This window comes from Pseudomonas sp. MN1F (assembly GCF_009391885.1).
In the GTDB taxonomy this organism is placed as follows: domain Bacteria; phylum Pseudomonadota; class Gammaproteobacteria; order Pseudomonadales; family Pseudomonadaceae; genus Aquipseudomonas.
Window position 1 is genome coordinate 57,672 of sequence record NZ_VZII01000037.1, and the last position, 111,828, is coordinate 169,499.

The following is a 111,828-nucleotide window of genomic DNA, read 5'->3' on the forward strand; positions in this document are numbered from 1 at the left end:
GCTCCAAGCGGCATCGTAAGTATGATCTTGCCGATATTGAGTGAGGCCTCCATTTTTCGATGAGCATCCGCGGCTCGCGCCAATGGGAAGGTGCTATCAATCACGGGCTCAAGACTGCCTCCTCCCTCGAAACGATCAAGCCAGTGTTCGCGAAAGCGTCTGACCATCGCATGTTTTTCAGACTGTGTGCGGGACTTCATCACTGTGCCGATGATCTGCAAGTGGCGGTATAGAACGTCTTCCAGCTTGAGGTTCACTTCACCACCGCCACCCAGCATACCGACCTGTACCAGGCGGCCACCCTTGGCGAGCGACTTGATGTTCCTCGTGAAGTAGGGCTCACCTACAAAATCGATGATGACATCCACACCTTGCCCATCCGTGTGCTGCGCGACGACCTGGGCAAAGTCCTGCGCTTTGTAATCGATGGTGAAATCGGCACCTAGATTCTCGACCCGGGACAGTTTTCCTGCCTCTGCGGTGGCGAAGACCTTGGCGCCCATGGCGTAAGCAAGCTGCACGGCTGCTGAGCCAACCCCACCTGCGGCAGCATGAATGAGTACTGACTCGCCTGGTTTCAGTTGCGCCAGGTGGATCATCGCTTCGTGAGCGGTCACAAAGACTTCCGGGATCGCTGCAGCATGCACGTAGTCGAGAGCACCCGGGATCGGCATCGCCATGCGGTAATCGATTCGCGCGACTTCTGCATAGGCGCCGCCACCCACCACTCCCATCACGCGATCGCCGACTTGATAGCCTGACACTTCACTGCCAACCTCGATCACCTCACCTGCAATCTCCAGGCCGATGATCAGCGAGTCGCCGAAGTTGGGACGCCCGTAGCCACCGGTACGATGGGTCAGATCAGCTCGGTTAACGCCGGCAGCATGCACGCGAACCAGCAGGTCGGCGGGGCGGACTTCCGGCACAAGTACCTCACTCACCTGGAGCACTTCAGGGCCGCCAAAGGTTTCAAAGGTGATCGCTTTCATGGGTTCAAAGGCTCCGAGTCAACGAGTGTGGAATGGGCGATGGCAGATGCCGTGATCGCTGCAGGAAATCCTGCATAGAAGGAGAGGTGGGTAATGGCTCCGGCGAGCTCTTCATGCGTTATGCCGTTGGCAACGGCTCGCCGCAGATGCGCCGGCAGCTCATCTGAATGACCACCAGCAATAGCCTCACGAGGGCTTGCAAAGTTGAGACCTGTCATGTGGAGGCACCTCAAACCTGGCTGATGAATTTATTGGTGAGGTAGTGCTCGATACCTTCGATGCCGCCTTCCGAACCGTGACCGCTCTCCTTGATGCCACCAAAGGGGAGCTCTGTCGCGACGATGCGGTATTGATTGATCCCGATCATGCCGGCCTCCAAACCGTCGGCAACATCGATGGCCGTCCGTGCATTGGTGGTGAAGGCATAGGCCGACAGGCCATAGGGCAAGCGGTTAGCCTCGGCCAATCCATCCGCCAGCCCTTCGAATGGCATCAAGATGGCAATGGGGCCGAACGGCTCCTCGTGCATGATGCGGGCATCCATTGGCACATCGGCCAACACGGTGGGTGCAAAGAAGAAGCCTGGCCCAGGCAAGGCCTCACCACCGGCCAACACCTGGGCGCCCTTGGCGACAGCATCAGCCACCAGTTCCTCCATCTTGTTCAGTTGCCTCAGGTTGGCAAGCGGCCCGACTTGCGTATGTGGGTGCATGCCATTGCCGACCCGCAGAACTTTGGTTGCCGCAACGAATTGATCTACGAATTGCTGGTAGACACCCCGTTGAACCAGGAAACGGGTTGAAGAAATACAGACCTGGCCGGTACCGCGGAAGCGGTTGGCGACGCCTTCCACAGCGGCTCGCTCCACGTCGGCATCGTCGAACACCAGCACTGGGCCATGGCCACCCAGTTCGAGCGTGATCGGCTTCACGCCTTCGGCTGCGCGACTCGACAACAGACGGCCAATGGGTACGGAGCCCGTGAAGGTCACCTTGCGAATAATCGGCGACGCGATCAGCTGGCTTGAGACCTCATCAGGCACACCAAACACGACCTGCAGCACACCTTTCGGCAGCCCGGCATCATCCAAGGCACGAGCAAGGGCGAGGGCAGTGGAGGGGCTTTCCTCACCAGGTTTGAGAATGACGCTGCAGCCGGCCGCCAGCGCGGCAGACAATTTGCGTGCTGGCGTAATTGCCGGGAAATTCCAGGGTGTGAACGCAGCAACGGGGCCTATTGGCTGGCGCTTGACCAGTTGCAGCACACCGGGGCGGTTCGCTGGTACCACACGGCCATCGATGCGACGCGCACTTTCAGCGAACCATTCGAAATACTCTGCCGCCCGAGTGACCTCATCCATGGCTTCGCCAATGGGCTTGCCTTCTTCGAGCGTCATCTGCGCGGCGATGTGTGCCGTACGCTCCAGGATCAGGGCGGCAGCGCGTTTGAGAACCCGGGCACGCTCGGCTGGAACCGTGTTGCGCCATTGCTCAAACCCTCGCTGTGCCACCTCAAGGGCCAGATCAAGTTCGTCAGCAGTAGCCAGCGGCACCTGCCCAATGATTTCTTCAGTGGCGGGGTTTCTGACGGTCGCAGTTTTACGGCCGTCTGCGTCGATCCATTTGCCGGCGATGAAAAGATAAAGCGAGTCGTACGGTGTGTTCATGGCTGTGGCCTTCATAGCATTCTCTGTTGAACTGCCCCTGCGCAGCTACGCAGGGCTCGGATGACGGTGGCTGGCGCCGGTCCGTGGAATTGAGTCTATGGAGGTCACCGAGAAGGATTTAGCCCAGTTGAAGGGAATGATTGTTGTGCAGAAAGGTAAAGTAGCTTTCAAATGCACACCGATTTACACACAGTGCGGGGTGAATGAGCTGGCTCAGGGGAGGAGGCGATGGACAAGTTTTCTAACATGTCGGTGTTTGTGAAGGTGGTTGAAATGGGCAGCTTCACAGCGGTTGCCAACCACCTCGACTCCACGGTGGGGAATGTGTCGCGAGCGGTGTCGGCACTCGAGCAGATGCTTGATACGCGCCTGTTACAGCGCTCCACCCGACGCTTGTCGGTCACTGATGCAGGCAGACGCTTCTATGAGCGCTGTAGCATCATCCTTGCCGACCTCGAAAACGCTGAAGCAGAGGCGAGCAATGCATTGCTCAAACCCCGAGGTACGCTTCGCGTCCATTGCGTGCCTGGGCTTGCTCGACACCTTGTAACTGAGGCTGCACTGGAATACCGCAAGACGTTTGGTGACGTTACAGTCGATTTGATGCTCTCACAGCGCATGCCAAACTTGCTGGAAGATCAGCTGGACGTGTCCATTCAGATCGCAAGGGTGCTGCCAGACTCAAGCTATGTCAGCCAAAAAATTGGAGTCAGCCACTGCGTGTTGGTGGCATCGGCCGAATATCTGGCGAATCACGGAACACCCGAGACACCCGCAGATCTGGTTGATCATCAATGTCTCTTGCTGGGTACGGTGGATTACGCGCGGGATGAGTGGCAGCTCAAGAGTCGCATGGGCGATGCAACGTTCATCCCCAGCGGGCCAGGCTTCAGTGTGAATGACATGGAGGCCATGTCTGTAGCGGTCGGAAGCGGTGCGGGTATCGGCTTGCTCGCGGGCTTTGCCGCCCTCGACGATTTACGTTCTGGGAAACTGGTACGGGTGCTACCCGATTATTTCACTGAGGAGCGGAATGTGTACGCGGTGTACTCGTCGCGGCAGTTCATCGATGCCAAGATCACCCGGTTCATTGAGGCCTTGAAGGACAAGGTCGGGAGCCGGCTGGCGGTGATTGCCGAGGAGCTCATCAAGATTTAACGGTGGGGGCGCTGCCACTTAATCGACACTTCCCAGATAGTACGCCATTTAACATAATATGCATTATGCGCAGATTCGTATTTCCCATACGATGCCCAGCCAAGGTACATTTCAAGCGCTCGAACCCTTAAAGGATGTTTTGCCACCAGCTCATCCAAGGATGCCTACCTTCATGTCCCACCATCCATCTGCTGACCAGATCATCGATCTCTACGATCGTCACGCGTCGACCTGGAACACACTACGCGCCAATCACTTCACTGATCGCAAATGGATCGAGCGCTTCGGCGCGCTGCTACAGCCGTCCGCAACCGTCCTTGATCTGGGCTGCGGGTCTGGCCAACCTGTTGCGCGTTACCTGGTCGACACCGGTGCGTCCATCGTGGGTGTGGATTCGTCTGTGCGCATGCTCGCCTTATGCAGCACACATTATCCAGCGCAGGAATGGATTCACGCGGACATGCGCACATTAGCGCTCAACCGACAGTTCGACGCCATCCTGGCTTGGAACAGCTTTTTCCACCTCAAGCCCGCGGATCAACGGCAGATGTTTCCGATTTTTCGCCGCCATGCTGCACCGGGTGCACTGCTGATGTTCACAAGTGGTCCGTCACATGGCGAGGCCTTGGGGGTATTCGAGGGCGAAACGCTGTATCACGCGAGCCTGGATGCCCAGGAGTACCGCACACAGTTGCACGTCCACGGTTTCGAAGTGCTGGATCACGTCGTGGAAGATGCAGAATGCGGCGGCCTGACAGTCTGGCTGGGCCGTCGCCTGCCCTGACCAAATATGCTTTATAGTAATAACTACGCTAAATAGTCATTTAGTTTAGTTATTAAAATCGTCTATTTCGCTCAAATATAGGCCTTTCCAAACCTTCGATATAAACATCACTACGCTCTTCAGGATCTGCAAGGCGGCGCAGCCGTCCATGCCGAAGGGCAGCTCCATCATCAACTCCTGTGATTACAAACAGGAGGCTCGCCTTGCCGGCGAGCCTCAACCTCTGGCAAGTCAGCAGGTTCAAGGCGTGAAACCCAACCCGGCGGACAGGTCCGAACCTTCAGCATTACCGACCGGATGCGCCGATGCCCTACCCCCCGCCTGATCCAGTGATTGCTCGACCGACGCCTTCACTTCGCTGCCCTTGCTCTTGAGCGTATCGGTCAAGCGATCACTGCTCGCCCCCAGCAACTGATCTTCCTTGTCAGTGCTCGGCAACGCCGCCCCCAACGCCGCACCCAGTGCAATGCCCAGGGCCGCCAGGACCAGCGGTTGTTCCTGAAGCAGATGGTCGAACTGCCCTTTGAGCGCGGTGGTCTGTTGGGCGACCTTATGGGCCGAGCGTTGCAGGCTGTCTGCGTTTGCGCCCATGGAGTCGCGTGCGTCACTGCCAAGCTCGCTGGCCCGATCACGCATGTCGTGGGCTTTCATGCGCACCTTATGGCTGGCTTCGTGCACCGCCTCCCCCGCGTGAGCAAAGGCATCCTTGGCGGTGGCCATCGCATCGCCGAGTTTTTCGCCCAACCCTGGCCCCTGATGCGCAGGCCCTGGGTTGAAGGGCCGGCCCTGGTTCAGGCCAAGCCATGCCAGCCCCAGTGCCGTCAGCGTCGCGGGAACGGGATTGTTCTTGAGGGTAGTGCCAAGGTTCTGGAAGAACTCGCCTCCATTGCCTCTGGCATAGGCCAGCACCCGGTCGACCATCTGGCCGGGGCTCAGGCGCTGCTCCAGTGCATCCACCAGATCACTGATGTGTTCACGCTTGGCGTTGATCTCCTGCTCGAGCAGGTCAGGGTCTTTCTGCGCGTCATGTTCAAAGGACGTGATCATGGCAGTTTCCTCTTCAGCGTGTCCTTGTCTTGTTGCATGGCATGCAAGGTCCGCTCGGGGCTCAGATGCGTGGGCTCGAACTGCTTCTTGCCTGCCTGCAGCATGATGAAGCCGACCACCACGGTGATCGCACCGACGATCAACGCAGCCAGCCACGGCTCGATCACCATCGCCAAGGCGTAGACCGCTGCCAGTAGCAGGATCACGAAGCCCGCCAGGAGCACGATCGCTCCCGCCGCAACCGCCGCTGTACCGGCCTTGAGGCTGGTGAGGTTGTGCTGCAACTCGGCCTTGGCCAGCGCCAGCTCCTTGGTGAACAAGGCCGGAACTTCCCGCATCAACTGGCGCAACAGGCCGCCAACGCCAATGGCGTCGTCTGCTGCGCCATGCAGGCCAGAGTTGGTGTGCAAGGGATCTTCGTTCATCATTCACCTCCTTTGAGCGGGTCACGCTCGAACGGGCTGCCGCCGACCGGTGTGCCGGCACCCGGCCCGATCGGGTCGACGGGGGTGTAAGGCGCGTGGGTGGATACATCGCTGCCCCGATCGGGTGTCACTGGCTGAGCAGATCGCTGCCCTTTGGGTGGCTCAGCGCTTGTGCGGGCATGGCTGGCACTGGCCCGCATGAAGCGCGACACGGCAAAACCTACGGCGACGCTACCGGCCAGGAACAACGCCGGGTTGCTTCGCGCCAGATGCGCGCCGCGTTGCAGCAGGCTTTCGGCGCTTTCATGGCGAACCTGCTCGGCGAACGCGCCCACACACTCTGCTGCCTGGCTCAGGTACTGAGAAAGCCCGAGGCTGTCCTTGTCTTGCAGCGCGGCTGCCGCCGAGCGTGCACCCTCCCCCAGCGAATCGAGCTGGTCAGCCGCGGTATCGCGGTACTGTTCGAATTGCTCGCTACCTTTCTGCCTGGCCTCGCCAAGCAGCGCGACGGCTTCATCAGTAATGGCATGCACGTGATCCTCGGTGCTCCCCGGTGGAGACGTCGAGCTTTGATCGGTCTTGTCCATCGTTAGGCCCTCGAAGTTGATAGGTCAGCGAATGCCGTATTCAGTCGGCATTCATTCGAGGGACGCAGGTGAAACGGCGGGAGTTCAGCATTTGTGATCTATGACATCTACCTGGGTAACCAAAGGCAGTCGCGCCATCAACCTGCGAAAAGGCAACCGGCGCCAAGGTATTTGCCTCGTCATCCCAACTGTAGGACCACCGCGTAGGTGCCCAGGAGCACCCAGAACACCAGGAATATCCAGGGCGTGCGCAGCGAGAACAACAGCGACTTGCGGTGCCCGTCCTGTGATGTTTCCGCCTCGCTGAACAGCGGCGATTCGTCATAGGCCAGCCCCATCAGCGGCTCGCTTCGCAGCAGATGGCTCTGCTTCAGTTGCCAGTGTTCGATGATCTTGTAGGCCGCACGGATGCCTGGCCACGCATTGAGCGAACTCAATACGCCCAGCAGGGCCAGAAATGGCGGGACGACCAGGGTGAACATTTCGCCCCAGCTCTGATTGAGGTTGCCCATCGACGACACGAAGGCGATCACCAGGAACGACTGGGCGGCAAGGTAGGCATCGGTGCGGTTGGCGAGGATGCTGGTTTCGTACTGGATCTCCGCGCGGTAGAAATCCAGCCGCTCCTTCGGTGAGCCGAACATGCGAGCGTTCTGCTCACTGATTTCGTGTTCCGGGGTGGCCGGGGTAATGATTCGCGGCACGGGCTGGCTCCTGCATTCGAGCACATCGGAGGCCGCGATGCGACCTCCCTGAGGGTCAAGGTTTTCGCCGGTCATGGTCACGCGCGGCTTTCTGCGCAGTCGAATCGTGCGAAGTGCCGGTTGATCCGTCAGGCCGACGGGCATCGTTGTCCCGCTCCTGCTCACCCGTGGTCCTCGCCTGCTCCACCGCTTTGCTTTTCGCTGAATTCGACATGTCTGCACCTATCCTTTGCTGTGTTCGGGGGATGATGGTCCGCTGCCGCGCTTGATACCCCGTGGCCCCAGCACACCCCAGATAGCCAGGCCGACGACGGGCAGCGCCAACAGCAGCAACGCCCACATTGCCTTCGTTGTATCCGCCTTGTCGCTGCGCAACACACTGACAATCGCCCATAGATCGACCAATAGAATGATCACCGCCACGGCAATCCAGAAGTACGTCACAGGTTCGTTCATGATGGTCTCTCCTCTTTGCATGACAGGCCGCACGGCGCGCACCCGGCGTACAGTCCCATTACTAGAGGGAAGCCATGGTGGCCGGCAAAGTTCACGCGAAGTTGTGGCGCGCTGGATGAGCGGAAGCGATCTGCTGTGAACCAATGGCACCGCCACAACGTCCACCGCAACACAGCGAACGAGTGGCGTGCAATGGTTAAAGATCCCGTGCAGGAAACGCTTGATTACCTTAAATCGCACAAACTGCTGCTTACCACTGCCGAGTCCTGTACAGCCGGTGCGATGGTCGCATTGCTGGCGGCCATTCCCGGTACCGGCGAGGTGCTGGAGAGCGGCTATGTCGTCTATTCACCCAGTGCCAAGAAGCGCCTGCTGGGGGTAAACCCGCAGACCATAGAGCGCTATGGCCTGACCAGCGAGGCAGTCGCCTGGGAAATGGCCCTGGGCGCATTGAAAGACAGCGACGCCACGGTTGCCATCGCCAGCACGGGGATCACCGGCCCCGAACCGCAGGATGGCATCGCGCCCGGCACGCTGTGCTTCGCCTGGGCATTTGCCGGCGAACCATTGGCAGTGTTCACCCGTAGCCAGCGCTTCTTCGGTGATCGCGCAGACGTCATGCGTCAGGGGGCGATCTATGGGTTGTCACGTCTGGCGCATTATCACCAACGCTGGCTGCGCGGTGAGCGCGCCTGAGGGCCGGGCCATGCACGAAGATGAGCAGGTGTCGAGGCAGTATCCGGTCGCAGAAGACATGCCCATGCAGCAACGCGTCTGGTGCTTCGAGCGGGTGGGCTGGTATGTGCTAGTGGTGATCGTGCTGCTGGCCCTTGCCGGGTTGTTCGGTAATGGCCCGCTCAGCGATGCCCTGGCGATGAGCCCGGATGGTCGCGTACAGGTAGCCTATCAACGTATCAGCCGCAGTGGCACCAGCGACCACTTGCGCATCACCGTGCGCGGCACTCCCGGGCAGCCAGTGAGGCTACTGCTGGGGGGCAATCTGCTGCGCGAGGCCAGTATCGAGATGTTGCAACCAGAGCCGGAGAAGTCGCTCTCCCAGGGCCAGTCGCTGTTATTGCAACTGGGCACCAGCGAAGACGGTATCGCCACCTTGTACCTGACCGTGCGCAGCGACTTCATCGGTACCCTCGAAGGGCTTGTCAGCGCAGGCCAAGGCAGCGCGGTGCACTTCTCCACCTTCCTTTTCCCCTGAGGAGCAGCCCATGGACTCCATCCTCCGAGCAGCAGGCATGTACATCGCACTCATGTTGCTGTTCCGGGTGGCCGGCCGGCGCTCACTGGCAGACCTGACGACGTTCGACTTCGTGTTGCTGCTGATCATTGGCGAAGCGACCCAGCAGGCACTGCTGGGCGAAGATTTTTCCTTCACCAACGCCATGCTGGTCATTGCGACCCTGGTCGCGATGGATGTTGGACTGTCCTTGGCCAAGCTCAATTCAAAACGCCTGGCGCGCCTGCTCGACGGGCACGCCACGCTGGTGGTCGAACAGGGCCGCTTTCTGCATCACCGCATGCGACGGGCACGGCTGACCGAGGATGACATTCTCGAGTCAGCCCGCGACAGTCAAGGTATCGAGACCGTCGCACAGATCAAGTTCGCCATCGTCGAGCGCAACGGCAAGATTTCGATCATCCCGCAAGAATGACCGCCACGGGCCAGCGTGGCTTTACCATCGCGATGTACTCACGTTTTACCCGTTCAGCTGCTGGAGAACTTCTTCACATCGATGGCTGGAGCCACGAACTCAGGCCCCTCACCGGACACCCGCCAACGCACGTTGGCAAGCCCGTAGCGCTCGGCCATGGGCCGGCTGACCTTCTTGATCTTGTGCTGGCCGAAGCGTGGAATGATGCCCACCCCGGCATCGCAACTGGCCCAGTGCCAGGCTTCGGCATTGTCCATGCGCTCCTGGCGGATGATGAAGGTTCGGAATTCTCCGTGAAGCTCGTATTCGATCACGTACAACTGCTGCCCTGGCATTGGATGCTCCTTGGTTGAGTCAGGCTAATGGAGCGCTTGCGGTGGGAAAAGATTCAGTAATTTTGACCCATCGGTCACCGGTCTCTGCGGGCATACGGGCCGGTGCGTTGATCAACTGCATCGAACCCTGCCGCTCGCCGTGCACAATCGAATAGATGAAAGCGTCGGACGGCCGGCCAGTTATACAAAATGGTTTTCCTGTACAGCCACCGCTCGTCGTCAATTCGCAAATCCAGCCCAACCTTCGGCTTGTCGCCAGCCTTCTAAAGCAACAAGTCAAACTATCCGGTAAAGGGCTTATGACCGAGCGCATCATCACCCTGTTCACCAACACCACCGTATTCGGTATCTCCATTCTCAACCTGCTGGTTGCGTTGACCGTTACCCTCCTGACCTTTCTGGTTTCGCGCGCGGCGATCAGCTTCTTGCTGCGTCGGGTTCGGCGCTGGTCCGAGCATGACGGCCCGTTGAGCCAGGTGCTGGCCAAAGTGCTGTCAGGCACCAGCAACTTCCTGCTGTTCCTAGCTTCGCTGCTGGTGGGCCTGGGCATGCTCGACCTGCCTGAGCGCTGGCTGACCCGGGTCGGCAGCCTGTGGTTCGTGGTCGCCGCCCTGCAGATCGGCCTGTGGGCCAACCGCGCCATCGGCCTGGGGCTGAACCGCTATTTCACCCGCCACCGTGCCGACGGCCTGAACCAAGGCAGCGCGCTGGCCACGCTGTCGGCCTGGGGGGCGCGGGTGCTGCTGTGGTCGGTGGTGCTGCTGGCGATGCTGTCCAACCTGGGGGTGAACATCACCGCGTTCGTCGCCAGCCTCGGCGTGGGTGGCATTGCAGTCGCGCTGGCGGTACAGAACATCCTCGGCGACCTGTTCGCGTCATTGTCGATTGCCGTGGACAAACCTTTCGAGGTCGGCGACTTCATCGTCATCGGCCCGCTGGCGGGGAGCGTCGAGCATGTCGGCCTGAAGACCACACGCATCCGCAGCCTGGGCGGCGAACAGATCGTCATGGCCAACGCCAGCATGATCAGCAGCACGATCCAGAACTACAAGCGCCTGCAGGAGCGGCGCATCGTGTTCGAGTTCGGGCTGTCGTACGACACGCCCACCGAGGCGGTGAAGGCAGCGCCTGGCATTGTCGAAGAGGCCATCAAGGCCCAGGAGCAGGTGCGTTTCGACCGCGCGCACCTGCGCGGCTTCGGCAAAGAGGCGCTGGAGTTCGAATGCGTCTACATCGTCAAGGACCCCGGTTACAACCTGTACATGGACATCCAGCAGGCGATCAACTTCAGACTGCTCGAACGGTTCTCTAAAATCGGCGCCAAGTTCGCTGTGCCGGTGCGTGCAATCAAGGTCACGGCATTGCCCCAGGAGGTTGGCATGCAGGGCCAGGGGCGCGATGGGATGAGCATCAGAGGGGCCTGACCACGCGCGGGGGCGGCAAGCACCATTGGCCACCTGCCAGCCAACCTCCCCCGCGTATCAAATTTTTCACCCATTCTTCACCGTCCCCGCACTTATCCCTGCCTGGGATTCGCCGACTATTTGCCCGCCAGCAGAGTCAGCCATGAATCTGATAAGCACCGATCAACGCGCCTTGGGCTGCTGGCGCTGACGTCGCTGTTCAAAGGCCTGATCGGCTTCATTCTGCCAGGCCTGGCAATGGCAGATGGTCATGGTCGAGGTGGATAACAAGGTGCCGATGTACCTCCAAACGGGTGGCGCCCCCTTCTACTATGTGACGCAGACCGAGGATTACCCCCGCAGTGGCGACACCGCCAGCTTGATGGCCTGGCTGGACCGTGCCAGCGGCAAGCACTGGGACCCGCAGCGCACGATCATCGTCGCGCACTACCGCCACGGCGAGACGCCACCCTTTGGTTACCTGGACAGCGATCACCAGGTCGTCACCACCCAACCCAGCCGTGGTGAGCAGTGGCTGCACGCCCGTGATGATCGAAGTGTGGCTTATATTCCCAACGCCTAGGCCATGGCCCCGGCTCGTCTGTAAGCCTGTAACTAACGGCAACTTTTGGTTTAACTACCCGCACAGTTTTACAGCCATCCGAATGAATGTTTATGCGTATCAAAGTTATTGGTAGGTTCACACTTGGCCAGTAACCTGAACCTCAGCTGTCTGCGCCTGCAATGTAATGATAAACCCACCCATTTTTTATACTTCTTTCACAAAATCGAGCATAACCTTGGGCGGATAAGCCCCTGACAATCACTACGGCATGGATGACTGAACCCTGCAGAAAACCTGACTTGGCGCAACACAGCAAGTTTTAGCCTGTGTACAGGATGCAAAAAACTTCTTTGCGTCTACGCTGGCAATTGAACCAATGAAATCAATGGGTTCTGTCTTTTTTCCGGTATCACCGAGGTGCTCATGAGTGAGGCGTTTCTCCCCTTCTCGCGTCCGAGTATGGGCGAAGAAGAAATTGCGGCTGTCGAAAAAGTCCTGCGTTCTGGCTGGATCACGACCGGGCCACAGAACCAGGCACTTGAAGAGCAGTTCGCGCAGTACGTCGGTTGCCGCCATGCGGTAGCCCTGTCATCGGCCACCGGCGGTATGCACATCGCCCTGCTGGCACTGGGTATCGGCCCGGGGGATGAAGTCATCACCCCGTCGCAGACCTGGGTGTCCACGGCCAACATGATTTCCCTGCTCGGTGCCACGCCGGTGTTTGTCGATGTCGATCGCGACACCCTGATGACCGACGCAGCGCGCATCGAAGCGGCCATCACCCCGCGGACCAAGGCCATCATTCCGGTTCACTACGCCGGTGCGGCCTTTGACCTCGACCCGCTGTACGCACTTGCCGACAAGCATGGCATCGCCGTCATCGAAGACGCCGCCCATGCCGCCGGCACCCGCTACAAGGGCCGCCATGTCGGTGCCCGAGGCACGGCGATTTTCTCGTTCCATGCGATCAAGAACATGACCTGCGCCGAGGGCGCGATGTTCGTCAGCGACGACGAAGCCCTGGCCAGCCGCGTGCGCATGCTCAAGTTCCATGGCCTGGGTGTCGACGCCTACGACCGCATGACCCATGGCCGCAAGCCCCAGGCCCAGGTCATCGAGCCCGGCTTCAAGTACAACCTCGCCGACATCAACGCCGCCATCGCCCTGGTGCAACTGAAGCGCCTGGATGCGATCAACGCCCGCCGTACCGAGCTGGCCGCCCGTTACCAGCAACGCCTGGCAGGCCTGCCGGTCCAGCCTCTGGCCGTGCCGGACTACCCGCAGCAGCACGCCTGGCACCTGTACATCCTGCGCATCGACAGCGAACGCTGTGGCCTGGACCGCGAAGCCTTCATGAAAGGCCTGCAGGAGCGCGGCATCGGCACCGGCATCCACTTCATCGCCACTCACCTGCACACCTGGTACCGCCAGCGTGATCCGCAACTGTCGCTGCCGAACACCGAATGGAACTCGGCGCGGCTGTGCTCCATTCCGTTGTTCCCCGACATGACCGACCAGGACCTCGACCGGGTCGTCGCCGCCATTGAACAGCTTGTGGGAAATCGCTCGTGAGACCTTACCCGATCCATTGCGTGTCCATCGTCATCCCCGTCTACAACGAGCAGGAAAGCCTGCCCGAGCTGCTGCGCCGCACCGGCGCAGCTTGCCAGCAGCTGCGTCACCCCTATGAAATCGTGCTGGTGGACGACGGCAGCCGCGACAACTCGGCGCAAATCCTCGAAGACGCCGCCCAGGCCGAAAACAGCCCGTTCGTGGCGGTCATCCTCAACCGCAACTACGGCCAGCATGCGGCGATCATGGCCGGTTTCGAGCAGTGCAAGGGCGACGTGGTGATCACCCTCGATGCCGACTTGCAAAACCCGCCGGAAGAAATCCCGCGGCTGGTCGCCGAAGCCGAACGCGGCTTCGACGTGGTCGGCACGGTGCGCAGCAACCGCCAGGACTCGGCCCTGCGCCGCTGGCCGTCGAAAGTGATCAACTACGCGGTCAAGCGCTCTACCGGCGTTGCCATGAGCGACTATGGGTGCATGCTGCGTGCCTACCGGCGCACGGTGATCGACGCCATGCTGGCCTGCCGCGAGCGCAGCACCTTCATCCCGATCCTGGCCAACAGCTTCGCCCGCCACACCACCGAGATCACCGTGCACCACGCCGAGCGCGAACACGGCGATTCGAAGTACAGCCCGATGCGCCTGATCAGCCTGATGTTCGACCTGATCACCTGCATGACCACCACGCCGTTGCGCCTGCTGAGCATCGTCGGTTTCAGCATGGCCGCGCTCGGCGTGCTGTTCGCCATCGGGCTCATCGTGTTGCGCCTGGCGTTTGGCCCAGGCTGGGCCGGTAACGGCCTGTTCGTGCTGTTCGCCGTGCTGTTCGTGTTCACCGGTGGCCAGTTCATCGGCATGGGCCTGCTCGGCGAGTACCTGGGGCGCATGTACAGCGATGTGCGCGCCCGCCCGCGATTTTTCATCGAGAAAGTGCTGCGCAGCGGCCCACCGCCTGTGTCGGCCCAAAGCGTCACCGTTGACGGTTTCAATTCCTCTACTTCTGGTCAGGTTCACTCATGAGTGCAAAAACAGTTGTCTTCGCGTACCACGACATCGGCTGCGCCGGCATTGAAGCCCTGCTCGACAGCGGCTATGACATCGCAGCGGTGTTCACTCATGCCGACGACCCCAAGGAAAACGCCTTCTACGCCTCGGTTGCCCAGCTGTGTGCCCGCAAAGGCATCCCGGTGCATGCGCCGGAGGACGTCAACCACCCGCTGTGGGTCGAGCGCATCAGCCAGCTCAACCCCGACTACCTGTTCTCGTTCTACTACCGCAACCTGCTGGGCGAACCGTTGCTGGCCACCGGCCGCAAAGGCGCGTTCAACCTGCACGGCTCGTTGCTGCCGCGCTACCGCGGCCGCGCACCGGCAAACTGGGTGCTGGTCAACGGCGAAACCGAAACCGGCGTGACCCTGCACCGCATGGTCAAGCGCGCCGATGCCGGCGCCATTGTTGCCCAGCTGCGCGTGGCCATCGAACGCAGCGACACCGCGCTGAGCCTGCATGGCAAGCTGCGCGCGGCTGCCGCAGACTTGCTGCGTGACACCCTGCCGGACCTGCGCCAAGGCAAAGTCAGCGAAACCCCGCAGGATGAATCCAAAGCCACGGTGTTCGGCCGCCGCACTGCAGCCGACGGCCGCCTGGACTGGCAACAGCCTGCCGAAACCCTGTTCAACCTGGTGCGGGCGGTGACCCAGCCCTACCCTGGCGCCTTCTGCCAGGTCGGTGAGCACAAGCTGATCGTCTGGAGCGCCGAGGTGGTCAAGGGCAACGACGGCCTGGCCGCTGGCCGTGTGATCAGCACCGACCCGCTGCGCATCGCCTGTGGCGAGGACTCGCTGGTGATCAATGCCGGTCAGCGCAACGACAACGGCCTGTACCTGAGCGGCCCGCAACTGGCCAACGAACTGGGCCTGGTCGAAGGTTCGCTGCTGCGTGGCGCCGATGCCCGCCGCGCCACGCGCCGTACCCGGGTACTGATCCTCGGCGTCAACGGCTTCATCGGTAACCACCTGTCCGAGCGCCTGCTCAACGACGAGCGCTACGAGGTCTACGGCCTGGATATCGGCTCCGACGCCATCGAGCGCCTGCGCAGCCACCCACGCTTCCACTTCGTCGAAGGCGACATCAGCATTCACTCCGAGTGGATCGAGTACCACATCAAGAAGTGCGACGTGGTGCTGCCACTGGTGGCCATTGCCACGCCGATCGAATACACCCGCAACCCACTGCGCGTCTTCGAGCTGGACTTCGAAGAGAACCTGCGCCTGGTGCGCTACTGCGTCAAGTACAACAAGCGCGTGATCTTCCCGTCGACCTCGGAAGTCTACGGCATGTGCGAAGACCCGAATTTCGACGAAGACACCTCCAACCTGGTGGTCGGGCCGATCAACAAGCAGCGCTGGATCTACTCGGTGTCCAAGCAGTTGCTTGACCGGGTCATCTGGGCCTACGGCCAGAAAGGCCTGAACTTCACCCTGTTCCGCCCCTTCAACTGGATGGGCCCACGCCTGGACCGCCTGGACTCGGCGCGTATCGGCAGCTCCCGGGCCATCACCCAACTGATCCTGAACCTGGTGGAAGGCACGCCGATCCGCCTGTTCGACGGCGGCGCGCAGAAGCGTTGCTTCACCGACATCGCCGACGGCGTCGAGGCCCTGGCACGGATCATCGACAACGACAACGATGCCTGCAACGGCCAGATCATCAACATCGGCAACCCGGACAACGAAGCCAGCATCCGCCAGCTCGGCGAAGAGCTGCTGCGCCAGTTCGAAGCCCACCCGCTGCGCAGCCACTTCCCACCGTTCGCCGGTTTCCGCGACGTCGAGAGCAAGGCGTTCTACGGCGGCGGCTACCAGGACGTGTCCCACCGCAAGCCGAGCATCGCCAACGCCAAGCGCCTGCTGAACTGGGAGCCGACCGTGGAGATGCGCGAAACCATCGGCAACACGCTGGACTTCTTCCTGCGTGAAGCGATGCGCGAGATCGAGGCTCGTCCGGCAGAAGAAGCTCGCTGATGCAGGCAGGGTTGCGCATCGATGTCGATACCTACCGCGGCACCCGTGAAGGTGTGCCGCGCTTGTTGGAGTTGCTCGACGAGGCGCAGGTCAAGGCGACGTTCTTCTTCAGTGTCGGGCCGGACAACATGGGGCGCCACCTGTGGCGCCTGGTCCGCCCGCAGTTCTTGTGGAAGATGCTGCGCTCCAATGCTGCCGGGCTGTACGGCTGGGACATTCTCCTGGCCGGCACCGCCTGGCCCGGCAAGCCGATTGGCCGCGACCTCGGGCACCTGATGCGTCAGGCCCGCGACGCCGGCCACGAGGTCGGCCTGCACGCCTGGGACCACCACGGCTGGCAGGCCAATGCCGGGCACTGGAGCATGGCGCAACTGACCGAGCAGATCCGTCAGGGCGTCGACACCCTCAGTGACATCCTCGGCGCGCCGGTTGACTGCTCGGCCGTCGCCGGTTGGCGCGCGGACGAGCGGGTGATCGAGGCCAAGCAGGGCTTCGGCTTTCGCTACAACAGCGACTGCCGAGGTAGCCACCTGTTCCGCCCCAGGCTGGCCGACGGCTCGCCTGGGGCGCCGCAGGTTCCGGTGGACATGCCGACCTTCGACGAGGTTGTCGGCCCGCAGGTGGCTGCCGCGCACTTCAACGAATTCATCCTCGGGCAATTCCGCCCACAGGCACTCAACGTCTACACCATCCATGCAGAGGTAGAAGGGATTCTGATGGCCCAGGACTTCCGCCAATTGCTGGCCGATGCACGCCAGCGCGAGATTGCGTTCAAACCGTTGGGCGAGTTGCTCCCCGCCTCGCTCGACTCGTTGCCCGTTGCCAGTGTGCAGCGCGGCACCCTGCAAGGCCGTGAGGGCTGGCTGGGAGTGCAAGGCTCATGAACAGACGCTGGACGCTACCGCTGCTGCTCGGCCTGTTCGTGCTGGCCTTCTTGCTGCCACTGGGCGGCCATGGCTTGTGGATCCCCGACGAAACCCGCTACGCCCAGGTCAGCCAGGAGATGCTGCTGACCGGCAACTGGGTCTCGCCCCACTTCATGGGGCTGCGCTACTTCGAAAAACCCGCCGCCGGCTACTGGATGATCGCCCTCAGCCAAGGCCTGTTCGGCCAGAACCTGTTCGGCGTGCGCTTTGCCTCGGCACTGAGCGTCGGCCTGAGCCTGATCCTGTGCTACCTGGTGGCACGCCGCCTGTGGAACGACCCGCGCAAGAGCCTGGTCTGCACCCTGGTGTACATGAGCTTCTGCGTCATGGTCGGCCAGGCCGTCTATGCCAACCTCGATCCGCAGTTCACCCTGTGGGTCAACCTCAGCCTGGTGGCCCTGTGGTTCGCCGTGGACAGCCGCAGCAAGGGCCAGCGCCTTGCGGCCTGGGCGGTACTGGGGCTGGCCTGTGCCATGGGCTTCATGACCAAGGGCTTTCTGGCCTGGCTGTTGCCGGTGCTGATCGCGCTGCCGTGGATGCTCTGGCAGAAGCGCTGGCGCGAACTGTTGGTGTACGGGCCGGTGGCCGTGGTGGTGGCGATTGTCGTCAGCCTGCCTTGGGTGCTGGCGGTGCACGTTCAGGAGCCGGACTACTGGCGGTTCTTCTTCTGGCATGAGCACATCCGCCGGTTTGCCGGTGACGATGCCCAGCACAGCGCCCCGTTCTGGTACTACCTGCCGCTGCTGGTGGCCTACAGCCTGCCCTGGGTCGCCATGCTGCCACCGGCCCTGAAACACGCCTGGCAGAGCCGTACTCAGGCCAAGGTCGTCTTTTTGCTGCTGTGGCTGCTGATGCCGTTGCTGTTCTTCAGCCTCAGCAAGGGCAAGTTGCCGACCTACATCTTCCCGTGCCTGCTGCCATTGGCCCTGCTGATCGGCTACGCACTGGAAGAGCAGCTGCGCCTGCATCAAGGCCGCGCACTGGGCATCAACGGCTGGATCAACGTGGTGATTGGCGTGCTCGCCTTGATCGCACTGGCCTGGCTGCAGTTGAAAAAGCCGGTTTACAACCACGAACTGACCAGCCTGCTGCTGCTGTGCGTGGCGCTGGTGGGGTGGACGGTCGCCAGCCTGGCCCAGGCTCTATCACCGCTGCGCCGCTGGGCGGCACCGGTGCTGGGCAGCCTGGTGCTGATGGCCCTGCTGCCGGCGGCAATGCCCAAGTCGATAGAAGGCAACAAGATGCCCGACCAGTTCATCCTGCAGCACCTCGACGAACTGTCGGGTGCCACTCACCTGCTGAGCAACGACCTCGGTGCGGCATCAGCACTGGCCTGGCGCCTGCGACAGCCGAACGTGGTGTTCTACAACACTGTCGGTGAACTGAAGTACGGCCTGGCGACCCCGGAAGGTCAGGGACGGCTATTGAACGAAAAGAACGCTCGCCAGTGGGTGGATGACGCCCGCCGCAGTGGCACGGTCGCTGTGGTGATGCGGGTCAAGGGTGAAGATGAGCAACGTGAGCTCGCCATGCTGCCCGAAGATGGCACGCGCTACCAGCAGGGCAAGATGGTGATCCTCATTCTGCCCAGAGTCGCGCCATGAGTTGGCTGCTGCTGTTGACCGCCTGCCTGCTGACCTGCCTGGGCCAGGTGGCGCAGAAGTTCGCCGTGGAAGGCTGGCGTGGGCAACAAGGGCCGTGGGCGGACAAGTTGCGTTCGCCCTGGTTGTGGCTGGCCCTCCTCGCCCTCGGCAGCGGTTTGCTGGTCTGGCTGCTGGTGCTGCAGCGCATGGAGGTGGGCATCGCCTATCCGATGCTCAGCCTGAATTTCGTGGTGATCACCCTGATCGCCCGCTTCGGCTTCCATGAACCGGTCGATCGCCGCCACTGGTTGGGGGTGGCGCTGGTCATCGCTGGCGTGGCACTGCTGGGGCAGCAATCATGAACCAGCGCCTTGGCATCACCTTTGCCCTGGGCAGCGTGCTGCTGGTCAGCAGCGCCCAGCTGGCCATGCGCTGGAGCATGACCCGCCTGCCGCAGCCCGGCCAATGGCTATCGGCGCTGGCCGTTCAGGGCGTCGATGCCGTCGCCGTGGCCGTGGTCCTGGCGGCGATCGCCGCCTATGGCCTGTCGATGCTCTGCTGGCTGCTGGCCCTGCGCGATCTGCCGCTGGGCCGGGCCTACTCGCTGCTGAGCCTGAGCTACGCCCTGGTTTACCTGTTGGCGGCAAGCCTGCCGCTGTTCGACGAATCCTTCAGCTTGAGCAAATCACTGGGCGTGGCACTGGTCATGCTCGGGGTCATTACTATCAATACGCGTCCGGCCCGTTCGCCTGCATCAAGGAGTGCTCCATGAAAATTACAGTGTTTGGTAGCGGGTACGTCGGCCTGGTGCAAGCCGCGGTACTGGCCGAAGTCGGCCATGATGTGGTGTGCATGGACGTCGACGAGAAGAAGGTCGAGTTGTTGCGCCAAGGCCATGTCAGCATCTTTGAACCGGGCCTTTCCAGCCTGGTGCGCGAAGGCCTGGAGGGCGGCCGCCTGCAGTTCACCACCGATGAAAAGCTTGCCGTCGAACATGGCCGCGTCGCCTTCATCGCCGTCGGCACCCCCTCCTGCCCGGATGGTTCGGCAGACCTCAAGTATGTGCTGTCGGTCGGCGACGCGGTCGCCCGCCACCGCCAGCAACCGCTGATTCTGGTCGAGAAATCCACGGTACCGGTCGGCACCGGTGACACCCTGCGCGCCCACATCAACACCGCGCTCGCTGGCCGTGAACTGCGTATCGATATCGTGTCCAACCCGGAATTCCTCAAGGAAGGCTCGGCCGTCGCCGATTGCCGCCGGCCGGACCGTATCGTCATCGGTTGCGAGGGTGAAGACGTGCGCGATGTCATGCGCGACCTCTACTCACCGTTCAACCGCAACCATGACCGCATCATGTTCATGGACCTGCGCAGCGCCGAGCTGACCAAGTACGCCGCCAACTGCATGCTTGCCACCAAGATCAGCTTCATCAACCAGATCGCCGAGCTGGCCGAACACCTGGGCGCCGATATCGAATCGGTGCGCCAGGGCATCGGTGCCGATACCCGCATCGGCTACCACTTCATCTACCCAGGCTGCGGCTATGGCGGCTCGTGCTTCCCCAAGGACATGCGTGCGTTGATCCACAGTGCCGGGCAGGTGCATTGCTCCAGCGACCTGCTGCAGGCGGTCGAGGCGATCAACGAGCGGCAGAAGCACAAGCTGTTCGATCGCATCAACGCGTTCTACAACGGCGACCTGGCCGGCAAGACCTTTGCCGTGTGGGGCCTGGCGTTCAAGCCCAACACCGACGACATGCGCGACGCTCCCAGCCGCGTGCTGCTCGAGTCGCTGTTTGCTGCCGGTGCCAGCGTGCGTGCCTTCGACCCCGAGGCCATGCAGGAAACCCAGCACCTGTATCCGGATGAAGAGAAATTGATGCTGATGGGTACCCCGGAATCGGTACTGTCCGGCGCCGACGCGTTGATCATCTGCACCGAATGGCAACAGTTCAAGGCGCCGGATTTCGACCTGATCCAGCAACGCCTGAAGGCACCGGTGATCTTCGACGGGCGTAACCTCTATGATGCCGAGCGGCTGGCGCGCAAAGGCTTCAAGTACTTCCCGATCGGCCGTGGCGACTCCTGCCAGTTGCCGGTTTCCCCGCAACTGCCCCGCCAGGGTTCGAAAGCGGCGTGAAGACACTGTCACTCCCCGTTCGCCGGCAGTCCCTGCTTGCAGGGCTGCTGGCATTGCTGCTGTTCAGCGCCGGGGTGTATGGGCAGGCGCCGATCGGTTTCGACTCACGCTTCGTGCTGTTCGCCCAGGAAATGCTGCGCCATGGGCCAACGGTATTCCCGACTACCTACGGGCAGCCCTATGCCGACTACACCTCGCTTTCGACACTGTTCATCTGGCTGCTGTCGCTGCCGTTCGGCGCGGTCAACGGCCTGACTGCATGGCTGCCCAGTGCCATCGCTGGCGCGGTTATCGTGACCCTGATGTACCGGCTGCTGGCGCCGTTTTCGGTGCGTTGGGCGTGGAGCAGCATCGCCTTGCTGCTGCTGACGGTCACCTTCGTCAGCGAAGTCCGGGCCGTGTCGCAAGACCTCATGCTGGCAGCCGTCGCCTTCAGCGTGTTCTACCTGGGTTACGCCCACGACCAGCGGGCTGCCGGGCGGCGCTGGCCGTTGGTGTTCGTCTTGTTGCTGTTGGGCTTCGGTATTCGTGGGCCGATCGGCCTGGTGGTGCCAACCGGCTTGCTGTGCAGCTACTACTTGCTGACTGGCCAATGGCGACGGATGTTGCTGTTTGGGGGGCTGGCCAGCCTGCTGCTGGTCGCCAGTGTCGGCCTGCTGCTGTGGATGGCCAAGGCCAGCGGTGGCCAGGCGTTTCTCGATGACGTGATTCGCATGCAGTTCATGGGCCGCATGGACGGCAGCGAGGGTGCCAGTAGCCCGCTGTACTACTTCACCAGTGCGCTGGGCAACTATGCGCTGGCCTATCCACTGGCGTTGCTGGCATTGGTTGCCGCGTGGCTCTGCCGTGCGCAGCTGCAGGGGCCGGCGCTGCGCCTGGTCGGTTTCTGCGCAGCTGCGGCATTGCTGGTCATGGTCGGGCTGTCGATCCCGCAGGCCAAGAAGGCCCGCTACCTGCTGCCGATGCTGCCGATGGTTGCGATCATTGCCGCCTACCCGTTCCAGGTGGCACAGGGGCGGCTGTTCGCCTGGCTGCGCGGTGCAATCCAGGGGCTATGGCTGCTGATGCCGGGGCTGATGATGATTGCCTTGCTGGTGGCTCAGCGCCGTTTCCCCGAGCAAACCGGTTCCATCACGCTACTGATGGTGGTGCTGGCGGGGTTGCAACTGTGGGCGCTGTCGCGCCTCGTGCAGCCACGTTGGCGTGCCGAGATTACCGCTGGCTGTGCGGTCATGGCGTTGTGGCTGGTGTATGTCGCGGTGTTCGAACCGGTGGAGCGGCGCCTGTATGACACCCGCGGTTTCACCCAGGCAGTGCTCGCACAGGTGGCCCAGCGACCTGCCCCGCTGGTACTGCACCGCCTGGGCCAGGATGCCAAGGCCATCAAGTTCATGGTCAACCTCGACCAGGACCTGCAGCCACTGTTCACCGAGACCCCCGCGCAACTGCAGGCCGTGCAAGGGCCGGCGTGGCTGATGATGGACCGGCATGACTTGCAGGCCCTGCAAGGCACACCGATGCAAGCGCTGCAGCCGCAACTGAGCGGGCGCTTCGACAACAACGACTATGTGCTGGTGTATCTCGCACACTGAACAACAGCCGAGGCCAGCCTACACCTTGCGAGCGCGCAAGCGCTCGTGATACCGCCCGCCCAATGCACCGCCCCAAGGCATGATCAGGCCGATCACCAGCAGCACGATCAGCAGCGTGGCCCCTTCGAACGGGCTGAAGAATTCCAGTACGGCGCAGCCCAGGGTCAACAGCAACCCAAGCACCGTCAAGGCGTCCGGTCTGAGCACCGGGCAGTCGCTGCTTGCCACTGAGGGGTGGAGAAAACCCACCAGCCACAGGTAAAGCCAGCTGACCACGGATGCGATGAACAACGCCAGAAACAACAAGTGATGACCAAACATCGAAGTGTGCATGATGGGCAGCCCTGCTCAAGTATGCATGTAGCGCTAGCGCTGGTTTAAGCCATTCAAAGTGAAAGTTCTGTCAAAAAAACCTGAGCGCGTGACGGGACTGCTTAAAATGTCGTTTTCCCATTCGGCGTCAAGGAACCTCACCATTGAAAGGCCTGCAGAACTCTCACGCCGAAGCGGTCCTGCTCGAGGCCAGGCAGCTGGGCCGTGTCGATCTGCAGACCCAGGCCACCTTGCTCGCGCCCACCGATTTTTCACTGCACGCTGGCGAACGCCTGGCGCTCATTGGTGCGTCGGGTTCGGGCAAGAGTGTCTTGCTGCGCGCCCTGGCCCTGCTGGATGCGCCCAGCTCAGGTGAAGTGCTGTGGCTGGGCGAGCCGGTGACAGCGCCACTGATACCGCATTTTCGCTCCCGCGCCTGTTACCTGAGCCAACGCGCCGCGCTGGTGGAGGGCAGTGTCATGGACAACTTGCGGCTACCCTTCACGCTCAAGCACAACCGCCAGTACCGCTTCGATGCCGACACGGCGGCGCGCCTTCTGGCGCTGGCCGGCAAGCCGCGCAGTTTCCTGGACAAGGCCGGCACCGACCTGTCCGGTGGCGAGGCGCAGCTGGCCGCACTGGTGCGCGCCCTGCTGCTGACGCCACAGGTGCTGTTGCTCGACGAGCCGACCTCGGCGCTCGACCCGCAATCGGTGGCTGGCGTTGAAACGCTGGTAATGAACTGGCTCGACGAATCCCCCAACGATCGCGCGTTGCTGTGGATCACCCACGATCATGCGCAAGCCCGGCGCATCAGTACGCGCACCTTGACGATGCACCAAGGCGCCCTGTCGAAATGAACTACCACAACCTTGCCTACACCGACGTGGCGATTGCCGCTGCGCTGATCCTGGTCAACGGCCTGCTGTCGCTGCTATTGAAGCTGCAACTGGAACGCCAGCTGCTCTGGGCGTCACTGCGAACCATCACCCAGCTGTTGGCCATCGGCTACATCCTCGGCTGGGTGTTCCAGCATGCGCAGTGGTACATCGTGCTGCCGCTGATGCTGAGCATGACCCTGATTGCCGGGTTTTCAGCGGCCGGCAGGGGCCAGCATCGCCATCGCGGGCTGTTGGCCGACAGCGTGTTGTCGGTCGGGCTGAGTGCCTGGCTGGTCACGGCCATCGGCCTGTTCGTGGTGCTGCGCGTGCGCCCCTGGTACGAGCCGCAATACGCCATTCCCATTCTTGGCATGATCCTCGGCAATACCCTGACCGCCGTAGCCTTGGGCATTGACCGCATGACCCGTGAGCTGAGCGCCCAGCGGCCCGTAGTGGACATGATTCTGTCGCTGGGTGGTACGCGCTGGGAGGCGGCACGTGCCGCAGCGAGCCAGGCACTGAAGGCCGGCATGATGCCGACGCTGAACCAGATGTCGGTGGTGGGTATCGTCAGCCTGCCGGGCATGATGACCGGGCAGATACTGGCCGGGCAGCAGCCTGGGGACGCGGTGCGCTACCAGATCGTGATCATGTTCCTGATTGCCGCAGCGTCGGCGCTGGGCACGGTGTGTGCCGTGCTGATGACCTTCAACCGGCTGTTTTCACCCGCCCACCAGTTCATGGCGCACAAGCTGGCCCGACGTAGCTGAGCGCTCAGGGTCAGGCCAGGCCACCAAAGCGCTTGTAAAAGTTCTCGTTCACATCGGGCAGTGGCCCGTCGGCGGTTTCCAGGGCGCTGTTGAGCCAGGTTTCCGCCTTGGCGCAGACCAGGCGATACAGGTTGCGGCACAGCTGGCGGGCGGCGCGGCCCTCCCAGTCACCGGGCAGCAATTCGTCCGGCAGTTGCGGGTCACGCAGCAGCAAGCGGCGGTATTCGTGGATCAACAAGGTCCGCGCCAGGAAGCAATCCTGAGCATCGAGCTCGTCCTGCTCCTTCAGGCTCTGCCACAACGGCCGGAACAGCTGGATGAACTCGCTGTACTGCTGGCCAAGCTCGTCGATACGCCAGCTCTCCCGCACCTGGGCGCGCATGGCCTTGGAGGCCAGCACTTCCTGGGTATGGGTTTCGAAGACGATGCTGTCGTCGCTGGCCTCCAGCTCGCGCAAGGTGGCAGCCAGGTCGCCGCGATCGGCCCGTGGGCAGCCCAGCAGGTTCGGCGCCATCGCACCGAAACCTTGCCATTCCAGCTCTTCGCGCACGGCCTTGCGTTTGCCGGCATCGAGCTGAGACAGCAACACCAGCGTCCAGGCACCGTCCCAGGCCGGTTGGCTTGGGCTGTAGACGCGCTTGAAGGCTTTTTCGAAACGCCGCCGCCCGGTGCCGGTCAGGCTGTAGTAACTGCGGCGCCCGACCTTCTCGGCGGTCAGCCAATCTTCCTTGGTCAGGCGAAAGATCGACGTGCGGATCAGCCGTTCGTTGATGCCGATTGGCTCCAGCAGGTTGATCAGGCTGCCCAGCCAGACCGTGCCGCCATGGGGTTCGATGGCATCACCGTAGAGGGTGATGATCAGCGAACTGGCACGGATCGGCGTCTGCTCCTGGAAGCGGGTGATCAGGTTGTTCAGCGGAACGAGGTTGCTCATGGACGAACTGCGCGCATTGAAAGCACCGACTATACCTGTGCGACGGGTCGCCTGACCATGCCGCGACGCCGGCAGGTTCATGCGCCCGCCTCGCCTTTGGGCCGCAAGCCTCTGTCACCCATGCGCGGGCGCTGTGCTTCGGCGGCGGTCAGCGGTGGGCATTCCACCATCGTTGCCATGCAGCGCTGGCTCAGCTGCTGGTATTCGGCAGTGCCACGCTGCTTCCAGCTCAGCTCCTGCTCGGTCAGTGGGCGTTTGACCTGGGCTGGCGCACCCATCACCAGGCTCTGTTCGGGGCACTCGAAGCCGGCTTTGACAAACGCCGTGGCACCGACGATGCAACGTGGCGCTATGTGAGCGCCATCCATGACCACAGCATTCATGCCGATCAGGGCGTCTGCGCCGACGCGGCAGCCATGCAGCACCGCGCCGTGGCCGACATGGCCATTGCGCTCGATGACCGTGTCACCGCCGGGGAAGCCATGCATGACGCAGGTGTCCTGCAAGTTCGCGCCTTCCTCCAGCACGATGCGCCCGAAATCACCACGCAGGGACGCCAACGGCCCCACATAGCAGCGCGGGCCGACGATGACGTCACCGATCAGCACGGCACTTGGGTGCACATAAGCCGTGGGGTCGACCACCGGGGTCAGGCCGTCGAGTCGATAGCAAGGCATATCATTTCTCCGTTATTTTCTATTGATAAATTTTTTGTGTATCGCAAACAGATGCGGCGCAGAACCCAGCACAAGCCGCATTTTATCTAGTCTTTAGCCGTAACTGCATAGCGGCCAACATAAAACGAGATACACAAAAACACAATTGCTATTGCGTTGATGTATCGCATAATGCATATACTGATCGCACCTGGGCAGGCCCCGCCGCCGCCCCTGCAGACAATTCCAATAAATGCCGGCCTCGCGAAGTGCCGTGCGAGCAGCCTGAGGACCCCGACATGCCTCGTTTCATCGATGTGCAGGCCCCTGAACACGGCGTTCGCCTGCTCACCCTGCAGCGCCCGGAAGCGCTCAACGCCCTGTGCACCGAGTTGCTGGCGGAGCTCGCCGCCGGCCTTGCGCAAGCCGATGCCGACCCCGCTACCCGCGCCGTGGTCATCACCGGCAGCCGCAAGGCGTTCGCCGCCGGTGCGGACATCCGCGAGATGGCCGAGCGCGATCTGGTCGGCATTCTCAACGATCCCCGTGTCGCCCACTGGCAACGCATCGCAGCGTTTTCCAAGCCCTTGATCGCCGCGGTAAACGGCTATGCCCTGGGCGGCGGCTGCGAGCTGGTGATGTGCGCCGACATCGTGATTGCCGGCGAAGATGCCCGTTTCGGCCAGCCCGAGATCAACCTCGGCATCATGCCCGGGGCCGGTGGCACCCAGCGCCTGCTGCGGGCCGTGGGCAAGCCGCTGGCCATGCAGATGGTCCTGACCGGTGAGGCCATCACTGCCCGCCATGCCTTGCAGGCCGGCCTGATCAGCGAAATCACCCAACCTGAACTGGCCGTGGAACGTGCGCTGCAGGTTGCCCGCAGCATCGCCGCCAAGGCACCGCTGGCCTTACGCCTGGCCAAGGAAGCGCTACTCAAGGCCGGCGACAGCGACCTGGCCAGCGGCCTGCGCTTCGAGCGCCATGCCTTCACCGTGCTGGCCGGCACCGCCGACCGTGACGAAGGCATCCGCGCCTTCCAGGAAAAACGCCCGGCGCAGTTCAAAGGCTGCTGAGTCGCCCACTCCCCATCGACTGATCGAGCGAGTCCATCATGACTTTCGAGCACATTGTGTTTTCCATCGAGGACGGCGTGGCCTTCCTCGCCCTGAACCGCCCCGAGCAACTCAACAGCTTCAACACGCAGATGCACCTGGAAGTGCGCGAAGCCCTCAAGCAGGTACGCCAGAGCCGCGCGGCCCGGGTGCTGCTGCTGACCGGTGAAGGCCGCGGCTTTTGCGCCGGCCAGGACCTGTCCGATCGCAACGTTGCGCCAGGCGCGGACATGCCCGACCTGGGCGAGTCCATCGACAGGTTCTACAACCCGCTGGTGCGCACCCTGCGCGACCTGCCAGTGCCGGTGATCTGCGCCGTCAATGGCGTGGCTGCCGGTGCCGGCGCCAACCTCCCGCTGGCCTGCGACCTGGTGCTAGCCGCCCGTTCGGCCAGCTTCATCCAGGCGTTCTGCAAGATCGGCCTGGTGCCGGATTCTGGCGGTACCTGGCTGTTGCCTCGCCTGGTCGGCATGGCCCGGGCCAAGGCGCTGGCCATGCTTGGCGAGCGCCTGAGCGCGGAGCAGGCCGAGCGCTGGGGCTTGATCCACCGTGTGGTCGATGATGCCGAGCTGCGCGACGAGGCACTTGCCCTCGCCCGCCACCTGGCCACTCAGCCGACTTACGGCCTGGCCCTGATCAAACGCAGCCTCAACGCCAGCTTCGACAACGGTTTCGACCAGCAGCTGGAGCTTGAGCGCGACCTGCAACGGCTGGCCGGGCGCAGCGAGGACTACCGTGAAGGCGTGAGCGCCTTCATGAACAAGCGCACGCCTGCATTCAAGGGGCGCTGAGCATGAGTGCACTGAACAGCAACGCCTTGGTGGCAGTCATCGGCGCAGGCGCCATGGGGGCAGGTATTGCCCAGCTCGCGGCCCAGGCCGGCCACCCGGTAAAGCTCTATGACAACCGGCCAGGTGCCGCCGCCCAGGCAGTCGCCGGTATCGACCGCCAGCTCGGGCGCCTGGTGGAAAAAGGCACATTGCAGCCAGAAGCACGCGAAGCCATCAGCGCACGCCTGCAGCCGGTCGAGGCGATCGAAACCCTGGCCGACGCCCGCCTGGTGATCGAGGCCATCGTCGAGAACCTGCAGGTCAAGCAGCAGTTGCTGCAGCAACTGGAAGGCCTGTGCGCCGAGGACTGCATCCTGGCCAGCAACACCTCGTCGCTGTCGATCACCAGCCTCGCGGCTGACCTGCAACGGCCGCAACAGGTGGTCGGCATGCACTTCTTCAATCCGGCGCCGCTGATGGCGCTGGTGGAAATCGTTTCCGGCCTGGCGACCGCGCCCGGTATCGCCAGCACGCTCTATGACACCGCCAAAGCCTGGGGCAAGAAGCCTGTGCACACGCGCTCCACCCCCGGTTTCATTGTCAACCGCGTGGCTCGGCCGTTCTATGCCGAAAGCCTGCGGCTGCTGCAGGAAGGCGCTGGCGATTGCGCGACGCTGGATGCCCTGCTGCGCGATGCCGGCGGCTTTCGCATGGGCGCGTTCGAGCTGACCGACCTGATCGGCCACGACGTCAACTACGCCGTTACCTGCTCGGTATTCGACGCCTTTTATGGCGACTTCCGCTTCCAGCCCTCACTGGTGCAAAAAGAACTGGTGGATGCCGGGCGCCTGGGGCGCAAGAGCGGCCAAGGTTTCTACAGTTACGCAGAGGGCGCCGAACGCCCGCCGGCGGCGCAGTTGCATAGCCAGGCAAGCGCCGAATGCTGCGTGGTCGAAGGCAGCCTGGGCGTCCTGCAGCCGCTGGTCGCGCGGTTGCGGGACAGTGGCCTGGCCATCACCGAGCGAGCGGGCAACGGCCTGTTGCGTGCCGGTGATGCCACCCTGGCCCTGTCCGACGGCCGCCTGGCCAGCCAGCGGGCCCGGGAAGAGGGGCTGCGCAACCTGGTGCTGGTCGACCTCGCGCTGGACTACCAGGCCGCCACACGCATTGCCATCAGCTGGTCGGTCGACACCACGGCCGAAGCACGCGACCAGGCGGTAGCGCTGCTGCAGCGCGCCGGCCTGAAAGTGACCGGCATCGCCGACCTGCCTGGCCTGGTGGTGCTGCGCAGCGTGGCCATGCTCGCCAACGAAGCGGCCGATGCGGTGCTGCAGGGCGTCGGCAGCGCCGCAGATATCGACCTGGCCATGTGTGCCGGGGTCAATTACCCCCGTGGCCCGTTGGCCTGGGCCGAGCAGATTGGCGTCGGCTACACCCTGCGCGTGCTGGAAAACCTGCAAGCCAGCTACGGCGAAAGCCGCTACCGGCCTTCCCTGCTGCTGCGCCGCTGCGCCGAACAAGGAGCGAACCTGCATGACTGAGCTGCAGCGTAATCCCGAAGAGCTGGCCCAGGCCTGTGCCGACGCCCTGTACTCCCGCGACCCGGCCACCCAGGGCCTGGGCATCACCTTGCTCGACGTCGGCCCAGGCCGGGCGCGCCTGAGCATGCCGGTGCGCGCCGACATGCTGCAGGGCCACGGCACGTGCCACGGCGGCTTCCTGTTCGCCCTGGCCGATTCGGCCTTTGCCTTTGCCTGCAACAGCCAGGACAAGGCCACGGTCGCCCAGGGCTGCAGCATCGACTATGTCGCCCCGGCGCTGCCGGGCGACGTGCTCACCGCCGCGGCCGTCGAACTCAGCCGCAAAGGCCGTACCGGCCTGTACGACGTGCGCATACAAAACCAGCGTGGCGAGCTGATCGCCCTGCTGCGCGGCAAATCCTACCAAGTGCGCGGCACCGTGCTCGCGCAGGAGACCCAAGATGATTGAAGCCAAGCCCCTCGATGCCCTGATCATCGACGCCGTGCGCACTCCCATCGGCCGTTACGGCGGCGCGTTGAGCAGCGTGCGTGCCGACGACCTGGCCGCCGTGCCGATCAAGGCGCTGATCGCGCGCCACCCGGAACTGGACTGGCAGGCCATCGACGACGTGATCCTCGGCTGCGCCAACCAGGCCGGCGAAGACAACCGCAACGTCGCGCGCATGGCCGGCCTGCTGGCCGGGTTGTCGATCAGTGTCCCGGGCACCACCCTCAACCGCCTGTGCGGCTCGGGCCTGGACGCCATCGGCAATGCCGCCCGCGCCCTGCGCTGTGGCGAGGCTGGGCTGATGCTGGCGGGTGGCGTCGAGTCGATGTCGCGGGCGCCGTTCGTCATGGGCAAGTCGGAGCAGGCCTTCGGCCGCAGCGCCGAGCTGTTCGATACCACCATCGGCTGGCGTTTCGTCAACAAACTGATGAAGGCCGAGTACGGCATCGACTCGATGCCGGAAACAGCAGAGAACGTCGCTGAACAGTTTGGGATTTCCCGCGCCGACCAGGACGCTTTTGCCTTGCGCAGCCAGCACAAAGCGGCCGCAGCCCAGGCCAATGGCCGCCTCGCACGGGAAATCGTGCCGGTGGAAATCGCCCAGCGCAAAGGCCCGGCCCTGCGTGTCGAGCAGGACGAGCACCCGCGTGCCGAGACTACCCTGGAACAACTGGCCAAGCTCGGCACGCCCTTCCGCCAAGGCGGCAGCGTCACCGCCGGCAATGCCTCAGGCGTCAATGACGGCGCCTGTGCCCTGCTGCTGGCCAGCAGCGCTGCGGCCCGCCGCCATGGCCTCAAGGCCCGAGGCCGCATCGTCGGCATGGCAGTGGCCGGGGTCGAGCCACGCATCATGGGCATCGGCCCGGTGCCGGCCACCCGCAAGGTGCTGGAGCTGACCGGCCTGGCGCTGGCTGACATGGACGTCATCGAGCTCAACGAAGCCTTCGCCGCCCAGGGCCTCGCGGTGTTGCGTGAACTGGGCCTCGCCGACGACGACCCGCGGGTCAACCCCAATGGCGGCGCCATCGCCCTCGGCCACCCGCTGGGCATGAGCGGTGCGCGGCTGGTCACCACCGCCCTGCACCAGCTTGAACAAACCGACGGCCGCTACGCCCTGTGCACCATGTGCATCGGTGTAGGCCAAGGCATTGCCATGGTCATCGAGCGCCTCTGAGCGGTTCAGGCCATCCGCGTGTTACCGAACTGAACGCAGCCGTATATGCTGCCTCCATGACACTCACCGCGTAGCCTGCAGCCTGGTTCGCGCGGCGTACAAGAACAATTCGAGTGAAGCCATGAACATGTACCATGATGCCGATCGTGCCCTGTTGGACCCGATGGAAACCGCCAGTATCGACGCCCTGCGCCAGCATCAGCTGGAGCGGTTGCGCTGGAGCCTGAAGCACGCCTACGACAACGTGCCGCTGTACCGCAAGCGCTTCGACGAGTCCGGCGCCCACCCCGATGACCTGAAGTCCCTCGACGACCTGGCCAAGTTCCCGTTCACCGGCAAGAACGACCTGCGCGACAACTACCCCTACGGCATGTTCGCCGTGCCCCAGGAAGAGGTGGTGCGCCTGCATGCCTCCAGCGGCACCACCGGCAAGCCGACGGTAGTCGGTTACACTCAGAACGACATCGACACCTGGGCCAACGTGGTGGCCCGTTCGATCCGTGCCGCGGGTGGGCGCAAGGGCGACAAGGTGCATGTGTCCTACGGCTACGGCCTGTTCACCGGCGGCCTCGGTGCCCACTACGGCGCCGAGCGCCTGGGCTGCACGGTAATCCCCATGTCCGGCGGCCAGACCGAGAAGCAGGTGCAGCTGATCCGCGACTTCCAGCCCGACATCATCATGGTCACGCCTTCGTACATGCTCAACCTCGCCGACGAGATCGAGCGCCAGGGCATCGACCCGCATGACCTGAAGCTACGCCTGGGCATCTTCGGTGCCGAGCCCTGGACCGACGAGCTGCGCCGTTCCATTGAACAGCGCCTGGGCATTGATGCCCTGGATATCTATGGCTTGTCGGAAATCATGGGCCCGGGTGTGGCCATGGAGTGCATCGAGACCAAGGATGGCCCGACCATCTGGGAAGACCACTTCTACCCCGAGATCATCGACCCGGTAACCGGCGCGGTGCTGCCGGACGGGCAACTGGGCGAACTGGTGTTCACCTCGTTGAGCAAGGAGGCGCTGCCAATGGTGCGCTACCGCACCCGTGACCTGACCCGCCTGCTGCCGGGCACGGCGCGGCCGATGCGGCGCATTGGCAAGATCACCGGGCGCAGTGACGACATGCTGATCATCCGCGGGGTGAACGTGTTCCCGACGCAGATCGAGGAGCAGGTGCTGAAAATAAAACAGCTTTCAGAGCTTTATGAAATTTATCTGTATCGTAATGGCAACCTGGACAGTGTCGAGGTGCATGTGGAATTGCGTGGGGAATGCCAGCATCTCGATGAGTCGCAGCGCAAGCAGGTGGTCGGCGAGCTGAGCAAGCAGATCAAGACCTACATCGGCATCAGCACCCAGGTACTCCTGCAGCCTTGCGGCACGCTCAAGCGCTCAGAAGGCAAGGCTTGCCACGTATTCGACAAACGGTTGGCCAGCTGACTCATCGGCTGCCTTTTCGGCCCCGGCATCGTCCGGGGCTTTTTTTTGCATTTTTTCTGCTGGCCCCTTCGCGGGTAAACCCGCGAAAGGGCCGGCAAAGCGATACACAAATCTTATTCGATACACATAAAACAGTTTGACGTTATGTTTTGTATCGCTTACAAATGACTCATGCCTTAGCAGGAGTCGGAACATGTACGCACAGCTAGTGGAAACCGGAGTCAAGCGCGTCAAGTCGCTGGAAGAGATGTCGTTTGATGAGCGCAACTTCCAGGAAAAGATCGACGCCGAAATCAAGATCGAAGCCAAGAACTGGATGCCCGAGGCCTACCGCCAGACCCTCATCCGGCAGATCTCCCAGCACGCTCATTCGGAAATCGTCGGCATGCTGCCCGAAGGCAACTGGGTCACCCGCGCCCCCAGCCTCAAGCGCAAGCTGCAGCTGATGGCCAAGATCCAGGACGAAGCCGGCCATGGCCTGTACCTGTACAGCGCCATGGAAACCCTCGGCGCCGACCGCGACGAGGAAATCGCCAAGCTGCACAGCGGCAAGGCCAAGTATTCGAGCATCTTCAACTACCCGACCCTGAGCTGGGCCGACATGGGCGCCGTGGGCTGGCTGGTCGATGGCGCCGCCATCGTCAACCAGGTGGTGCTGCAGCGCACCTCCTACGGCCCCTACTCGCGCGCCATGATCCGCATCTGCAAGGAAGAGAGCTTCCACCAGCGCCAGGGCTACGAGCTGCTGCTGACCATGATGCGTGAAGGCACCCAGGCGCAGAAGGACATGGTTCAGGACGCCATCAACCGCCTCTGGTGGCCGGCGCTGATGATGTTCGGCCCAAGCGACGAGCACTCGCCCAACAGCGCCCAGTCGATGGCCTGGAAGATCAAGCGCCAGACCAACGACGAACTGCGCCAGCGCTTCATCGACCAGACCGTGCCCCAGCTCGAACTGCTCGGCTGTACCGCCCCCGACCCGGACCTGAAGTGGAACGCCGAGCGTGGCCACTACGACTTCGGCGAGATCCAGTGGGACGAGTTCTACGAAGTCATCAAGGGCAACGGCCCGTGCAACCAGGAGCGCGTCGCCACCCGGCGCAAGGCCATCGAGGATGGCGCCTGGGTGCGCGAAGCGGCCGTGGCCTATGCACGCAAGCAACAGAACAAGAACGCCGCCTGAGCGGCGATTGATGCGGAGATCGAAAATGTCTGTCTGGACCCTCTACGAAGTGTTCGTGCGCAGCAAGCACGGCCTTAACCACAAGCATGTTGGCAGCGTGCATGCCGCCGACGCCGCCATGGCCATCGAGAACGCTCGCGAGCTGTACACCCGCCGCAGTGAAGGCGTGAGCCTGTGGGTGGTGCCTTCGGCACTGATCACCGCCTCCTCGCCCGACGAGAAAGACCCGCTGTTCGCCCCTGCGGACGACAAGGTCTACCGCCACGCCAGTTTCTACGAACTGCCCGACGAAGTCGGGCACATGTGAGGTTGGCCATGCACAAGCACGATCTGATCCCGTATTTGCTGCTGCTCGGCGACAGCGCCCTGATCCAGGGCCAGCGCCTGTGCGAGTGGTGCGGCCACGCGCCGGCCATTGAAGAAGAGCTGGCCTTGATGAACGTCGGCCTCGACCTGGTGGGCCAGGCGCGCAACTGGCTTGAATACGCCGCTGAGCTGCTCGACGACGGCCGTGACGCCGATGCCCTGGCGTTTCGCCGCGACGAGCGCGCCTACCGCAACCTGTTGCTGGTCGAGCAGCCCAATGGCGACTTCGCCGTGAGCATGACCAAGCAGTTCCTTTACGACGCCTGGCACTACGCCGTGCTGCAGGGCCTGGTCGAGTCGCGTGACGAGCGCATCGCCGGGATTGCCGCCAAGGCCCTGAAGGAAGTGACCTATCACTTGCGCCGCTCCAGCGAATGGGTGCAGCGCCTGGGTGGCGGCACCGATGAAAGCCGCCGGCGCATGCTCGAAGCGATTCCAGCACTGTGGCGCTTCACTGTCGAACTGACCGCCGGCAGTGACAACGAAGTGCAACTGGCCCAGGCCGGCATCGCTGCCGACCCGGCAGCAGTCGGCGCGGCCTGGCTGAAGCAGGTGAGCGCGACCTTCGAATCGGTCGAGCTGCCGCTGCCCAAGGCTGCCAGCCACTTCTACCTGAGCGGCCGCCAAGGCCTGCACAGCGAGCACCTGGGCCTGCTGCTGGCCGAGATGCAGTTTCTGCCAAGGGCCTACCCCGATGCAACCTGGTGAGCTGATTGCCGGCGACCGCGGCGCCCGTGCGCCGCGCGGCGACGACCTGGCGCGGGCCTGGGCCGTACTGGGCCAGGTCATGGACCCGGAAGTGCCCGTGGTCAGCGTGGTCGATCTGGGCATCGTGCGCGACCTGGGCTGGCGTGCCGGCCACCTGCACCTGATCGTCACGCCGACCTACTCCGGCTGCCCGGCCACCGAGGTGATCGAGGCCGATATTCGCCAGGCACTGGAGCAGGCCGGCTTCGCTGAGCCAGACCTGGAGCGCAGGCTGACCCCGGCCTGGAGTACCGACTGGATCAGCGCACTGGGCCGCGAACGCCTGCGTGCCTATGGCATCGCCCCGCCGCAAGGCAGCGCCAGCAAGCGCAGCCTGCTTGGCGAGGCCCCCGAGGTGTGCTGCCCGCAATGTGGCAGCCGCCACACCGAATTGCTCAGCCAGTTCGGCTCCACGGCCTGCAAGGCGCTGTACCGCTGTCGCGAGTGCCTGGAGCCGTTCGACTATTTCAAATGCATTTGAGCCGTGGAGACCACCATGAGCCAGTTTCACAGCCTGACCATCAAGCAAGTGCGCAATGAAACCCGTGATGCGGTGTCGATCGCCTTCGACGTACCGGCGCACCTGCAGGAGGCGTTCCGCTTCACCCAGGGCCAGTACCTGGTGATGCGCACCCAGTTGGACAACGAAGAAGTCCGCCGCTCCTACTCCATCTGCAGTGCGGTGCAGGACGGCGAGCTGCGGGTGGCCGTCAAGCGCGTGCCCGGCGGGCGCTTCTCGGCCTTTGCCAACGAAGTCCTCAAGGCCGGCCAGCAGCTGGACGTGCTGCCGCCCTCGGGCAGCTTCTTCGTGCCGCTGGACCCGGCGCGCCAAGGCAATTACCTGGGCGTGGCGGCTGGCAGTGGCATCACGCCGATCCTGTCGATCATCGCCACCACCCTGGCCCGCGAACCGCACAGCCGCTTCACCCTGCTGTACGGCAACCGTTCCAGTTCTGGCGCGCTGTTTCGCGACAAGCTCGAAGACCTGAAGAACCGTTACCTCGACCGCCTCAACCTGATTTTCGTGTTCAGCCGCGAGCAGCAGGATGTCGACCTGTACAACGGCCGCATCGATGCCGACAAGTGCGGCCAGTTGTTTTCGCGCTGGATGGATGTTGCCAGCCTCGATGCCGCATTCATCTGCGGGCCGCAGGCGATGACCGAGACGGTGCGCGACAGCCTGCAGGCTAACGGCATGGCCAAGGAGCGTATCCACTTCGAACTGTTCGCCGCTGCTGGCAGCGAGGCCCGTCGTGAGGCCCGCGAGGCTGCACGCCAGGCCGATTCGGCGCTCAGCCATATCACCGTGATCAGCGATGGCCGGGCGCTGAGCTTCGACCTGCCGCGCAACACCCAGAACGTGCTGGATGCCGGCAACGCCATCGGCGCCGAGCTGCCCTACTCGTGCAAGGCCGGCGTGTGCTCGACCTGCAAGTGCCGAGTGATCGAGGGCGAGGTTGAGATGGACAGCAACCATGCCCTGGAGGACTACGAAGTGGCGGCCGGGTATGTGCTGTCGTGCCAGACCTACCCGGTGAGCGACAAGGTGGTGCTCGACTTCGACCAGCTCTGAGACCGCGTTGCCTTCATCGCGGATAAATCCGCTCCTGCAGGCACAGCGCCGGCCTGTAGCAGCGGATTCATCCGCGAGAGGCCATCAGCCCCCCCAAAAAGTGACCTGATTACAACAATTACAAAACAAAAAGAGATCGCTTGCCATGACCCCGGAACACATCGAAAGCATCAGCAATCACCCCGACTTCCAGCACCTGGTCCGGCGCAAACGCCGCCTCAACGGCAGCCTGACCCTGGCGATGCTGGTCATCTACTACGGCTTCGTCCTGCTGGTGGCGTTCTCCCCGAGCACCCTCGGCCAGTCCCTGAGCGGCGGCGTGACCACCGTCGGCATGCTGGTCGGCGTCTTGATGGTGCTGCTGTCGTTCGCCCTCACCGGCATTTACGTGCACCGCGCCAACAACGTGCTCGACCCGCTCAACGACAAGCTCAAGCAGGAGTGCGCGCAATGAACTGGACCGCCATCTCGATGTTCATGGTATTCGTCTGCTTCACCTTGCTGGTCACCCGCTGGGCGGCCCTGCGCACCCGCTCGGCCAGTGACTTCTACACCGCCGGCGGCGGCCTGACCGGCATGCAGAACGGTCTGGCGATTGCCGGGGACATGATCAGCGCCGCGTCGTTCCTCGGCATCTCGGCCATGATGTTCATGAATGGCTACGACGGCCTGCTGTATGCCCTGGGTGTGCTGGCCGGCTGGCCAATCATCCTGTTCCTGATCGCCGAGCGCCTGCGCAACCTGGGCAAGTACACCTTCGCCGATGTGGTTTCGTATCGCCTGGCTCAGACCCCGGTACGCCTGAGCTCGGCGTTCGGCACCCTGGTGGTGGCGCTGATGTACCTGGTGGCGCAGATGGTCGGCGCCGGCAAACTGATCGAGCTGCTGTTCGGCATCAGCTACCTGTATGCGGTGATGCTGGTCGGCGTGCTGATGGTCGCCTACGTCACCTTCGGCGGCATGCTGGCCACCACCTGGGTGCAGATCATCAAGGCGGTGATGCTGCTGTCCGGCACCACCTTCATGGCCTTCATGGTGCTCAAGCACTTCGGTTTCAGCACTGAAGCGATGTTCGCCAGCGCCGTGGCGGTACATGCCAAGGGCCAGGCGATCATGGCCCCGGGCGGCCTGCTGTCGAACCCGGTGGATGCGATTTCGCTGGGCCTGGGCATGATGTTCGGCACCGCCGGCCTGCCGCATATCCTGATGCGCTTCTTCACCGTCAGCGACGCCAAGGAAGCGCGCAAAAGCGTGTTCTATGCCACCGGCTTCATCGGCTACTTCTACCTGCTGCTGATCGTCATCGGCTTTGGCGCCATCGTCATGGTCGGTACCGAGCCCGCCTATCGCGATGCGGCAGGCGCGATCATCGGTGGCGGCAACATGGTCGCCGTGCACCTGGCCCAGGCCGTGGGCGGCAACCTGTTCCTGGGCTTCATCTCTGCCGTGGCCTTCGCCACCATCCTGGCCGTGGTGGCCGGGCTGGCCTTGTCCGGCGCCTCGGCGGTGTCCCACGACCTGTATGCCTGCGTGGTACGCAAGGGCCAGGCCAGCGAGCAGGAAGAAATGCGCGTGTCGCGGATCGCCACCCTGGTGATCGGCATGCTCGCGGTGGTGCTGGGCCTGGTGTTCGAGTCGCAGAACATCGCCTTCCTGTCCGGCCTGGTGCTGGCCGTGGCGGCCTCGGTCAACTTCCCGGTACTGCTGCTTTCGATGTTCTGGAAGGGCCTGACCACCCGTGGCGCGGTGTGCGGCAGCATGGCCGGGCTGGTGTCGGCTGTGGTGCTGGTGGTGCTCGGCCCTGCGGTGTGGGTCAACGTGCTGCATAACCAGACGGCGCTGTTCCCCTACAGCAACCCGGCGCTGTTCTCCATGAGCCTGGCGTTCATCAGCGCCTGGGCGTTTTCGGTCAGCGACAGCTCGCAGCGGGCCAAGGAAGAACGTGGCCGCTATCTGGGGCAGTTCATCCGCTCCATGACCGGTATCGGCGCCGCCGGCGCCAGCAAGCACTGATCTTTGACTCTGTCGGGTATAACAACAATGAACCGCATACACCTGAAATCGGCCGCCTGGTTGGCCACCCTCGCCCTGCCCTTGCCGGCGTTGGCGGACTTTATCGACGACAGCCACGCTCGGCTGGAACTGCGCAACCACTACATCAATCGCGATTTCCGCCAGAGCAACGCGCCCCAGGCCAAAGCCGAGGAATGGGCCCAGGGCTTTACGGCAAAAGTGGAATCAGGCTTCACCGACGGCATGGTCGGCTTCGGCCTCGATGCCATGGGGCAATTAGGCGTCAAGCTCGATTCCAGCCCTGACCGGCGCAACACCGGCCTGCTGCCGTTCGGTTCGAGCAGCCATGAGCCGGTCGACGACTACAGCGAGCTGGGCCTGACCGGCAAGGTGCGGGTGTCCAAGAGCACCTTGCGCCTGGGCACGCTGCAGCCGATCCTGCCGGTGGTGGTGTACAACGACACCCGATTGCTGGCCTCGACCTTCCAGGGTGGCCAGCTGACCAGCCAGGACATCGACGGGCTGACCGTCAATGCCGGGCGCTTGAGCAAGGTCAACCTGCGCGATTCGTCCGGGCGCGACGACATGGGCTACGGCGCCGCGACCAGCGACCACCTCGACTTTGGCGGTGGCAGCTACGCGCTCACCCCACAGACCAGCGTCAGTTATTACTACGCCAAGCTGCAGGACATCTACCGCCAGCAATTCGTCGGCCTGGTCGATACCCGGCCGCTGGGCGAAGGCCTGAGCCTGCGCAGCGACCTGCGTTACTTCGACAGCCGCAACGATGGCGCCGAGCGCGCCGGCAACATCGACAACCGCAACTTCAACGCCATGTTCACCCTCGGCGTACGGGCCCACAAGTTCACCGCCACCTGGCAACAGATGTCTGGCGACAGCGCCTTCCCGTTCGTCAACGGCGGCGACCCGTTCACCGTCAACCTGGTGACCTACAACACCTTCACCCGCGCCGGGCTGGACTCGTGGCAGCTGCGCTACGACTACGACTTCGTCGCCATGGGCGTCCCTGGCCTGAGCTTCATGACCCGCTACACCGATGGCCGCCACGCCGAAACCGCCAGCGTCAGCAACGGCCGTGAGCGCGAACGCGACAGCGACCTCACCTACGTCATCCAGAGCGGCCCGCTCAAGGACGTCAGCCTGCGCTGGCGCAACGTCACCTTCCGTTCCGGCAATGGCCTGACCAACGCCGTGGACGAAAACCGCCTGATCATCGGCTACACCCTGGCGCTGTGGTAACAGCGCCCACAAGAGGAAAACAGCATGTCTGACGCCCCAACCCTGCAGAGCTTCATTGCCGGCCGCTGGATCGGCCAGCACGGCGCCCAGGCCCTGCGCAGCGCCCTGGACGGCCATGTCCTGGCCTACAGCCACGAAGAACGCCCGGACTTCGCCGAAGCCGTGGAATTCGCCCGCGCGCGCGGCCTGGCCGAGCTGATGGCCATGGACTTCCAGCAGCGCGCCCAGCGCCTCAAGGCCCTGGCCCTGTACCTGGCCGAGCGCAAGGAACAGCTCTACGCCCTGTCCCACCACAGCGGCGCCACCCGCGCCGACAGCTGGATCGACATCGAGGGCGGCAATGCCACGCTGTTCAGCTACGCCGGCATCGGCAGCCGCGAACTGCCGTCGGGCAACCTGGTGCATGAAGGGCCTGCCATTGCCCTGGGCAAACAGGGCCACTTCGCCGGTAGCCACATCCTGGTGCCGCGCGCTGGCGTGGCCGTGCACATCAATGCCTTCAACTTCCCGATCTGGGGCATGCTCGAGAAGTTCGCGCCGACCTTCCTGGCTGGCATGCCGTGCATCGTCAAGCCCGCGACCTCGACCAGCTACCTGACCGAAGCCGTGGTGCGCCTGATGAACGACTCCGGCCTGCTGCCGGCGGGCAGCCTGCAACTGGTGATCGGCAGCACCGGCGACCTGCTGGAGCGCCTGCAGGGCCAGGACGTGGTGACCTTCACCGGTTCTGCAGACACCGCCGCAAAGCTGCGCGTCACGCCCAACCTGATTCGCAACTCGGTGCCGTTCACCGCCGAGGCCGATTCGCTCAACTGCGCCATCCTCGGCCCGGATGTCAGCCCGGACAGCGAAGCGTTCGAGCTGTACATCAAGGAAGTGGTGCGGGAAATGACCACCAAGGCCGGGCAGAAATGCACCGCCATTCGCCGCGCCATTGTCCCGGCCAGGCACATCGATGCGGTGGCTACCCGCCTGCGCGAGCGCCTGAGCAAGGTGGTGGTCGGTGACCCTTCGGTGGAAGGCGTGCGCATGGGTGCGCTGGCCTCCCATGACCAGCAACGCGACGTCGGCGAGCGTGTGCGCAGCCTGATGCAGAGCTGTGACCAGCTGTTCGGTGCCAGCGATGGCTTTGCTCCGCGTGGCGAAGGCGTTGCCGAAGGCGCGTTCTTCGCCCCGACCCTGTTGCTGGCCCGCGACCCGCATGCCGAGGGCGGTGCCCACGACATCGAGGCGTTCGGCCCGGTCAGCACGCTGATGGCCTATGACGACCTGGATGAAGCCCTGGCCCTGGCCGCTCGCGGCAAAGGCAGCCTGGTGGCAACCCTGGTCACCGCCGACCGCGCCGTGGCCGCCAAGGCCATCCCGGTCGCCGCCGCCTGGCACGGCCGCCTGCTGGTGCTCGACAGCGAAGCGGCCAAGGAGTCCACCGGCCACGGTTCGCCGCTGCCGCAGCTCAAGCACGGCGGCCCGGGCCGCGCCGGGGGTGGCGAGGAGCTGGGTGGCCTGCGGGCGGTCAAGCACTACCTGCAGCGCGCCGCAGTACAAGGCTCGCCCAGCATGCTGACAGCCGTCACCGGTGAATACGTGCGCGGCGCCGAAGTGATCGAGACCGAAGTGCACCCGTTCCGCCGCTACTTCGACGACTTGCGCATCGGCGAATCGCTGCTGACCCACCGCCGCACCGTGACCGAAGCCGACCTGGTCAACTTCGGCTGCCTGTCGGGCGACCATTTCTACATGCACTTCGATGAGATCGCAGCCAAGGAGTCGCAGTTCGGCAAGCGCATCGCCCATGGCTACTTCGTGCTCGCCGCTGCCGCCGGGCTGTTCGTCTCGCCAGGCGCCGGGCCGGTGCTGGCCAACTACGGGCTGGATACCCTGCGCTTCATCAACCCGGTGGGGATCGGTGACACGATCCAGGCGCGGCTGACCTGCAAGCGCAAGATCGACCAGGGCAAGACCAGCCCTCTGGGGCAGCCGCAAGGGGTGGTGGCCTGGGACGTGGAGGTCACCAATCAGCTCGGTGAGCTGGTGGCCAGCTATGACATTCTGACCCTGGTGCTGAAGAAGTAAGTGATGGATTGGCTGTGCCGGCCTCTTCGCGGCTAAAGCCACTCCCACAGGGACTGCGCATACCCTGTGGGAGCGGCTTTAGCCGCGAAGAGGCCGGTACAGGCAGCACTAAAGGCACATGGCCACCTCGTACATCCGCCCTAATGCCCTGCCCGCTCCTCGGCGCTATAGTCCCGCCATCCGCCACACCCCACGCCAAGGAAGCCTCCACCATGAAACCCGCCAAGCTCCTGCTGAGCGCCGCTGTCCTGTTCACCGTCGCCGGTTGCCAGACCATCAAGCCCTCCGAGCAGACCCTCAAGGAACGCGCCGAGTTCGCCCTCAACACCCCGGTCAGCAAGGTCGCCAACGTGCGCAACGACAGCACCCTGACCTACTACACCGTCACCACCGCCAAGGGCGAATACAACTGCCAGATGCCCAGCGGCGCCATCGTCGCGGTCAGCGGCATGGGCCTCTATGAGCCGACCCCGTCCTGCCTCAAGGAAGGCCAGGCGATCATCCTGCAGTAATGTTGCCTCTGCCCCCGGCGCCGCGCTCCGTTTCCGGCGCCGCTGGCAGCTCGCGTAACGCCCGCAGGGCCGTGCGCAATTCCGCCGGGCGCACCGGCTTGGACAAGAGCGCGATATTGCGCCCCTGCACGATCGCCTGGATCTTCTCCAGGTCATGACCGGTCATGATCAACGCCGGCACCTCCCAGCCCCGCTGTGCGCGCAAGCTGTCGATGCAGTCGACCCCGGTGGCGTCCTGGCCCAGGTCGTAGTCGGCAACGATCACGTCGCAGTCGCTGACCAGCCCCACGGGTGAACCATGCGCTTCAACTTCGCAGCCCCAGCGCTGCAGCAGCGCCGATGTCGCACGCAAAACGTTGTGATCATCTTCCACCAGGCACACCTTCAGACCCGTGAGCATCGCGCCTTGCAACACCTGCTGTTCACTGCTGCGGGCCAACGGTTGTGCCGCGAGGTGCGGCAAGCCTTGCAGGCTCACCGCCGTGCCATGCCCCACGTGCGAGCGCAGCTGTACCTGCAAACCCATCAAATGCCCCAGGCGCTTGACGATCGAAAGGCCCAGGCCCACGCCTTCAACATCCTTGTCGCGCACCTGGCGCACCCGGTAGAACTCTTCAAAGACCAGGCCCTGATGCGCTTCATCGATCCCGCGACCCTGGTCATAGACCACGATGGCCAGCGCCTGACCATGACGCCGCACGCCGATCAGCAGCGGCCGCTGGGCCGCATACTTGAAACTGTTGGAGAGCACGTTCTGCACCATGGTCGCGAGCATGCCGCGGTCGGCGCGGGTCCAGTAACGGCAAGGGTGCAGGCGCATCTCGACACCTGCCCAGCGCGCCGCCTCGGCGTTCTGGCGCAGCAGCTCGGCGAGAAACTCATGCAGCGCAAAGGCCTCGTACTTCGGTTGCACCCGGCCGTTGTCCAGCGTGTACAGGTCGAGGATCGAGCGGAACAGCTGCGACACGTTGAGCAGCGAGCGGTCGATGCTGTCCACCAGGCGCCGCTCCTGCTCGGCCAGCGGCGCTTCACGCAGGCAGGCGGTGAACAGGCCAATGGAGTGGATCGGTTGACGCAGGTCATGGCTGGCCTGGGCCAGAAAACGCGATTTCTCCTGGGTGGCCGCCATCGCCAGCTCCGAGGCCTTGCGCGTGCGCTCCAGCAGCATATGGGCGTAGAGCGGGATGACCGTACTGGTGGTGAGCAGCATCAGCACCATGAACGGGTTGGCCTGCCAGTAAGGGTTCAGCTGGTACACCGCCACCAGTGCGGTCAACGCCAGCACCGTGGCGATGGCCAGGTAGCGGGTGCCGAAGCGCATGCCGTTGCCGAGGTTGACCCAGACCATCACCGCATACAGCGGCAACGCCGCTTCGCCGCCCAGCACCAGGCCGAAGCAGGTGCCGGTGTAGTCGTGCACGATGCCCAGCACCCGCCGCCACGGGTAGTGCCCCGGCCAGCGGGCAATGGCCTGGCGCAGGCCGATCGACAGCAGGATGAAGCTGATGATGTAGTAGATCACCGGCAGGTAGCTGTCGATCGACTCACCCGGCAGGAAACCCAGCACAGTGATGTAGACCAGCGCGCAACTGGCGACGATGACGCGCAGGTTGGCCTGGTCGAGTTCGTTGTTCTTGTTGTAGTCCATGGTCGACGTCCTTGTGCACGGGGTCGCATAAACGCCCTCGTGTCGCAGCGCTTGCCGTTGTCGACTGCTAAGTTAGCATGGTCGGGAAAACCGTCGTTCACAGGGAGTGCCAGATCGTGACGTGCCGCATCATCGTGGCGGACGACCATCCACTGTTCAGGGAGGCTATGGTCCGTACCGTGCAGCGGGTTTTGCCGCAGGCCCAGCTTGAGGAGGCCGGCGACCTGCAGCAGGTGCTGGCGCTGGCCCGCGAGGGCGAGGCGCCGGACACGCTGATTCTCGACCTGCGCTTCCCGGGGCTCGACTGCATCGAGCGACTGGCCGAACTGCGTCAGCTGTTGCGCCGTACCACGCTGATCATCGTGTCGATGGTCGATGACCCGGCGCTGATCGAGCATGTCATGGCCAGCGGCGTGGACGGGTTCATCGGCAAAAGCGTCGCGCCAGAGGAGCTCGGCGCAGCTATCCTGGCCATCCGAGACGGCGAGGTGCTGGTCAAGTACAGCCCTTCGGGGTTGTTGCCGAGCCTGGGTAGCGTCAGCGAACTGGAACAGCTCACCCACCGCCAGCAGGAGGTGCTAAGGCTGATCGCCCAAGGCAAGACCAACAAGGAAATCGCCCGCGCCCTGGACATCTCGCCGTTCACCGTACGCATTCACGTGTCATCGTTGCTCAAGGCGCTCAATGTCACCTCGCGCACGGCGGCGGCGGTCAAGTACAGCGGTACCTGATTGTTCAACTGGTCACGCTGGAGTCACTGACTGTCTGGCTGGGCTTGCTGCCTGAAAGCCGCCAACTCACGGCGGTTATCCCGTAGCGCTCAGCCATCGGCCGGCTCACTTTCTTGATCTTCTCTCGCCCGAACTTCGGGATGATGCCGATCCCTGCATCACAACTCGCCCAATGCCAGGCCTCGGCGTTATCGATTTTCTCGAGCCGGATAATGAAGCTGCGCGGCTGGCCGTGCAGCAGGTAATCGATAATGTACAGCTGGGGACTAGGCATCACGCGGCCCTCCTCTTCTCCATGGATGACTCTTTCATTGAGTGATGCCGTCCGCTAAAAATTCAAAAAGATTGTCGAACCCTTCAACGCCAGGCGGCGGGCGCTACTGCTGAGGCTGGCGGCCCCCGCCGTGGCTGTTCTGCCCGCCCTTGCGGCCGGCTTCCGATGCCCGCTGCCGGTCGTTGGCGAAGTTGCCGCCCGACGCCTGGCCACCTTTATGGCCAGCACGGGAGGCCCGTTCGCGGTCATTGGCGAAGTTGCCCGGGTTGGTTTCCTTGGTGCCGCCACGTTGTCCGGTCCGTTGTTGATCAGCAGCCATGTCGTTTCTCCTTGCGATGCGGATGGGTTTGGCGCATGAAACGGTGCCATGCCTTGGTTCGGAACAGCCCATGGGCGGGTCTGCTCAATCGGATTGCGTGCGGCTGACCGGTGGCGCGAAAGGCCCTCGGTAAAAATGCTTGTGCGGTGGGTTTTGGCCAGGCAATTTTTTTGCTGGGCCACTGTCACAACTGCACGGTTACAACTGCAACCGGCCCGACACTGCCAAGCCTCGCGACAGAGCCGACGAGCGGCCTATAATGCTCGCTCATCTGCCCGGCGATGCTTCAAAGGGCCACCCTCCAGGTCTGCACAAGGCATCTTCATGACTGAGCAACCCGCATCGCCGCAAAACCCCGCGCTGAGCCCCAGCCACCTGGATTTCCCGGTGGTCGGCATCGGCGCCTCGGCTGGCGGCCTGGAGGCCATTCGCACCTTCTTCCAGCAGATGCCCGGCGATTGCGGCGCGGCCTTCGTGGTGGTGTTGCACCTGTCGCCCGACCACCAGAGCGTGGCCGACCGGATCATCCAGGAAGCCACGCCGATGCCGGTGCGCCAGGTCACTGAGCCGGTGCCGATCGAACGCAACCACGTCTATGTGATTTCCCCGGCCAACCGCCTTTCCACCAACGATGGCTACCTGCGCGTCACCCCGGCCAATCGCCGACGCGGCGACCATGTGGCCATCGACCTGTTCTTCCGTGACCTGGCCGACGTGCACAAGGACCACGCCTTCTGCGTGGTGTTGTCGGGCACCGGTGCCGATGGCGCGGTAGGCCTGTCGCGGATCAAGGAGCAAGGTGGGGTAACCCTGGTGCAGACCCCGGACGACGCCCAATACGACAGCATGCCGCGCGCCGCCATCGAAACCGCCATGGTCGACCTGGTGCTGCCGGCTGCCGAGATGCCACAGAAACTGATGGAGCTGTGGCGCTCGGCGAGCCAGGTGAAATTGCCAGAGATCGAAGACGATACCCTGCCACCACCGCTGGGCACCCGCGCCGGCGATGCCCAGGCCGCCGAGCCCTTGCTCGACGAAATCCTGCTGCAACTGCGCAACGCCACCGGCCACGACTTCCAGCATTACAAGCGCGCCACCGTGCTACGGCGGATCGAGCGCCGCCTGCACGTGACCGGGCAGACCGAGCTGGGTGGCTACCTGCGCTACCTGGAGCAGCACAGCAGCGAAGCCACGGCCTTGCTGGGCGACATGCTGATCGGCGTGACCAACTTCTTCCGCGACCGGGAAGCGTTCGAATCGCTGGAGCGTCATGTTCTGCCGCAACTGGTCAGCCAAGGCGAAGACAATCGCGAGATCCGCGTCTGGTCGGCCGGCTGCTCCACTGGCGAAGAGGCCTACAGCCTGGCCATGCTGGTGTGTGAGCAGCTGGCCCTGGAGCAGCGTGCAAGCAAGGTCCAGGTGTTTGCCACCGACCTCGACGCACGCGCCATCGGCATCGCCCGCACGGGCTCCTATCCCGAGGCGATCGTCACCGACGTGCCGCCCACTCGGCTGCGCCAGTTCTTCGTCAAGGAGGACCAGCATTACCGGGTGCGCAAGGAGGTGCGGGAGAAGGTGCTGTTCGCCCGCCACAACCTGCTGTCCGACCCGCCGTTCTCGCAGATCGACCTGATCGTCTGCCGCAACCTGCTGATCTACCTGGACCGCGAAGTCCAGCACGACATCCTGCAAATGTTCCACTACGCCCTGCGCAGCGGCGGCTACCTGTTCCTGGGTACGTCCGAATCGGCCGATGTGGCCGGTGAGCTGTTCGTCCCGGTGGACAAACGCAACCGCATCTTCCGCGCCCGTGAGGTCAGCCAGGCCGGCCGCAGTTCAGGCCGGCAGCTGCCCGGTGCGAACATGGCCAATATCGCCCAGGACCTGCAGGCCAAGACCAAGCCCGGGCGCAAGCCGTCCTATGCCGAGATGCACCATCGGGCCCTGGCCCGGCGCATGCCGCCAAGCCTGATCATCGATGGCGAGGGCAACATCCTGCACATGAGCGACGGCGTTGGGCGCTACCTGCAGCTGGCGGGGGGCGAGCCGAGCCGCAACCTCCTCAACCTGGTGCTGCCGAGCCTGCGCCTGGCCTTGCGCAGCACGCTGTTCCAGGCCCGCCAGGGCACCGATGCCGTCACCTCGCGGCCGGTCGACCTTGGCGAGGGTGAACATCGGCAGCAGGTGGAAATTACCGTGCAGCCCTTCAAGGACGAACTGAGCACCAGCGAGTGCCTGCTGGTCGTGTTCGAAGAGCGTGCCCCCGACCCGACCTTGCCGCTGCCAGGGGTTATCCGCCAGACCGACAGCATGGTCCTGAACAACCTGGAGCGCGAACTGCAGCGCACCCGCCTGCTATTGCAGGAAACCATCGAACAGTCGGAGGTTTCCAGCGAAGAGCTGACCGCCTCCAACGAAGAAATGCAGGCCATCAACGAAGAGCTGCGCTCGGCCAGCGAAGAGCTGGAAACCAGCAAGGAAGAGCTGCAGTCGATCAACGAGGAGCTGCTCACGGTCAACTACGAGCTCAAGAACAAGGTCGAGGAGACCGACAAGGTCAACGACTACCTGAGCAACCTGATTGCCTCGACCGATATCGCCACGGTGTTCGTCGACCGCAACCTGCACATTCGCTGGTTCACCCCACGCGCCACCGACCTGTTCAACATGCTGCCGGTGGATACCGGCCGCTCGCTGCTGGACATCACCCACCGCCTCGATTACCCGGCCCTGGCCGATGATGCCCGCGCCGTGGCCAAGGGCGAAACCACCATCGAGCGTGAGATCGGCGCCCAGGACAATCACTGGTACCTGGCGCGCCTGCTGCCCTATCGCGCCAGCGAACAGAAGATCGACGGCACCGTGCTGACCTTCATCGACATCAGCAAGAACCACGCCGCCGAAGAGCGCGTGCGCCTCGGTGAAGAGCGCCTGAGCAAGCAACTGGCCGAATCGCAGAGCTCCAGCCACATGAAAGACGAGTTCTTCGCGGTGATGTCCCACGAGCTGAAGCACCCGCTCAACCTGATCCAGCTCAATGCCGAAATCCTCCGCCGGCTGCCCACGATCAAGAGCATCGGCGCTGCCAGCAAGGCGGTTGGCACCATCTGCGAAGCCGTGTCCAGCCAGGCCCGGATCATCGATGACCTGCTCGATGTCGCGCGCATTCGCACCGGCAAGCTCAAGCTCAAGACCGAACCGGTGGACCTCGGCGCGATTGTGCGGGGCATCCATGCGGTGGTGCTGAGCGAGCAGCATCCTTGCCCGGTGCACCTGGAGGTGCCCGCCGATGACCTGCCGCTGATGATCGACGGCGACCTGACGCGCCTGGAGCAGATCATCTGGAACCTGCTGAACAACGCGCTGAAGTTCAGCCCGCCAGGCGGTGACATTCGCCTGGTGCTGAGCCACGACGAAACGCACGCACGTCTGCAGGTGATCGACCAGGGCGTGGGCTTGAGCCACGACAACCTGGAGCATATCTTCGACCTGTTCAGCCAGGCGGCGCCGCAGGTGGCCAGCCATGGCCGAGAAGGCCTCGGCATTGGCCTGTCGCTGGTGCGCCAGCTCGCTGAAGCGCATGGCGGCAGTGTCGAAGCCAGCTCGGCGGGGCTTGGCAAGGGCTGCACCTTTACCGTCCGCCTGCCGTTGTGCGACCCCGGGCTGCAACTGCGTTCAGATAACCCGGAACCTGCCAGCCAGGGACGGTTGCAAGGCACGACGATATTGCTGGTCGACGACTCGCCTGAAGTCCTGGAAGTCATGCAGGCGTTGCTGGAGATGGAAAGCGCCGTAGTCGCGGCCTACAGCAATCCGCTGAAGGCGCTGGAGGCCGCAGCCAGCGGCGACTATGACGTGATCATCTCGGACATCGGCATGCCGGGCATGGACGGTCACGCGCTGATCAGGGCCTTGCGCGGCCTCGCCCACCTGCGCCACACGCCAGCGATCGCCCTCACCGGCTACGGTGCCAGCGCCGATCAGCATAAGTCGCGCCAGTCTGGCTTCGATCGCCACCTGAACAAGCCGGTGGGTTATGACGAACTGGTCGAGGCCATTGAGGCGCTAAGCGGCTCGGTGCCTTACTGAATCCACAGGGATTGCGCCAGCTCCAGGAAATTGGGCAAGACAATTGCTCAAGACAATTGCTCAAGTTTCGGCATTCAGGCGTGCACACTCCACTGGCTGGTTTCGGCTTCGATCGGCATTTCGTCGATGGCGTGGATCATCCCGCTGTCCAGCGCCTCCTTGGGCCCCAGTATCCGTGGGTAGGCCATCAGGTAGCGCGGCACATCCAGCACTTCGCTGCTGCCCTCGGTACGTTCGGCGACGATCTGCGCATACAGGCGCAGGTCGTAATCCAGGCTCATGGCGTACTCGGCCATGCGCGAGTGATCCACCGAGCCATGCAATGTCCAGTGAAACGGGTGGAACAGGAACTTGCTGTAGCTGCACGCCGTGCGGTGCTCACCCGCCAGAAACAGGATGTTACCCATCGACTCGACGGTGCCGAGGTTGTGGGTGTGCACGCTGATTGGCAAGGCCCGCAGGAAGTTGTACAGGGTAAAGCCGTAGCTGCACTCGCCGCCCATGGTGGCAATGTTCAGCTGCAGCGCGTCGGCACCCTGCTGCATGGCGCGCGAGCAGGTGTTGATCAGGTTGCCGCAAGTGGATGAATTGATCGGTCCGGTAAAGTGAATGATATGTCTGGCCATGCTTGCCTCCGGTTCTGGCAGGTCATTCCTTGGGGTTCTGCCCATCGTCGCCGCGCTCAGCCATCTGTTGGTATTGCTTGCGCAAGGCATGCAGTTCGGCCGGGTCCATGTGCTCCAGGTCGAGCAATGCCATATGCGCCTTCTGGGTGGTGCGCAGCAATTCGTCGATCTTGATATGCAGCTCGTCGTTGTCACGGTTCTGGGTGTTCTGAATCAGGAACACCATCAGGAAGGTGACGATGGTGGTCGAGGTATTGATCACCAGTTGCCAGGTGTCGTTGAAATCGAACAGCGGCCCGGAGATGCCCCAGACCAGAATCACCAGGAAAGCGACACCAAACGTCAGCGGTCGACCGGTCCAGTTGGCCAGCCCCTGACAGAAACGGTCGAATTTCATAGCGACGGACTCCTGTGCTGCATATCTGCTATGCGGTGGAATCGCTGAGGCCGGCAAAGTTCAACTCTGGGCGCCAAGGATGCCTTCGATCATCTGCGCTGAACCCTTGCCGCCCTGCCCCTGTCGCACATTCAGGTGACGTGCAATGGGGCAGGCTATGAGGAAAACAGTGTGAGCGATATCCGCATCGGTATTTCCGGATGGCGCTATGGGCCGTGGCGCAAGGACTTCTACCCCAAGGGCCTGCGCCAGGATAGCGAGCTGGCATTTGCTTCGCGGGCTGTTAACAGCATCGAGATCAATGGCTCGTTCTACAGCCTGCAAACCCCTGAGCGCTATGTGAACTGGCGTGACGAAACGCCGGAGGACTTCATTTTTGCGGTCAAGGGTCCGCGCTATATCACCCATGTGCGACGGCTAAAGGAGGTCGAAGAGGCTATCGCCAATTTCTACGCTTCCGGCCCGCTACTGCTGGGGGACAAACTGGGGCCGTTCCTTTGGCAATTTCCGCCGAACATGAAGTTCGACGAAGAACGGTTCAGCCAGTTCTTCCAGTTGCTGCCCAAGGATCGCAAGGCTGCTCGTGCCTGTGCACAAGGCTGTGCCGAACGCCTCAAGGATAACGGTGGCACCGCCATCAAGGGCAATGCGCGCTTGCGTCATGCGGTGGAGATCCGCCATGAGAGCTTTCTCTGCGATACCTTCATCAAACTGCTGCGCAAGCACCGCGTCGCCTTGGTCGTGGCGGACAGCGCAGGCAAGTGGCCCTATGTCGAAGATGTGACCAGCGATTTCGTCTATATGCGCCTGCACGGTGATGTCGAGCTGTACAGCAGTGGCTATACCGCGCGTGCCCTGAAACGGTGGAAACAGCGCATTCAGGCCTGGGCCGCAGGCGGCCAGGTGGAGGATGCGCACCTGGTCGTGGCCAAGGCGCCGCCTCGGCGAGCGTCGCGCGATGTCTACTGTTACTTCGACAACGATCAGAAAGTTCATGCGCCCTACGATGCGCGGCGGCTGCTGGAAAAGCTCAAGCTGGATTACCACCTGCTCACCGAGCCGGGCGTGGAACCGGAGGTGCCGCTGTGAACAAGACCCTGCCCTTGCCGCGCTGCGTCATCGACAAGGTGACCGCCGTGCACCGGCTGAACGTGCTGACCATCAACGTGCACAAGGGTTTCACCCTGTTCAACCGGCGCTTCATCCTCCCCGAGTTGCGCGAAGCGGTGCGCGCCACCCATGCCGACCTGGTGTTTCTCCAGGAAGTCCACGGCAGCCATCAGCAGCACGCCGTGCGCCACCCGGCATGGCCGCAGACGCCGCAGTACGAATTTCTCGCCGACAGCATGTGGCCGCAATTCGCCTACGGCCGCAACGCGGTATACCCCGATGGTGACCACGGTAATGCCCTGCTGTCGAAGTTCCCGATCACACACCACGAAAACCTCGACGTGTCGATCCAGGGCAACGAACAGCGCGGCCTGCTGCATTGCCGCCTGGAGGTGCCAGGGCATGAGCAGGTGCACGCGATCTGCGTGCACCTTGGGCTGCGCGAAGCGCACCGGCAAAGCCAGGTGCAGCTGTTGCTGGAGCTGCTTGACCGCCTGCCGGCGCAGGCTCCGGTGATCATCGCCGGCGACTTCAATGACTGGCGGCTAAAGGCCGACGCTGTGCTCTCCGAGCGCCTGGTGGAGGCCTTTGGCGAACACTTCGGCAGCCCTGCACGCAGCTTCCCGGCTCGCCTGCCGTTACTGCGCCTGGACCGCATCTACCTGCGCAATGCCATGCCGACCAAGGCTCAGGTGCTGTCCATGTATCCCTGGTCGCATCTGTCCGACCATGCCCCACTGGCTGCGGAGATCACCCTGTGAACAGACCTTGGATCGATGGCAACCGTATCGAACTGTTGATCAATGGCGAGCAGTATTATCCCCGTGTCTTCGAGGCAATGGCCCAGGCACAGGAAGAGATCCTGCTGGAAACGTTCATCATCTTCGACGACAAGGTCGGCCAGCAATTACAGCGTGTGCTGATCGATGCCGCCCGGCGTGGCGTGCGGGTGGAGGTCGCAGTGGACGGCTACGGCACCGCCGACCTGCCCGACAGCTTCGTGGCGGCGCTGACCGATGCCGGTGTCAGCTTCCATGCCTTCGACCCGCAACCCAGGGTGGCCGGCATGCGCACCAACCTGTTCCGGCGCCTGCACCGCAAGATCGTGGTGATCGATGGTGAGCGGGCCTTCATCGGCGGGATCAACTACAGCGCCGACCACCTGGGCGATTTTGGCCCCATGGCCAAGCAGGACTATGCCGTGGAGGTGACCGGGCCGGTGGTGGCGCAGGTGCATGCCGCCAGCCGCAGGCTGATGGCGCCGGTGCTGGAGCCGCCCAGCGAGATCCGGCCCCAGACGGCACCGACAGGATCGAGTACGGCGGTGCTGGTGGAACGCGACAACCGCCTGCGCCGCACCGCTATCGAAGCCCATTACCTGCAAGCGCTGCGCACGGCACGCCAGCGGGTGGTCGTGGCCAATGCCTATTTCTTCCCGGGCTACCGCCTCATGCGTGAACTGCGCAACGCCGCGCGCCGGGGGGTCGAAGTCACGTTGATCCTTCAGGGCCAGCCGGACATGCGCTGGGTGCGCGCCTTGTCGCGCCTGCTCTACAACTACCTGCTGCGCGACGGAGTACGCATCCATGAATATTGCCAGCGGCCGCTGCACGGCAAAGTGGCGCTGGTCGATAACGAGTGGGCCACGGTCGGCTCCAGCAACCTCGACCCCCTGAGCCTGTCGTTCAACCTGGAAGCCAACCTGTTCATCCGCGACCCGGCATTCAACCAGCAATTGTACGAGCACCTGCAGGCCCTCGCAGACGAGCAATGCAAGCCGGTGACGCTGGAGCGGATGATCCGTGGCTACTGGTGGCGTGCACCGCTGATCTTCGTGTGTTTCCACGTCATCCGGCATTTTCCGCGGATCGCTGGCTGGTTTCCCGCCCACCGCCAGCGCCTGCGTTCGCTGCAGCCGGAAGTCGCAGCTGAGGGCGATCTGCATGAGGGCAACACCTGATGGCGCAGAAAACCTGGCAATTCTGGGGCAAGCGTTTGTTCACCGTGGCGTTCCTGATCCTGATACCGGTGCTGCTGTACTTTCTTGCGCGCAACCTTGACTGGAACGAGGTGCGCCAGTCACTGCTGGCCTACCAGCCGGGCACGCTGGCCATCGGCCTGGCCCTGGCACTGTGCAGCTACCTGCTCTTCGCCAGCTACGACCTGCTGGCCCGGGCGTACACCGGCCACCACCTGAGCGCCCGACAGGTGCTGCCGGTGGCCTTCGTGTGTTATGCCTTCAATCTCAACTTCACCACCTGGGTGGGTGGCGTGGCCTTGCGTTACCGCCTGTACAGCCGCCTGGGCCTGGATACGCCAACCATCACCCGCATCCTCACCCTGGGCCTGCTGACCAACTGGATGGGCTACATGCTGCTGGCTGGCAGCGTGTTTGCCCTGGGCCTGGTCAAGCTGCCGGCCAACTGGGCGGTGGGGGCCAGCGGTCTGCGGTTGATCGGCGTGTTGTTGCTGGCGATCGCAATCGGCTACCTGCTGGCGTGTGGCCTGGCAAAAAAGCGCACCTGGCGCTGGCGCGAGCACGAAGTCACCCTGCCCTCGCTGCGCCTGGCCCTGTGCCAGGTCGCGTTGGGCGCAAGCAACTGGGCGATGATGGCCTTGCTGATTTACTGGCTGCTGCCCGGCGAGGCGTTCTACCCGTCAATCCTCGGCATCCTGTTGATCAGCTGTGTGGCCGGGGTGGTCGCCCATATACCGGCCGGCCTTGGCGTGCTCGAAACGGTGTTCCTTGCCCTGCTCCACGGGCAGCTTGGCCAAGGCACGCTGGTGGCGGCGCTGCTGGGTTATCGGACGTTGTATTACCTGGTACCGCTGGTGGTCGCCGTCCTCACTTACCTGATCCTGGAAAAGCGCGCCAAGGCCATGCGCCAACGCGATAAACCGGCCTGATCGGCCTGGGAGGTAGTCCTGCGCGTTGCTGCAATGATGATGTTGCTCGGTAGCCTGGCCAGCGGCGAAGCCGCCCCTGCCCAAGGCACCTGGCAAACCCCTTGATTCAAGGTGAGATCGGGTCACTGGCCGGGAAAGTCTCGTCCAGCGCATTGTCCACACTGCTCTCGTTCGGCTGGGTCGCTTGGCCGCACTTGCAATCGGCCGTGCGGCAAGGTTCGCCATTGCGATGCCCGCTGGCGCAAGCTTCGCAGCAATAGGCTTTGCCGCCCTGCTGCACGGCATTGGCATCGACGGTGCAGCTGCAATGGTTACAGGCACAACGTTGCTCGTTCATGGTGTTTCTCCCTCGTCATCCTCGATGACGTCATCGGTCCAAGGTTCGCCGTCCAGCGGTGCGGAGCGTGCAAGCTCGGCCTCGTCCAGGCCGATGCCACCGCCAATCTCGTCGGCATCCACGCGGCGCAGGGTCTGGTCCGCCGGCGCGCCGCTGCCGGGTTCATGGGGGTCGCGGGCGCCGGTTTCGTCCAGCAGCGTGTCCGGGCTGAGGTCATCGTAGGTAACGTTGTCTTCATGCAGGCTGTCGCTCAGCGCCTCGCCACCGGTCATTCCACTTTCGGCAACCCGGCGCGCCGGGAACTCCTGCGCAACCTCCGCGGCGGGCCGCTCATCACCCACCCGGCCTTGGTGGTCGTCCTGGTCATTGAAGTCCAGTTCATGAACGCTGCCCATGCGGTCTTCGGTGGTGTCAATTTCGGTAGGTGTGTAGGGCTTGAGGTCATCAGGTCGGGTCATTTCCGTTCTCCATCGGTCCGGTACACACGGTCGACTCCGCCAAGCTGCGGATGATTCAGAGTTTTTTTGAACTACCGTGCGGGCGGCCTCCTCCCAATCTACAGACACTCAATCCCCTGGAGCCTGCCATGGCCAAGCCCCTTGCAGAATACAAGCGCAAGCGTGACTTCAACGCCTCGCCCGAGCCCAGCGGCCAGCGCAAGCGGGGCAAGCGCGCCCACGCCTTGCAGTTCTGCATCCAGAAACACGATGCCAGCCACCTGCACTACGACTTTCGCCTGGAACTGGATGGCACGCTGAAAAGCTGGGCAATACCCAAAGGCCCATCGCTTGACCCGAAGGTGCGGCGCCTGGCAGTTCATGTCGAAGACCATCCGCTGGACTATGCCGATTTCGAGGGGAATATCCCCGAGGGCCACTATGGTGCAGGCGATGTGATCGTCTGGGACCGCGGCATCTGGGAACCTGAAGGCGATGCGCACCAGGCCTACGCCAAGGGGAAGTTGCGTTTTCGCCTGCAGGGCGAAAAGCTCAACGGTGTGTGGAACCTGTTCCGCACCCACCTGGCCGGCAAGCAGGAGCAATGGATGCTGGTCAAGTCGCACGATGGCGAGGCGCGCAGCGAAGCTGAGTACAGCATCGTCGAGGCCCAGCCGGACAGCGTACTCAGCGACCGTACCTTGGTGCCTCGGCGCGCAGCCAACACCCCGCGCTCAGCAGCCCATACCAGCCGCAAGAAGGCCAACCGCGCGGTCAAGGCCGCGTTGCCTGAACACCTGCAACCGCAACTCGCCACCTTGGTCGACTCGCCCCCCGGCGGCGACTGGCGTTACGAAGTGAAATTCGACGGTTATCGCATCCTCGCCCGCATCGAAGGTGACGATATCCGCCTGTTCACGCGCAATGGCCACGACTGGAGCGCCAAGATGCCCCGGCAAGTTGCCGCACTGCGTGCGCTGGGTGTGGATTCGGCCTGGCTCGATGGCGAGATGGTGGTCAATGACGAGAGTGGCAAGGCTGATTTCCAGGCCTTGCAGAACGCCTTCGATACCGATCACGACGAACAGATCAGCTACTACCTGTTCGACTTGCCGTACCTCGGCGCCCAGGATCTGCGCCAGGTGCCGCTGCAGGAGCGCCGCGAGGCCTTGCGCACGTTGCTCGAACACAATGAATCGGATGTGTTGAGGTATTCCGAAGATTTCGACGAGCCGGTCGACTCGCTGCTGGACAGCGCCTGCCGCCTGGAACTTGAAGGCCTGATCGGCAAACGGGCCGACAGCCCCTACGCCGGCCGGCGCAGCGCCGACTGGGTAAAACTCAAGTGCAAGCAACGCCAGGAATTCGTGATCGTCGGTTTCACCGACCCTAAAGGCAGCCGCAGCGGCTTTGGCGCCCTGCTGCTGGCCCTGCACGATAATGACAGCGGCGAGTTGCGTTACGCCGGCAAGGTTGGCACCGGCTTCAGTGCCACCACACTGAACACCATCCACGCCCGCCTCAAACCCCTGGAAATTGCCAAGCCCGCCCTATCCAGGCCGCCAACCGGCGCTGAAGCCCGGGGCGTGCACTGGCTCAAGCCGCAGTTGCTGGCCGAGGTTGCCTATGCCCAGATGACCCGCGATGGCGTGGTGCGCCACTCGGTGTTCCACGGGCTGCGCGACGACAAGCCGGCCACCGCCATCGACCTGGAGCGTGCCATGCCCGGCAAATCTGCGTCCAAACGCAAGCAAACCGACCTGCCAGGCGACCTCGGCGAGCTGCGCCTGACCCACCCCGAGCGGGTGATCGACGCCACCATCGGCGCCACCAAGCGGCAGATCGCCGAGTACTATGCCGAAGTCAGCCAGTGGATACTGCCGCAGCTCAAGGACCGCCCCGTGGCCCTGGTGCGTGCGCCGGAAGGCCTGGCTGGCGAGCTGTTCTTCCAGAAGAACGCCGGGCAATTGCACATTCCCCATGTGCTCAGTTACGACAAAGCCGAAGCCGGTCAGGCCGCAATGGTCATCAACCGCCCCGATACGCTGCTGGGCGCCGTGCAGATGAACATGCTGGAGCTGCACACCTGGAATGCCACCGACAAGGACTTCGACAAGCCCGACCGCTTCGTCCTCGACCTCGACCCCGACCCCGCGCTGCCGTGGAAGGCCATGCTCGAAGCGACCCAGCTTGCCCTTACCCTGCTCGACGAACTGGGCCTGAAGGTGTTCCTCAAGACCAGTGGCGGCAAAGGCATTCACCTGGTGGTGCCCCTGACCCGTCGTGCCGGTTGGGATGACGTCAAAGACTTCAGTCACGCTATTGTCGACTACCTGGCCAGGCTGTTCCCCGACCGCCTCAGCGCCGTCTCAGGCCCGAAGAACCGGGTCGGCAAGATTTTCATCGATTACCTGCGCAACGGCAAAGGCGCCACCACGGTAAGCGCCTATTCCCTGCGCGCCCGCGAAGGCCTGCCGGTGTCGGTGCCGATCTGGCGTGAAGAACTGGCCCAGCTCAAGGGCGCCAATCAATGGCATATCGGCAACCTGCATGAACGCCTGGCTGAAGTCGACGACCCTTGGGCCGACATTGCCAAAGTCCGCCAATCGATCACCGCAAGCATGCGCAAGCAAATGGGGATGGCATGAGCATCATCCAGGATTTCGACCTCAACAACCTCGACCGGCTGTTGCGCACCTTCGGTGAGCGGCCGCAACCCCTGAACCTGGACACCCAGCTGCCGCAACTGATCCAGGCACTCAAGGCCGACCACCTGGACCTGCTGCCACTGCCTGGGCAAGGCAACACCCTGCGCCGCTGGCAGACCCTGGCGCGGGTGGCCGGCTGCGACCTGGCGCTGGCCAAGCTCTACGAAGGCCATACCGACGCACTCGCGATACTCGCTGAGTGTGGCGCGGCGCATCGGGTGGCAGAAGGCACCTGGGGCGTCTGGGCAGCGGAGCACCCAGACGCTCGGGCGCGCATTGTCGCCCGCGATGGTAACCAAGTGCTGTTGACCGGTCGCAAGGCCTGGTGCTCGGGTGCGCTGCAGATCGACCGGGCGTTGATTACCGCCTGGGCCGATGACGACCAGCCACAACTGGTGGCGATCGAGTTGGCACAGCCGAGCCAAGGCTTGAGTATCGACCGCTGGCAGGCCGTGGGCATGGCAACCACCGCGAGCATCGAGGTGACGTTCGCCAACACCGTCGGCATCGCCATCGGCCAGCCCGGGCAGTATCTGTCGCGCCCTGGCTTCTGGCATGGCGGCGCAGGCATTGCCGCCTGTTGGTACGGCGCCGCCGAAGCATTGGCCGACTACTTGCGGGCGCATTGTCGCAAGCCCCGCCCCGACGCCCATGCCGATGCCCACCTCGGTGCGGTGGACGCGGCCCTGTTCGGCGCTCGCGCGGCGCTGCGCGAATGCGCCGCCTGGATAGACCGACAGCCCGACGCCGACGCCAGTTTCGAGGTGCGGCGCACTCGCGCTCAGGTCGAACACGCGGTCGAGCAGGTCATCAGCCACGTAGGCCGTGCGCTGGGGGCTACACCGTTCTGCCGCAACAGCCATTTCGCCAGGCTCAGCGCTGACCTGCCGGTATTTCTTCGCCAGAGCCACGCCGAACGCGACTTGGCCGCACTGGGTGAGCAACTGGCACAAGTACCTGCAGGAGCCTGGAAGCTATGAATGCGAACCTGATCCAGTCCAGCGAAGGCACCCCATGGGCCGAGTGGCAACAGGCCGCGCGCCTGGCGCGCGCCACCTGGATAAGCCCCCAGCAACTGTGCCCACCCGGGCGTCGCCTGGTGCTGATCGCACCGCATCCGGACGATGAAATCCTCATGGCCGGTGGGTTGCTGACGCACTTTCGCGGTCGCGAAGACGACTTGCTGCTGATTGCCGCCACTGACGGCGAAGGTAGCCATCCCAGTTCCGAATACTGGACCGAGCATCGCCTGCGTCGGCAGCGCCCGCTGGAAAGCCGCCAAGCCCTGCAGCAGCTCGACCTGGACCTCAACCGCCTGAACTGGCGCAGGCTGAACCTGAAAGACGGCGGCTTGCCTCGCGAGGAAGCCTTCCTGGTCAATCACCTGACCCAGGCGCTGCGATCCGATGATGTGCTGATGGCCACCTGGCGCGACGACGGTCACTGCGACCATGAGGCCGTTGGCAGGGCGGCGGCCCAGGCCGCCCTGGCGCGCAAGGCGCAGTTGGTTGAGGTGCCGGTATGGGCCTGGCACTGGGCGCAGCCGGACGACCCGCGCCTGCCCTGGCCCCGTGCCCACCGCATCGAGCTCGACGAGGCCGCCCTGGCGCGCAAGCGCAAGGCCCTGGCCGCGCATGTCAGCCAATTGCAACCCGACGGCCCACGCCCGCCTGTGCTGCCAGCCAGGCTACTGGACTGCCTGCTGCAACCTTTCGAACTGGTATTTCTGTAGATGGAGTCGTCATGAGCCTCGATGCGCAGTATTTCGCCGATTTGTATGCCAGCAATGAAGACCCGTGGGCGTTTCGTACCCGCTGGTATGAAAAACGCAAACGTGAACTGGTCATGGCCAGCCTGCCGCGCCAATGCTACCAGCGGGTATTCGAACCCGCCTGCGCCAATGGCGAACTGAGTGCCTTGCTGGCCGAGCGCTGCGCCGAACTGTTGTGTCAGGACCTGGACCCAACGGCAGTGGCGCTTGCCCGAGAGCGCTTGGCCGATGTGCCGAATGCATCGATTGAACTGGCCAGGTTGCCAGGTGACTGGCCGGGGGGGCGCTTCGACCTGATCGTGCTCAGCGAAGTGGGCTATTACCTCGATCCCACCGATTGGTTGCAGGTCATTGAGCAGTCGGTCGCCAGCCTGACCTATGACGGCGGCCTGCTGGCCTGCCACTGGAAGCATCCGATCGCCGGCTGCCCGCAGGATGGCCGCGAGGTGCACCAGTTGCTGTCCAAGCACCTGCCACTGTTCGCGGTCTACCGGCACGAGGAGGCCGACTTCGTGCTCGAGTACTGGTCATGTCAGCCCAGTGTGGTCGACCTGGATGAGACCTGCACATGATCGGTGTGGTGATCCCCGCGCACAATGAAGCACGCCGCCTCGGGCGCTGCTTGAAAGCCATGGCCGCAGCGGTGGCCGTGGCGAAGCAGGCAGGCCACGGTGTGAACGTGCTGGTGGTTCTCGATCGCTGTGTCGATGGCAGCGCCAAGGTGGCCGCTCGGTATGATGTCGACGTGCTCGCAGTCGAGGCTGGAAGCGTTGGCATGGCGCGCCGCCTGGGGGCCGAATGGATGCTGCAGCGCGGTGCAAGCTGGCTGGCCTGCACCGACGCCGACAGCCAGGTGCCTGTGCATTGGCTGCTGTCACAACTGGCCTGCACGGCTGAGGTGGTGTGCGGCACAGTGCATGTCGCCCGCTGGCAAACCTGGCAACGGGCGGCGCTGCGCAAGCTGTATCTCAGCCGTTATGAAGCGCGAGAGGGCCATCGGCATATCCATGGGGCCAACCTGGGGGTGTGTGCCCGCGCTTATGAGCGGGTTGGCGGGTTTCAACCGCTGGCGGCGCATGAGGATGTGCAACTGGTGCGTGATCTTGAGGCTGACGGGGCACAGATCGTCTGGACTGCCAGGCACAGCGTGGCCACCAGTAGCCGCATCGATAGCCGGGCCCGGGAGGGGTTTGGGGATTACCTGGCGAGTCTTTAGCTGCCTGTTCCGGCCTTATCGCGGTTTTATCCGCGATAAGGCCGGAACAGGCATCACGATGCCTTGCGGGAGCGCTTGGCCGGTTTCTTTTCGGGCGCCGCTTTGCGCGATGCCTTGCCACCCAGGCTGCGCTTGAGCAGCTCGGTAAGGTCGATGATATCGGCCCCCTTCTCTGCAGCCCCACCCTCGCCCTTGTCCACCACGGCGATCTTACCTTTGCTGGCCTTCTCTTCCACCAGGTCCATGATGGTCTGGCGAAACGCATCGTGGTACTCATCGGGCGCCCACGCCCCGCTCATGTCTTCGACCAGCCGCTTGGCCATGTCCAGTTCGCGCTTGTCGGGTTTACTGTCGGTCACGCTCTTGTCCAGCTCCAGGCTGTCTAGCCCGCGCACCTCGTCCGGCCAGCGCAGGGTAATCATCACCAGCGCATCGTCCAGCGGGCGCAACAGCGCCAAGTGCTGGCGGGTATGCAGCACCACCGTGGCCAGCGCCACCTTGCCGGTACTTGCCAAGGTTTCGCGCAGCAGCGCATAGACCTTGCCGCCGCGCTTGTCGGGGCTCAGGTAATACGGCGTGTCGAACTGCTGCAAGGGAATTTCTGCAGCTTCCACGAACGAGAAAATGTCGATGGTCTGCGTGGCTTCGGGGCGGGCCTTGCGGATCTCTTCTTCACTGATCACCACGTAGCGGCCCTTCTCGTACTCCACGCCCTTGACGATGTTGTCCTTGTCGATGTCCTTGCCGGTGACCTTGTTGATCCGTTTGTAGCCCACCGGCTCCATGCTGCGCTTGTCGAGCCAGTCGAAGTCGACCCGCTCGGTGCGCACCGCGGTGTTGAGCGACACCGGTATATGCACCAGTCCGAAACTGATCGCGCCTTTCCAGATAGCCCTGGCCATTGGCAACACCTCCCAGGCTCAAGATGAGCCTCATACCTGAAGTGACTGCCTGACGCGGTAAAGGTTTATTCGCGTTGCCCTGATGGTCAGCCGGCCTGGGTGAACAACACCCGCTTGAACGCCTCGGCCGCCAAATGCACCTGCACCGCCCAATCGTCCGCCGCATCGCTGCCGGCGTCATCGGAGATGTACTTCAGGCACACGAACGGAATGCCTTCATCGCGCGCGATCAGCGCGAACACGTAGGCTTCCATGTCGACCACATCGTAAGGGGCGTCGCCATGGTTGATTTCGAAGCTGTCGCCACTGCCGCAGGTTTCCACTGGCAGGCCGGGGATCGTCTGGCCATGTTCCAGCAGCACCGGAATGTTCGACAGCGGCGTCTGGTAACGGGCGAAGCCCAGCGCAGTCACGTCCATGTCGCGTTGCACGAAGCGCGTGCAGCACACCACCTCGCCCTTGCCATGGCGCTGGCTGCCGGCCGAGCCGAGGTTGACGATCAGCTTCGGACGGCGTTGCTGGATCGCTTTGGTCAGGGCGATGGCGGCATTGACCTTGCCGATGCCGGTGAACACGGTGTTCACCTCGGCAAAGACATCACCCGCTTCAGCCTCCAGGGCGAAAACGAACAGGGTGTCGGCGAGGGAAATGTCGGGGAACTGCTTGTTCAGCATCATGGTGCGGTGGGTCCGAATGGCTGGCGAGGGGCGCAGCCATTGTCGGCATTCGTTAGCTGAATGCAAGCCCAGCCGCGACCACCTGCCTGACCACGGCCTGGCAGGCCTGCGCAGCGCTGGCGCCATTGGCCAAGGCGCACTGCAGGGCCGCCAGCTGGCGGTCGGCGCTGGTGCCCTGCTGCAGGATCAGCCGGGCATGTTGGTAAGCGCGCTCGGCGTCCACCGTATCCGGCTCGAACTGCGCCTGCAACTGGCCCAGCCAGGCCAGCGCGGTGACCGGTTGCTGCTCATGCACACCAATGAATTCGGCAAAGCGTCCATGGCGCATCGCGCGCCAGTAGTTTTCCTGGGTGATCCAGCGCAGTTCGCGGCTGAGCGCAGGCGCAGCGCGGTGCCTCGCCACGTTTTGCTCCACCAGATGGCGGAACAGCGCCGCCAGGCACAGTGCATCTTCAAGCGCCGGGCAGGCATCACAGATGCGCAGTTCCACCGTGGGGTAGCGCCTGGACGGCCGGATCGCCCACCAGAAATCACCGTCCTTGGCCAGTGCGCCCGTGCGTTGCAGCAACGCGCGGTAGCGTTCATAGGCGCCCCAGTCGAGCAAGGGCTCGGGCAGGCCCATATGGGGCCACTCCCCGCACATCACGCGCCGATAGCTCATGTAGCCGGTCCTCTGCCCAGCCCACAAGGGGGACGACGTGCTCAGCACCAGCAGCAAGGGCAGCCAGTACACCAGGTTATTGATCAGTTGCATGCGATCACAACCTGGCGGCACACCCACATGCACATGCAGGCCGTTGAGCAGGCTGCGCCGCGCTACCTGCTGGTAGTCGTCGAACAGCTGCCGGTAATGCGCAGTGGCCCTGGGCTGCTGCCGCTGCCAGGGCGCATTGGGGTGGCTGGCCGCGCAGTAAAGGCCCACACCCTCCTCGGCCAGGCTGGCACTCAGGCGCTGACGATGATCCTGGAAGAAGCCCCGTGCCTCATGCAGGTTGCCGAACACCGGCGAGGCGACTTCGATCTGGCTGCGGAACATCTCTTCGGCAAAGTACTCGCCAGCCACCTCACGGCAACGCCTGGCCACACGCTGTGACGGCGAGGTCAGCAGGCGGCCGCTGGCAAGGTCCAGCAACAGGTATTCTTCCTCGATGCCGAACGTGCAGGGCCGGTGCATGCGGGGTCAGCTACTGCGGTTTACGGTAAGCGCCACCGCAGCGATGCGCTCGACCCGTTCATAGCCCGGCTCGAGCAATTGCTCGCCAAACACGTCCGGGTCGATTTCCCGATAGACCCACGCCCACTTCGGGCCGGCCAGGCGCAGGCGGATGGCTTCGAGCAAGCCATCGCGGCCTTCGACGATGGCCACGCCGGTATACAGCAGCAACGTCCCCCCGGGGCTCAGGCGCTCCAGGGCCTGTTCGACGATGCGCAGCGACAGGTCCGCGCCCAGTGCCCCGCCGCCATGACGATAGGTGCGCTGGCCAGTGTCGAGCATGTACGGCGGGTTGGCGACGATGAGGTCGAAATAGCCGCTGATGCCGTCGAGCAGGTCGCTCGCTTCGACCGTCACATTGCTGATGCCGGCCAAGGCTGCATTGATCGCCGTGTAGCGCAGGGCCAGCGGATTGATATCGACGGCACTCACCTGGGCCTGTTGCGCCGCCCGTGCGATTACCAGTGCGCCCACGCCGCTGCCACAGCCGATATCGACGGCGTGCTGCACGCGGTTCGGGCAGCGCTGCAGGTGGTCATGGATGACGTGGGCGAAGCGATAACTGTCAGGGCCAAAGAACACCGCATCACTGGCGTCGGTCGGATAGGCTGAGTGCACCAGCAGCAAGTCATCCAGGCTCGACCAGCGCACGCGGCTGCGCAGCCAGCTGCCTTCCTCGTTCAGCACCTGTGCGGCACGCATCTGCTGCAGTTCGTCGGCCGAGAGCAGCGAGGGCGGGAATGCCCGGCTCCAGCCAAACACATCGCGCAGGGTGCTGGCATGCTCAGCCCCCTCGCGGGCGTTGTTGATCGCCTGGGTTGCCGGCGTCACGCAGGTAAATCGGTAGCCGTCGGCACGCAAGCGACGGCCGAGCTGCAACAAAGCCTCGTCGGCCTCAACCTGTCGGGAATCGAGCATCATCAATGTGGGCCCTCCTGGGCCAGGCCGGTGGCACGAAGGTAGGCGCGAGTGGCGCGCAGGCCCTGCGGCTGGGCATGCTGGTTGCCGGCCATGCGAGCGATCAGGCTGTCGATGCTCTCGCTGCCGCCGTCCAGCCCGTCGCTGCCCGGTAATGCCTGCACATCCGGCATCCAGCTGCCGGGCAGCACCCGGCGCAGCGGGGCCTGCCAGTCAGCCGCGATCCAGTCGTGCCACAGCTGCTTTTCATAGGCGCTGAACACACCAAACATGGGCGCACTCGGGCCGTCGATCAGCGACCACCAGCGACTCTGCGTTGGGTTCTGTCCACGCTTGATCCACCCTTGCGCCTGCAATGCCTGGAGAAAGCCCGGCAAGGCGCCGGGTTCGGCCAGCCATTGGTTCACCGTGCGTTGTTGCAGACGGCAGCGGTCGGCATGCATGAACTGGCCGAAGCGGCGCTTGCGCTCCAGGGCCGCAAGCAATTCGCCCTCCAGGTTGAAACGGCTGATCAGGCTGGGCGTATCGGTGCCCAGGTCATTCAGCCGATAGCCGTGACGCACCCTGCGATAGAACACCTCGGGGTCGCCCTGCGGACAGAGTTGCTGCACTGCCCGGATAGACTTCTGGGCGTGACCGCTGGCGGCATTGTCGATCGTTACATGCAATTGAAAATAGTGACCGTCAATGCCCAGTTCAGCCAGTTCGTGGGTGGTGATCAGCAAGTGCAGCGGGGGTTGTTCATAGCCCAGGTTGTAACCGATCACCTCCGCAAGGAAGCTTTCGCCGTAATGGCCCAACGCGAGCTGCAAGGCGCCTTGCAGGTACTGTTGATCGTCCAGTGGGAGCGGTTCCAGGCAACCCAGGCGGCTGATCAGGCGCTGGTAAATCAGCACATGATTGCTTCGCGGGTCGCCATCGCCCAGTTCTTCGAGATACGTGCGAATCAGGCCGTGATAACGGGGGTCTTGCCAGTGATGCAGGGTCGCGTGCAACCAGGCACCGTCGACAGCCTTGGTCGGCGCCACTTGCTGCAAGAACCAGAGCGCCTGGGAGCGATTAGCAAAATAGCGGCGCGGAGCACCTTGCTGGCGTTGCTCCAGGTAGCACGCATGGTCACGGGCAACCCGCGCCGCATGGCGGGCGCTCCAGGCATCGAGTTCGCCCGGCGTATCGGGCAGGTCGTCAGCAGCAGTGCTGACCTCGGCCAGGCGCGCTGCCAGCCATTGACGGCTATCTGCGTCGTCGCCTGACAGAAGCCCCTGATAGCGCCTGGCAAGGCTGGTGTCATCGGCCAGGGCCGGGATCGATGCTGCGGTGTTGCAGGTCATCACGGTCATGCCGTATTCCTCTTGCAGCCTACTGGCGCTGGTCTTCCTGCGGCATCGGTTGTGGGTCTGGCGCAGGCTGCGGTGCAGGCTTTTGCGCAGGTTGCTGCATCTGAACAGAAGGCTTGGTTGGATCGCTGTTCTTGCCCGGGTGATTGTTGTCGCGGTCGAAGCAGCCGCCGAGCAATACCAGGCTGCCCAACAAGGCGATCAAAGGTGTCACACGCATGGGAACCTCCCGTACCGGTGGAGCGCAGTGCCAAGTCGCCTTGGCACTGCGTTGGCTCACTTACGAACGGCCGCCCTTGCGGCTCGAATCGCTGCTGCTGCGGCCGCTACCACTACCGCTACCGGATTGCTGGCCGCCTTTGCGGCCGGCCTCGGAGGCCTTTTCCCGGTCGTTGGCGAAATTGCCTGGGTTCTTGTTGCCACCCTGGCTGCCCGTGCGGCTGTTATCTTTGTTGGCCATGGTCTCTAACCTCTTGTGGCTTTCGAAGTGTGAACGGCACTGCGCCGTACATAAGGTCGGAGTTCGGCGATATCGGGGGATTCGTTTTATTGCGAAGGGTTCGGACCGGTGGCGTTAAATAAGCGGCGGCGGTTTATTTGGTGCAACAGCCGTTTCCGCCTGGCGCTGTCGCCCTCCCAGCCAGGCGCCGGTAAACGCCCAGCCCACGGCCAGCGCGGTACCGATGAGCATTGCCAGTTGCGGGTGATCGGCCAGCAGGTCCAGGCCGCGTTTGAGCCAGCCACTCAGTGCATCGCCACCGCGGTACACCACGGTGTCGAGGAAATTCTTGGCCTTGTATTTGTCTTCGGCTGGCAACACCGTGAACAACATCTCGCGGCCCGGCCGCACCAGCGCATACTCACCGGCCCGGCGCACCACCATTACCACCACGAACACGGCAAATACTGGCGCCAGGGCCAGCCACACGAAGCCGGCCGCCATCACCAGCGGTACCGCCACCAGCAACACCCCTACCCCCATGCGCCTGGCCAGCCGACCGGTGAGAAAAACTTGAGTGAGGACCGCCAGCGCTTGCACCACGGTGTCGATCAGGCCGAACACCTGGGTCTGGCGGGTACGATCGGTGAAGGTTTCGCTGACGATGCGCGCCTGTTCGAAGTACAGGAAGGTGCTGACGCTGGCGAGCAGCAGCACGAACAAGAGAATGGCCAACAGATAACGGGAACCCAGTACGGCCGTCGCGCCGGCAAAGGGATTGCCGCCCAAGGGGCGCGATGTGGGTGGTTCATTCGCTGCAGGCAATGGGTTGCGATCGCGCCAGCGTTGCAATACGACGCAGGCGATCACGCTGCCCAACAAAAACAGTGCGGCCAGCAGCACCAGCCCGGCGTGTCCCAGCGGTGCCACCAGCAGCGTGCCCAGAATCGGCCCGCTCAAGCCTCCCAGGCTGGCCCCGGCGGCGAGCAGGCCGAACAGGCGCTTGCCTTGCTCGCTGGAGAACAGGTCGGTGAGCACGCTCCAGGCCAACGAAATGGTCAGCAGGTTGAACACGGACAGCCAGACGTAGAACGCCCGGGCGTTCCACAAGTCCTCTGGATTCACGGCAAACAGCACAGCGAACAGCAACAGGTTGCTGGCGAAGAAACCATAGGTCCAGGGCAGGATGTGTCGGCGACGTACCTTTGAGGCCAGCCAGCCGAACAATGGCAGGCAGGCCAGGGCGGCGATGAAGGTACCGGTGAACAGCCACTGCAGGTTATCGACGCCACCCGCCACACCCATGGTTTCGCGCACCGGGCGCAGCATGAAATAGCCGGTGAACAGCAGGTAGAACAGCAACAGCCCGGCGAGTACTGCCGGGGCCTCGCCGGGCTGGATATTCAGCCCTTGGCCCAAGCGCTTGCGCCAGTTGCCCACGGCCTCAGGTGAACTGCTCGATCAGCGCTTGCTGTTGCGCCTGGCTGAGCAAGGGCTCATGCCCTGCCTTGAGCTGGTCCAGCTGGCGCTCCGGGCGCCCGGTCGCGGGGATGACCGTGGTCACCGCCGGATGGCTGATGGCAAACTTGAGAAACAGCTGCGCCCAGCTGCTGATACCGGCCTCGGCGGCCCACGCGGGCAAGGCCTGGTCCTTGACCCTGGCAAACAACCGGCCGTCGTCGAAAGCACGGTTGATCAGCACGGCGACGCCCTTGTCCTGGCACAACGGCAACAGCTCGCGTGCCGCTTGTGGGGCATTCACCGAGTAGTTGATCTGGATAAAGTCCAGCGGTTCGCTGCGCACGATGCGCGCCACGTCTTCGTGGCCGCTGTTCAGGTAATGGGTGATGCCGACGTAGCGGGTCTTGCCCTGCTGCTTGAGCTCACGGGCATAGGGCAGTTGCGTCTGCCAGTCGCGCAGGTTGTGAATCTGCAGCAGGTCGACCTTGTCGGTACGCAGGCTCTTGAGCGTGCCGGCCCATTGCGCTTCGGCATCGGCCCGGCTGTCGGCGGCGATCTTGGTGGCGATGAAACATTGCCGGTGCCAGCCGCCCTCCTCCAGCAGCTGGCCGAGAATGCGGTCGGCGCCACCATAATTGGGCGAAGTGTCGATGACCTTGGCGCCACTCTCGAAAAACGCCTTGAGCACCCTCTTGAGCTGCTGATACTCGGCGGAGCCGGCCTCGACCTCAAAACTGCCGGATGTACCGGCGCCGATCACCGGCAAGGCCTCTCCAGTGGCGGGGACCTTGCGCGTCAGCAAGCCACCGGAGTTGGCGGCCTGCAGCCAGGGGCTAGCGGCTACAAGGCCTAAAGCCGCACCAGCGCGTAGGACATCGCGACGCTTGTACATGGCAAAGCTCCCGTCATAAGTCGGAAACTTCAAGGCTAGCCGCTATACCCTGCGCTGGCGGGTGATTCTGTATCTGGATGTTTTGTAATCAGGCCTGCAGCAGCACGCTCAGGTCCACACCCGCCTCGGCCATCGGTGGGCACCAGTAGTAGCCGCCGGTCAGCGGCCGGCTGAAGCGGTACAGGCCATCGATGATGCCGTCTTCCAGGCCGCTCATGCGCCGCAGTTGCACCTCAAAGGCATCCAGGCTGTGGCCCAGGGCGACGAACGCCAGGCCTGCACCACGGCTGTCGGCCCAGGCGACCGAGCGGCGCACCATGAAGGCTTCTGGCTCGAAGCTTTCCTGGGCGGTGCGCTTGACGTGGGCCGATTCCGGCGCGTCGTCGAGTTCTTCGTTGTCGCTCAGACGGCGGCCGATGATGTTGTCCTGGTCGGCCTGGGGCAGTGACTTGAAGTACTCCAGGTCATGCTTCCACAGCTGGAAGGCAGCGAAGCTGGAACCGGCCAGGCCCGGCTGCTCGCCGGCAACAATGGCGGCGTCCACAGCCTCTTGGTCTACCGGGTTCTCGGTGCCGTCCTGGTAACCGGTCAGGTCGTGGCCACCGCGGTGGAGGAAGCCATCGACGCTGTCAGCCAGGCGCAGTGCCGGGGCCAGTGCCTGCTCCAGTGCCTGGGCCTGGAGCAGCAGGTCGCCACGCTCGTTGCCACGCAGCCACAGCCATAGGGCATGCTGGGTGCTCGGGTTTTCCACGGCGGCATCGAGCTGCGGGAAGGCGCGCAGGCCGGGAACGTCACGACCAAGGGCTTTCACCAAGGGGGCTCCGATGCCAAGGATCAGCTTCTGCCCATCCACCTGCGGCAGCAATACATCCAGTACGCCAGGCAGCGCCTCGGGCGACTGCAGGGCGAAGAACAGGTGACGGGCGTGGGCCGGCACAGGGGTGGCAAGCAGACCTTGCTGGAACGGCATGACGGGCTAATCCTCGGCAAAAGCGGCATGCTACTGCGCCGGGGCGCCTATCGCAACGCGGCATGCAGACGCTGTGCGGCAAGGGTTGCCGGGAATCCGGTAACAAACGGTTACCAAGTACTGGCGCATTGCGATTAGCTCGCCCATAAGGCCGGCCTAGACTGCCTGGATCCTTTGCCCGAGTGCCTGCCCATGACCGCCTCACCGCTGCTGACTGCGTTCCTCCCTCTGGCGCTGGGCATCATCATGCTCGGTCTCGGCTTGTCACTGACACTGGCCGATTTCGCCCGCGTGGTGAAATACCCGAAACCGGTGGTGGTCGGCCTGTGTTGCCAGATCCTGCTGTTACCGCTGGTGTGCTTCCTGATCGCCAATGGCTTTGGCCTGGAGTCGGCGCTGGCGGTCGGGCTGATGCTGCTGGCGGCGTCCCCAGGCGGCACCACCGCCAACCTGTTCAGCCACCTGGCCCACGGTGATGTAGCGCTGAATATCACCCTGACAGCGGTCAATTCGTTGATCGCCATCCTGACCATGCCGCTGCTGGTGAACCTGTCGCTGGCCTGGTTCATGGCATCGGACCAGGCGATTCCACTGCAATTTGCCAAGGTCATGCAGGTGTTTGCCATCGTCCTGCTGCCGGTGGCCCTGGGCATGCTGATCCGCCATTGGGCACCGCGCTTTGCCGCCCGCATGGAAAAACCGATGAAACTGGTGGCGGCGCTGTTCCTGGCCTTCACCATCATCCTGGCCTTGGCCAAGGACTGGCAGACCGTCGTCGAATATGCCCCGGTGGTGGGGCTGGCTGCCTTGCTGTTCAACCTGATCAGCCTGACGCTCGGCTACTGGGTACCACGCCTGCTGAGCATCCCCAAGCGCCAGGCCATCGCCATCGGCATGGAAATCGGCATCCATAACGGCACCCTGGCCATCGCCCTGGCGCTGAGCCCATCGCTACTGAACAACCCCACCATGGCCGTGCCGGCGGCGCTGTACAGCCTGATCATGTTCTTCACGGCCGCAGGGTTCGGCTGGTGGGTCAGCCGCGGTCGCGTGGCAACCGCGCCTGCAACTGGCGCTTGAGCACCTTCAGCGGTGGCGCGTAGAAGAAGCCGAACGAGACGCTGCCCGTACGCCCCTTCACGGCGTGGTGCAGCTGATGAGCGCTGTGCAGGCGCTTGAGGTAACGGTTGACTGGCCGCAGCTTGCGCGGCCAGTGCCGGTGAAACAAGCCGTCGTGGGCCAGCACATACAGCACCCCATACCCGGCCATGCCAGCCCCCACCCACTGCAATGGCGCATGACCGGCCTTGCCCAGGGCGACCAGCGCCGTGGCGATCAGGCCCAGCGCCACCAGGTACAGGTCGTTGGTTTCCAGCATGCCCAGCTGCGGCTCATGGTGCGAGCGGTGCAGCCACCAGCCGCAGCCATGCATGATGTACTTGTGAGCCAGTGTGCCGACACCTTCCATGGCCACCAGGGTGCCGAGCAGCACGGTGAGATTGAACAGCATGTAACGGTCCGGGGTATGGCAGAGAATGGCGCAAGGGTACCGATTACCCAGGTTTATTTCCATGCAGGCGTGACCGGCTGTAGGGCATTTCCGGATGAATCCCTTGTCATGTTTTTGCCCTTGACCCTCTGTGGCTGGCGGCGTAAGGTCCGCGGCGCAATTTCGCATCCCTGAACAGGAGTCCTGCTTTGGACAGTAGCCCCAGTCGCTTGCGACAGGCCCACACGGCGAGCTAGTCCGGCAGCTTCCTGCCACTGTCTCGCCATTGGCCAGGCGGTGGAATTCTCCAGCCTTTGAAGGCTTTCCCCTCTTTCCTTTCGTGGTCCTGCGCATTTTCTGGTTATTCAACCGTGCGGGCGTGAGCCCGTGGAAGAGGTTTGCTATGGATTGGAAAGTCTTTCTGCTGCGCGTCAGCATTGCCCTGCTGCTCGGTGCCCTGATCGGTGCCGAGCGTCAACTGCGTCAGCGCCTGACCGGGCTGCGCACCAACGCGCTGGTCAGCACCGGCGCCTGCCTGTTCGTCCTGATGACCCAGGCGGTGCCTGGCATGGCGCCCAACGATGCCTCGCGGGTGGCCGCTTACGTGGTCTCCGGCATTGGGTTTCTGGGTGGTGGGGTCATTATGCGCGACGGCTTCAACGTGCGCGGCCTGAACACCGCCGCCACGCTCTGGTGCACCGCCGCGGTCGGTGTGTTGTGCAGCCTCGGGCTGTTGCTTGAAGCAACACTTGGCAGCCTGATGGTGCTGTGTGCCAACATCCTGCTGCGTGACATCGCCCAGCGCCTCGACCGCCAGGAGGTGCTGCCAGCCAGTGAGGCCGAACAACGTTTCGAGGTACGCATCGTCTGCCGCGCCGAAGATGAGATCCAGGTGCGTAGCCTGATGCTGCACAGCCTGGGTGACCCACAGTTGCGCCTGCAATCGCTGCACAGTGAAGACTTGGCCAACCCGGCCCGCCTGGAAGTGCGCGCAGAACTGCTCGGCAACCCACAGGCACCGGCGCAACTGGAGCGGCTGGTAGGCCGGGTGAGCCTGGAAAAGGGCGTCAGCTCGGTGCGCTGGCAGTTGCAGCCACAGGTACTGGCGGCGGATTAATCGATACTATTGCCTGCCCATGGAGGACTTTCAATGCGCGTGCGCCCCGCCCTGCTCCCAGACATCGCCCAACTGATTGCCGTCGAGCAATCAGCCGCACAGGCGTTCTTGCGGCTGCCCGAACTGGCCTGGCTGGCAAGTGCCGAGGGGTTGGACGAAAAGGCGCACAAGGCCTTCATTGACGACCATGGCAGCTGGTTGGCCGAGGATGATCAAGGGCAGGCCCTGGGCTTTGTGTGCCTGAGCCTGGAAGGCCAGGCGCTGCATGTGCATGAGCTTTCTGTACGGATGCAGTCGCAGGGGCAAGGTATCGGCAGCCAGTTGCTGGACCAGGCGTGTGCCGTGGCGCGGCATCGGGGTGCCCTGGAGCTGACGTTGACCACTTTTGCGCAAGTGCCCTGGAATGGCCCCTTTTATGCGCGATACGGGTTCGAGGTGCTTGATGAACAGCACCTCGGAGCAAGGTTGCAGGGCATTCTGGCAACAGAGCGCGCGCATGGCTTATCAGGGCGGTGTGCAATGCGCCTGGCGCTGGTCGCCCGGTGCCAAGAAAAACTAAACCTTTGACAACAAGCCCGGCTCAACCGTACGCGACACTGAGGTCGCGCCAACGTTACAAGGAGTCAGGCATGAGTAATCTGTTCATCAAACGCGCTGGGTTGTCGCTGGTTCTGGGCATGGCATCGCTACAGGCGGTGGCCGCCACGTCGGATGATTTCGTCGAAGCCGCCACCGAGTCGGGCATCGCCGAGACTGTCACCGGTAACCTGGCCTTGGAAAAAAGCCAGAACGCCGAGATCAAGACCTTTGCCCAGCAAATGGTCACCGACCACACCAAGGCCAACCAGAAACTCGGCGACATTGCCCGCAAGCTGGACATCAGCGTGCCCAATGAAGCAGCGCTGACCGACAAGGTGAAGAAAATGATCCTCGAATGGCGTGACGAGTCGTTCGACAAGTCCTACGTCAACAACCAGGTCGAGGCCCACGAAAAGGCTGTGGAGCTGTTCAAGAAAGAAGCGGCCTCCTCCGACAAGCCTGAACTCAAAGCCTTTGCCAGCGAAACCTTGCCAACGCTCGAACACCACCTGGAACAGGTCAAGGCACTCCAGGCCACCCACGGCAAGTGACCGCTCCACCACAGGAGGCCATTCATGAGTAACGATGCATTGCGAAGCGAAATCCTGACCCGCCTGTTGCACGCCCACCCGCAAGGGTTGGGCAAGGAGCTGCTGGATAACTATCGCGGCGAGAAAGCCGTTGCTGGCATGCTCAAGACCCTGCAGGAGCATGGCCTGATCCAGGATGGCGCCGTGGCGATCGACGATGACCATCAGATCAGCGTGAGCTATCCGATCAAGCTGTCATCGGCAGGCGTCGAGGCAGCCAAGCAAGTGGAGGGTTGATACCCTGCCGCCCCATCGCCGGGGAATCGGCGATGGGGCGGGTCAAGTTAGCGCTTGTGGTCTGATTTTTCCACGTCCCTTGGCGGCTTGGCCGGCCCTTGTGGGTCAACCTGCGGGTCGTTCAGGTCGGGGGAGTCAGGGTCGAAACCGAGGTCTTCTTCCCGGTTTGCGTGGTCTGAGGAATGCGGGCCCTGTGGATGTTGCTCGGTCTTGTTCATGATGCGCTCTCCCGGGAATGTCTACGGAAGAACACAGAAGCCTCAGGAAGTTTGATTCAATTGCTCACCACCAGCTGCGCCCGGCATGCCTGAAGTGCATCGTCGCGTTTCAATAGTTCATCCTGCAGATGTTGCAACTGCCTGCCCTGCTCGGCGCAAAGCCCACGCTGGGCTTCCAGGCTTTGCGTCTGCGCTTGCAGCTGCCGACGCATCTCATCGCTGGCGCCTTGGGCCTGCGCGAGGATTGTCCGCAAGCCTTGGATCTGCGCGTCGCGCTGCTCGAGCAGCTCGTCCTTGACCTTGCATTCACTGTTGGCCTGGCGGTGCTCACCGAGCATCCTTTCGTTGTCGCGGTGCAGGCGGGTCAGTTCGTCCTGCTTGACGATCATGCCTTGCTGCAACTGGCGCAGCTCAACTTGCAACTGCTGGGTCTGCGCTTCGTGACGGCGTTGTTCCTGCTCGCGCTGTTCGCGGCTGGCGCTGCGGTAATGCTCCAGCGCTTCACGGGCGTGGCGGTGCTTGTCCTCCAGCGAGCGTACCTGCTCTTCCTTGTCGGCCAGGCGCACCTGCAATTCGCCCAGCGACTGGTTGAGGCTGGCGCTGCGCAACTGCTCGGCCTGCAGGGTGTTCTGTGCGGTGACCAGGCGCTCTGATTCGGCAGCCAGCGCCGCGGCCTGGATCTGTTGTTGCTGGTGAGCGGCTGCCAGTGCCTGCTGGGCCAGCTGTAACTGCGCCTGAAGCTGTTGATGCTGCTCGTTGAACGCGGCTTCGGCCTGCTCGATGCGGGCGTCCCCTTCCTCCTGTACCTGTGCGGCCAATTGCGCTACCAGCCGGGTCAGCGAGTCGCTGAGCGCCGCCTGGCCTTGCAGGGCCGCAGGCTTGTGCCCTTCGAGTTCTTTCAAGTAACGATGAATAGTGGTCTTCGAGCCTGTATTGCCCAACTCGATACGTACTGCATCGATGCTGGGGTACTCACCCCGGGCGATCAGCACCTGCCGCGCCTGCTGCACTACCGCCTTGTTGATACCACCCCGGGCCATGTTTGCTCCTACGATTTCGTAACATGATACGTACTATGTAATTACGTAGGGATTTTGTTCCTCTTCTGGCAAAGTTTCAAGTTAAACCTAAGGCTTAATAATCACGGCTTATCGCATGTGATGGATGAAAACCGTGGTTTCCAGTTGCTGACCGAAGCGGTCAGTACGAGGAACGGGGGCTGACCAGCCCTGACACTCGGCGCTGGATTTCTGGCACCTGCTCAGCCGGGGTTCTGCAGCAGGCCACGTGGCAACTTGAAACCTTTGAAGGGTTGCTGGGTTATGGGATTGAAAGCCTTCTCAGCATTCAGCCGATAGCGCATCACGCCATCACCTGTTGTGAAGCTCAGGTCGACGCTGGTTGGCGTGCGTCCGTTCAATGCGCCACGGCTCAGCAAACGGAACATCGACCATGGACCACGATACTCCAGGCTACTGCTGTTGCCGCTGCGCCTGAGCAGCGTCAGGTTGCTGCGCACCTGAGCACCCAGGGTATTGGGCCAGACGATACCGATGATCTGACTCGGGCCATGGGTGTAGGAGATCAACTGGCCATCCAGATCCAGAAGGCTGGTGCGTTGATTTGCACTGAGCCCTAACGGCTCGATACTGAACTGCACACTCAGGTTGCCGCGCTGATCGAAGAAGGTTTCGCGGATGCGATCTGCCAGCGCCAGCTGTTCGATGACATCGCTACGGATCAACGACTGCCCCTGCTGGCCAGCTTGCAGGGCTTCGAGGTTGTCCTTCAAGAACACCTTCAGGTACTGATCATTGAACTGTTGCAGACGCCCCTTTGGCCCGAAGAACGCCTCGAAGTCATCCAACGAGGCATCGGGAGCCCTTACGACGAAGGGATAGCGCCCGGCCAGGCGTTGCTGAAAGAAGCTGTACACCTCGGAATCCCAGCGCCGCTCCAGTTCACGCAGGGCTTCAACGTTGAGCACTTGTGCCGTTTGATCGGCCAGTCTCCTGACCTGGTGGTTGATCGGCTCTGGCAATCCGGTGGCGACGCGTTGCAGGGTGCCGATCGGGTCATGCCCTGTCATCGAAAACCGCTGATGCACGGCCTGAAGTGCTGCTTTGCCTCTGTCCGGGCTGTCCTGCACCGCCTTGGCGTAATCATGAACGGCGGCAATAGCACCAAGGGTTTCATCGTAGTAGCTGGGCTTTTCACCCGTTGCCCGCAGCATGGCGCTCAGCCCCGCAAAGGCACGCTGAATGGCCCACGCCTGTTGTTGCTCGGGCTTGCTGGCTGTCGGTCGCAGCACCTCAGCCTCCTCGGGTGCATCAACGCCCACAGCCGATGAAAGCGCAGTGTTGTCCTTCACGGTATCCAACAGCCGGTGCAGGGGCGCCGCTGGCCCGGTGAACTGCTGCAGGATCGCAACCCCGTGATCCAGGTCGCGGAAATCCGCCACCGAGAACGCATTCAGGGCACGCCGCCAACTGTCGATGAAGTCGGCGCTGTACAGGTTGCGCAGCCGTTCGCCCAGCGCCTCCCGGTCAGCATCCGAGTAATCCAGCTGGCCGCGCTCACCCAACGCCCATTCGTCGATCATCGCCAATTCGGCAAACCGCTGACTACGGGGTTCGAAGTAGTCTTTGAAGCCCTTGGCGGTGAGCATCGGCGCTAACAAGACATCATCATGTTGCCTGGCGCCGGCAGACGACTGATACACCACATCGAAGGCCGGCCCTACCTGATGACGCAGGTCCAGGCCGCTATGCAACTGCTCCCTCGCCTGCTGCTTGAGGCTGGCATAGACCCGCTCTGCGAGCGGAACCCTACGCAACGTCTGCTGCACCTCGGCAATACGCTGGCGATACTGGGGCAAATCGGTGTCGGCATAGGCCAAGGCATACTTCAGGTGCCGCATCAGGTCGCGTTGCAATTGCCCCTGGCCTGGGAACTTTTGCTGCCACTGCCCTGCCATCCACTCCTCGACCCATTCGGGCCGTCGGTTCTGGCGGTCCTCCAGCATCCGGTAAACCCTGAGGGCGGCCATTTGCTGTTCACTGCCTGGCTGTGCCGCGTTCATCGCATCGATGACCCCACTGGCCAGGGCGGGCAGGAAGCGTTTGGAGAGCAGGCTAAGGTAAGCCTCATCGACGCGAGGGCCGATGGCACGGCCCTGATACAGACCTAAATCAGCAACACCTGGCCACGCGGCACGATAGTCGCCAAACACTGACACTGCATCGCGGATCTGGTCCAATGGCTCCAACAGGTTGCGCCCGGTCGGGTCCAGTCGCTGGTCGACTTCGTGATGACTGTATTCCCTGCTCTTGGCGAGCACGTTGGCGGCCTTGGCGCTATTGATATCGAAGTAGCGTTGCCAACTGGCGATGCCGACACACAACGCCAGGACGCCTACGCCAGAACCTGCCCAGAGCAGCTGGCGCTTGTTGCGAGCCACTCTGATGTTGTCCCCGGCAAGTCCAGATTCCGGATAGATGATGCGGCCGAATGCGTGCTGGACGAAGTAGGCCAGCGCCTTGCCCTGCGCCTTGCCTTCAAGCAATGGCAGCTTCGTCTTGTAGGGCTGCGCCGCCTCGCGAACAAAGGCGTTGAGCATGTCACCTTGCTGCACCACCGAGGACCAGTACACACCACGCACCAAAGCAGGCGTGGTGTAACGGTCACTGGCCAGTGTTTCTTTGAGGAAGCCCAATAGTATCGGGCGCAAACCGATCAACTGGGCATGCAATGAGAACAGGCGGGCTCGCAGCAGTGCACCGTCCAGTGCATCCAGTCGCGCGACCATCTGCTCGAACAACTCGCTGATCAATCGATCGTACTGTGCGCCATATTCTTCAAGCCACGCGTCAAACGTACCGACCGCATCCAGTTTGAACGTGAAGCCCAACATCTCTTCCCGCGCAGCCGCTGGGAGCCCTGCGTAGAGTTGGTCAAAGCCTTCCAGCAGATCGAACTTGCTCAGCACCACATACAGCGGCAGGCGCGAGCCCAACTGACTACTCACCTCATACAAGCGGGTGCGCAAGACCTGCGCCAGTGCAAGGCGTTGCTCAGGCGTACCATGCAACAACGCAGGCAGATCGACAACCAGCACCACGCCGTTCAGGGCTCTTTGGCTGCGGTTGCGCACCAGCCAACCCAGCAGGTGCTGCCACAACCTGGCCGGCGTAGCCGGTGGTACTTCCGATACATCTGTGTCCTCGGCCGGCGAGCCTGACTGCGACGCTTGATTGATGAAGGCGCCCGGTGGATCGATGATCACCGCGTCGTTGCTGACCCACCAGCCGATCGGGAAGGCCAGCGCTTGTGTTTGTCGGCCACGCGCCTGTGCCTTATCAATGCGGGTCAGCGAAAAATTCTGTTCAGTGCGGTCAATGAAGCTGGTCTTGCCAGCGTGCTGGTCGCCCACCACCAGATACCAGGGCACTCGGTACAAGGCGCGTCGCCCACCTGCATTGTGCAGAAATCTAGAGAGCCCTTGATTCAACGCCTGCTCTTGCGCTTGAACGTACGGCAACACCCGGTCCAGTTCGGCGGCTGCGGCCTGATTGCGCTCCGCCTGCAGACGACGATTACGCTTGCGCAACACGACGAGCCAACACAGTAGCGGCACCAGCACGAGCACCAGACTGGCCAACCCTCGATGGGCCATGCTGGCCAACGGTTGCTGCTCGCGCCATGTCCATTGCGGGCCGAGCCACCAGATGGCGACCAGCATCAGTGCAGCACCCAGCCCAAGCAGCAGCGGCATGGCCAGACCGATTCGGGTCACCAGGGGCAGGCCCCAACGTTTGAGGTGCTTCCATAGTTGATTCATCGTGACTCCCGTTCCTTGTTCCGATCAGCCTCAATTGGCGGTGCCGCATACTGCTGAAGGCGCTGAAACACCGCTGGCTCCCAGGCACTGGCGGTGGTTTCCGTCATCGTCCGGGCTACACCTGCGCACAAGTCCCGCGCCAACCACGACACGCCCCGAGCGGCCAACAGGTCAGCGGCAATGACGGTGGTATGGCAGCGTTCACGGGGGGCTTGAAACTCCGCCTGCATCCCCTGCAGCCTGAGCAAGACGGGTTCCACACCGCCCGTTTCCAGCTGGCTGACCAATTCTTCGCGCAGGCTGGCAAACTCATGAGCAGCCCCCGCCTGATCCGATGCGCCTTCAGTCCCCTTGAGCCACGCCAAGCATTGGTCGTCGACAAACACCTTGCCGTCGCTGAAGCACAACTGCTGCAGTGCCGGCAGGCGCAGCACGAACCGCGCCGTCGCAGCGCGTATGGCCTCCGCCACCTCGCCCATGGCCAGCCGCGTGGCGGCGGTCGCTGCCAGAAAGCTGCCGCGGATCCAGAAGGGACAAGCCGTCACGCTCTTTTCGATGCGCTGGAGCAAGGCCGCGTCAATCGCGGTGCCGGCAATGGCCTCTTCGTAGTCGCCGACCATATCCTGTGGCACGGCCATCAGTTCTGTGCGGTTGCCTTGCTTGGTTTGCGGCGTTGCCTGGATAGAAGCCCACAAGCCAAATCGACGTAGCTGGTAACCCGTCGGGTCGTAAGGGTCCTGCTGATTGATCAGTTCGGCCATGGCCAGCAGGGCCCGACGTGATTCACGCTCGTTGCCCAGTGACACGCGGGGCGTCGGTGTGGCAATGACTTCGGCTAGCGGTGCTGGCTTGATGCTCGCGGAAGAAGCCTTGGGCGTAGCCGGCTCGCCCACGCCGTTGGCATGTTCCATGTGCTTGCCAAGCAGGCGCTCAACTTCACCCAGGAGCGTTTCATCCAACTGCGCCAAAGCTTGCTGCCGTTGCAACCGTTGCAACGCGTCCTGGGCCACCGCCGCGTGAGCGGAGCCGAACGTGAAGCGGTCCAGCCGTGGCAGCGCTTCGATCAAACGGTTGAGCATCAGGGCAACCAGCTTGCGCTTGCCCAGGAAGCCTTTTGGGCCGGGTTTCGGGTATGAGCTTTCCCAATACCGTTCGACCAGACCGGCCAGCAGTGTCAAGGAAGAAACCCAGCGCTCCCAGCATCGACTGCGCAGCCAGGCGACACTCAGGTGCGCGGCGATGCGCCAGTGCTTGCACTGCTGGCCCAGGTACTGGCGGGATGCTTCTTCGATGTAGGCCCAGTCGATTGAGGGCTCCTGCAACCCGCCCAGCTTGACCATTTCCTGGTCTATTGCCTGGTAGGTCTCGTCCTCGACATCAAACAGGCCGGCGGGTGTCTTCGCGTCGATGGGTGCGAGTAGCAAGACCACCTCCTGCGCGTTGACTTCTGCTACCAGCGACATGTTTTGCGCGCCTCGTCGATGAGCGGGTCCAACCCCTGAGCATCAAAGATCAACCCGTCGACAGTCGGGTTATCACTCTCGACCTGAATGCGATGTGCCCCGATCAACTGCTTGATCTGCTCGATGCCCGGCAAACCCCTGCCGGCGTCGAGCACCTGCCCGTTCTCCGTCACCTGCCACGGCGTAGGCACGGTTGCACCACGCTCGCCCTGTAATCGGATCGTCACCCGTCCGGCATCAACAGGCTGAGCGGTGACCAGTTGCAACCTGGAGATGTTCTGGACACAGCTGATCACCAGGTAAGGGTGGGGTGCGACTGAGGCGATTGCAGGCGCGAAAATCATCAGCCCGTCATCGTGAGACCTGAGGTGAAACCTCAGATCATCTGGCGCGCGTCCCGCCTCATGAGCCATCACACGGTGCAACGTGGGCGAGTCTTGCTCCGGTGTTGACCATTGCACAGGCACAAGATGCGCCGGCGTTCCAGCGGAACTATCGAAACATGCCAAGCGCTCAAGATTGGAAACGATCTGCGGGCAATCCTGACCAGAATACGCGGACATCGATATACAACCGAACATCAGCAAAAGACTTACGTCATAAGCATTTTTACCAATCATCGCAAGTAAATTCCCTATCGATAGTACATATGTCCTAGTCCATCAGCGGCTATAAATCCCATCATCGGACACCCAGAGAACCATAAACCGGCGAGAGCCTAGCCCATAAAATTCATGGGCAACAAACAAATATTTTCTTACATTTTCTCGCTCGACGAAATAACAACACCAAAGGCATGGTTTTTAGACGATCAATAACAACGGCTCGCCAGTTTGCTTATACCAAACACCAATATCAGGGAAATTTCCTACAAAACTAGATTTAAACCCTGAGGCAACTATCAGGAACAACCCCTACAGACCAAGGAGAGATTCTGCGATGTCAAAGCCCACAGGATCGGTTGCACCTAAAGAGCGCATCAACATCAAGTACGTACCCGCCACAGGTGATGAACAGGCCGAAGTAGAGCTGCCGCACAAGATGCTGGTGATGGGCGATTTCGGTCTTGATGACGATCGTGCGTTAGAAGACCGTTCGGTCATGCGCATCGATAAACACAGCTTCAACAACGTGTTGAATGACACCGATGTCAGCTTGGCCATGTCGGTGCCCTCCATGCTCAGCGCTGCCCCCGATGCGGAGTTGGCAGTCAGCCTGCAGTTCAAGTCGATCAACGATTTCGGGCCCGACCGCATCGCCCGCCAGGTGCCGGAGCTGAACAAGCTGCTGGAGCTGCGCGAGGCTCTGGTCGCCCTCAAGGGCCCGCTGGGCAATGTGCCTGCGTTCCGCAAGCAACTGCAGCACCTGCTGAACAACGAGCAGGCGCGCAAACAACTCGCCGAAGAACTGAACCTGGTGCTTGAGGCACCCGAAGAAGACTGAGACAACGGAGCGTCCCATGCCCAAGCCAACCAACACTACTGTCGCCGTTGAAACAACGAGCGAGGCACTGAGCAACGCCACCTTGCTTGACCAGATCATGGCCGAGACCAAACTAGTGCCCGCACAAGAGGGCTATCAGGTTGCACGCCAGGGTGTATCTGCCTTTATTGCAGAAATACTAAAAAGCCATGATCCAGATCAACTCATCAATAAACACCGCGTCGATCAGATGATTGCGGAACTGGACCGGGTACTGAGCAAACAGATGGACGCCATCTTGCACCAGCCTGAGTTCCAACAGCTCGAATCGGCGTGGCGCAGCCTTAAACTTCTGGTCGACCGTACGGACTTCCGCGAAAACATCAAGCTTGAGGTCCTGCATGTCAGCAAGGAGGACTTGCTTGATGATTTCGAGAATGCCGCGGATATCACATGCAGCGGCATGTACAAACACGTTTACACCGCGGGTTACGGTCAGTTTGGCGGCGAGCCGGTTGCGGCCATGGTTGGCAACTACAACTTCGGGCCCTCTTCGCCCGATATAAAGTTGCTGAGTTACATGGCCTCGGTCGGTGCCATGTCGCACGCACCCTTCCTCGCTGCGCCCTCCCCTGAGTTCTTTAACCTGAGCAGCTTCGAAGAGCTGCCCAACCTGAAAGACATCAAGGACATCGTCGCCGGCCCCCGGCATGCCAAGTGGCGCGCGTTCCGTGAAAGTGAGGACTCCCGCCACACTGCGCTTGCCGGGCCGCGCTTCATGCTCCGCTCTGCCTATCATCCGCAAGAAAATCCCGTCCAGAGCTATCACTACAACGAGAACATCGACGGGAAGCACGACAACTACCTGTGGGGCAACTCCGCCTTCCTGCTGGCCAGCTGCATCAACGACAGCTTCGCCCGCTACCGCTGGTGCCCGAACATCATCGGCCCACAGTCGGGCGGCGCCGTCGAAGACCTGCCGGTGCATCTGTACGAGTCCCTGGGTCAGCTGCAGGCGAAGATCCCGACCGAAGTGCTGATTTCCGACCGCAAGGAGTTCGAGCTGGCCGAAGAGGGCTTCATCGCCCTGACCATGCGCAAGGACAGCGACAACGCCGCGTTCTTCTCGGCCAACTCCGTGCAGAAGCCGAAAAACTTCCCCAAGACCGCGGAAGGGTTGCAGGCACAGACCAACTACAAGCTCGGTACCCAGCTGCCCTACCTGTTCATCGTCAACCGGCTGGCCCACTACATCAAGGTGCTGCAGCGCGAGCAGATCGGCAGTTGGAAAGAGCGCAAGGACCTGGAGTCCGAGCTGAACAAATGGATCAAGCAGTACGTCGCCGACCAGGAAAATCCATCAGCCGATGTACGCAGCCGCCGCCCCTTGCGTGCTGCAAAGGTTGAGGTTTCCGACGTTGCCGGCGATCCGGGCTGGTACCAGGTCTCACTCGCGGTGCGCCCACACTTCAAATACATGGGTGCCAACTTCGAAATTTCCCTGGTCGGTCGGCTCGATACGCAATGAGTCTTTTCAGCCGTTTGAAGGTGGATCAGTCAATAAGCCGCGAACCCTCCCTGCAAGAGAATGCGTCCCAGAAGTTCGCTGCCATCAAGTGCCACCTCGAAACGCTGCTCAACGCTCGCCGGGGTTGCTCGCAAAGCAGCCCTGCGCTGGGCCTGCGGGACTTCAACGGGCACGACGCCAGCAGTGGCGACCTGCTCAAGCAGGTGAGCGCCGACATCCGCCGCACCATCCGGCGCTTCGAACCGCGTGTGCACGTGCGTTCGCTCAAAGCGATGCCCAGTTGTCACGCCCCGCTAGAGCTGCACTTCAGGCTGGACTGCCACGTACAGGTCAACAACCACATGGAGCAGTTGCAACTGGAGCTGCTGGTCAACGGCCATAGCCGCCACACCCAAGTGAGGTGACCCATGTCACTCAAGGATCGATTCAGCGAAGAGTTGCGTTACCTGCATGAACTGGGGAACGACTTCGCTCAGGACAACCCACAACTTGCCCGGCTGCTCGGCAAGGGTGCCAGCGACCCGGATGTCGAACGCCTGGTGGAGGCCTTTGCCTTCCTCACGGCCAAGCTGCGGCTCAAGCTGGAGGACGACCTGCCCGAGCTGACGCACCCCATGCTGCAGCTGCTGTGGCCCAACTACCTTCGGCCCCTGCCGAGCGCGACGATCATCCAATTCGCGCCACGCAAGCAGGCGCTGAGCCAGTCGCAGCGCATTGGCAAAGGCTCCCGGCTGTTCTCCAGACCCGTGGATGGCATGCCCTGTGAGTTCCGCACCTGCACGGCGGTGGACATTCATCCGTTCGAGATCGACGCGGTGAGCGCCACCCAGACACTCGACAGTTCGGTGGTTCGGCTCGACTTGCGAACCTTGGTCGAGCGGCCACTGAACACGCTGGGCTGCGCCAGTCTCGATGTGCATCTGAGCGGTGATGCCCAGACGGCCCGCACGCTGTACCTGTGGCTCGCTCAGTACCTCAAGCATGTCGCAGTGACGATCAATGGTGAGGTCCGCCGCCTGCCCGCCAGTAGCGTGGTGTTCCCAGGCTTCAGCCCGGACGAGGCTTTGCTGCCCTACCCACAGAACGTCTTCGACGGCTACCGGATTCTGCAGGAGTACTTCATTTTTCCCGAGCGTTTCCACTTTTTCAACGTCACCGGGCTGGAGAAGGTCTGGCCCGACCAGGCGACTCAGCAGGTCGTCCTCGAATTTCACTTCACCCGCCAGCTGCCTGATTCCCTGCGTGTCGGTAGCACCGACTTCAGCCTGTTCTGCACCCCGGCGGTAAACCTGTTCAGCCACAGCGCCGAGCCTATCGACCTGTCCGACCGGCCCGCCCAGGCCGAGCTTACGCCCCGAGGCGAGCAGCCGCACGCCTATGAAATTTTTAGTGTCGATCAGGTCATCAGTACCCGCACCACGACCGACGGCAGCACCGGCGAGCACCTGCGAACCTTCCGCCCCTTCGAGTCGTTCGCCCATGAAATCGAGCATGTGCAAGGTCGCACCGCGCTGTACTACCGCTATAGCATCGAAGACTCATTGCAAGGTGATGGCGTCACCCACCGTATCGCGTTCGTACGCGCCGACGCCAACGCCTACATCGGCGAGCTGGAAACGGCATCCATCGACCTGACCTGCACCAACCGCGACCTGCCGCTGGCATTAACCGTCGATGATATCAACGTGACTTCCGAGGTCACGCCGCCCCTGGCCACCTACACCAACCTCTGGCCGCCCACCCGCCCTTACCGGCCGGTACTGGACGGCAAGTTGCAGTGGGCCCTGATCTCCAACATGTCGCTCAACTACCTGTCGCTGCTCTCGGCCGAGCCGCTAAAAGCGGTCATCAATGCCTATGACTTCGCCGCCCTGCATGACATCCAGCAAACCCGCACCACCCGCAAGCGCCTCGATGGCATCAGCGATGTCCAGACAGAACCCCTGGATTGGCTGATCAAGGGCCAGCCCATTCGTGGCTTGCGCACACGGCTGAAGCTGGATCAAAGCGCATTCCTCTGCGAAGGCGACCTGTACCTGTTCGGTTGCGTGCTCGCGCACTTCTTCGCCCTGTACGCCAGCATCAATTCCTTCCACCAACTGGAAGTGATCAACACCACCAATAACGAGCACTACACATGGCCCATACAGACCGGCAAACAACCGCTGATCTAGCCGACAAGCTGCTCGCCGAGGCGCACCAGTACAACTTCTTCCAGTTGCTGGAGCGCCTGCACGGCTTGCACGGGGATGACCTGGAACCGCGTTGGCCAGACCCCACCGTACGCCGACGCGTGCGACTTGCCAGCGACCCGCGGCTGACCTTTCCCGTGTCCGACGTGTACAAGGCTGAACGCATGCCTGAAGCAGACGACCGCTATCGCGTGTGCACCACCTTCATGGGCCTGCACGGCACTGACTCGCCGTTGCCAACCTATTATCTGGAAGAAGTGTCGTACGAGCATGCCCACGGCATTGGTGTGCGGCCGGCGTTCTTCGACTTCTTCAATCACTACGTGCTGAGCCTGCTGCATCGCATCTGGCGCAAGTACCGCTACTACATTCGTTTCCAGCCCGGTGCCAGTGATGGCTTCTCGCAGTACATCTTTGCCCTGCTGGGGTTGAACGACAAACAGCTGCGCGGTGATACGGCACTGCCCTGGAGCCGGCTGCTCAGTTTCGCCGGGGTCATCGCCAGTCGCAGCCGTGCGCCGGGCACTGTCGCCGGCATCATCGCCCACTGCTTCGACCTGAAGCAGGTGCACATCCGTGAGTTCGAAACACGCTCGGTCCCCACTACGGCCAAGCAGCTGGTCAGCCTGGGTCGCAGCAATGGCGAGCTGGGTAACTCTTTCATGGTCGGCAGCCGCACGCGAACCCGCAGCAGCAAGTTTACCATCGTGATCAGCGAGCTTGATCAGGCACAGTTGCGTGACCTGTTGCCCAGCGGCATCAACTTCAATCGCTTGCGTGCACTGATCGACTTCCTGTTGCGAGATGGCCTGGCCTACGACCTGGAACTGCGTCTGAAGCAGAACGCATTGTCGCCCTTCTGCCTGCACCCTACCAAAGGCGCCTACTTGGGCTGGACCAGCTTTGTCGATGATCGCCACGGCCAGATCAGCCCCGTCGTGCGGTTCCGGGGGCGCTCATGAGCCTAATGACCCTGAACATCATCAACCTTGAGCAGTTGCAGCATAACGTCACTGCCCGACACCCGTTCGATCGCACAGGCGGCACCATCGGCAGCGCGGGGGCCACTTGGCTGATCAATGACCGTAAACGCACGGTTGCACCGATCCACTGCGAGATTCGCTGGATCGAAGGCGGCTTCTGCGTGATCGACCGCTGCCAGCGCACCTACCTCAATGACAGCCTTGACAGCTTGGGATCACTCGCCCCCAGACGACTGCGGGAGGGTGACCAACTGCGCGTTGGCGCCTATCGACTGCTGGTTCAACTTGCGCAGGCCGATGCACGCTCTCTGGAGGACCTGTTCAGTCCTGAACAGCGAAACCTTGATAACTGGCTAGTGGAGGGTTCAGCCAACGCCTGGCAACCCACTTCAGGCGCCACGCAGATTGTCGCAGACATCTGCTCAGCCTTCGCGCCAGGTATCGGCCACGATCCCTTAGCGGCACTGGACACAGTGACAGGACCTGCCCAGGAAGACCCGCTGGAATGCCTGATCGCAGGAGAACGCCCATGACGCATCATTCATTCGTGGCCAGTCTACTGACGGCGCTGATCGGGCTCTCGGGCTGCACTGCTCTGGGCAAAATCGGCCAAGTGATCAAGGACCCCTCGGTGCCCGTCGGGGCGACCAAAGAGCATCCCACCCAAGTCGCGTTCAGCATTAACGCCAGCCCGACGCTCAACGGCAACCCTCACAGCGTCGAAGCACCAGCTGAGCAGCCGGGCGCCCTGGAACCCAGCCCTTACGCGGTCAGCTTGAGCGCGGGCGACCCTTACGCCTTGACCGAGAAGGTCGGGACGCTGCTCGAGTATCTCCAGGAACAGTTCCCGGCAATGTCGCCCGTCACGATGCCAGTGGACGAGGACGATGATCTGGCGCGTTCTCCCATGGAGGAAAGTACGCCCGGCCGCTACGAAGACCCGACCGTGGTGTTGACCCTACCCCACACCACCACCGTAGCCACCGAACCTGTCGCTACGCCCATGGCCATCAAGATCCTGCAGCTGCGCGACGACTCCCTGCTGCGCAACAGCGTCTACGAACTGCTGGACCAGGACCCGGCCAAGGCGCTGCGCAGCACCTACATCCGCGATGACGACTACCTGCTGCGGCCAGGTCAATTCAAGTTCATCCCTTTTGCGCCCATCGACCCCGAAACGCGATTCGTTGCGGTGATCGCCGACTACCGCAACCAGGAAAACGCCACCTGGAGCCAGGTGCTGCGCATCCCCCCTCAGGGCCATCAGATCATCCTGTCGGTGCTGCTCAACGACACGCAGGTCCTGCTCAAGGAAGAAGACTGATGCCTGCACTGTCCTTCTCACTTACTCACGCTGACACGGAGCGCTCATGAGTTCACGTAACCCTGTCCTGTGGCCTGAAGGCCTGTACGTCAAACCGCAACATTTCCAACAAGCAGCCAGAGCCAGCGAAGCCGCCCTGCACCAACGCCTCGGTAGCCTGAATGCGGCCTTTTATGGCTTCAGCGAACTGCAGTTGAACGACGAGTACCTGAGCCTGGGCAAAATCGCCATCACCCGCGCGCGAGGCATCATGCCAGACGGCACGGTGTTCGATATCCCGGCTGACCTGCCGCCACCCCCACCGTTGGAGATCGAGAACGACGGTGCCAAGGACAGCGAGATCTTCCTGTGCCTGCCGCTGCGCACCGAAGGTGGCCGCGAAGTGAGCTGGCCCGACAATGCTGCCAACTTCCGTTACAGCGCCCAGGCCGAGGAAATAAAGGACACTCACAGCGCTGACGGTGACCTGATTCAAGTCGACCTGGCGGTGCCCAATCTGCAGCTCAAACGCAAGGCTGACGATAGCAGCGCCTATACCCGCCTGGCCTTGGCACGCATTCTGGAACGGCGCCTCGATGGTAGCCTGCAACTGGATGAAGGGTTCTATCCCACCAGTGTTTCGGTGCGTGCCGTACCGGCGCTGCAACGCTTCCTGGAGGAGATCACCAACACGCTGCGCGAACGCGCGCGCAACCTCGCCGCCCGCATCGGCGCCTCTGGGCAGTCCGGTATCGCCGACATCCGCGACTTCAACCTGCTGCAGGCCATGAACCGCTGGTGGCCGTGCTTCCAGCACCTGGCCAGGCAGGGTCAGACGCACCCCGAGCAGCTGTACCTGTGCATGAGCCAGGCTTGTGGCGAGTTTGTCACCTTCACCGATGAGACCCGCCTGCCACAAGAATACCCCGCCTATCACCACACCGCGTTGCGCACTTCGTTGAAGCCTTTGGAAGACACCCTGCGCCGGGCGTTGAGCACAGTACTGCAACCCCGCGCAGTTTCGCTGCCATTGGAGACGCTGGAGTACGGCGTCATGACAGCCGCACTGGAGGACCGCCGACTGATCGATGAGGCCACTTTCATCCTGGCCGTACGCGCCGATCTGCCACCCCAGGCGTTGCGCCAGATGTTCATCCAGAAAGCCAAGATCACTTCACTCGAAGCGCTGGAGGATCTGGTGCCGCTGCAATTGCCCGGTATTCCCCTGAACACCTTGCCGGTGGCACCTCGCGACCTGCCCTTCCACGCAGGCTTCAGCTATTTCGAGCTGGACCGGCGTGACTCGGCATGGGCGTGCATGAAAACAGCCAATGGCTTCGGGATTCATGTTGCGGGGGACTTCCCTGGGCTGGAGCTGCAGTTCTGGGCAATCAGAAGTGAATGAGATGAAAGATGCTACTCACGACAGTCAGGATGAAAACAAAGGTTTCTTCGGGACGATAGACAACGCAGATAGCGGGGTGAGGACATCGGCTGAAGATTCAAAGCCAGAAGCACAGGCCGAGCCTGCTTTTGAGGGGTACTCCGCTGACCCGGACTTCCAACGGCGCGGTGGTTACGAAAACCTGATGCTGGATGCCGCCGCGCCGCTGTTCGGCCTGGTGATACGCCTTCGTACCCTGGACGAATTGCCCAACATCGAGGGCTTACACCGACAGGTGCGCAACCAGATCAACAACATCAGGGAAGAGATGCGCCAGCAAGGCTACGAGTCCACGCAGCTGCTGGCCTACTCGTACGGCCTGTGCCTTTACATCGATGAAGCGGTCATGGAGCGACCTTGGGGCAAGGCCAGCTGCTGGAGTCAAGACCCCCTGCTGAGCATCTTCCACGACGAAACCTGGGGTGGGGAGAAGATCTTCACTGTGCTCTCGCGCCTGATGCAGGAGCCCGAGCGCTACCAGGACGTACTGGAGTTCATGTACTTCGCACTGTGCCTGGGCCTGAAGGGCAAGTACGCCATCGCGCCGAAAGGCGAAGAGTCGCTGAACGGGCTCATTCACCAGCTCCACGGGATCATCCGTGAACTGCGCGGCCCCGTGCCGGCATCGGTCGGCGATCCCTATACCAACGTGGCCCCGCGCAATTTCCGCATGAACCGGCAATGGCCGTGGTGGAGCCCGCTGGTGCTTTCCGCCATTGCCCTGGCAGTGGCCAACGGCATCTACAGCTACCGCCTGCACCTGATTACCACCGAGGTGCTGGAGTCGCTCAACGGCATCTTGCAGCAGTAAACAACCGACAACCGACGCAATTGAATTCAACGAATTGACGGAGCGTTTGCTTCGTTGACAAGCCCATCGTTCCCGATGGCCACGCCAGTGCGCGTGTTTATCCACATGGACGCAGGAGAAACTGCCATGCCAACACCCGCTTACATCAAGATCATTGGTCAAACTCAGGGCAACATCACTGCTGGTGCATTCACCGCCGACTCCGTTGGTAACGTTTACCAGCAAGGCCATGAGGATGAAATCCTTGTTCAGGAAATCAATCATGAGGTCACTACACCCACTGATCCACAAAGTGGCCAACCCAGCGGCCAGCGCGTACACAAGCCGTTCAAGTTCACCAGTTCACTCAACAAAGCCACGCCGCTGATGTATCAGGCGCTGGCCACCGGCGAGACGCTGCCGACTGTCGAAGTCAATTGGTACCGCACCTCGACTCAGGGCAAACAAGAGCACTTCTTCACGACAAAGCTTGAGGATGCAACCATCGTCAGCATCAATACCGTCCTGCCCCACGCTCAAGACAAGGAGAACGAGAACTATACGCAGCTGATCGAGGTTGCACTGGCCTACAGGAAAATCATGTGGGAACACGGTGTAGCCGGTACCGCTGGCTCGGATGACTGGCGCGCACCCGCCGCCTGATAGTTGCGAATGCTCCGTGCAGGCCATGCCTGCACGGGCTTTGCGTCACCTCAGACGGCGGAAGGATTGCTTATGCCTAGCCAATCTGATTTGCGTTACAGCTTCCAACCCCTAGTCAGCCAAGTTGAATTTGAAGTGGTGTCGTTCGAACTCAGGGAAGAAATCAGCACACCCTTCACTCTGGAGCTGACACTGATCAGCTTCGAGAACGACATAAACTTCGGCCACCTGCTCGACAAACCGGCCCTATTCACCATCTGGGATGGCGAACGCCCAGTGCGTTACGTGCATGGCCTGGTCAGCCGTTTCAGCCAGGCTGAAAGTGGCTTCTGCCGCACCTACTACCACGCGCTGGTCGAACCACAGCTGGCCCGTGCCGGCCTGCGCTCGAACTGGCGCATCTTCCAGCAGAAAACCGTACCGCAGATTCTTGAGCTGATGCTCAGGCGACAAGGCATCGACCAGTACGAGGTGCGTGCCAGCATGGACCACCAGGTCCGCGAGTTCTGCGTACAGGCTGGCGAGACGGACCTGGCGTTCATTGCTCGTCTGGCCGCAGAAGAAGGCTTCGTCTACCGCTTTGCATACAGTGAAAAGCTGCACAAGCTGATCATCACCGATCGGCTGCAATCATTCGGGCTGATCAGTCATGGGGCCATCAAGACCGAGGATGAAGACGAGGGTTTCTACGATGATGATGAGCCGGTAGATCCCAACACCGTTTTCTACCAATCCAACAGTGGTGGCGACCAACCAATTCCTTGTCTGCGTCGCTTGAATTACAGCGAACAGGTACGCACAGCACGCCAGGTTCAGCGCGACCACACCTTCACCAACCCTACCTACCGCCAGGAACACCGGGCCTGCGGTCCCTTTCTGGAGCATCAATCCAAAGAGTACGAGTACTTCGATTACCCAGGTCGCTATAAACGCGACGCCGTGGGTAAGCCGTTCACCGAAAACCGTATTACCGCACTGCGTCACGATGCGCGGCTGGCGGAAGTGCAAGGCGATGACGTACGCCTGCAACCGGGCCTCAGCTTCAACCTGACAGGTCATCCGCGCGACGATCTCAACACCCATTGGCGAGTGAAATCGGTCAGGCATAAGGGCAGCCAGCTCACCAGCCTGCAAGAAGAAGCCGTTGGTGTCGATCAAAGCACCCGATACGAGCAGACCGCAGTGCTGGTACCCGGCCGGACTGAGTGGCGCCCTGGTCCACTGGAAAAGCCACAGGTTGACGGGCCGCACATGGCCACCGTTGTCGGCCCGCCCGGCGAGGAAATCTACTGCGATGAATGGGGCCGGGTGAAGGTCAGCTTTCCCTGGGACCGCGAGAGCCAGAACAACGAGTTCAGTTCCTGCTGGGTGCGCGTCTCTCAAAGCTGGGCCGGAGGCAGCTGGGGATCTATGGCCATCCCGCGCATCGGCCAGGACGTGATCATCCAGTACGTCAATGGCGACCCTGACCAGCCGATGATCACCGGGCGTACTTACTGTGGCGATCAGCTGCCGCCGTATGACCTGCCCGACCACAAGACCCGCATGACCATCAAGAGCCAGACCCACAAGGGCGATGGCTTCAACGAGCTGCGCTTCGAGGATGAGCTGGGCCGGCAGGAAGTGTTCATTCACGCCGAGAAGGACCAGAACAACGTCGTCAAGCACAACGAAACCACCTTCGTCGGCAACGACCGCAGTGAACGGGTTGACCACAACGAAACGATCTCCATCGGCGACCACCGCACTGAAGACGTTGGCAAGAACGAAACCATCAGCATTGGCGCCAACCGCAGCGTGACCATCGGGGCCAACAAGACCGAGACCATCACGCTGGCCAAAGCGGAAACCATCGGCTTGGCCAAGGCCCTGACCATAGGTGCGGGCTACCAGGTGAGTGTGGGCGCGGCCATGAACACAACTGTTGGGCTGAGCCAGAGCGAGCAGGTGGGCATTCATAAGTCCGTGATGGTAGGCAATCGCTTCAGCATCACTGCGGGTGACGAACTGAGCATCACCGTGGGTAAGTCCACCTTGGTGATGAAGTCCGACGGCACTGTGCTGATCAACGGCAGCAACTTTGACTTCAGTGCCACAGGGCCTGTGCAAATCAACGGCAAGGATGTCGATATTAACTGAAGGGAAAACCCAAATGGAGTTACGCAACCTGACGCCATTTGACGTCATGTGCTTCAGCGCACTCGATAAACAGGATGTCGAGCATCCGGTGATCGTGATGAAGGTAGGCTATCGGCTAGAGCCGATCGCTGAAAGGCCCGGACACCTAAGCGCCCACGTAATAGATGATGACCCCGTGGCACTTTGCTTGGCTGACAAGTACTCCGGTGAGGAAGGTCGCAGCAGCGTAAAAGAGGAAAGCGACTTAGCCCCTTACAAGCCTCGCTGTGATGTCCTCATCAATGGACACGCCCACGCCCCCAACGGCGCCCCCACTCGCGCTTGGGTAGCCGGCATCCGCCTGAGTGAACCTGCAGCGCCGTTGAAGATCAAGGTCGAGCAGCCTAAACCATGGAAAGCAGGTGAACCACTTACGCAACAGCAACTCTATGCCTGGCGCGACGCGCAAGCCAAAGCAAATCTAATCCGTGCGAACGCCCCAACTAGAAACATACTTTTAGACAAACGACTGCGCTTCACAGGGCCACGGGTATTTAGACAAAGCTTCTTGGGCGGCTGGCATCTGACCGAAGCCGAGCTGGCCGAAAATGTACCATTACAATGGGAATACGCATTTGGTGGGTCGAGTGTCTTTTTAAACCCTTGTTACCCAGAGCAGGCGCCTGAGCCCTTTTTGCTCAACCAAGTCTGTTACAGCAATCCTATAGGACGAGGTTGGATTGAACGCCGTCATTTAGATGTAGCCGATTCACTTGAGTTGCCCTTTAAGGAACTACCCGCGCCCCAAATTGAGCTGACTGAAAGTCCTATCGATAGGCTGCTGACGACTTCTCAGCCAGATGGGGATATCAGCGCCATCCACATGGCCGAGATTTCCAATGCCCTTGGCTATCGACCTGCCGGGTTCGGCGTCGTAGGACGGGCTTGGGCGCCCCGCCTAGCTTTGGCCGGCACATACGACAGTGAGTGGCAGGACAATCGTTGGCCGGGTCTACCAGCCGACTTCAATTTCAGCTATTGGAACGCTGCGCCTGCTGACCAACAAACCAACTTTATACGGCCTGATGTCCGCATTGAGTTGTTCAACCTGACCCCGCTCGACTGGAGTCACAACGGCCAATCGTGCGTACACCTACCAGGACACCGCCCATTTCTGCTCGCTCGGTTGCACAGCGGTGCGATGGTCCCCCTACCGCTCCTAACGGACACTCTTTTGATCGACACCGACGCAATGACGTTGTCGCTGACTCATCGGATAAACCTCCCGTCCGCAGACCCTATTCGCGTTTTAGAAGCTCGATTCGAGGTTGACCCAAATTCACCACTCATCAGACGCGCCCCGGCAACTCACAGGATTCGGGAGGGGTTCTGAAATGGCAGACAACGTTCTTGCACGTAAACAAGACAGATGGATAGTCGTCAGCATCGCTCCAGATGTCTGTAAAACCCCTATGGGCGGAGCCACGCCACCCGTACCCTACCCGGTCACTGCAGAGCTGAAAACTGCAACAGGTGTCGCCAAATCAGTGCGCGTCAACGGACACCCCATAGTTGTCTATGACAAGAGCTTGATACCCAAGACAGATGGTGACCAAGCGGGCGCGGCCAAAGGCATTAAAAGCAATACAGTTGGCGGAAAATGTTACCCGCACGAGAAAAGCAGCACCGTCCGAGCCGAAGGAAAGCTGGTGGTACGCCATAACGATCTATTCTGGATGAACGGAACGTAAATTATGAGCGAACCACTTAATATTGAAATAAGTAAGTTTCAACGATCAATCGGCAACAACCAAAGCATTGCCACTTACCAGCAGGGGGATGGCGTAGTCGTCCAGCTTTGGGAAGGTCAAAAGCTTGTATATCACGACCTCATGACCTATGAAGAGTACGCAGTTTATCGAGCCGAAGTTCCAGAATACGGCCTACTGGACTATCCACCACCAGAGAACCATGAAAGCAGAGAAGCTGGGGGAACAAAAGCCAATGGCAACACCATAGGGCGTGTAGTTGGAGAAGCCTCAAGCAAGGAAATGCCTGCGGCCGAAGCGAATACACCGCTCGTTCCCGAAACAGAGCAGGAAGAAGGTTGGTGGAGCAGTGCTAGTCCGTGGGTGCATGGGACATTAGACGGACTTGGTTTTATACCTGGACTAGGCGCATTTCCGGACGCTTTCAATGCTGTAATATATGCCATTGAAGGCGATATTGAGAATGCTGGCCTCGCGACATTTGCTGCGATACCAGTAATCGGGGACGCCGCAAAAGCGGGTGTGTTAGTCGGAAAAACCGCCAAAAAAGCTGGATCACACACGACTCGAGAGGCAATCGAGGGTGCTGGGGAAAACACGACGAAAAAAGGCACTGGTGGCCAAGGAAAACGAAAGCGCAATTCAGACAAGTGCAAACCACTTGAAAATGGCGTACCTGGCAATGACTACCGAGGAGGAAAACATTCGAAAATTCGCCAGGGTGGGAAAAATTACACCCCACTTAGAGAGTCACACCACATGCCGGCGGCCTCAGCCTACTCGAGACTCAATGGAAAAACAATAAAGCCAGCAAATATGCCGACTATTCAAATGGATAAGGCAGATCACATGCTAACGAAAAGCTGGGGCAGCAGTCTGTCAGCACAAAGCTATAGACTCGAGCAAGAGCGGCTTATAAAATCTGGCAAGGCTGGCTATACAGCAGCAATGATGATGGATATTACTGACATTCGAGAAAAATTCGGCGACAAATACGCGCCTGCCATAGCCCAGATGATCGCCTGGTCAGCATGCAAAGGATATATATAATGAAAAATAAAACCGACGAATGTGACGAATGGATCCGAAAAATAAAAGCCGTGATCACAGATAAGGGAAAAGACAGCGACACCAGATTTCACGAACTAATTTACAATGCCCCCGACACAAACCCTCAAATTGTCGTAGACACTATATTTTCAACTTTTCTACACCCATTTGACTCGAGCGTAATGCAGGCCTGTATTACCGTTCTCAGCGGCTATCCGCTTGAAATTTATACAGCCTCATACGTAAAAATATTACCCCTACTACTAGAGACAGAAAAAACCTGGGCGATAGACCTTTTCGACTACCCAGGAAAAGAGTTATCCCCTGCCGACGTAAAAAAAATTGAAACCAAAATACTCGAGAGACATGATGGACAACAGATTCTACACGATCTAAAATCAGAAATCATCTACCAGCAACTCGATCAAGATGAGCCATGGAGCTTCCTAACAGCCTAAGAAGGTGAAAGCATGGAAGATATACTGAAGAAATTTCTCGAGAAGGGTGCCGAATTATTGGAGCACACTTCATTTGCACCTATAACTCCTCCGCAGGAAGATCTTGACCCGCTCACTCCCCCCGCTGTGTTTATAATACACTGGGCCGCATCAAACGGAAAGATGATCGAAAGCAAAGACATCTTGAAAACATACAAATCTGGGGCTACGGCTGTAGAAATCATTACTGAACTCAGGCGCGTAATTGGCAAAGAACTTTTACCAAGCCACTTCACCCCAGAAATAAGACCCTTTTTGCAAAAATACTACCGAACAGGCTGGACCCACAACTACCGAGATGATTTCTTCAATATCTTTCAAGAGCTAGTAGAGCTGAATGATGTTTTTACTCTAGAGTACACCAATGACAACTTTAAGCGCTTAGAACCCTGCTTAAATTCCCGGCTTAGCGAATGGGCATCATAAATACCTCTCAGCACACCACCGGGCAAGGTGCCGACCGCATCGGCTTTGTCGCGGAATGGATTGAAGGGCGCCAGCGCCAAGTACAGTGGGCTGTCGTGCTGGTCCAGCCAGCGCTCCAGGCGCTTGAAGCGCAGGTCCTGCTCTTCAGTACCAGGCAAGGGCTGGCCCGTGGGGTGAATCAGCAGGGACAGGGACATTTCCACCCCGCGGGCGGAGCTAAGCTCGTCACGGTCATAGCAGGCCAGCGCGGTCACCAGGTTGTACGTATCATCAATATGGTCGCCTTCAGCAGTGGCCAGCCAGGCGTCGTGATCGTTGCTGGCTTGCAAGGCCTGTTCACGCATCAGTCTGCGGCGATCTGTTTGCAGTAGGACGAAACGCTTCTTTTAAGTTCATGATTGAGCTACCTTGATTCGGCACACACAAAGCAGTTACGAACCAATTTGTCGAATGCATTTTTAGGAAACCATGAGTAGATCCTGCTGGGCGAAAAACTTTATGGGGCGGCCATTAAAGGCACGTTCTTATTTGGCCTGCGGCGCTCAATAATCATCACTAGATGCTCTATGATTATAAGCGCCTGCACCCTGGGTTTATATTCTTGATGTGGATCCGTAATTCGGCAAGTATATGATTGGGTGGGCTTGCCGTTGGGTTCATTGAGGGTCAGCCTGGAACCACTACGCCCCTTGGCGCATCGGCCAGCCCGGTGAAATGCAGGGCAAAAAGAACTGGCAACTACCGTTCGGGGCAGTCCTCTTCCCTTCAACCTTTCCGTTGCCATCTGCTGGTACGTCATCTGCCGCATTTTCAACGTGCAGGCCGCACCGCCACCGCCAGAGGCGTTCGAGGAAGCCCCCATTCAAACCAACAAGCGAAAACGCAAATGAGCACCGGCTAAGAAAAGTTCGTGCTGCCTGCAGCAGCCCAATCACCCAATCATTGATCCATGTCGCTAGACTTCACCTTTATCCGCTGACAAAGTAGGGAAATTCTCATGGACGACGCCCACAACCCAGCAAGGCGATTCCATGGCAATCGACTCCGTTCTGCTCCGCATCCTCCGGGCTTTTGCAACATTCAACCATCGCATTTCCCTGCGCCGTCTGAACAAGGAAGAGGTCAACCTGATCGATCACTTCCGCACCCTGCCCGAGCGCGACCGGATCGCCGTGCGGTTCATGTGCACGGCGATTCACAAGACCTCAACAAACCAGCCCGATTAAAGTCAAGCTGACCTCACTCCCCGCCATCCAGCCCCATCTGCCAGAAATCAGCCTCCAGCCGCGATGCCTGGCCAAAGACCTGTGCCAGGTCGACAAAGCGCTGCTCGGTCATGCTCCGCGCCGCCAATTCATCAAGGTGCTTGCGCGCCGCCGCTGCCACCCCTTGGTAAGCCTCCCCGGCGTATTCGCCGATCCACTCCCGGTAAGGGTGCCCGCTCAGGTCACCAATGCGCTCCGCCAGCGTGCGGCCAATCTCGGCATACCCAATCACGCACGGCGCCAACGCCACATGCAGTTCAAGCAAGTCACCGGCCGCGCCGCAGTCGAGCACGTAACGGGTGTAGGCCACAGTCGCCTGGTGCTCAGGCGCAGCCTGGATATCGGCCTGCGACAACCCCCACCGCGCGCACAAGCGCAGGTGCAGTTCGGTCTCGTCGAGAATCGCCGCCAGGCCCGCCTGGGCTGCGCGGATATCCGCCGGCAGGCGGCTCTTGTAAGCGGCCAGGGCCCAGGCGCGGGCGAACTGGATGAGGAACAGGTAATCCTGGATCAGGTACGTGCGGAAGGCTTCTTCCGACAGCGTGCCCTCGCCCATCTGCCGCACGAAGTCGTGATCGACATAGCTGTTCCACTGCCCGGCAGTAGCCGCCTTCAAACGCTCGAAAATATCCATGCTCACGCCTCCTCGCTGTAGACGGCGTCGAAGAAGGCAAGCTCCAGTTCAACGGTACGTGCGTAGAAATCACTGGCCAATGCGGCCTGCTGGGGGCCCACCCGGTCCAGTTCGGCCTTGAGGAAGGCCACGAAATCGCAGAACGCCGGGTTGTCGTGCAGGGTGATCCATTCGGCGTAGACGAAGTTGGCCGGCAATGGCTTGGGTGCCTTGAGGGCCCAGTCCAGGTACAGGCCTTCGGCAACATTCAGCACGGCCAGTGCGGCGGCGTAGGAACGGGTAGCTGCGGCCTCGCGCATGATGGCCTTGAACCCGGCGGTCGGTGCAGTGTCGGCGGGCTCGGTGCGCTGCGCCGGGCTGACATCGAGGGCCTCGAATGCACGCAGGAAATAGGTGTTCTCGTCGCTGGATATCATCCCGGCGAAGCGGCCGAAGCGCAGGCGGGCCTCAAAGGTGTCGGCGCTGGCGATGGCGGCACCGAGCAAGGTCAGGAAGCTGTCGAGAAAGCGGTGGTCCTGGACCAGGTAGCGGACCATGATCGGGTCGGCCACGCTGCCGGCACAGAGTTCGGTAACGAAACGGTGGCCGACGGCGGCCGACCAGGTCGGTTGGTTCTGGCGTTGCAGGGTTTCGCTAAAGCGTTCGGTCATGGTGTGGCCTCGCAGTGAGGCCGGCAAAAGGCAGGTTCAGTCCCATCCCTTCGCCGGCATTATCCGGATCAGGTTCGAAGGGTCACCGCGCTGCAGCTGCCAGCGGTTTCTCAGCCCGTTGCCGGGCTCCCCTTGGTGGGCAACAGGTATACAGCGCCAATCACCAATTGTCACCCACTCCACCACCGGAGTTGGGCCCCCACCCCGCCCAGTTTCGGGGGCCTACACCCGGTCTTTGACACCCTGTTATTTAGCGCGCCTCAGGCGCCGCAAGGAGTTGTTTAACAAAGTATTACCGAAATACCTGTTGGCACAGCCGTTGCTCAGGCCATAAAAACCCGGCAATACGCCATTGATGGCCCATAGCCATTTTGCTGCGAGCGAGGCACCAGGCAATGAAAACACCTGCCGTGATCCACCCCAACAGCCACGCCTTCACATTGTCCGCCGTGACCGCGCTGATGCTTAGCTTCGGGCTGATCTCAGCCATGGCCTCCTCGATGGATGATGTCAGCCAGCCACCGCCGACGGACCCGTCGCATTACGATGACCAGCCAGCAGACCCCGCCCCGGCGCTGCTCAACCTGTCCACCCTGCCCGAGGCCAACCAAGGATCGCTGGAGCTACAAAATGGGGTATACGGTGATCGCACCAGCAACCTCGTCGACAACGTGCTGCCGCCCGCCCTGCAGACGTCACGCAACTACCCTACCAACGGCAAGCCGAGCCCGTTGTTCGGGGCGCAGCCGTTCACCCAGCAATTGCTGCTGTTCGAGGAATTCGGACCGGAAAAACTCGACCCCAACCTGCCACCACCGACGCTGACCTTCCCGGTGCCCACGCTGGGCGCGGAACCTGCTCAAGACCCTAACGTGGTCGCCCGCAGCAGCCCCAACGGCAATGCCCTGGAAGCCTTCCTCAAGCAACCGGGGCTGTACCCGTACCCGACCCAGTACGCCAACACCCTGGACCGCAACCCGTGGAAGGCGCAGATCGAGCTGTTCCTGAACCGCAACTCGGTCGGCTCGCCAGCGGAAGGCCGGCCACCAGGAAAAGGCTGGTCGCACCAGCGTTGGAACGAGTTCTACCCCCAGGCGGCATTCAAGACCGCGCAGGCCGGTGCGCGCATCAACCAGGGGCTGCGTGACCGCAAGCAGCTGCACAACTATGCCGTCGGCGAGTTCGCACCGGGCGGGCTGTATTACCAGACCTCGGACATCCCGAACACCCTCGGCACCACCAAGGGCATCGACACCCGTTTCCACCCCAACTTCCCCCTGCAGAACCACAAGTCGCTGTGGACCTTCGACGGCACCTTCCCGCCGAAACTGCTGATGGTCCGCTATGGCCAGCCGGTGCTGATGCGCCACTACAACGCCCTGCCGATCGACCCGGCAGCCAACGCCGGCTTCGGCCTGCACACCATCTCCACCCACGAGCACAACGGTCACTCGCCGGCCGAGAGCGATGGCTTTGCCAACGCCTACTTCTTCCCCGGCCAGTACTACGACTACCGCTGGCCGATCCAGTTGGCCGGCTACGACACCATCAACACCCGTGCCGAAGACCCGCGCGCCGCCTTCCCCTGCTCGCCGGGTGAAACCCTGTTCGTCAACGACGCCAACCCAGGGCTGAAAACCTGCGAGAACGGCAGCATCAAGATTCGTGGCGACTGGCACGAAACCATGAGTACCCACTGGTTCCACGACCACATGATGGATTTCACGGCGCAGAACGTCTACAAAGGCAATGCCGTGATGATGAACTACTACAGCGCGCTGGACCGCGGTAATGAAGCGCTGCAGGACGGCGTCAACCTGCGCTTCCCGAGCGGCTCGGCCATGCCGTGGGGCAACCGCGACTATGACGTCAACCTGGTGATCGCCGACAAGGCCTGGGATCAGAACGGCCAGCTGTGGTTCAACCCGTTCAACACCGACGGCTTCCTCGGTGACCAGGTGCTGGTCAACTGGCAGTACCAGCCCAAGCTCAAGGTCCGCGCACGTAGCTACCGCTTCCGTATCCTCAACGGCTCGGTGTCGCGCTACTTCAAGTTTGCCGTGGTGCGTGAAATCGCTGGCAACAGTGGCGAGTTCAAGGGGCCGTCCGGCTCCAACGTATCGTACGCCCGCGTGCCGTTCCACATGATCGCCAACGACGGCAACATCATGGAACATGCCGTGCCATTCGACGGCACCCTGGACCTCAACGGCGATGGCAAGACCGACGACAACAACGCCATCCTGCCACTGCAAGGCATCGCCGAGCGTTACGACATCATCATCAACTTCGCCAAGAACGGGATCAAAGTTGGCGACAAGCTGTACATCGTCAACATCATGGAGCATGAAACCGGCAAGGGCCCGAAACAGGCCATTTCGCTGGCCGACGTGCTGTCCGAGAAGTACAAGGCGGTGATCAAGCAGACCAGCAGCGGGCCTGAATGGGACAAAGGCGACCCGGTGGTCGGCAAGGTCATGCAACTGGTCGTGCAACCCTACAACGGCACCGACGTCAGCATGGACCCGAGCGCCTATGAGCCGGCCAAACCGGGCAAGGCTGAAGGCCTGAAAATGATCCCGCTGGTGATCGATCGCAACGCCGTGGCCGACCAGGCCAAGATCAAGGCCGCGCGCCACCGCGAGTTCACCTTCGGCCGCTCCGACGGCACCGACACCACCCCCTGGACCATCAAGACCGACGGTGGCTTTGGCTACAGCATGGACCCACGGCGCATCTCCGCGGCAGCGCAGCTGGCCAGCGAAGCGACCCAGTCCGGCTTCAGTGGCGACGGCACCCTGGAGGTGTGGAAGATCAAGAACGGCGGCAGCGGCTGGAGCCACCCGGTGCATGTTCACTTCGAGGAAGGCGTGATCCTCAGCCGTGATGGCAAGGCTCCACCGGAATGGGAAAAATGGGCACGCAAGGACGTCTACCGCATCGGCCCGGATGCCGACTCCTCGTCTGAGGTGGAAATGGCCATTCACTTCCGTGAATTCGCCGGGACCTACATGGAGCATTGCCACAACACCCAGCACGAAGACAATTCGATGCTGCTGCGCTGGGACATCGAGCACCCGGGCCAATTCCAGGTGATGCCAACCCCGCTGCCGGGTTGGGATGGTGTGCAATACATGGCGTCGGTGGGCCTGCCAACCTTCCGCACCGCCAGCAACACCACCACCGACACTGCCAACAAGCCACCGGTGGCCGTGAACGACAGCGCCGCGACCACGGCCGGCAAGCCGATCGTGATCAACGTGCTGGCCAATGACACCGACCCCGAAGGCAACCTGCCGCTGACCGTCAAGGGCCTCAACCAGCCTGATTCCGGCAAGGGTACGGTCAGCACCGATGGCACCACCGTGACCTACACCCCGCCGGCCACGGTCGACGCCCCGTTCACCGCCAGCTTTGCCTACACGGCGCGTGACGCCAAGGGTGCCGATTCGCTGAACCAGGCCACGGTCAGTGTCGCGGTGAGCCCTGCGGTGGTAGCGGACCAGATCCAGGTCAGCAGCGCCGTGGTGCAGGTACGCAGCAACAGTCGCTACACCTGGGACATCTCCGGCACCACCTCGGTGGCCACCGGCAACAGCATCAGTGTGACCGCAGCCACCACCAGCGGCCCGCTGAACCTGGGCACGGCCACGCTGACGGCGGCAGGTACCGGGGCACGCTGGCGGTTGTCGGTGACCACCACCGGCAGCGGCCCGGCGACACCGGCGACGATTACCGTGAAGTCGGCACTGGGCCAGAGCGTGACGGCGCCAATCAGCATCAAGTGACTGTTCCATTGAAAAGGGGCCGCTTTGCGGCCCCAACTGCATCAACCCTGGAGGAATGACATCATGGCCCTGTCATGGCGTGTTCTGCTTGCCCTCACCCTGTTTGCTGCCGGTACTCACTACTGGCCGATCAAGCCAGCGCAATCGGCGCAGTCGGCACCCTCGGCCGAGGCCGCCACACCGTGGGGCGCCAGCTACTTCCCCAATACCCCGCTGGTCACCCAGGACGGCAAGAAGGTGCGGTTCTTCGACGACCTGATCAAGGACAAGGTGGTGGCGATCAACTTCATCTTTACCGGCTGTTCCGACTCCTGCCCGGTGGAAACCGCCCGCCTGCGCCAGGTGCAGAAGATCCTCGGGGACCGGGTGGGCAAGGACATCTTCCTCTACTCCATCAGCATCGACCCCTACAACGACACCCCCGCCACCCTCAAGCGCTATGCCGAAAAGTTCGGCATCGGCCCCGGCTGGACCCTGCTTACCGGCGAACCTGAAGACATCGAACAGCTGCGCCGGCGCCTGGGCCTGTACATCGAAGGCCTGGAAAACGGGCGCTCCAAGGACCACAACCTGAGCCTGATCATCGGCAACCAGGCCACTGGCCGCTGGATGAAGGCCTCACCGTTCGAAAGCCCTTACATCCTTGCCGACCGCCTGGGCAACAGCCTGCACAACTGGAAACAGGCCAGTGCCATGAGCAACGACTACGCCAGCGCACCGCAGATCCGCCCGCCCAGCAGCGGCGAACAGATCTTCCGCACCCGCTGCTCCTCGTGCCATGCCGTGGGTAACACCGAACCCGGCCAACCCGGCATCGGCCCCGACCTGCTCGGCGTAACCCAGCAACGCGACCCAAACTGGCTGATACGCTGGCTGAAAGAGCCGGACCAGATGCTGGCCGAAAAGGAACCGCTGGCCACCCTGCTCTACGAACAGTACAACCGCCTGGCCATGCCTAACATGCGCCTGGGCGATACCGAGATCACCGCGCTGATCACTTACCTGCAGGAAGAGACCACGCGCATACAGACGCCGCTGGCGGATCGGGGAAAACCTTAAGCCGACCCTGCAGGACTATGCGGTACCTGTAGGAGCGGCTTCAGCCGCGAGAGGCCCGGACAGGCAAACCAATAAGCGTTATGGTGTCGCTAATATGAAGCTGGCACCACCACCATGACCGACATCGAGCGCTACGTTCGCGCCGCCACCCGCGACAACACCCGGCGCAGCTACCAGGCCGCCATCGAACACTTCGAGGCCCATTGGGGCGGTTTCCTGCCGGCCACCGCCGACAGCATCGCCCGCTACCTGGCCGACCACGCCGAACAGCACGCGGTCAGCACCTTGCGCCAACGCCTGGCAGCACTCAGCCAGTGGCATATCAGCCAAGGCTTCCCCGACCCGACCAAGGCGCCGCTGGTGCGCCAGGTGCTGCGCGGCATCCGCACCCTGCACCCGACGCCGCCCAGGCAAGCCGCCCCGCTGTTGCTGCAACACCTGCAGGCAGCCGTCGAACGTTTCGAAGCAGAAGCCACCCAGGCCCGCGCATGCCACGACCTGCCGGCCTTGCGTCGCGCGCGACGTGACACTGCCTTGCTGTTGCTGGGCTTCTGGCGCGGCTTTCGCGGTGATGAACTGGCACGGTTGCGCGTGGAACACATCCAGGCCGAAGCCGGCGTCGGCATTACCCTGTTCCTGCCACGCAGCAAGGGCGACCGCGAAGCACTGGGCGTGCAACACCGCACCCCGGCCCTGAAAACGCTGTGCCCGGTCAATGCCTATCTGCAATGGATCGAGGTGGCGGGCATCGCCCACGGCCCGGTATTCCGCAAGCTCGACCGCTGGGGCAACCTCAGCGACCCCCCCCTCAACAGCAACAGCCTGGTCGGCCTGCTGCGGCGCATGCTGGCACGGGCCGGGGTACCCGCCGCGCTGTACACTGGCCATTCCCTGCGGCGCGGCTTCGCCACCTGGGCAACGGCCAATGGTTGGGAGCTGAAGGCCCTGATGAGCTACGTCGGCTGGAAGGACGCCAAGTCGGCATTGCGCTATATCGATGCGGCGCAACGCTTTGGCGAGCTGGCCGTGCTACCGGCCAGCCAGGGGCAGGCGCTGATTCCTTGAAGGCGTACCGCGCGATGCCACCTATCAGCGCTGCTGCCTGGCGCATTGCCAGACACGAGCGATATCGCCGGCACGGTCGTGCAGAAGCTGCGCGGCATTCGCGCAGGCCTGCTCCAGGGTCATCGGCCCGCTGGCCAGGGCAAAGGCCGCGTCGATGCCATGGGCATACAGCTGTTGGTAGCCTTCGCCCAAGGTGCCCGCCAGCACCACCACCGGCACCCCGTGGCGCTTGGCCACCCGGGCCACTCCCATGGGGGTCTTGCCGCGCAGGGTCTGGGCGTCGAAGCGCCCTTCACCGGTAATCACCAGGTCGGCGCCTTGCACCAGCGTGTCCAGCCCGGCCAACTCCGCGACCACTTCCACCCCAGGGCGGAAGCGCGCACCCATGAAGGCCTTGGCGGCAAAGCCCATGCCCCCGGCCGCACCGCACCCCGGGAAGTCGCGCACGTCCTCACCCAGCAGCTGGGCACAGTGGTCGGCAAAATGGCCAAGGGCCTGGTCCAGTGCCTGCACCTGCTCGGGGTTGGCGCCCTTCTGCGGGCCAAAGATCGCCGAAGCGCCATTGGCACCGCACAGCGGGTTGTCGACATCGGCCGCCACTTCAACCTGCACCTCGGCCAGGCGGGGGTCCAGGTCACTGGCGTCGATACGGGCCAGCCGCGCCAGGGCCAGGCCACCCTCCTCCAGCGCTTGCCCGTTGGCATCCAGCAGGCGCAGGCCCAGGGCGCGCAGCATGCCGCTGCCGCCATCATTGGTGGCACTGCCGCCAATGGCCAGGACGATGCGTTGTGCCCCGGCCGCCAGGGCGGCGGCGATCAGCTCACCGGTGCCCCAGGTGCTGCTGCGGCAGGCATCACGCTGGCCGCTGGGTACCAGCTGGATACCGCTGGCCTGGGCCATCTCGATCACGGCGGTGCGGCTGTCTGCCAGCCAGCCCCAGCCGGCTTCCACGCTTTGCCCCAGCGGCCCGCGCACGGTCAACCGGCGCAGTTCGCCATGGCTGGCCGCGACAATCGCCTCCATGGTGCCTTCGCCACCATCGGCCATCGGGCATTCGACCAGTTCGGCAGCGGGCAGCGCCTCACCCAGGCCAAGGGCGATGGCACGGGCGACACCGGCAGCGTCGAGGCTGTCCTTGAACGAGTCGGGGGCGATGACGATTTTCATGGGGATTCTCCTGTCCTGATGACGGGCATGCTGACAGTTGTCTGGCGCGCCGGCCTCGGTCGGATGCACAAAAGGCCAGCGGCGTTGTTTGGGCAAATGCCTTTGGCGGCGTTCAATCAGCCGGCAGCAGTTGCAGCCCCAGGTACAGGCTCAGCATGCCTTCCAGGCGCAACGGGTCTACCTCGCCCAGTTCAGCGATGCGCTCCAGGCGGTAGCGCAGGCTGTTGCGGTGGATCCCCAGGGCATCGGCACAGGCTTGGCTCTGGCCATCGTGCGCGCACCAGGCGCGCAGCGTGATCAGCAACTGGCCGCTGGCATCGCGGGCGCGAATGCGCTGCAGCGGCTCCAACAGTTCATCCAGCGCGTCTTCGTTGCGGTGGCGCCAGAGCAAGGCTGGCAGGCGGTAGCGGCTGAGGCTTAGCAGCTGTTGTTTCGGCAGCACCTCGCGGCCATAGGCCAGCAAGTCACGCACCCGTCGGTAACCCCGGCGCAATTGCTCCAGGCTCTGCGCCGCGCTGCCCAACGCCAGGCGTTCGACCTCCCAGCCATGGCGCTGCAGGCGTTCGATCAGGCGTGCTTCATCCAGCACCAGCCCCGCCGGGCGGCACCACAGCAGCGACTCGCGCGAAGGGCTCACGCACCAGCTTTCCGGGTAGCGGCTCATCAACCAGGCCGACAACGTTTCAGCAGGTGGCCCGGATTGCAGCTCGAACAGGCACGGCACCCGTGGCAACTGGGGTTTCAGGCCCAGCTGCTGCGCCTCATCCAGCAGCCGTGGCGAATCACCACTGCCACCGAGCAGCAACGCCAGCAGGTCATCGCAACGCTGTCGCCGCCACTGCTGCTCGACCTGCAGATGGCGTTGCGCCAGCAGCATTTCGGCGGTCATGCGCACCAGTTCGCCGTAGGTGCGCAGTTGCTGCGGCTCGCCGGTCAGGCCGAGCACGCCGATCAGGCGCCCGTCGAGCATCAACGGCAGGTTGACGCCGGGCTGCACGCCCTTCAGGCACTTGGCCGCGTCGACGTCCAGCTCGACCACCCGGCCATTGGCCAACACCAGCTGCGCACCCTCGTGGCGGGTGTTGATGCGCTCGGGCTCGCCACTGCCGAGGATCAGCCCCTGGCTGTCCATGACGTTGACATTGCACGGCAGAATGGCCATCGCCCGATCGACGATATCCTGCGCCAGGTCATGGTCCAGTTCGAACATTCAGCGGTCCTTAATCGTGTCAGCTTTTGTACGGCGGCACAGCACCATGCACGATACGCTGTGCAAAAGCACAAAGACAGGCGCGTCGCACTCCCCGAGACTCGTCAGGGCGAGCGCCGGCACAGGCGTCGCGGCGACAACCATAACAACAGAGACCACGATCATGGCACACAGCCCTGCCCCTGACCAAGGCACCGATATCACCCGCAACGCGCTGTACCGGCGCATCACCCTGCGGCTGATCCCGTTCATTTTCATCTGCTACCTGTTCAACTACCTGGACCGCGTCAACGTCGGCTTCGCCAAGCTGCAGATGCTCGATGCATTGAAATTCAGCGAAACCGTGTACGGCCTTGGCGCCGGCATCTTCTTCATCGGCTACGTGCTCTGCGGCCTGCCGAGCAACCTGGCGCTCAACCGCTTCGGCCCCCGGCGCTGGATTGCGGCGATGATGATCGCCTGGGGCAGCCTTTCGACCTGCCTGCTGTTCGTCACCACCCCGACCGAGTTCTACACCCTGCGTCTGCTGACCGGCGCGGCCGAGGCAGGCTTCTTCCCCGGCGTGGTGCTGTACCTTTCGCGCTGGTTCCCGGCTGACCGCCGTGGCCGCATCATGGCCTTGTTCATGTCGGCGATCCCGGTGTCGGGCCTGCTCGGCGGGCCATTTTCGGGCTGGATCCTCGAACACTTCGCCGCCGGCCAGCATGGCCTGGCCGGCTGGCAGTGGATGTTCCTGATCCAGGGCGTACCCACCGTGGTCCTCGGCGTGCTGGCGATCAAGCTGCTCAGCGATGGCTACCAGAAAGCCGCCTGGCTGAGCCCGGCCGAACGCCAGCTGATCGCCGCAGACCTCGCGGCCGACGCCGCCAGCAAGCCCGACACTACCGGCGACAGCGTGGTGGCGGTGCTGACCAACCCGCTGATCTGGACCTTCGGTTTCGTCTACTTCTGCATCCAGAGCGGCGTGTACGCGATCAACTTCTGGCTGCCGTCGATCATCAAGAACATGGGCTTCGACAACCCGCTGCTGATCGGCTGGCTGAGCGCCATTCCGTACCTGCTGGCCGGGGTATTCATGATTCTGTGCGGCCGCTCGGCGGACCTGCGCAACGAACGCCGCTGGCATCTTGTGGTGCCGATGCTGATGGGCGCCGTCGGCCTGCTGATTGCGGTCAACTTCGCTGCCAACCCGACCATCGCCATCCTCGGCCTGTCGATCGCCACCATGGGCGCCCTCACCGGCCTGCCGATGTTCTGGCCGATGCCGACCGCGCTGCTCAGCGCCAGTGCCGCAGTGGCGGGCCTGGCGATCATCAACTCGGTGGGCCAGATGGCCGGCTTCCTCAGCCCGTACCTGGTCGGCTTCATCAAGGACCAGACCGGTTCGACCGATGCTGCGCTGTATTCGCTGGCGGCGCTGATCGTGCTGGGTAGCCTGGTGGCCCTGCGGGTTACCCGGGCTGGTGCATTGACTGCTGCCCGGACCCATTGAGTTTGCTGGTGAGTTCGACGGGAGGTTTGCACCGCCGATGAGATCGAGCGCCGCCGCGGCGCTCGATCTCCCAGGCGCTGCAAATCCCAAGGCGAACAACGGCGCCGATCGTCAGATCGACGCATCCCCCTCCCACCCCAGGCGTCAAATGGTTCCAAAGGCCCCTTTGGAGAAGCCCCATGACCCAGCACGCCGTGGCTCGCCTCGAACAGCTCGATCCCAAGCGCCCCTTGCGCGTTCAGGCCGGCAACGAAGAAATGATCCTGGTCCGCCAGGGCGACCAGGTCCACGCCTACCAGGGCAACTGCCCGCACGAAGGCGCACCCTTGGAAGAAGGCGTGATCTGCGGTGGCCTGCTGGTCTGCCCCTGGCACAAGGCTGCGTTTGCCGTTGATGAAGGTGCGGTGTGTGAACCTCCGGCGCTGACCGACCTGCGCCGCTACCGGGCGTGGGTCAAGGACGGTGAAGTGTGGGTCGATGACCAGCCATTGCCGAAAAGCGAGCCACCGCGACACAGCGATGCCCGTACCTTCGTGGTGATCGGTGCCGGTGCTGCCGGCTCGGCGGCGGTCGCCACGCTGCTCGACCACGGCTTTGGCGGGCACTTGGTCTGGCTCGACCAGGAGCGCCAACCCGCCTACGACCGCACCGCCTTGAGCAAATTCGTCATTGCCGGGGAGATGGCGCCCGACGAGGTGTCAACCTTGATCGAGCCCGACCAGCTGCGCAAAGGCCACCTCGATCGGCGCGTTGGCAAGGTGCGGGCGCTGGATGTAAAAAAACGCCAGATCACCCTCGCCGACGGCCAGCACATCGAATACGACGCCGCCCTGCTGGCCACTGGCGGCAAACCACTGCGCCCGCAACTGCCAGGGGTCGACCTGCCCGGTATCATGACCCTGCGCTCGCGCGAGGATGCCGCACGCCTGCTCGATGCCGCCGAACCTGGGCAGCCGGTGGTGATCGTCGGTGACGGGTTCATTGGCCTGGAAGCCGCCTCGGCACTGCGCAAGTACGGCGCGCAGGTGCATGTGGTCACGCGTCACCAAGTCCCGTTGGCCAAGCAGCTCGGTGAGCGTATCGGCCGTTGTATTCGCGAACTGCATGAACGCAAGGCCGTGGTCTTTCATGGCCCGACCGAGGTTGAACGCTTCCTGGGCGAAGACAAGGTCGAAGCCGTGCAGCTGGCCAATGGCGAAGAGCTGGTCGCGCCCCTGGTGCTGCTAGGCACCGGTGTCAAACCGGCCACGGCCTTCGTGCAGGGCGTGCCGTTGGCCAAGGATCAGTCGCTGGTGGTCGATGCCGAGCTGCACGCCGCTGAGGGGCTATGGGCTGCCGGCGACATCGCCACCTTCGCGCATGGGGGCCGGCCAGTGCGCATCGAGCACTGGCGGCTGGCCCAGCAGCATGGGGTGATCGCCGCTGCCAACATGTTGGGCGAACAGCGCCGATACAACGACGTGCCGTTCTTCTGGACCTACCAGCACGGTCGCACCTACGAGGTGCTGGGGCACGCCCGGGACTGGGATCGCATCGTGTTTGTGGGGGAGCCGGAGAAAGGTGACTTCATTGCCTTGCAGTGTGTCGGGGATCAGGTCGAGGCCGTGGTAGCCAAGGGCTATTCGGATGCCATGGCGACGTTGTCGCAACGGATGAAGCGGCCTTTGAGCCTTGATCAAGCCCTTGAGCTGATTGGCTGATTTCACCGCCCCTGCGGCCTTTCAAAGCCCGTCGGTTCTGTGTAAAACAAGCGGATCATTCCCCGCAAAGGATACTCGGCATGATCTACCGTCCCCTGGGCCAATCTGGCCTGCAAGTCTCCGCCCTGACCCTGGGCAGCATGATGTTCGGCGAGCAGACCAGCACCGAGGATGCGCTACGGATCATCGACAAAGCCTGGGACCAGGGCATCAACTTCATCGACACCGCCGACGTGTACAACGCCGGCCGCTCCGAAGAAATCGTCGGGGAAGCGGTGGCGCGCCACCGCCAGGACTGGATCGTCGCCTCCAAGGTCGGCATGGGACCGACCGATGGCCTGCCCAACCGCAGCGGGCTGTCGCGCAAGCACATCTTCAATGGCATCGAAGCCACGCTGACGCGCATGCACCTGGATTACCTGGACATCTACTACCTGCACCGCGAAGACCACAAGGTGCCGCTGGAGGAGACCGTGCGTGCCATCGGCGACCTGCTGCAGCAGGGCAAGATCCGTTACTGGGGGGTGTCCAATTACCGTGGCTGGCGCATCGCCGAGCTGTGCAACCTCGCCGAGCGCCTGGGCGTGGCCAAGCCGGTGGTGAGCCAGCCGTTGTACAACATCGTCAACCGCCAGGCCGAGCCTGAGCAGATGACCGCCGCCGCGTATCACGGCCTGGGCGTGGTGCCGTTCAGCCCGCTGGCCCGTGGTGTGCTCAGCGGCAAGTATGCGCCTGGGGCCGAGCCCGAAGCGGGCAGCCGCGCTGCACGCCAGGACAAGCGCATCATGGAGGTGGAATGGCGCCAGGAGTCGCTGGCCATTGCCCGGCAGTTGCAGGACTACGCTCAGGCCAAGGGCGTCGGGCTGGTCGAGTTCGCGATTGCCTGGGTGCTCAACAGCCAATTGGTCAGCTCGGCCATCGTTGGGCCGCGCACCGAGGCGCAGTGGGATACCTATGGCGGGGCGCTGGAAGTGAAGATCACAGCCGAAGACGAGGCATTCATCGATTCGCTGGTAACGCCGGGGCATGCGTCGACGCCGGGGTTCAACGATGTGGCGCACTTTGTCAGTGGGCGGTTGGCGCGTCGCTGATCATTCTCCTGCCCCGGCCTGATTTATCCGCAAGAGGCCATTACAGGAAAACCTGATACTGAAAAGGGAGCTGAATGGCTCCCATTTTTCAATCGTTGATCTGACTAATGCAAAGGGGGTTCAACTTCAATCCGCACATTGAAAGCGTAAAGGCGGCCTTGCTCATCAATTCCCACCTC

Annotated in this window: 110 protein-coding genes, 5 pseudogenes and 1 riboswitch (2 of these 116 running past the window's edge); of the genes and pseudogenes, 74 read left to right on the forward strand and 41 right to left on the reverse strand. The window is 62.5% G+C overall.

Features of this window, described 5'->3' with window-relative positions:
• The 3 genes in view from F6X59_RS18110 to F6X59_RS18120 are tightly spaced (at most 11 nt apart) and all read right to left on the reverse strand, a layout consistent with a single transcriptional unit that may run on beyond the window.
• Positions 1-992: the 5' portion of an NAD(P)H-quinone oxidoreductase gene (locus tag F6X59_RS18110; RefSeq protein ID WP_152957400.1), read on the reverse strand. The gene continues 31 nt to the left of window position 1, outside the view; 992 of the gene's 1,023 nt are visible here — the first part of the coding sequence; its start codon is at positions 990-992; its stop codon lies beyond the left edge, outside the window.
• On the reverse strand, positions 989-1,210 hold the full coding sequence (locus F6X59_RS18115; protein ID WP_152957401.1) for a carboxymuconolactone decarboxylase family protein: 222 nt from the start codon (positions 1,208-1,210) through the stop codon (positions 989-991). Before F6X59_RS18115 ends, F6X59_RS18110 begins: the two co-directional genes overlap by 4 nt.
• 11 nt (positions 1,211-1,221) lie before the next feature.
• Positions 1,222-2,658, reverse strand: coding sequence for an NAD-dependent succinate-semialdehyde dehydrogenase (locus tag F6X59_RS18120; protein WP_152957402.1), 1,437 nt, complete (start codon positions 2,656-2,658; stop codon positions 1,222-1,224).
• Positions 2,659-2,886: 228 nt separating this feature from the next.
• Between F6X59_RS18120 and F6X59_RS18125 the strand changes: the two genes are divergently transcribed.
• The 3 genes and pseudogenes from F6X59_RS18125 to F6X59_RS18135 all read left to right on the forward strand — a co-directional run.
• The gene (locus F6X59_RS18125) at positions 2,887-3,816 is read left to right on the forward strand and encodes a LysR family transcriptional regulator (protein WP_152957403.1); all 930 of its coding nucleotides are present in this window, start codon (positions 2,887-2,889) and stop codon (positions 3,814-3,816) included.
• Between the two features lie 172 nt (positions 3,817-3,988).
• Entirely contained in the window at positions 3,989-4,600 is a 612-nt protein-coding gene (locus tag F6X59_RS18130) for a class I SAM-dependent methyltransferase (protein WP_152957404.1), read from the forward strand.
• Between the two features lie 88 nt (positions 4,601-4,688).
• Positions 4,689-4,778, forward strand: a pseudogene (locus F6X59_RS18135) (NAD(P)-dependent oxidoreductase); the annotation flags it as partial.
• A gap of 62 nt (positions 4,779-4,840) precedes the next feature.
• Here the strand turns inward: F6X59_RS18135 and F6X59_RS18140 are convergent.
• The 5 genes from F6X59_RS18140 to F6X59_RS18160 form a co-directional block, all read right to left on the reverse strand.
• The gene (locus tag F6X59_RS18140; RefSeq protein WP_152957405.1) at positions 4,841-5,647 is read right to left on the reverse strand and encodes a DUF3618 domain-containing protein; all 807 of its coding nucleotides are present in this window, start codon (positions 5,645-5,647) and stop codon (positions 4,841-4,843) included.
• Positions 5,644-6,072 (reverse strand): phage holin family protein, encoded by a 429-nt coding sequence (locus F6X59_RS18145; RefSeq protein ID WP_152957406.1) that lies wholly within the window; start codon positions 6,070-6,072, stop codon positions 5,644-5,646. The genes F6X59_RS18140 and F6X59_RS18145 overlap by 4 nt, the downstream gene beginning before the upstream one ends.
• On the reverse strand, positions 6,072-6,659 hold the full coding sequence (locus F6X59_RS18150; protein WP_152957407.1) for a hypothetical protein: 588 nt from the start codon (positions 6,657-6,659) through the stop codon (positions 6,072-6,074). The genes F6X59_RS18145 and F6X59_RS18150 overlap by 1 nt, the downstream gene beginning before the upstream one ends.
• Positions 6,660-6,838: 179 nt before the next feature.
• Complete coding sequence (locus F6X59_RS18155; RefSeq protein WP_372240449.1) at positions 6,839-7,363, reverse strand: hypothetical protein; 525 nt, start codon at positions 7,361-7,363, stop codon at positions 6,839-6,841.
• A gap of 222 nt (positions 7,364-7,585) precedes the next feature.
• Entirely contained in the window at positions 7,586-7,819 is a 234-nt protein-coding gene (locus tag F6X59_RS18160) for a PLDc N-terminal domain-containing protein (protein ID WP_152957408.1), read from the reverse strand.
• Positions 7,820-8,011: 192 nt separating this feature from the next.
• Between F6X59_RS18160 and F6X59_RS18165 the strand changes: the two genes are divergently transcribed.
• From F6X59_RS18165 to F6X59_RS18175, 3 genes are all read left to right on the forward strand, one after another.
• A complete protein-coding gene (locus F6X59_RS18165; RefSeq protein WP_152957409.1) occupies positions 8,012-8,515 on the forward strand; it encodes a CinA family protein in 504 nt (167 codons plus the stop codon).
• A 64-nt stretch (positions 8,516-8,579) separates the two neighbouring features.
• On the forward strand, positions 8,580-9,032 hold the full coding sequence (locus F6X59_RS18170) for a hypothetical protein (RefSeq protein WP_256669367.1): 453 nt from the start codon (positions 8,580-8,582) through the stop codon (positions 9,030-9,032).
• A gap of 10 nt (positions 9,033-9,042) precedes the next feature.
• Positions 9,043-9,486 carry a DUF421 domain-containing protein gene (locus F6X59_RS18175; RefSeq protein WP_152957411.1) on the forward strand — a complete coding sequence of 148 codons (444 nt, stop codon included), beginning with the start codon at positions 9,043-9,045 and terminating at the stop codon, positions 9,484-9,486.
• Between the two features lie 53 nt (positions 9,487-9,539).
• On the opposite strand, the gene F6X59_RS18180 is transcribed toward F6X59_RS18175, so the two are convergent.
• Positions 9,540-9,821, reverse strand: a complete 282-nt coding sequence (locus tag F6X59_RS18180) for a DUF6555 family protein (protein ID WP_152957412.1) — start codon at positions 9,819-9,821, stop codon at positions 9,540-9,542.
• Between the two features lie 299 nt (positions 9,822-10,120).
• On the opposite strand from F6X59_RS18180, the gene F6X59_RS18185 reads away from it, so the two are divergent.
• The 11 genes and pseudogenes from F6X59_RS18185 (at position 10,121) to F6X59_RS18235 (ending at position 22,626) form a co-directional block, all read left to right on the forward strand.
• Entirely contained in the window at positions 10,121-11,245 is a 1,125-nt protein-coding gene (locus tag F6X59_RS18185) for a mechanosensitive ion channel family protein (RefSeq protein ID WP_152957413.1), read from the forward strand.
• Between the two features lie 238 nt (positions 11,246-11,483).
• A pseudogene (locus F6X59_RS18190) lies at positions 11,484-11,807 on the forward strand (dolichyl-phosphate-mannose--protein mannosyltransferase); the annotation flags it as partial.
• Positions 11,808-12,212: 405 nt separating this feature from the next.
• On the forward strand, positions 12,213-13,361 hold the full coding sequence (gene arnB / locus F6X59_RS18195; RefSeq protein WP_152957415.1) for a UDP-4-amino-4-deoxy-L-arabinose aminotransferase: 1,149 nt from the start codon (positions 12,213-12,215) through the stop codon (positions 13,359-13,361).
• Positions 13,358-14,380 (forward strand): undecaprenyl-phosphate 4-deoxy-4-formamido-L-arabinose transferase, encoded by a 1,023-nt coding sequence (gene arnC / locus F6X59_RS18200; RefSeq protein ID WP_372240438.1) that lies wholly within the window; start codon positions 13,358-13,360, stop codon positions 14,378-14,380. The genes arnB and arnC overlap by 4 nt, the downstream gene beginning before the upstream one ends.
• Positions 14,377-16,383, forward strand: coding sequence for a bifunctional UDP-4-amino-4-deoxy-L-arabinose formyltransferase/UDP-glucuronic acid oxidase ArnA (arnA, locus tag F6X59_RS18205; protein ID WP_152957416.1), 2,007 nt, complete (start codon positions 14,377-14,379; stop codon positions 16,381-16,383). Before arnC ends, arnA begins: the two co-directional genes overlap by 4 nt.
• Positions 16,383-17,267, forward strand: coding sequence for a 4-deoxy-4-formamido-L-arabinose-phosphoundecaprenol deformylase (arnD, locus tag F6X59_RS18210; RefSeq protein WP_152957417.1), 885 nt, complete (start codon positions 16,383-16,385; stop codon positions 17,265-17,267). Before arnA ends, arnD begins: the two co-directional genes overlap by 1 nt.
• Entirely contained in the window at positions 17,264-18,913 is a 1,650-nt protein-coding gene (arnT, locus tag F6X59_RS18215; protein WP_152957418.1) for a lipid IV(A) 4-amino-4-deoxy-L-arabinosyltransferase, read from the forward strand. The genes arnD and arnT overlap by 4 nt, the downstream gene beginning before the upstream one ends.
• Complete coding sequence (gene arnE, locus F6X59_RS18220; RefSeq protein ID WP_152957419.1) at positions 18,910-19,254, forward strand: 4-amino-4-deoxy-L-arabinose-phosphoundecaprenol flippase subunit ArnE; 345 nt, start codon at positions 18,910-18,912, stop codon at positions 19,252-19,254. Before arnT ends, arnE begins: the two co-directional genes overlap by 4 nt.
• Positions 19,251-19,664, forward strand: coding sequence for a 4-amino-4-deoxy-L-arabinose-phosphoundecaprenol flippase subunit ArnF (arnF, locus tag F6X59_RS18225; RefSeq protein WP_152957420.1), 414 nt, complete (start codon positions 19,251-19,253; stop codon positions 19,662-19,664). Before arnE ends, arnF begins: the two co-directional genes overlap by 4 nt.
• Positions 19,661-21,034 carry a UDP-glucose/GDP-mannose dehydrogenase family protein gene (locus F6X59_RS18230; protein ID WP_152957421.1) on the forward strand — a complete coding sequence of 458 codons (1,374 nt, stop codon included), beginning with the start codon at positions 19,661-19,663 and terminating at the stop codon, positions 21,032-21,034. Before arnF ends, F6X59_RS18230 begins: the two co-directional genes overlap by 4 nt.
• Complete coding sequence (locus tag F6X59_RS18235) at positions 21,031-22,626, forward strand: ArnT family glycosyltransferase (RefSeq protein WP_372240439.1); 1,596 nt, start codon at positions 21,031-21,033, stop codon at positions 22,624-22,626. Before F6X59_RS18230 ends, F6X59_RS18235 begins: the two co-directional genes overlap by 4 nt.
• 18 nt (positions 22,627-22,644) lie before the next feature.
• Here the strand turns inward: F6X59_RS18235 and F6X59_RS18240 are convergent, their stop codons facing one another.
• Entirely contained in the window at positions 22,645-22,959 is a 315-nt protein-coding gene (locus F6X59_RS18240) for a hypothetical protein (protein ID WP_152957422.1), read from the reverse strand.
• Positions 22,960-23,102: 143 nt separating this feature from the next.
• On the opposite strand from F6X59_RS18240, the gene F6X59_RS18245 reads away from it, so the two are divergent.
• Positions 23,103-23,798, forward strand: coding sequence for an ATP-binding cassette domain-containing protein (locus F6X59_RS18245; protein WP_256669368.1), 696 nt, complete (start codon positions 23,103-23,105; stop codon positions 23,796-23,798).
• Positions 23,795-24,589, forward strand: coding sequence for an iron export ABC transporter permease subunit FetB (gene fetB, locus F6X59_RS18250; protein WP_152957423.1), 795 nt, complete (start codon positions 23,795-23,797; stop codon positions 24,587-24,589). Before F6X59_RS18245 ends, fetB begins: the two co-directional genes overlap by 4 nt.
• Positions 24,590-24,599: 10 nt before the next feature.
• Here the strand turns inward: fetB and paaX are convergent, their stop codons facing one another.
• A complete protein-coding gene (gene paaX, locus F6X59_RS18255; RefSeq protein ID WP_178120107.1) occupies positions 24,600-25,523 on the reverse strand; it encodes a phenylacetic acid degradation operon negative regulatory protein PaaX in 924 nt (307 codons plus the stop codon).
• A gap of 77 nt (positions 25,524-25,600) precedes the next feature.
• A complete protein-coding gene (gene paaY / locus F6X59_RS18260; protein ID WP_152957425.1) occupies positions 25,601-26,200 on the reverse strand; it encodes a phenylacetic acid degradation protein PaaY in 600 nt (199 codons plus the stop codon).
• 278 nt (positions 26,201-26,478) lie between these two features.
• Between paaY and paaF the strand changes: the two genes are divergently transcribed.
• The 16 genes and pseudogenes from paaF (at position 26,479) to F6X59_RS18340 (ending at position 42,431) form a co-directional block, all read left to right on the forward strand.
• Positions 26,479-27,252 (forward strand): 2,3-dehydroadipyl-CoA hydratase PaaF, encoded by a 774-nt coding sequence (paaF, locus tag F6X59_RS18265; RefSeq protein ID WP_152957426.1) that lies wholly within the window; start codon positions 26,479-26,481, stop codon positions 27,250-27,252.
• Between the two features lie 38 nt (positions 27,253-27,290).
• The gene (gene paaG, locus F6X59_RS18270) at positions 27,291-28,082 is read left to right on the forward strand and encodes a 2-(1,2-epoxy-1,2-dihydrophenyl)acetyl-CoA isomerase PaaG (RefSeq protein WP_152957427.1); all 792 of its coding nucleotides are present in this window, start codon (positions 27,291-27,293) and stop codon (positions 28,080-28,082) included.
• A 2-nt stretch (positions 28,083-28,084) separates the two neighbouring features.
• A complete protein-coding gene (gene paaH / locus F6X59_RS18275; protein WP_152957428.1) occupies positions 28,085-29,602 on the forward strand; it encodes a 3-hydroxyacyl-CoA dehydrogenase PaaH in 1,518 nt (505 codons plus the stop codon).
• Positions 29,595-30,050, forward strand: a complete 456-nt coding sequence (gene paaI, locus F6X59_RS18280; protein WP_152957429.1) for a hydroxyphenylacetyl-CoA thioesterase PaaI — start codon at positions 29,595-29,597, stop codon at positions 30,048-30,050. The genes paaH and paaI overlap by 8 nt, the downstream gene beginning before the upstream one ends.
• Entirely contained in the window at positions 30,043-31,263 is a 1,221-nt protein-coding gene (pcaF, locus tag F6X59_RS18285) for a 3-oxoadipyl-CoA thiolase (protein WP_152957430.1), read from the forward strand. Before paaI ends, pcaF begins: the two co-directional genes overlap by 8 nt.
• A gap of 121 nt (positions 31,264-31,384) precedes the next feature.
• Positions 31,385-32,704 (forward strand): phenylacetate--CoA ligase PaaK, encoded by a 1,320-nt coding sequence (gene paaK / locus F6X59_RS18290; RefSeq protein ID WP_152957431.1) that lies wholly within the window; start codon positions 31,385-31,387, stop codon positions 32,702-32,704.
• 193 nt (positions 32,705-32,897) lie between these two features.
• A complete protein-coding gene (gene paaA / locus F6X59_RS18295; RefSeq protein WP_152957432.1) occupies positions 32,898-33,887 on the forward strand; it encodes a 1,2-phenylacetyl-CoA epoxidase subunit PaaA in 990 nt (329 codons plus the stop codon).
• Positions 33,888-33,912: 25 nt separating this feature from the next.
• On the forward strand, positions 33,913-34,194 hold the full coding sequence (gene paaB / locus F6X59_RS18300) for a 1,2-phenylacetyl-CoA epoxidase subunit PaaB (protein ID WP_013972614.1): 282 nt from the start codon (positions 33,913-33,915) through the stop codon (positions 34,192-34,194).
• Between the two features lie 8 nt (positions 34,195-34,202).
• Complete coding sequence (gene paaC, locus F6X59_RS18305; protein WP_152957433.1) at positions 34,203-34,961, forward strand: 1,2-phenylacetyl-CoA epoxidase subunit PaaC; 759 nt, start codon at positions 34,203-34,205, stop codon at positions 34,959-34,961.
• A complete protein-coding gene (gene paaD, locus F6X59_RS18310; protein ID WP_152957434.1) occupies positions 34,948-35,481 on the forward strand; it encodes a 1,2-phenylacetyl-CoA epoxidase subunit PaaD in 534 nt (177 codons plus the stop codon). Before paaC ends, paaD begins: the two co-directional genes overlap by 14 nt.
• A gap of 15 nt (positions 35,482-35,496) precedes the next feature.
• Positions 35,497-36,573, forward strand: coding sequence for a 1,2-phenylacetyl-CoA epoxidase subunit PaaE (paaE, locus tag F6X59_RS18315; protein WP_152957435.1), 1,077 nt, complete (start codon positions 35,497-35,499; stop codon positions 36,571-36,573).
• A 145-nt stretch (positions 36,574-36,718) separates the two neighbouring features.
• Positions 36,719-37,027, forward strand: coding sequence for a DUF485 domain-containing protein (locus F6X59_RS18320; RefSeq protein ID WP_110637637.1), 309 nt, complete (start codon positions 36,719-36,721; stop codon positions 37,025-37,027).
• Positions 37,018-38,586, forward strand: a pseudogene (locus F6X59_RS18325) (cation acetate symporter); the annotation flags it as partial. The gene F6X59_RS18320 and the pseudogene F6X59_RS18325, both read left to right, overlap by 10 nt.
• 27 nt (positions 38,587-38,613) lie before the next feature.
• Positions 38,614-39,846: an OprD family porin gene (locus F6X59_RS18330; RefSeq protein ID WP_152957437.1), complete on the forward strand. Its 1,233-nt coding sequence runs from the start codon at positions 38,614-38,616 to the stop codon at positions 39,844-39,846.
• Positions 39,847-39,870: 24 nt separating this feature from the next.
• A complete protein-coding gene (gene paaZ, locus F6X59_RS18335; RefSeq protein ID WP_152957438.1) occupies positions 39,871-41,919 on the forward strand; it encodes a phenylacetic acid degradation bifunctional protein PaaZ in 2,049 nt (682 codons plus the stop codon).
• A gap of 212 nt (positions 41,920-42,131) precedes the next feature.
• Positions 42,132-42,431: a hypothetical protein gene (locus F6X59_RS18340; RefSeq protein ID WP_152957439.1), complete on the forward strand. Its 300-nt coding sequence runs from the start codon at positions 42,132-42,134 to the stop codon at positions 42,429-42,431.
• Here F6X59_RS18340 and F6X59_RS18345 read toward each other — a convergent pair.
• A complete protein-coding gene (locus tag F6X59_RS18345) occupies positions 42,418-44,079 on the reverse strand; it encodes a hybrid sensor histidine kinase/response regulator (protein ID WP_152957440.1) in 1,662 nt (553 codons plus the stop codon). The genes F6X59_RS18340 and F6X59_RS18345 overlap by 14 nt on opposite strands.
• A gap of 116 nt (positions 44,080-44,195) precedes the next feature.
• Between F6X59_RS18345 and F6X59_RS18350 the strand changes: the two genes are divergently transcribed.
• Positions 44,196-44,810 carry a response regulator transcription factor gene (locus tag F6X59_RS18350; protein WP_346652068.1) on the forward strand — a complete coding sequence of 205 codons (615 nt, stop codon included), beginning with the start codon at positions 44,196-44,198 and terminating at the stop codon, positions 44,808-44,810.
• A gap of 4 nt (positions 44,811-44,814) precedes the next feature.
• Here the strand turns inward: F6X59_RS18350 and F6X59_RS18355 are convergent, their stop codons facing one another.
• Positions 44,815-45,084, reverse strand: a complete 270-nt coding sequence (locus tag F6X59_RS18355) for a DUF6555 family protein (RefSeq protein ID WP_152957442.1) — start codon at positions 45,082-45,084, stop codon at positions 44,815-44,817.
• 103 nt (positions 45,085-45,187) lie between these two features.
• Positions 45,188-45,403, reverse strand: a complete 216-nt coding sequence (locus tag F6X59_RS18360) for a general stress protein (protein WP_152957443.1) — start codon at positions 45,401-45,403, stop codon at positions 45,188-45,190.
• Between the two features lie 324 nt (positions 45,404-45,727).
• Between F6X59_RS18360 and F6X59_RS18365 the strand changes: the two genes are divergently transcribed.
• On the forward strand, positions 45,728-49,492 hold the full coding sequence (locus F6X59_RS18365) for a CheR family methyltransferase (protein WP_152957444.1): 3,765 nt from the start codon (positions 45,728-45,730) through the stop codon (positions 49,490-49,492).
• A 74-nt stretch (positions 49,493-49,566) separates the two neighbouring features.
• Here F6X59_RS18365 and F6X59_RS18370 read toward each other — a convergent pair whose 3' ends face one another.
• Together F6X59_RS18370 and F6X59_RS18375 are read right to left on the reverse strand one after the other, a co-directional pair.
• Complete coding sequence (locus F6X59_RS18370) at positions 49,567-50,118, reverse strand: ATP-dependent Clp protease proteolytic subunit (RefSeq protein WP_152957445.1); 552 nt, start codon at positions 50,116-50,118, stop codon at positions 49,567-49,569.
• 22 nt (positions 50,119-50,140) lie between these two features.
• Entirely contained in the window at positions 50,141-50,515 is a 375-nt protein-coding gene (locus tag F6X59_RS18375; protein WP_152957446.1) for a low affinity iron permease family protein, read from the reverse strand.
• Positions 50,516-50,686: 171 nt separating this feature from the next.
• On the opposite strand from F6X59_RS18375, the gene F6X59_RS18380 reads away from it, so the two are divergent.
• The 4 genes from F6X59_RS18380 to F6X59_RS18395 are packed head-to-tail and all read left to right on the forward strand — an operon-like array spanning position 50,687 to position 54,532.
• Complete coding sequence (locus F6X59_RS18380) at positions 50,687-51,604, forward strand: DUF72 domain-containing protein (RefSeq protein ID WP_372240440.1); 918 nt, start codon at positions 50,687-50,689, stop codon at positions 51,602-51,604.
• Complete coding sequence (locus F6X59_RS18385) at positions 51,601-52,386, forward strand: endonuclease/exonuclease/phosphatase family protein (RefSeq protein WP_346652064.1); 786 nt, start codon at positions 51,601-51,603, stop codon at positions 52,384-52,386. Before F6X59_RS18380 ends, F6X59_RS18385 begins: the two co-directional genes overlap by 4 nt.
• Complete coding sequence (gene clsB / locus F6X59_RS18390; protein ID WP_372240441.1) at positions 52,383-53,585, forward strand: cardiolipin synthase ClsB; 1,203 nt, start codon at positions 52,383-52,385, stop codon at positions 53,583-53,585. The genes F6X59_RS18385 and clsB overlap by 4 nt, the downstream gene beginning before the upstream one ends.
• The gene (locus tag F6X59_RS18395) at positions 53,585-54,532 is read left to right on the forward strand and encodes a lysylphosphatidylglycerol synthase domain-containing protein (protein WP_152957449.1); all 948 of its coding nucleotides are present in this window, start codon (positions 53,585-53,587) and stop codon (positions 54,530-54,532) included. The genes clsB and F6X59_RS18395 overlap by 1 nt, the downstream gene beginning before the upstream one ends.
• A gap of 106 nt (positions 54,533-54,638) precedes the next feature.
• Here F6X59_RS18395 and F6X59_RS18400 read toward each other — a convergent pair whose 3' ends face one another.
• Entirely contained in the window at positions 54,639-54,869 is a 231-nt protein-coding gene (locus F6X59_RS18400; RefSeq protein WP_152957450.1) for a metallothionein, read from the reverse strand.
• A complete protein-coding gene (locus tag F6X59_RS18405) occupies positions 54,866-55,327 on the reverse strand; it encodes a phosphotransferase system, HPr-related protein (protein ID WP_152957451.1) in 462 nt (153 codons plus the stop codon). Before F6X59_RS18405 ends, F6X59_RS18400 begins: the two co-directional genes overlap by 4 nt.
• A 128-nt stretch (positions 55,328-55,455) precedes the next feature.
• Here F6X59_RS18405 and ligD point away from each other — a divergent pair, with 128 nt between their 5' ends.
• Genes ligD through F6X59_RS18430 form a run of 5 tightly spaced genes read left to right on the forward strand, consistent with a single transcriptional unit; the run spans position 55,456 to position 61,001 of the window.
• On the forward strand, positions 55,456-57,954 hold the full coding sequence (ligD, locus tag F6X59_RS18410) for a DNA ligase D (protein WP_152957452.1): 2,499 nt from the start codon (positions 55,456-55,458) through the stop codon (positions 57,952-57,954).
• On the forward strand, positions 57,951-58,994 hold the full coding sequence (locus F6X59_RS18415) for an acyl-CoA dehydrogenase (RefSeq protein WP_152957453.1): 1,044 nt from the start codon (positions 57,951-57,953) through the stop codon (positions 58,992-58,994). The genes ligD and F6X59_RS18415 overlap by 4 nt, the downstream gene beginning before the upstream one ends.
• The gene (locus tag F6X59_RS18420; protein ID WP_152957454.1) at positions 58,991-59,746 is read left to right on the forward strand and encodes a PIG-L deacetylase family protein; all 756 of its coding nucleotides are present in this window, start codon (positions 58,991-58,993) and stop codon (positions 59,744-59,746) included. Before F6X59_RS18415 ends, F6X59_RS18420 begins: the two co-directional genes overlap by 4 nt.
• A gap of 11 nt (positions 59,747-59,757) precedes the next feature.
• Positions 59,758-60,357, forward strand: a complete 600-nt coding sequence (locus tag F6X59_RS18425) for a bifunctional 2-polyprenyl-6-hydroxyphenol methylase/3-demethylubiquinol 3-O-methyltransferase UbiG (protein ID WP_152957455.1) — start codon at positions 59,758-59,760, stop codon at positions 60,355-60,357.
• Positions 60,354-61,001, forward strand: a complete 648-nt coding sequence (locus tag F6X59_RS18430; RefSeq protein ID WP_152957456.1) for a glycosyltransferase family 2 protein — start codon at positions 60,354-60,356, stop codon at positions 60,999-61,001. The genes F6X59_RS18425 and F6X59_RS18430 overlap by 4 nt, the downstream gene beginning before the upstream one ends.
• A gap of 53 nt (positions 61,002-61,054) precedes the next feature.
• Here the strand turns inward: F6X59_RS18430 and F6X59_RS18435 are convergent, their stop codons facing one another.
• The 10 genes from F6X59_RS18435 to F6X59_RS18480 all read right to left on the reverse strand — a co-directional run bounded on the left by F6X59_RS18435 (position 61,055) and on the right by F6X59_RS18480 (position 69,810).
• A complete protein-coding gene (locus F6X59_RS18435; RefSeq protein WP_152957457.1) occupies positions 61,055-61,903 on the reverse strand; it encodes a Ku protein in 849 nt (282 codons plus the stop codon).
• A gap of 86 nt (positions 61,904-61,989) precedes the next feature.
• Entirely contained in the window at positions 61,990-62,580 is a 591-nt protein-coding gene (locus F6X59_RS18440; protein WP_152957458.1) for a nucleosidase, read from the reverse strand.
• A 52-nt stretch (positions 62,581-62,632) separates the two neighbouring features.
• Complete coding sequence (locus tag F6X59_RS18445; RefSeq protein WP_152957459.1) at positions 62,633-63,754, reverse strand: carboxylate-amine ligase; 1,122 nt, start codon at positions 63,752-63,754, stop codon at positions 62,633-62,635.
• Between the two features lie 6 nt (positions 63,755-63,760).
• Positions 63,761-64,714 carry a class I SAM-dependent methyltransferase gene (locus F6X59_RS18450; protein WP_152957460.1) on the reverse strand — a complete coding sequence of 318 codons (954 nt, stop codon included), beginning with the start codon at positions 64,712-64,714 and terminating at the stop codon, positions 63,761-63,763.
• Positions 64,714-66,051 carry an iron-containing redox enzyme family protein gene (locus F6X59_RS18455; protein WP_152957461.1) on the reverse strand — a complete coding sequence of 446 codons (1,338 nt, stop codon included), beginning with the start codon at positions 66,049-66,051 and terminating at the stop codon, positions 64,714-64,716. The genes F6X59_RS18450 and F6X59_RS18455 overlap by 1 nt, the downstream gene beginning before the upstream one ends.
• 19 nt (positions 66,052-66,070) lie before the next feature.
• Positions 66,071-66,268, reverse strand: a complete 198-nt coding sequence (locus F6X59_RS18460; protein ID WP_152957462.1) for a hypothetical protein — start codon at positions 66,266-66,268, stop codon at positions 66,071-66,073.
• 60 nt (positions 66,269-66,328) lie between these two features.
• A complete protein-coding gene (locus F6X59_RS18465; protein ID WP_152957463.1) occupies positions 66,329-66,508 on the reverse strand; it encodes a KGG domain-containing protein in 180 nt (59 codons plus the stop codon).
• Between the two features lie 114 nt (positions 66,509-66,622).
• Positions 66,623-67,927 (reverse strand): NTP/NDP exchange transporter, encoded by a 1,305-nt coding sequence (locus F6X59_RS18470; RefSeq protein ID WP_372240442.1) that lies wholly within the window; start codon positions 67,925-67,927, stop codon positions 66,623-66,625.
• A 4-nt stretch (positions 67,928-67,931) separates the two neighbouring features.
• A complete protein-coding gene (locus tag F6X59_RS18475) occupies positions 67,932-68,840 on the reverse strand; it encodes an aldo/keto reductase (RefSeq protein WP_152957464.1) in 909 nt (302 codons plus the stop codon).
• Between the two features lie 88 nt (positions 68,841-68,928).
• Complete coding sequence (locus F6X59_RS18480; RefSeq protein WP_152957465.1) at positions 68,929-69,810, reverse strand: Dyp-type peroxidase; 882 nt, start codon at positions 69,808-69,810, stop codon at positions 68,929-68,931.
• 192 nt (positions 69,811-70,002) lie between these two features.
• Between F6X59_RS18480 and F6X59_RS18485 the strand changes: the two genes are divergently transcribed.
• Entirely contained in the window at positions 70,003-70,890 is an 888-nt protein-coding gene (locus tag F6X59_RS18485; RefSeq protein WP_152957466.1) for a bile acid:sodium symporter family protein, read from the forward strand.
• Here the strand turns inward: F6X59_RS18485 and F6X59_RS18490 are convergent.
• On the reverse strand, positions 70,847-71,320 hold the full coding sequence (locus F6X59_RS18490; RefSeq protein WP_152957467.1) for a sterol desaturase family protein: 474 nt from the start codon (positions 71,318-71,320) through the stop codon (positions 70,847-70,849). The genes F6X59_RS18485 and F6X59_RS18490 overlap by 44 nt on opposite strands.
• A 382-nt stretch (positions 71,321-71,702) precedes the next feature.
• Between F6X59_RS18490 and F6X59_RS18495 the strand changes: the two genes are divergently transcribed.
• The 4 genes from F6X59_RS18495 (at position 71,703) to F6X59_RS18510 (ending at position 73,822) form a co-directional block, all read left to right on the forward strand.
• On the forward strand, positions 71,703-72,416 hold the full coding sequence (locus F6X59_RS18495; protein WP_152957468.1) for an MgtC/SapB family protein: 714 nt from the start codon (positions 71,703-71,705) through the stop codon (positions 72,414-72,416).
• Positions 72,417-72,449: 33 nt separating this feature from the next.
• A complete protein-coding gene (locus F6X59_RS18500) occupies positions 72,450-72,983 on the forward strand; it encodes a GNAT family N-acetyltransferase (RefSeq protein ID WP_152957469.1) in 534 nt (177 codons plus the stop codon).
• A 62-nt stretch (positions 72,984-73,045) separates the two neighbouring features.
• Complete coding sequence (locus tag F6X59_RS18505; RefSeq protein ID WP_152957470.1) at positions 73,046-73,546, forward strand: DUF4142 domain-containing protein; 501 nt, start codon at positions 73,046-73,048, stop codon at positions 73,544-73,546.
• Between the two features lie 24 nt (positions 73,547-73,570).
• Positions 73,571-73,822 carry a hypothetical protein gene (locus F6X59_RS18510; protein ID WP_152957471.1) on the forward strand — a complete coding sequence of 84 codons (252 nt, stop codon included), beginning with the start codon at positions 73,571-73,573 and terminating at the stop codon, positions 73,820-73,822.
• A 47-nt stretch (positions 73,823-73,869) separates the two neighbouring features.
• Here the strand turns inward: F6X59_RS18510 and F6X59_RS28425 are convergent, their stop codons facing one another.
• From F6X59_RS28425 to vasI, 5 genes are all read right to left on the reverse strand, one after another.
• Entirely contained in the window at positions 73,870-74,040 is a 171-nt protein-coding gene (locus tag F6X59_RS28425; RefSeq protein WP_178120108.1) for a DUF6021 family protein, read from the reverse strand.
• A 56-nt stretch (positions 74,041-74,096) separates the two neighbouring features.
• Positions 74,097-75,080 (reverse strand): DNA-binding protein, encoded by a 984-nt coding sequence (locus F6X59_RS18515; protein ID WP_152957472.1) that lies wholly within the window; start codon positions 75,078-75,080, stop codon positions 74,097-74,099.
• Between the two features lie 221 nt (positions 75,081-75,301).
• Positions 75,302-78,880 (reverse strand): type VI secretion system membrane subunit TssM, encoded by a 3,579-nt coding sequence (tssM, locus tag F6X59_RS18520; protein ID WP_152957473.1) that lies wholly within the window; start codon positions 78,878-78,880, stop codon positions 75,302-75,304.
• Complete coding sequence (gene tssA, locus F6X59_RS18525) at positions 78,877-80,343, reverse strand: type VI secretion system protein TssA (protein WP_152957474.1); 1,467 nt, start codon at positions 80,341-80,343, stop codon at positions 78,877-78,879. The genes tssM and tssA overlap by 4 nt, the downstream gene beginning before the upstream one ends.
• A complete protein-coding gene (gene vasI / locus F6X59_RS18530; RefSeq protein ID WP_178120109.1) occupies positions 80,331-80,963 on the reverse strand; it encodes a type VI secretion system-associated protein VasI in 633 nt (210 codons plus the stop codon). The genes tssA and vasI overlap by 13 nt, the downstream gene beginning before the upstream one ends.
• Before the next feature lie 319 nt (positions 80,964-81,282).
• Here vasI and tssB point away from each other — a divergent pair, with 319 nt between their 5' ends.
• From tssB to F6X59_RS18605, 15 genes are all read left to right on the forward strand, one after another.
• Positions 81,283-81,786: a type VI secretion system contractile sheath small subunit gene (gene tssB / locus F6X59_RS18535; protein WP_152957475.1), complete on the forward strand. Its 504-nt coding sequence runs from the start codon at positions 81,283-81,285 to the stop codon at positions 81,784-81,786.
• A 16-nt stretch (positions 81,787-81,802) separates the two neighbouring features.
• Positions 81,803-83,293 (forward strand): type VI secretion system contractile sheath large subunit, encoded by a 1,491-nt coding sequence (gene tssC, locus F6X59_RS18540; RefSeq protein WP_152957476.1) that lies wholly within the window; start codon positions 81,803-81,805, stop codon positions 83,291-83,293.
• The gene (tssE, locus tag F6X59_RS18545) at positions 83,290-83,697 is read left to right on the forward strand and encodes a type VI secretion system baseplate subunit TssE (RefSeq protein WP_152957477.1); all 408 of its coding nucleotides are present in this window, start codon (positions 83,290-83,292) and stop codon (positions 83,695-83,697) included. Before tssC ends, tssE begins: the two co-directional genes overlap by 4 nt.
• Before the next feature lie 3 nt (positions 83,698-83,700).
• Positions 83,701-85,467: a type VI secretion system baseplate subunit TssF gene (tssF, locus tag F6X59_RS18550; protein ID WP_152957478.1), complete on the forward strand. Its 1,767-nt coding sequence runs from the start codon at positions 83,701-83,703 to the stop codon at positions 85,465-85,467.
• Positions 85,431-86,447 carry a type VI secretion system baseplate subunit TssG gene (tssG, locus tag F6X59_RS18555; RefSeq protein ID WP_152957479.1) on the forward strand — a complete coding sequence of 339 codons (1,017 nt, stop codon included), beginning with the start codon at positions 85,431-85,433 and terminating at the stop codon, positions 86,445-86,447. Before tssF ends, tssG begins: the two co-directional genes overlap by 37 nt.
• Positions 86,444-87,001: an FHA domain-containing protein gene (locus F6X59_RS18560; RefSeq protein WP_152957480.1), complete on the forward strand. Its 558-nt coding sequence runs from the start codon at positions 86,444-86,446 to the stop codon at positions 86,999-87,001. Before tssG ends, F6X59_RS18560 begins: the two co-directional genes overlap by 4 nt.
• A complete protein-coding gene (tssJ, locus tag F6X59_RS18565; protein WP_152957481.1) occupies positions 86,998-87,792 on the forward strand; it encodes a type VI secretion system lipoprotein TssJ in 795 nt (264 codons plus the stop codon). Before F6X59_RS18560 ends, tssJ begins: the two co-directional genes overlap by 4 nt.
• Positions 87,793-87,838: 46 nt before the next feature.
• Entirely contained in the window at positions 87,839-89,176 is a 1,338-nt protein-coding gene (tssK, locus tag F6X59_RS18570) for a type VI secretion system baseplate subunit TssK (protein ID WP_152957482.1), read from the forward strand.
• A gap of 76 nt (positions 89,177-89,252) precedes the next feature.
• Positions 89,253-90,026 carry a type IVB secretion system protein IcmH/DotU gene (gene icmH / locus F6X59_RS18575; RefSeq protein WP_372240450.1) on the forward strand — a complete coding sequence of 258 codons (774 nt, stop codon included), beginning with the start codon at positions 89,253-89,255 and terminating at the stop codon, positions 90,024-90,026.
• A gap of 126 nt (positions 90,027-90,152) precedes the next feature.
• Positions 90,153-90,668, forward strand: coding sequence for an Hcp family type VI secretion system effector (locus F6X59_RS18580; RefSeq protein WP_152957484.1), 516 nt, complete (start codon positions 90,153-90,155; stop codon positions 90,666-90,668).
• 72 nt (positions 90,669-90,740) lie between these two features.
• Complete coding sequence (locus tag F6X59_RS18585; protein WP_152957485.1) at positions 90,741-92,807, forward strand: type VI secretion system Vgr family protein; 2,067 nt, start codon at positions 90,741-90,743, stop codon at positions 92,805-92,807.
• A 13-nt stretch (positions 92,808-92,820) separates the two neighbouring features.
• Positions 92,821-94,179, forward strand: coding sequence for a DUF2169 domain-containing protein (locus F6X59_RS18590; protein WP_152957486.1), 1,359 nt, complete (start codon positions 92,821-92,823; stop codon positions 94,177-94,179).
• Between the two features lies 1 nt (position 94,180).
• The gene (locus tag F6X59_RS18595; RefSeq protein WP_152957487.1) at positions 94,181-94,537 is read left to right on the forward strand and encodes a DUF4150 domain-containing protein; all 357 of its coding nucleotides are present in this window, start codon (positions 94,181-94,183) and stop codon (positions 94,535-94,537) included.
• A gap of 3 nt (positions 94,538-94,540) precedes the next feature.
• A complete protein-coding gene (locus F6X59_RS18600) occupies positions 94,541-95,605 on the forward strand; it encodes a hypothetical protein (RefSeq protein WP_152957488.1) in 1,065 nt (354 codons plus the stop codon).
• Entirely contained in the window at positions 95,605-96,063 is a 459-nt protein-coding gene (locus F6X59_RS18605; RefSeq protein ID WP_152957489.1) for a hypothetical protein, read from the forward strand. The genes F6X59_RS18600 and F6X59_RS18605 overlap by 1 nt, the downstream gene beginning before the upstream one ends.
• A gap of 482 nt (positions 96,064-96,545) precedes the next feature.
• On the opposite strand, the pseudogene F6X59_RS18610 reads toward F6X59_RS18605, so the two are convergent.
• Positions 96,546-96,872, reverse strand: a pseudogene (locus tag F6X59_RS18610) (hypothetical protein); the annotation flags it as partial.
• A 325-nt stretch (positions 96,873-97,197) separates the two neighbouring features.
• Here F6X59_RS18610 and F6X59_RS28720 point away from each other — a divergent pair.
• A pseudogene (locus F6X59_RS28720) lies at positions 97,198-97,418 on the forward strand (hypothetical protein); the annotation flags it as partial.
• 141 nt (positions 97,419-97,559) lie between these two features.
• Positions 97,560-97,754, forward strand: coding sequence for a hypothetical protein (locus tag F6X59_RS18615; protein WP_152957490.1), 195 nt, complete (start codon positions 97,560-97,562; stop codon positions 97,752-97,754).
• Positions 97,755-97,767: 13 nt separating this feature from the next.
• Here F6X59_RS18615 and tenA read toward each other — a convergent pair whose 3' ends face one another.
• Positions 97,768-98,427 (reverse strand): thiaminase II, encoded by a 660-nt coding sequence (gene tenA, locus F6X59_RS18620; protein WP_152957491.1) that lies wholly within the window; start codon positions 98,425-98,427, stop codon positions 97,768-97,770.
• Between the two features lie 2 nt (positions 98,428-98,429).
• A complete protein-coding gene (locus F6X59_RS18625) occupies positions 98,430-99,077 on the reverse strand; it encodes a TenA family protein (protein ID WP_152957492.1) in 648 nt (215 codons plus the stop codon).
• A gap of 28 nt (positions 99,078-99,105) precedes the next feature.
• A riboswitch (TPP riboswitch) is annotated at positions 99,106-99,220 on the reverse strand.
• Positions 99,221-99,472: 252 nt separating this feature from the next.
• On the opposite strand from F6X59_RS18625, the gene F6X59_RS18630 reads away from it, so the two are divergent.
• The 3 genes from F6X59_RS18630 (at position 99,473) to F6X59_RS18640 (ending at position 104,989) form a co-directional block, all read left to right on the forward strand.
• A complete protein-coding gene (locus tag F6X59_RS18630) occupies positions 99,473-102,865 on the forward strand; it encodes an Ig-like domain-containing protein (RefSeq protein WP_152957493.1) in 3,393 nt (1,130 codons plus the stop codon).
• A gap of 63 nt (positions 102,866-102,928) precedes the next feature.
• Complete coding sequence (locus F6X59_RS18635; RefSeq protein WP_152957494.1) at positions 102,929-103,924, forward strand: SCO family protein; 996 nt, start codon at positions 102,929-102,931, stop codon at positions 103,922-103,924.
• 114 nt (positions 103,925-104,038) lie between these two features.
• Entirely contained in the window at positions 104,039-104,989 is a 951-nt protein-coding gene (locus tag F6X59_RS18640; RefSeq protein ID WP_152957495.1) for a site-specific integrase, read from the forward strand.
• 24 nt (positions 104,990-105,013) lie between these two features.
• Here the strand turns inward: F6X59_RS18640 and F6X59_RS18645 are convergent, their stop codons facing one another.
• A complete protein-coding gene (locus tag F6X59_RS18645; protein WP_152957496.1) occupies positions 105,014-106,156 on the reverse strand; it encodes a glycerate kinase in 1,143 nt (380 codons plus the stop codon).
• Positions 106,157-106,268: 112 nt separating this feature from the next.
• Positions 106,269-107,366 carry a sugar diacid recognition domain-containing protein gene (locus F6X59_RS18650; RefSeq protein ID WP_152957497.1) on the reverse strand — a complete coding sequence of 366 codons (1,098 nt, stop codon included), beginning with the start codon at positions 107,364-107,366 and terminating at the stop codon, positions 106,269-106,271.
• A gap of 163 nt (positions 107,367-107,529) precedes the next feature.
• On the opposite strand from F6X59_RS18650, the gene F6X59_RS18655 reads away from it, so the two are divergent.
• The 3 genes from F6X59_RS18655 (at position 107,530) to F6X59_RS18665 (ending at position 111,649) form a co-directional block, all read left to right on the forward strand.
• Positions 107,530-108,858 (forward strand): MFS transporter, encoded by a 1,329-nt coding sequence (locus F6X59_RS18655; protein WP_152957498.1) that lies wholly within the window; start codon positions 107,530-107,532, stop codon positions 108,856-108,858.
• 179 nt (positions 108,859-109,037) lie between these two features.
• A complete protein-coding gene (locus F6X59_RS18660) occupies positions 109,038-110,558 on the forward strand; it encodes an FAD-dependent oxidoreductase (protein ID WP_152957499.1) in 1,521 nt (506 codons plus the stop codon).
• A gap of 80 nt (positions 110,559-110,638) precedes the next feature.
• Complete coding sequence (locus F6X59_RS18665; RefSeq protein WP_152957500.1) at positions 110,639-111,649, forward strand: aldo/keto reductase; 1,011 nt, start codon at positions 110,639-110,641, stop codon at positions 111,647-111,649.
• A 104-nt stretch (positions 111,650-111,753) separates the two neighbouring features.
• Here F6X59_RS18665 and F6X59_RS18670 read toward each other — a convergent pair whose 3' ends face one another.
• Positions 111,754-111,828: the end of a hypothetical protein gene (locus F6X59_RS18670; RefSeq protein ID WP_152957501.1), read on the reverse strand. The gene runs 132 nt beyond the window's last position; 75 of the gene's 207 nt are visible here — the last part of the coding sequence; its start codon lies off the right edge, out of view; the stop codon is at positions 111,754-111,756.

Excerpts from the sequence above, each read along its gene's own strand:
- F6X59_RS18115 (WP_152957401.1), bottom strand. The coding sequence starts at position 1,210 with ATGACAGGTCTCAACTTTGCAAGCCCTCGTGAGGCTATTGCTGGTGGT.
- F6X59_RS18120 (WP_152957402.1), bottom strand. The coding sequence starts at position 2,658 with ATGAACACACCGTACGACTCGCTTTATCTTTTCATCGCCGGCAAATGG.
- F6X59_RS18125 (WP_152957403.1), top strand. The coding sequence starts at position 2,887 with ATGGACAAGTTTTCTAACATGTCGGTGTTTGTGAAGGTGGTTGAAATG.
- F6X59_RS18130 (WP_152957404.1), top strand. The coding sequence starts at position 3,989 with ATGTCCCACCATCCATCTGCTGACCAGATCATCGATCTCTACGATCGT.
- F6X59_RS18140 (WP_152957405.1), bottom strand. The coding sequence starts at position 5,647 with ATGATCACGTCCTTTGAACATGACGCGCAGAAAGACCCTGACCTGCTC.
- F6X59_RS18145 (WP_152957406.1), bottom strand. The coding sequence starts at position 6,072 with ATGAACGAAGATCCCTTGCACACCAACTCTGGCCTGCATGGCGCAGCA.
- F6X59_RS18150 (WP_152957407.1), bottom strand. The coding sequence starts at position 6,659 with ATGGACAAGACCGATCAAAGCTCGACGTCTCCACCGGGGAGCACCGAG.
- F6X59_RS18160 (WP_152957408.1), bottom strand. The coding sequence starts at position 7,819 with ATGAACGAACCTGTGACGTACTTCTGGATTGCCGTGGCGGTGATCATT.
- F6X59_RS18165 (WP_152957409.1), top strand. The coding sequence starts at position 8,012 with ATGGTTAAAGATCCCGTGCAGGAAACGCTTGATTACCTTAAATCGCAC.
- F6X59_RS18170 (WP_256669367.1), top strand. The coding sequence starts at position 8,580 with ATGCAGCAACGCGTCTGGTGCTTCGAGCGGGTGGGCTGGTATGTGCTA.
- F6X59_RS18175 (WP_152957411.1), top strand. The coding sequence starts at position 9,043 with ATGGACTCCATCCTCCGAGCAGCAGGCATGTACATCGCACTCATGTTG.
- F6X59_RS18180 (WP_152957412.1), bottom strand. The coding sequence starts at position 9,821 with ATGCCAGGGCAGCAGTTGTACGTGATCGAATACGAGCTTCACGGAGAA.
- F6X59_RS18185 (WP_152957413.1), top strand. The coding sequence starts at position 10,121 with ATGACCGAGCGCATCATCACCCTGTTCACCAACACCACCGTATTCGGT.
- arnB (WP_152957415.1), top strand. The coding sequence starts at position 12,213 with ATGAGTGAGGCGTTTCTCCCCTTCTCGCGTCCGAGTATGGGCGAAGAA.
- arnA (WP_152957416.1), top strand. The coding sequence starts at position 14,377 with ATGAGTGCAAAAACAGTTGTCTTCGCGTACCACGACATCGGCTGCGCC.
- arnD (WP_152957417.1), top strand. The coding sequence starts at position 16,383 with ATGCAGGCAGGGTTGCGCATCGATGTCGATACCTACCGCGGCACCCGT.
- arnT (WP_152957418.1), top strand. The coding sequence starts at position 17,264 with ATGAACAGACGCTGGACGCTACCGCTGCTGCTCGGCCTGTTCGTGCTG.
- arnE (WP_152957419.1), top strand. The coding sequence starts at position 18,910 with ATGAGTTGGCTGCTGCTGTTGACCGCCTGCCTGCTGACCTGCCTGGGC.
- arnF (WP_152957420.1), top strand. The coding sequence starts at position 19,251 with ATGAACCAGCGCCTTGGCATCACCTTTGCCCTGGGCAGCGTGCTGCTG.
- F6X59_RS18230 (WP_152957421.1), top strand. The coding sequence starts at position 19,661 with ATGAAAATTACAGTGTTTGGTAGCGGGTACGTCGGCCTGGTGCAAGCC.
- F6X59_RS18240 (WP_152957422.1), bottom strand. The coding sequence starts at position 22,959 with ATGCACACTTCGATGTTTGGTCATCACTTGTTGTTTCTGGCGTTGTTC.
- fetB (WP_152957423.1), top strand. The coding sequence starts at position 23,795 with ATGAACTACCACAACCTTGCCTACACCGACGTGGCGATTGCCGCTGCG.
- paaX (WP_178120107.1), bottom strand. The coding sequence starts at position 25,523 with ATGAGCAACCTCGTTCCGCTGAACAACCTGATCACCCGCTTCCAGGAG.
- paaY (WP_152957425.1), bottom strand. The coding sequence starts at position 26,200 with ATGCCTTGCTATCGACTCGACGGCCTGACCCCGGTGGTCGACCCCACG.
- paaF (WP_152957426.1), top strand. The coding sequence starts at position 26,479 with ATGCCTCGTTTCATCGATGTGCAGGCCCCTGAACACGGCGTTCGCCTG.
- paaG (WP_152957427.1), top strand. The coding sequence starts at position 27,291 with ATGACTTTCGAGCACATTGTGTTTTCCATCGAGGACGGCGTGGCCTTC.
- paaH (WP_152957428.1), top strand. The coding sequence starts at position 28,085 with ATGAGTGCACTGAACAGCAACGCCTTGGTGGCAGTCATCGGCGCAGGC.
- paaI (WP_152957429.1), top strand. The coding sequence starts at position 29,595 with ATGACTGAGCTGCAGCGTAATCCCGAAGAGCTGGCCCAGGCCTGTGCC.
- pcaF (WP_152957430.1), top strand. The coding sequence starts at position 30,043 with ATGATTGAAGCCAAGCCCCTCGATGCCCTGATCATCGACGCCGTGCGC.
- paaK (WP_152957431.1), top strand. The coding sequence starts at position 31,385 with ATGAACATGTACCATGATGCCGATCGTGCCCTGTTGGACCCGATGGAA.
- paaA (WP_152957432.1), top strand. The coding sequence starts at position 32,898 with ATGTACGCACAGCTAGTGGAAACCGGAGTCAAGCGCGTCAAGTCGCTG.
- paaB (WP_013972614.1), top strand. The coding sequence starts at position 33,913 with ATGTCTGTCTGGACCCTCTACGAAGTGTTCGTGCGCAGCAAGCACGGC.
- paaC (WP_152957433.1), top strand. The coding sequence starts at position 34,203 with ATGCACAAGCACGATCTGATCCCGTATTTGCTGCTGCTCGGCGACAGC.
- paaD (WP_152957434.1), top strand. The coding sequence starts at position 34,948 with ATGCAACCTGGTGAGCTGATTGCCGGCGACCGCGGCGCCCGTGCGCCG.
- paaE (WP_152957435.1), top strand. The coding sequence starts at position 35,497 with ATGAGCCAGTTTCACAGCCTGACCATCAAGCAAGTGCGCAATGAAACC.
- F6X59_RS18320 (WP_110637637.1), top strand. The coding sequence starts at position 36,719 with ATGACCCCGGAACACATCGAAAGCATCAGCAATCACCCCGACTTCCAG.
- F6X59_RS18330 (WP_152957437.1), top strand. The coding sequence starts at position 38,614 with ATGAACCGCATACACCTGAAATCGGCCGCCTGGTTGGCCACCCTCGCC.
- paaZ (WP_152957438.1), top strand. The coding sequence starts at position 39,871 with ATGTCTGACGCCCCAACCCTGCAGAGCTTCATTGCCGGCCGCTGGATC.
- F6X59_RS18340 (WP_152957439.1), top strand. The coding sequence starts at position 42,132 with ATGAAACCCGCCAAGCTCCTGCTGAGCGCCGCTGTCCTGTTCACCGTC.
- F6X59_RS18345 (WP_152957440.1), bottom strand. The coding sequence starts at position 44,079 with ATGGACTACAACAAGAACAACGAACTCGACCAGGCCAACCTGCGCGTC.
- F6X59_RS18355 (WP_152957442.1), bottom strand. The coding sequence starts at position 45,084 with ATGCCTAGTCCCCAGCTGTACATTATCGATTACCTGCTGCACGGCCAG.
- F6X59_RS18360 (WP_152957443.1), bottom strand. The coding sequence starts at position 45,403 with ATGGCTGCTGATCAACAACGGACCGGACAACGTGGCGGCACCAAGGAA.
- F6X59_RS18365 (WP_152957444.1), top strand. The coding sequence starts at position 45,728 with ATGACTGAGCAACCCGCATCGCCGCAAAACCCCGCGCTGAGCCCCAGC.
- F6X59_RS18370 (WP_152957445.1), bottom strand. The coding sequence starts at position 50,118 with ATGGCCAGACATATCATTCACTTTACCGGACCGATCAATTCATCCACT.
- F6X59_RS18375 (WP_152957446.1), bottom strand. The coding sequence starts at position 50,515 with ATGAAATTCGACCGTTTCTGTCAGGGGCTGGCCAACTGGACCGGTCGA.
- F6X59_RS18395 (WP_152957449.1), top strand. The coding sequence starts at position 53,585 with ATGGCGCAGAAAACCTGGCAATTCTGGGGCAAGCGTTTGTTCACCGTG.
- F6X59_RS18400 (WP_152957450.1), bottom strand. The coding sequence starts at position 54,869 with ATGAACGAGCAACGTTGTGCCTGTAACCATTGCAGCTGCACCGTCGAT.
- F6X59_RS18405 (WP_152957451.1), bottom strand. The coding sequence starts at position 55,327 with ATGACCCGACCTGATGACCTCAAGCCCTACACACCTACCGAAATTGAC.
- ligD (WP_152957452.1), top strand. The coding sequence starts at position 55,456 with ATGGCCAAGCCCCTTGCAGAATACAAGCGCAAGCGTGACTTCAACGCC.
- F6X59_RS18415 (WP_152957453.1), top strand. The coding sequence starts at position 57,951 with ATGAGCATCATCCAGGATTTCGACCTCAACAACCTCGACCGGCTGTTG.
- F6X59_RS18420 (WP_152957454.1), top strand. The coding sequence starts at position 58,991 with ATGAATGCGAACCTGATCCAGTCCAGCGAAGGCACCCCATGGGCCGAG.
- F6X59_RS18425 (WP_152957455.1), top strand. The coding sequence starts at position 59,758 with ATGAGCCTCGATGCGCAGTATTTCGCCGATTTGTATGCCAGCAATGAA.
- F6X59_RS18430 (WP_152957456.1), top strand. The coding sequence starts at position 60,354 with ATGATCGGTGTGGTGATCCCCGCGCACAATGAAGCACGCCGCCTCGGG.
- F6X59_RS18435 (WP_152957457.1), bottom strand. The coding sequence starts at position 61,903 with ATGGCCAGGGCTATCTGGAAAGGCGCGATCAGTTTCGGACTGGTGCAT.
- F6X59_RS18440 (WP_152957458.1), bottom strand. The coding sequence starts at position 62,580 with ATGATGCTGAACAAGCAGTTCCCCGACATTTCCCTCGCCGACACCCTG.
- F6X59_RS18445 (WP_152957459.1), bottom strand. The coding sequence starts at position 63,754 with ATGCACCGGCCCTGCACGTTCGGCATCGAGGAAGAATACCTGTTGCTG.
- F6X59_RS18450 (WP_152957460.1), bottom strand. The coding sequence starts at position 64,714 with ATGATGCTCGATTCCCGACAGGTTGAGGCCGACGAGGCTTTGTTGCAG.
- F6X59_RS18455 (WP_152957461.1), bottom strand. The coding sequence starts at position 66,051 with ATGACCGTGATGACCTGCAACACCGCAGCATCGATCCCGGCCCTGGCC.
- F6X59_RS18460 (WP_152957462.1), bottom strand. The coding sequence starts at position 66,268 with ATGCGTGTGACACCTTTGATCGCCTTGTTGGGCAGCCTGGTATTGCTC.
- F6X59_RS18465 (WP_152957463.1), bottom strand. The coding sequence starts at position 66,508 with ATGGCCAACAAAGATAACAGCCGCACGGGCAGCCAGGGTGGCAACAAG.
- F6X59_RS18475 (WP_152957464.1), bottom strand. The coding sequence starts at position 68,840 with ATGTACAAGCGTCGCGATGTCCTACGCGCTGGTGCGGCTTTAGGCCTT.
- F6X59_RS18480 (WP_152957465.1), bottom strand. The coding sequence starts at position 69,810 with ATGCCGTTCCAGCAAGGTCTGCTTGCCACCCCTGTGCCGGCCCACGCC.
- F6X59_RS18485 (WP_152957466.1), top strand. The coding sequence starts at position 70,003 with ATGACCGCCTCACCGCTGCTGACTGCGTTCCTCCCTCTGGCGCTGGGC.
- F6X59_RS18490 (WP_152957467.1), bottom strand. The coding sequence starts at position 71,320 with ATGCTGTTCAATCTCACCGTGCTGCTCGGCACCCTGGTGGCCATGGAA.
- F6X59_RS18495 (WP_152957468.1), top strand. The coding sequence starts at position 71,703 with ATGGATTGGAAAGTCTTTCTGCTGCGCGTCAGCATTGCCCTGCTGCTC.
- F6X59_RS18500 (WP_152957469.1), top strand. The coding sequence starts at position 72,450 with ATGCGCGTGCGCCCCGCCCTGCTCCCAGACATCGCCCAACTGATTGCC.
- F6X59_RS18505 (WP_152957470.1), top strand. The coding sequence starts at position 73,046 with ATGAGTAATCTGTTCATCAAACGCGCTGGGTTGTCGCTGGTTCTGGGC.
- F6X59_RS18510 (WP_152957471.1), top strand. The coding sequence starts at position 73,571 with ATGAGTAACGATGCATTGCGAAGCGAAATCCTGACCCGCCTGTTGCAC.
- F6X59_RS28425 (WP_178120108.1), bottom strand. The coding sequence starts at position 74,040 with ATGAACAAGACCGAGCAACATCCACAGGGCCCGCATTCCTCAGACCAC.
- F6X59_RS18515 (WP_152957472.1), bottom strand. The coding sequence starts at position 75,080 with ATGGCCCGGGGTGGTATCAACAAGGCGGTAGTGCAGCAGGCGCGGCAG.
- tssM (WP_152957473.1), bottom strand. The coding sequence starts at position 78,880 with ATGAATCAACTATGGAAGCACCTCAAACGTTGGGGCCTGCCCCTGGTG.
- tssA (WP_152957474.1), bottom strand. The coding sequence starts at position 80,343 with ATGTCGCTGGTAGCAGAAGTCAACGCGCAGGAGGTGGTCTTGCTACTC.
- vasI (WP_178120109.1), bottom strand. The coding sequence starts at position 80,963 with ATGATTGGTAAAAATGCTTATGACGTAAGTCTTTTGCTGATGTTCGGT.
- tssB (WP_152957475.1), top strand. The coding sequence starts at position 81,283 with ATGTCAAAGCCCACAGGATCGGTTGCACCTAAAGAGCGCATCAACATC.
- tssC (WP_152957476.1), top strand. The coding sequence starts at position 81,803 with ATGCCCAAGCCAACCAACACTACTGTCGCCGTTGAAACAACGAGCGAG.
- tssE (WP_152957477.1), top strand. The coding sequence starts at position 83,290 with ATGAGTCTTTTCAGCCGTTTGAAGGTGGATCAGTCAATAAGCCGCGAA.
- tssF (WP_152957478.1), top strand. The coding sequence starts at position 83,701 with ATGTCACTCAAGGATCGATTCAGCGAAGAGTTGCGTTACCTGCATGAA.
- tssG (WP_152957479.1), top strand. The coding sequence starts at position 85,431 with ATGGCCCATACAGACCGGCAAACAACCGCTGATCTAGCCGACAAGCTG.
- F6X59_RS18560 (WP_152957480.1), top strand. The coding sequence starts at position 86,444 with ATGAGCCTAATGACCCTGAACATCATCAACCTTGAGCAGTTGCAGCAT.
- tssJ (WP_152957481.1), top strand. The coding sequence starts at position 86,998 with ATGACGCATCATTCATTCGTGGCCAGTCTACTGACGGCGCTGATCGGG.
- tssK (WP_152957482.1), top strand. The coding sequence starts at position 87,839 with ATGAGTTCACGTAACCCTGTCCTGTGGCCTGAAGGCCTGTACGTCAAA.
- F6X59_RS18580 (WP_152957484.1), top strand. The coding sequence starts at position 90,153 with ATGCCAACACCCGCTTACATCAAGATCATTGGTCAAACTCAGGGCAAC.
- F6X59_RS18585 (WP_152957485.1), top strand. The coding sequence starts at position 90,741 with ATGCCTAGCCAATCTGATTTGCGTTACAGCTTCCAACCCCTAGTCAGC.
- F6X59_RS18590 (WP_152957486.1), top strand. The coding sequence starts at position 92,821 with ATGGAGTTACGCAACCTGACGCCATTTGACGTCATGTGCTTCAGCGCA.
- F6X59_RS18595 (WP_152957487.1), top strand. The coding sequence starts at position 94,181 with ATGGCAGACAACGTTCTTGCACGTAAACAAGACAGATGGATAGTCGTC.
- F6X59_RS18600 (WP_152957488.1), top strand. The coding sequence starts at position 94,541 with ATGAGCGAACCACTTAATATTGAAATAAGTAAGTTTCAACGATCAATC.
- F6X59_RS18605 (WP_152957489.1), top strand. The coding sequence starts at position 95,605 with ATGAAAAATAAAACCGACGAATGTGACGAATGGATCCGAAAAATAAAA.
- F6X59_RS18615 (WP_152957490.1), top strand. The coding sequence starts at position 97,560 with ATGGCAATCGACTCCGTTCTGCTCCGCATCCTCCGGGCTTTTGCAACA.
- tenA (WP_152957491.1), bottom strand. The coding sequence starts at position 98,427 with ATGGATATTTTCGAGCGTTTGAAGGCGGCTACTGCCGGGCAGTGGAAC.
- F6X59_RS18625 (WP_152957492.1), bottom strand. The coding sequence starts at position 99,077 with ATGACCGAACGCTTTAGCGAAACCCTGCAACGCCAGAACCAACCGACC.
- F6X59_RS18630 (WP_152957493.1), top strand. The coding sequence starts at position 99,473 with ATGAAAACACCTGCCGTGATCCACCCCAACAGCCACGCCTTCACATTG.
- F6X59_RS18635 (WP_152957494.1), top strand. The coding sequence starts at position 102,929 with ATGGCCCTGTCATGGCGTGTTCTGCTTGCCCTCACCCTGTTTGCTGCC.
- F6X59_RS18640 (WP_152957495.1), top strand. The coding sequence starts at position 104,039 with ATGACCGACATCGAGCGCTACGTTCGCGCCGCCACCCGCGACAACACC.
- F6X59_RS18645 (WP_152957496.1), bottom strand. The coding sequence starts at position 106,156 with ATGAAAATCGTCATCGCCCCCGACTCGTTCAAGGACAGCCTCGACGCT.
- F6X59_RS18650 (WP_152957497.1), bottom strand. The coding sequence starts at position 107,366 with ATGTTCGAACTGGACCATGACCTGGCGCAGGATATCGTCGATCGGGCG.
- F6X59_RS18655 (WP_152957498.1), top strand. The coding sequence starts at position 107,530 with ATGGCACACAGCCCTGCCCCTGACCAAGGCACCGATATCACCCGCAAC.
- F6X59_RS18660 (WP_152957499.1), top strand. The coding sequence starts at position 109,038 with ATGACCCAGCACGCCGTGGCTCGCCTCGAACAGCTCGATCCCAAGCGC.
- F6X59_RS18665 (WP_152957500.1), top strand. The coding sequence starts at position 110,639 with ATGATCTACCGTCCCCTGGGCCAATCTGGCCTGCAAGTCTCCGCCCTG.